The sequence below is a fragment of the Rhizobium sp. 62_C5_N11_2 genome, from assembly GCF_051811185.1.
GTDB classification, from domain to species: Bacteria; Pseudomonadota; Alphaproteobacteria; order Rhizobiales; family Rhizobiaceae; genus Rhizobium; species Rhizobium leguminosarum.
In genome coordinates, this window is the sequence record NZ_JBPWPW010000001.1 from 840267 (window position 1) to 951510 (window position 111244).

117 protein-coding genes and 6 pseudogenes (2 of these 123 only partly in view) are annotated in these 111244 nt (G+C 59.9%); 66 read left to right on the forward strand and 57 right to left on the reverse strand.

From position 1 onward, the window contains the following. The 5 genes and pseudogenes from AB8B31_RS04220 to AB8B31_RS04240 form a co-directional block, all read left to right on the forward strand. Positions 1 to 1983, forward strand: partial view of an arylsulfatase gene (locus AB8B31_RS04220; protein WP_018517453.1) — the 3' portion only. The gene continues 450 nt to the left of window position 1, outside the view; the window shows 1983 of its 2433 coding nt (coding positions 451–2433); its start codon lies off the left edge, out of view; the stop codon is at positions 1981 to 1983. A 16-nt stretch (positions 1984 to 1999) separates the two neighbouring features. Further along, a pseudogene (locus AB8B31_RS04225) lies at positions 2000 to 2247 on the forward strand (TetR/AcrR family transcriptional regulator); the annotation flags it as partial. 104 nt (positions 2248 to 2351) lie between these two features. Next, positions 2352 to 3140 (forward strand): transglutaminase-like domain-containing protein, encoded by a 789-nt coding sequence (locus AB8B31_RS04230; RefSeq protein WP_018241046.1) that lies wholly within the window; start codon positions 2352 to 2354, stop codon positions 3138 to 3140. A 286-nt stretch (positions 3141 to 3426) separates the two neighbouring features. Further along, positions 3427 to 3714 (forward strand): hypothetical protein, encoded by a 288-nt coding sequence (locus AB8B31_RS04235; protein ID WP_026188303.1) that lies wholly within the window; start codon positions 3427 to 3429, stop codon positions 3712 to 3714. A gap of 379 nt (positions 3715 to 4093) precedes the next feature. Continuing rightward, on the forward strand, positions 4094 to 5704 hold the full coding sequence (locus tag AB8B31_RS04240; protein ID WP_018241047.1) for a DUF1254 domain-containing protein: 1611 nt from the start codon (positions 4094 to 4096) through the stop codon (positions 5702 to 5704). A gap of 302 nt (positions 5705 to 6006) precedes the next feature. Here the strand turns inward: AB8B31_RS04240 and aac(6') are convergent, their stop codons facing one another. Next, positions 6007 to 6459 (reverse strand): aminoglycoside 6'-N-acetyltransferase, encoded by a 453-nt coding sequence (aac(6'), locus tag AB8B31_RS04245; protein ID WP_018241048.1) that lies wholly within the window; start codon positions 6457 to 6459, stop codon positions 6007 to 6009. A gap of 512 nt (positions 6460 to 6971) precedes the next feature. Between aac(6') and AB8B31_RS04250 the strand changes: the two genes are divergently transcribed. Together AB8B31_RS04250 and AB8B31_RS04255 are read left to right on the forward strand one after the other, a co-directional pair. Continuing rightward, complete coding sequence (locus tag AB8B31_RS04250) at positions 6972 to 7190, forward strand: hypothetical protein (protein WP_018241049.1); 219 nt, start codon at positions 6972 to 6974, stop codon at positions 7188 to 7190. A 165-nt stretch (positions 7191 to 7355) separates the two neighbouring features. Continuing rightward, the gene (locus tag AB8B31_RS04255; protein ID WP_018241050.1) at positions 7356 to 7613 is read left to right on the forward strand and encodes a GlsB/YeaQ/YmgE family stress response membrane protein; all 258 of its coding nucleotides are present in this window, start codon (positions 7356 to 7358) and stop codon (positions 7611 to 7613) included. A gap of 73 nt (positions 7614 to 7686) precedes the next feature. On the opposite strand, the gene AB8B31_RS04260 is transcribed toward AB8B31_RS04255, so the two are convergent. Both AB8B31_RS04260 and AB8B31_RS04265 read right to left on the reverse strand, forming a co-directional pair. Beyond that, a complete protein-coding gene (locus AB8B31_RS04260; RefSeq protein WP_018241051.1) occupies positions 7687 to 8256 on the reverse strand; it encodes a pyridoxamine 5'-phosphate oxidase family protein in 570 nt (189 codons plus the stop codon). Positions 8257 to 8347: 91 nt separating this feature from the next. Beyond that, on the reverse strand, positions 8348 to 9052 hold the full coding sequence (locus AB8B31_RS04265) for an SDR family oxidoreductase (RefSeq protein WP_018241052.1): 705 nt from the start codon (positions 9050 to 9052) through the stop codon (positions 8348 to 8350). A gap of 123 nt (positions 9053 to 9175) precedes the next feature. On the opposite strand from AB8B31_RS04265, the gene AB8B31_RS04270 reads away from it, so the two are divergent. Then, positions 9176 to 10057 (forward strand): LysR substrate-binding domain-containing protein, encoded by an 882-nt coding sequence (locus AB8B31_RS04270; RefSeq protein ID WP_018241053.1) that lies wholly within the window; start codon positions 9176 to 9178, stop codon positions 10055 to 10057. A gap of 419 nt (positions 10058 to 10476) precedes the next feature. Here the strand turns inward: AB8B31_RS04270 and AB8B31_RS04275 are convergent, their stop codons facing one another. Together AB8B31_RS04275 and AB8B31_RS04280 are read right to left on the reverse strand one after the other, a co-directional pair. Then, a complete protein-coding gene (locus AB8B31_RS04275; RefSeq protein WP_018241054.1) occupies positions 10477 to 10803 on the reverse strand; it encodes a hypothetical protein in 327 nt (108 codons plus the stop codon). A gap of 499 nt (positions 10804 to 11302) precedes the next feature. Further along, positions 11303 to 12285, reverse strand: a pseudogene (locus AB8B31_RS04280) (phosphotransferase enzyme family protein). Between the two features lie 135 nt (positions 12286 to 12420). Between AB8B31_RS04280 and AB8B31_RS04285 the strand changes: the two are divergent. Further along, a complete protein-coding gene (locus tag AB8B31_RS04285) occupies positions 12421 to 12735 on the forward strand; it encodes a hypothetical protein (RefSeq protein ID WP_018241055.1) in 315 nt (104 codons plus the stop codon). A gap of 191 nt (positions 12736 to 12926) precedes the next feature. Here the strand turns inward: AB8B31_RS04285 and AB8B31_RS04290 are convergent. Next, positions 12927 to 14116, reverse strand: a protein-coding gene (locus AB8B31_RS04290) for an IS3 family transposase (protein WP_085990120.1) whose coding sequence is annotated in 2 segments (ribosomal slippage) — positions 12927 to 13864 and positions 13864 to 14116 — 1191 coding nt in all. Because the reading frame shifts where the segments join, the coding sequence is not laid out codon by codon here. Between the two features lie 80 nt (positions 14117 to 14196). Beyond that, on the reverse strand, positions 14197 to 14541 hold the full coding sequence (locus AB8B31_RS04295; RefSeq protein WP_018241057.1) for an ArsR/SmtB family transcription factor: 345 nt from the start codon (positions 14539 to 14541) through the stop codon (positions 14197 to 14199). 107 nt (positions 14542 to 14648) lie between these two features. Between AB8B31_RS04295 and AB8B31_RS04300 the strand changes: the two genes are divergently transcribed. Beyond that, complete coding sequence (locus AB8B31_RS04300; protein ID WP_018241058.1) at positions 14649 to 15395, forward strand: glucose 1-dehydrogenase; 747 nt, start codon at positions 14649 to 14651, stop codon at positions 15393 to 15395. A 163-nt stretch (positions 15396 to 15558) separates the two neighbouring features. On the opposite strand, the gene AB8B31_RS04305 is transcribed toward AB8B31_RS04300, so the two are convergent. Next, positions 15559 to 16101 carry a BA14K family protein gene (locus tag AB8B31_RS04305; protein ID WP_439007357.1) on the reverse strand — a complete coding sequence of 181 codons (543 nt, stop codon included), beginning with the start codon at positions 16099 to 16101 and terminating at the stop codon, positions 15559 to 15561. Positions 16102 to 16354: 253 nt separating this feature from the next. Continuing rightward, entirely contained in the window at positions 16355 to 17245 is an 891-nt protein-coding gene (locus tag AB8B31_RS04310) for a LysR family transcriptional regulator (protein ID WP_018241060.1), read from the reverse strand. Between the two features lie 104 nt (positions 17246 to 17349). On the opposite strand from AB8B31_RS04310, the gene AB8B31_RS04315 reads away from it, so the two are divergent. Together AB8B31_RS04315 and AB8B31_RS04320 are read left to right on the forward strand one after the other, a co-directional pair. Continuing rightward, positions 17350 to 18219, forward strand: coding sequence for an SDR family oxidoreductase (locus tag AB8B31_RS04315; protein ID WP_018241061.1), 870 nt, complete (start codon positions 17350 to 17352; stop codon positions 18217 to 18219). A gap of 33 nt (positions 18220 to 18252) precedes the next feature. Continuing rightward, positions 18253 to 18726 carry an SRPBCC family protein gene (locus tag AB8B31_RS04320; protein ID WP_018241062.1) on the forward strand — a complete coding sequence of 158 codons (474 nt, stop codon included), beginning with the start codon at positions 18253 to 18255 and terminating at the stop codon, positions 18724 to 18726. A 289-nt stretch (positions 18727 to 19015) separates the two neighbouring features. Here the strand turns inward: AB8B31_RS04320 and AB8B31_RS04325 are convergent, their stop codons facing one another. Continuing rightward, the gene (locus AB8B31_RS04325; RefSeq protein ID WP_018241063.1) at positions 19016 to 19954 is read right to left on the reverse strand and encodes a sialate O-acetylesterase; all 939 of its coding nucleotides are present in this window, start codon (positions 19952 to 19954) and stop codon (positions 19016 to 19018) included. A gap of 417 nt (positions 19955 to 20371) precedes the next feature. Beyond that, positions 20372 to 21064, reverse strand: a complete 693-nt coding sequence (locus tag AB8B31_RS04330; RefSeq protein ID WP_018241064.1) for a type 1 glutamine amidotransferase domain-containing protein — start codon at positions 21062 to 21064, stop codon at positions 20372 to 20374. Between the two features lie 121 nt (positions 21065 to 21185). On the opposite strand from AB8B31_RS04330, the gene AB8B31_RS04335 reads away from it, so the two are divergent. Beyond that, positions 21186 to 22118: a LysR family transcriptional regulator gene (locus tag AB8B31_RS04335; RefSeq protein ID WP_018241065.1), complete on the forward strand. Its 933-nt coding sequence runs from the start codon at positions 21186 to 21188 to the stop codon at positions 22116 to 22118. Between the two features lie 232 nt (positions 22119 to 22350). Here the strand turns inward: AB8B31_RS04335 and AB8B31_RS04340 are convergent, their stop codons facing one another. The 6 genes from AB8B31_RS04340 to AB8B31_RS04365 form a co-directional block, all read right to left on the reverse strand. Next, positions 22351 to 23163, reverse strand: a complete 813-nt coding sequence (locus AB8B31_RS04340) for an alpha/beta hydrolase (protein ID WP_018241066.1) — start codon at positions 23161 to 23163, stop codon at positions 22351 to 22353. Positions 23164 to 23491: 328 nt separating this feature from the next. Next, complete coding sequence (locus AB8B31_RS04345; protein WP_018241067.1) at positions 23492 to 24112, reverse strand: glutathione S-transferase family protein; 621 nt, start codon at positions 24110 to 24112, stop codon at positions 23492 to 23494. Further along, positions 24105 to 24590 carry an SRPBCC family protein gene (locus tag AB8B31_RS04350; RefSeq protein WP_018241068.1) on the reverse strand — a complete coding sequence of 162 codons (486 nt, stop codon included), beginning with the start codon at positions 24588 to 24590 and terminating at the stop codon, positions 24105 to 24107. Before AB8B31_RS04350 ends, AB8B31_RS04345 begins: the two co-directional genes overlap by 8 nt. Continuing rightward, positions 24583 to 24915, reverse strand: a complete 333-nt coding sequence (locus tag AB8B31_RS04355) for an ArsR/SmtB family transcription factor (protein WP_018241069.1) — start codon at positions 24913 to 24915, stop codon at positions 24583 to 24585. The genes AB8B31_RS04350 and AB8B31_RS04355 overlap by 8 nt, the downstream gene beginning before the upstream one ends. A 384-nt stretch (positions 24916 to 25299) precedes the next feature. After that, entirely contained in the window at positions 25300 to 25620 is a 321-nt protein-coding gene (locus AB8B31_RS04360; RefSeq protein ID WP_018241070.1) for a DoxX family protein, read from the reverse strand. A 1-nt stretch (position 25621) separates the two neighbouring features. Next, a complete protein-coding gene (locus AB8B31_RS04365; protein WP_018241071.1) occupies positions 25622 to 26002 on the reverse strand; it encodes a DUF4267 domain-containing protein in 381 nt (126 codons plus the stop codon). A 123-nt stretch (positions 26003 to 26125) separates the two neighbouring features. On the opposite strand from AB8B31_RS04365, the gene AB8B31_RS04370 reads away from it, so the two are divergent. Continuing rightward, positions 26126 to 26719 (forward strand): TetR/AcrR family transcriptional regulator, encoded by a 594-nt coding sequence (locus AB8B31_RS04370; RefSeq protein ID WP_018241072.1) that lies wholly within the window; start codon positions 26126 to 26128, stop codon positions 26717 to 26719. A gap of 315 nt (positions 26720 to 27034) precedes the next feature. Here the strand turns inward: AB8B31_RS04370 and AB8B31_RS04375 are convergent, their stop codons facing one another. The 5 genes and pseudogenes from AB8B31_RS04375 to AB8B31_RS04395 form a co-directional block, all read right to left on the reverse strand. Continuing rightward, the gene (locus AB8B31_RS04375) at positions 27035 to 28138 is read right to left on the reverse strand and encodes an IS4 family transposase (RefSeq protein WP_018241007.1); all 1104 of its coding nucleotides are present in this window, start codon (positions 28136 to 28138) and stop codon (positions 27035 to 27037) included. 383 nt (positions 28139 to 28521) lie between these two features. Then, positions 28522 to 30294 (reverse strand): adenylate/guanylate cyclase domain-containing protein, encoded by a 1773-nt coding sequence (locus AB8B31_RS04380; protein WP_018449544.1) that lies wholly within the window; start codon positions 30292 to 30294, stop codon positions 28522 to 28524. Positions 30295 to 30469: 175 nt separating this feature from the next. Next, positions 30470 to 31045 carry a DUF308 domain-containing protein gene (locus AB8B31_RS04385; protein WP_050566343.1) on the reverse strand — a complete coding sequence of 192 codons (576 nt, stop codon included), beginning with the start codon at positions 31043 to 31045 and terminating at the stop codon, positions 30470 to 30472. 235 nt (positions 31046 to 31280) lie between these two features. Next, positions 31281 to 31925, reverse strand: a pseudogene (locus AB8B31_RS04390) (hypothetical protein). Positions 31926 to 31998: 73 nt separating this feature from the next. After that, positions 31999 to 32589 carry a TetR/AcrR family transcriptional regulator gene (locus AB8B31_RS04395; protein WP_026188305.1) on the reverse strand — a complete coding sequence of 197 codons (591 nt, stop codon included), beginning with the start codon at positions 32587 to 32589 and terminating at the stop codon, positions 31999 to 32001. Between the two features lie 198 nt (positions 32590 to 32787). On the opposite strand from AB8B31_RS04395, the gene AB8B31_RS04400 reads away from it, so the two are divergent. The 3 genes from AB8B31_RS04400 to AB8B31_RS04410 all read left to right on the forward strand — a co-directional run bounded on the left by AB8B31_RS04400 (position 32788) and on the right by AB8B31_RS04410 (position 34136). Continuing rightward, positions 32788 to 33507 carry an SOS response-associated peptidase gene (locus AB8B31_RS04400; protein ID WP_018241078.1) on the forward strand — a complete coding sequence of 240 codons (720 nt, stop codon included), beginning with the start codon at positions 32788 to 32790 and terminating at the stop codon, positions 33505 to 33507. A 75-nt stretch (positions 33508 to 33582) separates the two neighbouring features. Next, positions 33583 to 33900, forward strand: a complete 318-nt coding sequence (locus AB8B31_RS04405) for a hypothetical protein (protein ID WP_018241079.1) — start codon at positions 33583 to 33585, stop codon at positions 33898 to 33900. After that, positions 33897 to 34136, forward strand: a complete 240-nt coding sequence (locus tag AB8B31_RS04410; protein WP_018241080.1) for a hypothetical protein — start codon at positions 33897 to 33899, stop codon at positions 34134 to 34136. Before AB8B31_RS04405 ends, AB8B31_RS04410 begins: the two co-directional genes overlap by 4 nt. Before the next feature lie 52 nt (positions 34137 to 34188). Here AB8B31_RS04410 and AB8B31_RS04415 read toward each other — a convergent pair whose 3' ends face one another. Next, positions 34189 to 35016 (reverse strand): oxidoreductase, encoded by an 828-nt coding sequence (locus AB8B31_RS04415; protein WP_018241081.1) that lies wholly within the window; start codon positions 35014 to 35016, stop codon positions 34189 to 34191. Positions 35017 to 35095: 79 nt separating this feature from the next. On the opposite strand from AB8B31_RS04415, the gene AB8B31_RS04420 reads away from it, so the two are divergent. Continuing rightward, the gene (locus tag AB8B31_RS04420; protein WP_018241082.1) at positions 35096 to 36034 is read left to right on the forward strand and encodes an AraC family transcriptional regulator; all 939 of its coding nucleotides are present in this window, start codon (positions 35096 to 35098) and stop codon (positions 36032 to 36034) included. Positions 36035 to 36088: 54 nt separating this feature from the next. On the opposite strand, the gene AB8B31_RS04425 is transcribed toward AB8B31_RS04420, so the two are convergent. Then, positions 36089 to 36691, reverse strand: a complete 603-nt coding sequence (locus AB8B31_RS04425; RefSeq protein WP_018241083.1) for a TetR/AcrR family transcriptional regulator — start codon at positions 36689 to 36691, stop codon at positions 36089 to 36091. A gap of 50 nt (positions 36692 to 36741) precedes the next feature. Between AB8B31_RS04425 and AB8B31_RS04430 the strand changes: the two genes are divergently transcribed. Both AB8B31_RS04430 and AB8B31_RS04435 read left to right on the forward strand, forming a co-directional pair. Then, the gene (locus AB8B31_RS04430; protein WP_018241084.1) at positions 36742 to 37191 is read left to right on the forward strand and encodes a VOC family protein; all 450 of its coding nucleotides are present in this window, start codon (positions 36742 to 36744) and stop codon (positions 37189 to 37191) included. A 280-nt stretch (positions 37192 to 37471) separates the two neighbouring features. Further along, positions 37472 to 37945: a nucleoside deaminase gene (locus tag AB8B31_RS04435; protein ID WP_018241085.1), complete on the forward strand. Its 474-nt coding sequence runs from the start codon at positions 37472 to 37474 to the stop codon at positions 37943 to 37945. A gap of 50 nt (positions 37946 to 37995) precedes the next feature. Here AB8B31_RS04435 and AB8B31_RS04440 read toward each other — a convergent pair whose 3' ends face one another. Then, complete coding sequence (locus AB8B31_RS04440; protein WP_018241086.1) at positions 37996 to 39333, reverse strand: TadE/TadG family type IV pilus assembly protein; 1338 nt, start codon at positions 39331 to 39333, stop codon at positions 37996 to 37998. A 253-nt stretch (positions 39334 to 39586) separates the two neighbouring features. On the opposite strand from AB8B31_RS04440, the gene AB8B31_RS04445 reads away from it, so the two are divergent. Continuing rightward, positions 39587 to 39937 carry an AraC family ligand binding domain-containing protein gene (locus AB8B31_RS04445; protein WP_018241087.1) on the forward strand — a complete coding sequence of 117 codons (351 nt, stop codon included), beginning with the start codon at positions 39587 to 39589 and terminating at the stop codon, positions 39935 to 39937. A 116-nt stretch (positions 39938 to 40053) separates the two neighbouring features. Here AB8B31_RS04445 and AB8B31_RS04450 read toward each other — a convergent pair whose 3' ends face one another. From AB8B31_RS04450 to AB8B31_RS04470, 5 genes are all read right to left on the reverse strand, one after another. Next, on the reverse strand, positions 40054 to 40845 hold the full coding sequence (locus AB8B31_RS04450; RefSeq protein WP_018241088.1) for an aldolase: 792 nt from the start codon (positions 40843 to 40845) through the stop codon (positions 40054 to 40056). 185 nt (positions 40846 to 41030) lie between these two features. Continuing rightward, positions 41031 to 41483, reverse strand: a complete 453-nt coding sequence (locus AB8B31_RS04455) for a hypothetical protein (protein ID WP_245268217.1) — start codon at positions 41481 to 41483, stop codon at positions 41031 to 41033. Positions 41484 to 41562: 79 nt separating this feature from the next. After that, positions 41563 to 41955, reverse strand: coding sequence for a response regulator (locus tag AB8B31_RS04460; RefSeq protein ID WP_018241090.1), 393 nt, complete (start codon positions 41953 to 41955; stop codon positions 41563 to 41565). A gap of 74 nt (positions 41956 to 42029) precedes the next feature. Next, positions 42030 to 43082, reverse strand: coding sequence for a sensor histidine kinase (locus tag AB8B31_RS04465; protein WP_026188306.1), 1053 nt, complete (start codon positions 43080 to 43082; stop codon positions 42030 to 42032). 171 nt (positions 43083 to 43253) lie between these two features. Then, entirely contained in the window at positions 43254 to 44150 is an 897-nt protein-coding gene (locus AB8B31_RS04470) for a LysR family transcriptional regulator (protein WP_026188307.1), read from the reverse strand. A gap of 118 nt (positions 44151 to 44268) precedes the next feature. On the opposite strand from AB8B31_RS04470, the gene AB8B31_RS04475 reads away from it, so the two are divergent. From AB8B31_RS04475 to AB8B31_RS04500, 6 genes are all read left to right on the forward strand, one after another. Further along, the gene (locus AB8B31_RS04475) at positions 44269 to 45117 is read left to right on the forward strand and encodes a DODA-type extradiol aromatic ring-opening family dioxygenase (protein WP_018241092.1); all 849 of its coding nucleotides are present in this window, start codon (positions 44269 to 44271) and stop codon (positions 45115 to 45117) included. Then, positions 45114 to 45494, forward strand: coding sequence for a glutathione S-transferase N-terminal domain-containing protein (locus AB8B31_RS04480; RefSeq protein WP_018241093.1), 381 nt, complete (start codon positions 45114 to 45116; stop codon positions 45492 to 45494). Before AB8B31_RS04475 ends, AB8B31_RS04480 begins: the two co-directional genes overlap by 4 nt. 29 nt (positions 45495 to 45523) lie before the next feature. After that, positions 45524 to 45922, forward strand: coding sequence for a DoxX family protein (locus tag AB8B31_RS04485; RefSeq protein ID WP_018241094.1), 399 nt, complete (start codon positions 45524 to 45526; stop codon positions 45920 to 45922). An 82-nt stretch (positions 45923 to 46004) separates the two neighbouring features. Further along, positions 46005 to 46907 (forward strand): NADP-dependent oxidoreductase, encoded by a 903-nt coding sequence (locus AB8B31_RS04490; RefSeq protein WP_018241095.1) that lies wholly within the window; start codon positions 46005 to 46007, stop codon positions 46905 to 46907. Between the two features lie 178 nt (positions 46908 to 47085). After that, positions 47086 to 47484, forward strand: coding sequence for a hypothetical protein (locus AB8B31_RS04495; RefSeq protein WP_018241096.1), 399 nt, complete (start codon positions 47086 to 47088; stop codon positions 47482 to 47484). 8 nt (positions 47485 to 47492) lie between these two features. Next, the gene (locus AB8B31_RS04500; protein ID WP_026188308.1) at positions 47493 to 47690 is read left to right on the forward strand and encodes a hypothetical protein; all 198 of its coding nucleotides are present in this window, start codon (positions 47493 to 47495) and stop codon (positions 47688 to 47690) included. A gap of 123 nt (positions 47691 to 47813) precedes the next feature. On the opposite strand, the gene AB8B31_RS04505 is transcribed toward AB8B31_RS04500, so the two are convergent. Continuing rightward, a complete protein-coding gene (locus AB8B31_RS04505) occupies positions 47814 to 48389 on the reverse strand; it encodes a TetR/AcrR family transcriptional regulator (RefSeq protein WP_018241098.1) in 576 nt (191 codons plus the stop codon). A 113-nt stretch (positions 48390 to 48502) separates the two neighbouring features. Here AB8B31_RS04505 and AB8B31_RS04510 point away from each other — a divergent pair, with 113 nt between their 5' ends. Together AB8B31_RS04510 and AB8B31_RS04515 are read left to right on the forward strand one after the other, a co-directional pair. After that, positions 48503 to 49291, forward strand: coding sequence for an SDR family NAD(P)-dependent oxidoreductase (locus AB8B31_RS04510; RefSeq protein ID WP_018241099.1), 789 nt, complete (start codon positions 48503 to 48505; stop codon positions 49289 to 49291). Positions 49292 to 49414: 123 nt separating this feature from the next. Beyond that, on the forward strand, positions 49415 to 50488 hold the full coding sequence (locus AB8B31_RS04515; RefSeq protein WP_018241100.1) for an alkene reductase: 1074 nt from the start codon (positions 49415 to 49417) through the stop codon (positions 50486 to 50488). 360 nt (positions 50489 to 50848) lie between these two features. Here AB8B31_RS04515 and AB8B31_RS04520 read toward each other — a convergent pair whose 3' ends face one another. The 3 genes from AB8B31_RS04520 to AB8B31_RS04530 form a co-directional block, all read right to left on the reverse strand. After that, a complete protein-coding gene (locus AB8B31_RS04520; RefSeq protein ID WP_018241101.1) occupies positions 50849 to 51265 on the reverse strand; it encodes a GFA family protein in 417 nt (138 codons plus the stop codon). A 64-nt stretch (positions 51266 to 51329) separates the two neighbouring features. Beyond that, positions 51330 to 51794 carry an SRPBCC family protein gene (locus AB8B31_RS04525; protein WP_018241102.1) on the reverse strand — a complete coding sequence of 155 codons (465 nt, stop codon included), beginning with the start codon at positions 51792 to 51794 and terminating at the stop codon, positions 51330 to 51332. Beyond that, positions 51791 to 52120, reverse strand: coding sequence for an ArsR/SmtB family transcription factor (locus AB8B31_RS04530; RefSeq protein ID WP_018241103.1), 330 nt, complete (start codon positions 52118 to 52120; stop codon positions 51791 to 51793). The genes AB8B31_RS04525 and AB8B31_RS04530 overlap by 4 nt, the downstream gene beginning before the upstream one ends. Positions 52121 to 52409: 289 nt before the next feature. On the opposite strand from AB8B31_RS04530, the gene AB8B31_RS04535 reads away from it, so the two are divergent. Then, positions 52410 to 52871: a hypothetical protein gene (locus AB8B31_RS04535; protein ID WP_018241104.1), complete on the forward strand. Its 462-nt coding sequence runs from the start codon at positions 52410 to 52412 to the stop codon at positions 52869 to 52871. 341 nt (positions 52872 to 53212) lie between these two features. On the opposite strand, the gene AB8B31_RS04540 is transcribed toward AB8B31_RS04535, so the two are convergent. Next, entirely contained in the window at positions 53213 to 54058 is an 846-nt protein-coding gene (locus AB8B31_RS04540; protein ID WP_018241106.1) for a dienelactone hydrolase family protein, read from the reverse strand. 777 nt (positions 54059 to 54835) lie between these two features. On the opposite strand from AB8B31_RS04540, the pseudogene AB8B31_RS04545 reads away from it, so the two are divergent. The 6 genes and pseudogenes from AB8B31_RS04545 (at position 54836) to AB8B31_RS04570 (ending at position 65780) form a co-directional block, all read left to right on the forward strand. Next, positions 54836 to 55049, forward strand: a pseudogene (locus AB8B31_RS04545) (spike base protein, RCAP_Rcc01079 family). 21 nt (positions 55050 to 55070) lie between these two features. Further along, on the forward strand, positions 55071 to 55544 hold the full coding sequence (locus AB8B31_RS04550; protein ID WP_018241107.1) for a hypothetical protein: 474 nt from the start codon (positions 55071 to 55073) through the stop codon (positions 55542 to 55544). After that, a pseudogene (locus tag AB8B31_RS04555) lies at positions 55510 to 56313 on the forward strand (terminase); the annotation flags it as partial. The gene AB8B31_RS04550 and the pseudogene AB8B31_RS04555, both read left to right, overlap by 35 nt. Positions 56314 to 57129: 816 nt before the next feature. Further along, positions 57130 to 59277, forward strand: coding sequence for a type I secretion system permease/ATPase (locus AB8B31_RS04560; protein ID WP_018241109.1), 2148 nt, complete (start codon positions 57130 to 57132; stop codon positions 59275 to 59277). Beyond that, entirely contained in the window at positions 59274 to 60731 is a 1458-nt protein-coding gene (locus AB8B31_RS04565; protein ID WP_018241110.1) for an HlyD family type I secretion periplasmic adaptor subunit, read from the forward strand. The genes AB8B31_RS04560 and AB8B31_RS04565 overlap by 4 nt, the downstream gene beginning before the upstream one ends. A 120-nt stretch (positions 60732 to 60851) precedes the next feature. Beyond that, complete coding sequence (locus tag AB8B31_RS04570) at positions 60852 to 65780, forward strand: M10 family metallopeptidase C-terminal domain-containing protein (RefSeq protein WP_439007358.1); 4929 nt, start codon at positions 60852 to 60854, stop codon at positions 65778 to 65780. Between the two features lie 95 nt (positions 65781 to 65875). On the opposite strand, the gene AB8B31_RS04575 is transcribed toward AB8B31_RS04570, so the two are convergent. Continuing rightward, a complete protein-coding gene (locus AB8B31_RS04575; protein WP_018241112.1) occupies positions 65876 to 66337 on the reverse strand; it encodes a methyltransferase domain-containing protein in 462 nt (153 codons plus the stop codon). Between the two features lie 287 nt (positions 66338 to 66624). On the opposite strand from AB8B31_RS04575, the gene AB8B31_RS04580 reads away from it, so the two are divergent. From AB8B31_RS04580 to AB8B31_RS04595, 4 genes are all read left to right on the forward strand, one after another. Continuing rightward, positions 66625 to 66972: a hypothetical protein gene (locus AB8B31_RS04580; RefSeq protein WP_018241113.1), complete on the forward strand. Its 348-nt coding sequence runs from the start codon at positions 66625 to 66627 to the stop codon at positions 66970 to 66972. A 40-nt stretch (positions 66973 to 67012) separates the two neighbouring features. Continuing rightward, positions 67013 to 68194 carry a hypothetical protein gene (locus AB8B31_RS04585; RefSeq protein ID WP_245268218.1) on the forward strand — a complete coding sequence of 394 codons (1182 nt, stop codon included), beginning with the start codon at positions 67013 to 67015 and terminating at the stop codon, positions 68192 to 68194. A gap of 16 nt (positions 68195 to 68210) precedes the next feature. Next, entirely contained in the window at positions 68211 to 68639 is a 429-nt protein-coding gene (locus AB8B31_RS04590) for a hypothetical protein (protein WP_018241115.1), read from the forward strand. Between the two features lie 273 nt (positions 68640 to 68912). Then, a complete protein-coding gene (locus tag AB8B31_RS04595) occupies positions 68913 to 69098 on the forward strand; it encodes a hypothetical protein (protein WP_018241117.1) in 186 nt (61 codons plus the stop codon). A gap of 60 nt (positions 69099 to 69158) precedes the next feature. Here AB8B31_RS04595 and AB8B31_RS04600 read toward each other — a convergent pair whose 3' ends face one another. The 9 genes from AB8B31_RS04600 to AB8B31_RS04640 form a co-directional block, all read right to left on the reverse strand. Further along, complete coding sequence (locus tag AB8B31_RS04600; RefSeq protein ID WP_018241118.1) at positions 69159 to 69458, reverse strand: hypothetical protein; 300 nt, start codon at positions 69456 to 69458, stop codon at positions 69159 to 69161. Between the two features lie 244 nt (positions 69459 to 69702). Then, positions 69703 to 69903, reverse strand: a complete 201-nt coding sequence (locus AB8B31_RS04605; protein WP_018241119.1) for a hypothetical protein — start codon at positions 69901 to 69903, stop codon at positions 69703 to 69705. 379 nt (positions 69904 to 70282) lie between these two features. After that, positions 70283 to 70465 carry a DUF3606 domain-containing protein gene (locus AB8B31_RS04610; protein ID WP_018517836.1) on the reverse strand — a complete coding sequence of 61 codons (183 nt, stop codon included), beginning with the start codon at positions 70463 to 70465 and terminating at the stop codon, positions 70283 to 70285. A 115-nt stretch (positions 70466 to 70580) separates the two neighbouring features. Then, positions 70581 to 70817 (reverse strand): hypothetical protein, encoded by a 237-nt coding sequence (locus AB8B31_RS04615; RefSeq protein WP_018241121.1) that lies wholly within the window; start codon positions 70815 to 70817, stop codon positions 70581 to 70583. Between the two features lie 213 nt (positions 70818 to 71030). Then, complete coding sequence (locus AB8B31_RS04620) at positions 71031 to 71474, reverse strand: pyridoxamine 5'-phosphate oxidase family protein (protein ID WP_018241122.1); 444 nt, start codon at positions 71472 to 71474, stop codon at positions 71031 to 71033. A gap of 85 nt (positions 71475 to 71559) precedes the next feature. After that, positions 71560 to 71706, reverse strand: a complete 147-nt coding sequence (locus AB8B31_RS04625; protein WP_017959492.1) for a hypothetical protein — start codon at positions 71704 to 71706, stop codon at positions 71560 to 71562. Between the two features lie 70 nt (positions 71707 to 71776). Further along, positions 71777 to 72139: a hypothetical protein gene (locus AB8B31_RS04630; protein ID WP_018241123.1), complete on the reverse strand. Its 363-nt coding sequence runs from the start codon at positions 72137 to 72139 to the stop codon at positions 71777 to 71779. A gap of 79 nt (positions 72140 to 72218) precedes the next feature. Then, positions 72219 to 72482 (reverse strand): DUF1488 domain-containing protein, encoded by a 264-nt coding sequence (locus AB8B31_RS04635; RefSeq protein WP_018241124.1) that lies wholly within the window; start codon positions 72480 to 72482, stop codon positions 72219 to 72221. 145 nt (positions 72483 to 72627) lie between these two features. Further along, positions 72628 to 72930 (reverse strand): hypothetical protein, encoded by a 303-nt coding sequence (locus tag AB8B31_RS04640; protein WP_018241125.1) that lies wholly within the window; start codon positions 72928 to 72930, stop codon positions 72628 to 72630. A 191-nt stretch (positions 72931 to 73121) separates the two neighbouring features. Between AB8B31_RS04640 and AB8B31_RS04645 the strand changes: the two genes are divergently transcribed. Both AB8B31_RS04645 and AB8B31_RS04650 read left to right on the forward strand, forming a co-directional pair. Next, positions 73122 to 73526 carry a hypothetical protein gene (locus tag AB8B31_RS04645; RefSeq protein ID WP_018241126.1) on the forward strand — a complete coding sequence of 135 codons (405 nt, stop codon included), beginning with the start codon at positions 73122 to 73124 and terminating at the stop codon, positions 73524 to 73526. Between the two features lie 74 nt (positions 73527 to 73600). Further along, the gene (locus AB8B31_RS04650) at positions 73601 to 73975 is read left to right on the forward strand and encodes a hypothetical protein (RefSeq protein WP_032981644.1); all 375 of its coding nucleotides are present in this window, start codon (positions 73601 to 73603) and stop codon (positions 73973 to 73975) included. A 142-nt stretch (positions 73976 to 74117) separates the two neighbouring features. Here the strand turns inward: AB8B31_RS04650 and AB8B31_RS04655 are convergent, their stop codons facing one another. Next, entirely contained in the window at positions 74118 to 75623 is a 1506-nt protein-coding gene (locus tag AB8B31_RS04655) for a DegQ family serine endoprotease (protein WP_018241128.1), read from the reverse strand. 613 nt (positions 75624 to 76236) lie between these two features. Between AB8B31_RS04655 and AB8B31_RS04660 the strand changes: the two genes are divergently transcribed. Next, entirely contained in the window at positions 76237 to 77226 is a 990-nt protein-coding gene (locus tag AB8B31_RS04660) for a LacI family DNA-binding transcriptional regulator (protein ID WP_018241129.1), read from the forward strand. A 68-nt stretch (positions 77227 to 77294) separates the two neighbouring features. Here the strand turns inward: AB8B31_RS04660 and AB8B31_RS04665 are convergent, their stop codons facing one another. Further along, on the reverse strand, positions 77295 to 78224 hold the full coding sequence (locus AB8B31_RS04665; protein WP_018241130.1) for a LysR family transcriptional regulator: 930 nt from the start codon (positions 78222 to 78224) through the stop codon (positions 77295 to 77297). A gap of 111 nt (positions 78225 to 78335) precedes the next feature. Here AB8B31_RS04665 and AB8B31_RS04670 point away from each other — a divergent pair, with 111 nt between their 5' ends. Together AB8B31_RS04670 and AB8B31_RS04675 are read left to right on the forward strand one after the other, a co-directional pair. Beyond that, positions 78336 to 78935 carry an NADPH-dependent F420 reductase gene (locus AB8B31_RS04670; protein WP_018241131.1) on the forward strand — a complete coding sequence of 200 codons (600 nt, stop codon included), beginning with the start codon at positions 78336 to 78338 and terminating at the stop codon, positions 78933 to 78935. A 196-nt stretch (positions 78936 to 79131) separates the two neighbouring features. Continuing rightward, a complete protein-coding gene (locus AB8B31_RS04675; RefSeq protein WP_222283879.1) occupies positions 79132 to 80052 on the forward strand; it encodes a LysR family transcriptional regulator in 921 nt (306 codons plus the stop codon). 60 nt (positions 80053 to 80112) lie between these two features. Here the strand turns inward: AB8B31_RS04675 and AB8B31_RS04680 are convergent, their stop codons facing one another. Next, entirely contained in the window at positions 80113 to 81066 is a 954-nt protein-coding gene (locus AB8B31_RS04680) for an NmrA/HSCARG family protein (protein ID WP_222283880.1), read from the reverse strand. 229 nt (positions 81067 to 81295) lie between these two features. Between AB8B31_RS04680 and AB8B31_RS04685 the strand changes: the two are divergent. The 11 genes and pseudogenes from AB8B31_RS04685 to AB8B31_RS04735 form a co-directional block, all read left to right on the forward strand. Then, positions 81296 to 81424, forward strand: a pseudogene (locus tag AB8B31_RS04685) (IS5/IS1182 family transposase); the annotation flags it as partial. Between the two features lie 285 nt (positions 81425 to 81709). After that, positions 81710 to 82966, forward strand: a complete 1257-nt coding sequence (locus AB8B31_RS04690) for a polysaccharide biosynthesis/export family protein (protein WP_245278920.1) — start codon at positions 81710 to 81712, stop codon at positions 82964 to 82966. A 173-nt stretch (positions 82967 to 83139) separates the two neighbouring features. Beyond that, positions 83140 to 83856, forward strand: coding sequence for a glycosyltransferase family 2 protein (locus tag AB8B31_RS04695; protein ID WP_246724833.1), 717 nt, complete (start codon positions 83140 to 83142; stop codon positions 83854 to 83856). A 26-nt stretch (positions 83857 to 83882) separates the two neighbouring features. Further along, a complete protein-coding gene (locus tag AB8B31_RS04700) occupies positions 83883 to 85043 on the forward strand; it encodes a glycosyltransferase family 4 protein (protein ID WP_222283881.1) in 1161 nt (386 codons plus the stop codon). After that, positions 85030 to 87129, forward strand: coding sequence for a hypothetical protein (locus AB8B31_RS04705; protein ID WP_222283882.1), 2100 nt, complete (start codon positions 85030 to 85032; stop codon positions 87127 to 87129). The genes AB8B31_RS04700 and AB8B31_RS04705 overlap by 14 nt, the downstream gene beginning before the upstream one ends. Next, the gene (locus AB8B31_RS04710; RefSeq protein ID WP_047619511.1) at positions 87126 to 88013 is read left to right on the forward strand and encodes a DUF6492 family protein; all 888 of its coding nucleotides are present in this window, start codon (positions 87126 to 87128) and stop codon (positions 88011 to 88013) included. Before AB8B31_RS04705 ends, AB8B31_RS04710 begins: the two co-directional genes overlap by 4 nt. After that, positions 88010 to 88837 carry a membrane protein gene (locus tag AB8B31_RS04715; protein WP_047619513.1) on the forward strand — a complete coding sequence of 276 codons (828 nt, stop codon included), beginning with the start codon at positions 88010 to 88012 and terminating at the stop codon, positions 88835 to 88837. The genes AB8B31_RS04710 and AB8B31_RS04715 overlap by 4 nt, the downstream gene beginning before the upstream one ends. Further along, the gene (locus AB8B31_RS04720; RefSeq protein ID WP_166480348.1) at positions 88830 to 89831 is read left to right on the forward strand and encodes a glycosyltransferase family 2 protein; all 1002 of its coding nucleotides are present in this window, start codon (positions 88830 to 88832) and stop codon (positions 89829 to 89831) included. The genes AB8B31_RS04715 and AB8B31_RS04720 overlap by 8 nt, the downstream gene beginning before the upstream one ends. Before the next feature lie 2 nt (positions 89832 to 89833). Further along, positions 89834 to 91213 (forward strand): hypothetical protein, encoded by a 1380-nt coding sequence (locus tag AB8B31_RS04725; RefSeq protein ID WP_222283883.1) that lies wholly within the window; start codon positions 89834 to 89836, stop codon positions 91211 to 91213. 15 nt (positions 91214 to 91228) lie between these two features. After that, positions 91229 to 92410 (forward strand): glycoside hydrolase 5 family protein, encoded by a 1182-nt coding sequence (locus AB8B31_RS04730; protein WP_222283884.1) that lies wholly within the window; start codon positions 91229 to 91231, stop codon positions 92408 to 92410. Between the two features lie 490 nt (positions 92411 to 92900). Then, positions 92901 to 93404, forward strand: a complete 504-nt coding sequence (locus AB8B31_RS04735; protein ID WP_020572948.1) for a hypothetical protein — start codon at positions 92901 to 92903, stop codon at positions 93402 to 93404. 14 nt (positions 93405 to 93418) lie between these two features. On the opposite strand, the gene AB8B31_RS04740 is transcribed toward AB8B31_RS04735, so the two are convergent. Next, positions 93419 to 94390 (reverse strand): quinone oxidoreductase family protein, encoded by a 972-nt coding sequence (locus tag AB8B31_RS04740; protein WP_222283885.1) that lies wholly within the window; start codon positions 94388 to 94390, stop codon positions 93419 to 93421. Positions 94391 to 94457: 67 nt separating this feature from the next. Here AB8B31_RS04740 and AB8B31_RS04745 point away from each other — a divergent pair, with 67 nt between their 5' ends. After that, positions 94458 to 95324 carry a LysR family transcriptional regulator gene (locus AB8B31_RS04745; RefSeq protein WP_334545146.1) on the forward strand — a complete coding sequence of 289 codons (867 nt, stop codon included), beginning with the start codon at positions 94458 to 94460 and terminating at the stop codon, positions 95322 to 95324. Between the two features lie 131 nt (positions 95325 to 95455). On the opposite strand, the gene AB8B31_RS04750 is transcribed toward AB8B31_RS04745, so the two are convergent. The 5 genes from AB8B31_RS04750 to AB8B31_RS04770 all read right to left on the reverse strand — a co-directional run bounded on the left by AB8B31_RS04750 (position 95456) and on the right by AB8B31_RS04770 (position 100725). Beyond that, positions 95456 to 95869 (reverse strand): GFA family protein, encoded by a 414-nt coding sequence (locus AB8B31_RS04750; RefSeq protein WP_222283887.1) that lies wholly within the window; start codon positions 95867 to 95869, stop codon positions 95456 to 95458. 422 nt (positions 95870 to 96291) lie between these two features. Beyond that, complete coding sequence (locus AB8B31_RS04755; RefSeq protein WP_222283888.1) at positions 96292 to 96933, reverse strand: peroxiredoxin-like family protein; 642 nt, start codon at positions 96931 to 96933, stop codon at positions 96292 to 96294. 411 nt (positions 96934 to 97344) lie between these two features. Continuing rightward, positions 97345 to 98841 carry a sulfate adenylyltransferase subunit CysN gene (gene cysN / locus AB8B31_RS04760; RefSeq protein WP_028734142.1) on the reverse strand — a complete coding sequence of 499 codons (1497 nt, stop codon included), beginning with the start codon at positions 98839 to 98841 and terminating at the stop codon, positions 97345 to 97347. Position 98842: 1 nt separating this feature from the next. After that, positions 98843 to 99796, reverse strand: coding sequence for a sulfate adenylyltransferase subunit CysD (gene cysD / locus AB8B31_RS04765; protein WP_003546395.1), 954 nt, complete (start codon positions 99794 to 99796; stop codon positions 98843 to 98845). A gap of 152 nt (positions 99797 to 99948) precedes the next feature. Beyond that, positions 99949 to 100725 (reverse strand): phosphoadenylyl-sulfate reductase, encoded by a 777-nt coding sequence (locus AB8B31_RS04770; RefSeq protein ID WP_439002242.1) that lies wholly within the window; start codon positions 100723 to 100725, stop codon positions 99949 to 99951. Between the two features lie 420 nt (positions 100726 to 101145). Between AB8B31_RS04770 and AB8B31_RS04775 the strand changes: the two genes are divergently transcribed. The 5 genes from AB8B31_RS04775 (at position 101146) to AB8B31_RS04795 (ending at position 103378) form a co-directional block, all read left to right on the forward strand. Continuing rightward, positions 101146 to 101592 (forward strand): RrF2 family transcriptional regulator, encoded by a 447-nt coding sequence (locus tag AB8B31_RS04775; RefSeq protein ID WP_018241150.1) that lies wholly within the window; start codon positions 101146 to 101148, stop codon positions 101590 to 101592. A 248-nt stretch (positions 101593 to 101840) separates the two neighbouring features. Then, a complete protein-coding gene (locus tag AB8B31_RS04780; protein ID WP_050565096.1) occupies positions 101841 to 102188 on the forward strand; it encodes a DUF6152 family protein in 348 nt (115 codons plus the stop codon). 19 nt (positions 102189 to 102207) lie between these two features. After that, positions 102208 to 102681 (forward strand): DUF6644 family protein, encoded by a 474-nt coding sequence (locus AB8B31_RS04785; RefSeq protein WP_439007359.1) that lies wholly within the window; start codon positions 102208 to 102210, stop codon positions 102679 to 102681. Between the two features lie 119 nt (positions 102682 to 102800). Beyond that, positions 102801 to 103082, forward strand: coding sequence for a YlcI/YnfO family protein (locus AB8B31_RS04790; protein ID WP_003546405.1), 282 nt, complete (start codon positions 102801 to 102803; stop codon positions 103080 to 103082). Beyond that, positions 103079 to 103378: a type II toxin-antitoxin system RelE/ParE family toxin gene (locus AB8B31_RS04795; RefSeq protein WP_439007360.1), complete on the forward strand. Its 300-nt coding sequence runs from the start codon at positions 103079 to 103081 to the stop codon at positions 103376 to 103378. Before AB8B31_RS04790 ends, AB8B31_RS04795 begins: the two co-directional genes overlap by 4 nt. On the opposite strand, the gene betA is transcribed toward AB8B31_RS04795, so the two are convergent. The 3 genes from betA to betI all read right to left on the reverse strand — a co-directional run bounded on the left by betA (position 103379) and on the right by betI (position 107285). Then, positions 103379 to 105028, reverse strand: coding sequence for a choline dehydrogenase (gene betA, locus AB8B31_RS04800; protein WP_439007361.1), 1650 nt, complete (start codon positions 105026 to 105028; stop codon positions 103379 to 103381). Between the two features lie 170 nt (positions 105029 to 105198). Continuing rightward, the gene (gene betB / locus AB8B31_RS04805) at positions 105199 to 106662 is read right to left on the reverse strand and encodes a betaine-aldehyde dehydrogenase (protein WP_018241156.1); all 1464 of its coding nucleotides are present in this window, start codon (positions 106660 to 106662) and stop codon (positions 105199 to 105201) included. Then, positions 106659 to 107285, reverse strand: a complete 627-nt coding sequence (betI, locus tag AB8B31_RS04810; protein WP_210068065.1) for a transcriptional regulator BetI — start codon at positions 107283 to 107285, stop codon at positions 106659 to 106661. The genes betB and betI overlap by 4 nt, the downstream gene beginning before the upstream one ends. Before the next feature lie 152 nt (positions 107286 to 107437). On the opposite strand from betI, the gene AB8B31_RS04815 reads away from it, so the two are divergent. The 4 genes from AB8B31_RS04815 to AB8B31_RS04830 all read left to right on the forward strand — a co-directional run. Next, complete coding sequence (locus AB8B31_RS04815) at positions 107438 to 107992, forward strand: HdeD family acid-resistance protein (RefSeq protein WP_018449469.1); 555 nt, start codon at positions 107438 to 107440, stop codon at positions 107990 to 107992. Between the two features lie 193 nt (positions 107993 to 108185). After that, positions 108186 to 108425 (forward strand): ribbon-helix-helix domain-containing protein, encoded by a 240-nt coding sequence (locus tag AB8B31_RS04820; protein WP_018241158.1) that lies wholly within the window; start codon positions 108186 to 108188, stop codon positions 108423 to 108425. 159 nt (positions 108426 to 108584) lie between these two features. Then, a complete protein-coding gene (locus AB8B31_RS04825) occupies positions 108585 to 110408 on the forward strand; it encodes a bifunctional diguanylate cyclase/phosphodiesterase (protein ID WP_439007362.1) in 1824 nt (607 codons plus the stop codon). 175 nt (positions 110409 to 110583) lie between these two features. Beyond that, a protein-coding gene (locus tag AB8B31_RS04830) for an NAD(P)H-quinone oxidoreductase (protein WP_439007363.1) crosses the window boundary here: on the forward strand, positions 110584 to 111244 show its 5' portion. 335 nt of this gene lie beyond the right edge of the window; 661 of the gene's 996 nt are visible here — the first part of the coding sequence; the start codon lies at positions 110584 to 110586; its stop codon lies off the right edge, out of view.

Consider the following 111244-nt stretch of genomic DNA (forward strand, 5'->3'; position numbering starts at 1 on the left):
TACCCCGGTTATGACTCCGTCATCGGTCTTGAGAACGCCACGATCGGCGAAATCCTCAAGGAGAACGGTTATGCCACCTCGTGGTTTGGCAAGAACCATAACACGCCTACCTACGTGTACAGCGCGGCCGGCCCTTTTGATCAATGGCCGATTGGCATGGGGTTCCAGTATTTCTACGGGTTCATGGGCGGCGAGACCGACCAATGGACGCCCTACCTTTATCAAAACACGACCCCGATTTTTCCATGGATTGGCAAGCCCGGCTACAACCTCACCACCGACTTGGCGGACGAGGCCATCAAGTACATGAGCAGTCTGAACGCGGCTGCACCCGCCCAGCCGTTCTTGGTCTATTACGTGCCGGGCGGCACCCACTCGCCGCACCAGCCGAAGGCGGAGTGGAGAGACCAATTCAAAGGCAAGTTCGACATGGGCTGGGAAAAGTTGCGCGAGCAAATCTTCGCCAACCAGAAGCGGCTCGGCGTCATCCCGGAAAACACGAAATTGACACCCTGGCCGGATGACCTGCCGAAATGGGAAACACTTTCCCTGGTGCAGAAGAAACTCTATGCACGAGAGGCAGAGAACTTTGCCGGCTATGTGGCCTATACGGACCATGAGATTGGCCGGGTCATCCAGGCGGTCGAGGACATGGGCAAGCTCGACAACACGCTGATCATCTACATCAGCGGCGACAACGGCACCAGCGCAGAAGGCACCCTGGAGGGCACGTTTAACCAGATGACCGCCTACAACGGAATTCTGACCCTCCCCGAAGTCGAGCAGATGTTGCATTATGAAGATTGGGGTTCCGACAAGACCTATCCGCACATGTCGGTGGCATGGTCTTGGGCGTTTGATACACCGTTCAAGTGGACCAAGCAGGTGGCGTCGCATTTCGGCGGGACCCGGCAAGGCGTGGCCATTTCCTGGCCCGGCCATGTCAAGGACGTGGGCGGCATTCGAACCCAGTTCCATCATGTGATCGACATTGTTCCGACAATCCTGGAGGCCACGGGCATCAAGGCACCTGAGGTGGTCAACGGGATCAAGCAGAAGCCGATCGAAGGCATCAGCATGGCTTACACCTTCGACCAAGCGAATGCCAATGCGCCGTCGAAGCGCGACACGCAGTATTTCGAGATGTTCGCCAACCGCGGCATCTACCAGGACGGCTGGTATGCCTGCACGACGCCGGCCGCCGCGCCGTGGCTCATGGGAGCTTCAAAGCTTCCCGACGTCAACGACTACAAGTGGGAGCTCTACAACCTCACCGAGGACTACTCGCAATACGACGACCTCGCGGCCACGAATCCTGACAAGCTAAAGGCACTGCAGGCGGTCTTCATTGCGGAGGCCGCGAAATACCAGGTCTTGCCATTGGACAACACGGTCATCACACGCGCCATTACCCCGCGACCGAGCGCGGTCGCCGGCCGAACGGAGCTGACCTACTCGGGCGCGAATGCCAACATTCCCGTGGGCAATGCTCCGAGCATTATGAACAAGGACTACACCATAACCGCCGAAGTGACGATCCCCGAAGGCGGCGCGGAAGGTATGATCGCGACCATGGGCGGCCGCTTTGGCGGCTACGGTCTCTACCTGCTCAAAGGCAAGCCAGTCTTCGTTTACAACCTCCTCGATCTGGAGCGCTACCGCTGGGAGGGCGGCGTGGGGGCCGAAGACTGGTTGGGCGGCAGCGCGCTCGAGCCGGGCAAGCACACGGTCGTGTTCGACTTCAAGTATGACGGTCCCGGCCCCGGCAAGGGTGGCACCGGCATCATGACGGTGGATGGCAAGGAGTTTGCTAAAAAGACGATGCCTCACACCATTCCGTTTCTCATGGCCATCGACGAGTCCTTCGACATTGGGAGCGATACCCGCTCGGCGGTGGACGACAGCTACCAGCTGCCGTTCCACTTCACCGGGACGATCGACAAGCTGACCTACAAACTCGGGCCGGATCGGCTGGCGAAATAGGGCGCGCAGGTGGATGGCCGGGCAGATCGAGATGGCGCTCAATCCGGAAGTCCAGCGCATCGTTCTGCTCGACGGACCGGCGTATTGGGCGATCCCTCTCAGTGGCCGAGCCAGAACAATTGCCTGCAGGTGACCAAGAGCACGGGGGAGCGGCTGATCGCCCAAGGCATCCTCAAGCCGCTTGAGCCGGAGGCGGCGGCCCGGTTGCTAAGCGGCGCCGCTCTCAATGCCGCCCTCTGGATCGCCGCCAGCGAAGATCCGCAGATCAAAGAGATTTGAGCGAGGTGCCGGCTCGAGCCGCTACCGTCCTTGCTGATTAGACAAAAATCAACTCAGTCTGTGCTCCAATCAGTGTGATGGAGAGACACATGGAAGGCGTCGATCGCTGGATTCCGTATAGTGCAATGACCAATCCAGGTCGTCACGCCAGTGCAATCGCTGTACTTCCGACCGAGGTTGGTGCTCTAATCCAAATCATTCAAGGCGTCTTGGTTCATTCTGATTGGATAACAGAGTACGGCCTTGACGAGACGATTCTGAATTCGACGGCGCGAACGACACTGCCGATCGCGGAGCGCTTGGACGACGTCTTAAGAAGGGATCCACGGCCTCTCAACATCGCGCGGTCGGCCGACAAGCGGTCTGTCGGAACCTGCCGCGACTACGCGCTGGCGCTCTGCTCTTTTCTGCGATGCAGGGAAATTCCCGCCCGTGTGCGCTGTGGTTTTGCAGCTTATTTCTCCCATGGATGGGAAGATCACTGGGTATGCGAATACTGGGACTCCAGCGCTGGAGAATGGTGCCTGTGCGATCCCCAAATCGATCAGATGCTGCGGCAGAGGAACCAAATCTCGTTCGCTCCGGCCAATGTTCCACGCCAGTCCTTCATGTCGGCGGGAGAAGCGTGGCTGGAATGCCGGCGAGCGAAAGCAGACCCAGCTTCCTTCGGGCATGGCAACGTTACCGGTCTGTGGTTCGTGAAAATCAACGTGCTGCGCGACCATTATGTGCTGAACGGTCGCGAGACTTCGAGTTGGGACCGTTGGCGGGACGCGCCTCAGCCCAAACGCGCGGTGATCGGCGGTGAATTGGAGTTACTGGACGCCTTAGCCGCAAGCCCGGATCAACCGCTCGTGGAGATTGCACCAGACTGGTAGATCGGCCAAATCGAGAACCCGTTCGCTCTGCATGACCAAGACTTTTGGGCCTTCTTTGCTGATGACCGCAATTCGCGCGAAGCCGCCGCGCGCGCAGCAGGAAATAGGCCGAGCTGGACCGGGGAGCCGCGGACTTTAGGGGATTGCCTTGGCACAGTCTCGGGCTCGAAATAAATGCCGGACTTGCATATCGGCTCTAGAGGTGAAGGCGAGACGGTTTCACGGATGCAAAGAGTCCGGGCGGGGCGCCCCCGCTGCTAGGCTTCGGACGTTGGGGAGTATTGTAGTGGTTGCTGGCGATCTAATTGTACTGTGGATCATGTTCTGCGTGGTGGGCGCCTTTTGCGCTTACCATTGGTATTGGTTCATCAGGTCGATCATCTTCTACAGTAGAAACGGCTTCGATTTCCGCGAAGATTTCGGACCCGAGGCATACTGGTCCGAGCGGGGAGGTGATGATGATTGCGTGTTGATGAAGCCGAAAGAGAAGTTCCTGATCGCCCAGCCTTCTTTCGTGGTTGTGACCTCTGTTATGTTGACTTTCATAGTTTTAGGTTTGACGGGAATTATTTAGCCTTGCGTCGGTTGCAAACCGCAGCTCTTGGCTGGAGCCCGACAACATATTTCCGCCGGCCCTCGTAGGCTAACGGTGGTTTCTTGGTTAAGAGTTTGTCCATCATCGCGCGCAACCTCCAAGCGTCGCTTTCCTTGAGGCCCGTGCCGACTGATCCCACGTAAATCAGGTGGTTACCCCGGCGAGCGGCCAGCAGCGATCCACTCCGCGGGCGACCGGATGCTACCTGTATGATACGGTGATGGTACTGTAATCTACCCGTTGCGGTTTCCCTCATGCGCTCCAGTTTTGAAATCTTGCTCGACGCGCAGCAAGCCTCTCTGCGAAAGCCCGCCGGCGAAAATGCGTCAATCTCTGAGATCGATGAAAGGGATGTGTCATGAAATGCATGCTCCCCGGAATGATGCTGCTGGCATCGACTATTCTCGGCGGTATTCCTGCCGCTGCAGCCGACGCGACGCCGCCAATCCTCGTTACGCCGGACAAAGTCGATAGCCGTATCGGGATGCTTGAGTTCAAGGACGGCGCTCCAACAGCCGAGACCGTCGACAAGGTTTACGACACGCTGGATTTCACACGGGCTCTGGACGCCTACCTCAACAGCTACGGCGGCGCATCTGCCTACGCAATCCGTAAGGGTTTCATCAGTGCAGGTGCTGAGGACAATTCCGTCATCATCTATTCGGAACTGATGGATTCGAATTCGCTGTTCCTCACCCCGAACGCCGACACCGTCTATTACATGGCAGTCGTCGATCTGACGAAGGGCCCGATGGTGATCGAGCAACCACCGAAGGGGCTCGGCACCATAAACGATATGTGGTTTCAATGGGTCGTCGACATCGGCTTTCCCGGCCCCGACCGCGGCGAAGGCGGAAAATATCTGGTCGTACCGCCAGCCTATGACGGTCCACTTCCCGAAGGTGGTTTTTTTGTAGCGCGATCGAAGACAAACCGCGTTCTGTATGCGGCGCGGGCCTTTCTGACCGACAACGACCCGAAGCCCACTGCCGAGCTGATCAAGAAAGCGCTCAAGATATACCCTTACACCCCAGGAGGCGTTGGCACGAGCATCGCGACCGCGCTCCAGGGCGACGTCAAACTGGAAGTGGGTCCGGCAATTCCCGAGACGAAATTCGTCGAAGCGAGCGGAAAATCGTTCAACACCATCCCGCCGACCGACGACTCGTTCTTCGCGATGATCGACGCCAATATTCAGGACGAACCCGCCACTTCCTACAATCCGGAGCTTGCAGGGCAGTTGGCGGCGATTGGCATTGTGAAGGGTAAGGAATTCAAGCCGGACGACCGCATGAAGAAGATACTGACCGATGCCGCAAAAGTGGGAAACGCGGCAGGGCGTGTGTTGAATTGGCGGCCGAATGAAGCTCACGGCTGGAGCTACTATCCCGGCTCCTCATGGACGAACATGCTCTGGCAGGGTGGCGCCAACTTCGAGACGCCCCCGCCATTATTTACCAAAGACGGCAAGTTCGAACCGCTTCCGTCGACCGGAGCGCGGACCCTCGATTCGAAGACCGCGTTCTACTACGCCTACACCCTCGACTCTCCAGGCATGATCATGCGCATTCCACGCGTCGGCTCGCAGTATCTCATCGGATTCCTCGACGCCGACAAGAAAGACCTTGATGGTGCCAAGACCTACAAAGTGACGCTGCCGCCGAACATTCCCGCGGCTGCTTTCTGGTCGTTCACGCTCTACGACAACCAGACCCGGTCGATGCTCCAAACGCCCCAGCGTTATCCGCGTGCTGGCAGCCAGAGCTATCCGACACCCGCAGCATCCGCCGAGGATGACGGCTCCACAATCGTGTATTACGGCCCAAAGAAGCCGGAGGGCGTCAAAGACGGGAACTGGGTTCAGACCATGCCGGGAAAGGGGTACTTCACGATCCTTCGGCTCTACAGTCCGCTTGAGACCTTCTTCACCAAAGAATGGCGGCTGAGCGAGATCGAAGCCGTGAAATAACGGCCGGGGTCGACATAGAAGCGCCGGACTCGGAAAAGCCGGCCAATGCTCTAAAAAGGTACCGAGCGGCACAGGCTCGATCGGCGGTCGTCGGTTTACCCTTGCCATTGGATGATGATGGGGCGTTGGGTCTGCTTTCGGCCCCAACCGGACATTGGCCGCCGCAAAAATCCGCCGCGAAACTCCAACCTTTGCGACAGAGTTTTGCGGCGAGAATCCTCGAACGCTTTCAGGAAAGACCGGAGTGTCGCAAAAGTCAGGATTTGTGCGGCGAACCATCCTCGTGGAAGGGCAACACCGGCCTAAAGTGGCTTTCGGAAGAACACGACGCGCTGTGTCTCCTCAAATCCTAAAGCAGTATGGAGCGCATGGCTGGCTGAATTCTCAAGCCGCGCGTCAGAGCCAAACTCAACACACCCAAGCGACTTTCCCCAATCGGCAACGGCATTGCAAAGCGATCGGGCGATACCCTTTCGCCTGTCAACGGGCCTGATATAAATCCCTTCGAGGAATAGAACCGGCGAACTGCTGCATCCATTCACATAATCATGTCGCAAACTGGCCTCAGCAAACCCGACAGCTTCATTCGCAGCATTTCGAGCGATGAACGCGATGGCTTCTCCACTTTCTGAAAGAAACGCCCGGCCCAACTCAGCTCGATGATCTTCGAGCGAGTGATGCGGCCACAGCGCAACGCGAAGCTCCGCCCAAGACTCAACATCCTTTATGGTCCCAATCTCGATAATCGATTCCATATTGTGGTTCTCTTTTGTCGCGAAATTTCCCGATGAAAGCGACACTTGTTTTCCTGACTTTTGCAACCTCGCAGAATAGACGGTTTTGCGGTGCCGGCAATGTCAGCAAATGGCGCAAATCCGCAGCGCGCACAGCGGGAAATATGCCGAGCTGGACCGGGAAGCCGCGGACTTCAGGGATTGCCTCGGCATGGTCTCAGGCTCGAAATCAATGCCGGACTTGCATATCGGCTCTAGAGGTGAAGGCGAGACGGTTTCACGGATGCAAAGAGTCCAGGCGGGGCGGAACCGTTGCTGCGGCTATCGGTTAATCCGCTGAGGTCGCGGCGTGCCAATCGGACGTGACGGAGATGGTGAACGCACCGGTTTTTCCGATTTCTCGGTGCGGGCGCAAATGCCAGGAGAGCACCTTACCCGTTCGCCGCGACCTCATCCCGCCGCCTGCCCGTCAAAGCCGGTGGAACACGTGAGCGACCATGCTCCGCGTGGATCGATCAGAGGAGGAGAAGGTCATGAGCAAGAATAATTGGAAGGTCGGGCTTCGCGCCAAGCTGGAGCGTCTCGTCGACGACTGCGTTGTGGCCGGGGCAAGGCAGCAGGACGTCTTCGATGTGATCATCAAGGAGATCGGCAATCTGCGCGCAGCCCTTGAGCGCGATCCCGACCCTGCGGAGGACGACGTTGCCGTCATAGAGGAGCCTGCGAACGATTGGCCGGCGGCCGACAGGTGACCTGAATAAGATCGGGAGGGGCACGCGACCTCTTGCGGGCGGGCTTATGGAACCAACTGGCGCGGCGGAGGGTTATAGTGTTGTCGCTTGGCCATCGGTTTAGCTCGATCGGCGAGACATGATAGCCGGCGCCGGCCGCTCAATCATTCACAATGGGGAATTGCTATGGAAAGTGCAGGTATCGGCTGGATCGCCGCAATCATCATCGGCGGCATTGCCGGCTGGCTCGCCGAAATGCTCATGAAGAGCAACATGGGCGTGCTGATGAACATCATTCTCGGTATTGTCGGCGCCATCGTCGCCAACTTTATCCTCTCGCTCTTCGGCGTCGCCCTTGGCGGCTGGCTGGGTTATCTGATCGCGGGCTTCATTGGAGCCTGCATCCTGATAGCCGTTGCGAGAATGGTCAGACGTACGGCCTGATCAAACAGGAGGCGGCCCGCAAACCGGCCGCCTTCATCACGTTTTCGCGCGCTCACGCGTGGTCGTCCGGCGTTCAGGGATTGACCCAGCGGGAGGAGGTCAGCGCGCCCAGTTTGTCGTAGGCAAAGACTGCGCGTCGGTTGTCGGCGTGGCGCAGCTGGAACCAGTCCAGCGTCTCGGCCCGAAATATCAGCACCCCGAAGAAGGCCCGTCCATCGGCGTCTGCGCCCGCTGCCTCGCTTGCCGGCTGCTCGCCGATTTCGTCGCCCGGCGGCCCACCCATATAGGTACTGCGCGTCGATCGCGGCAGCAAGCTCCAGGCTTCAGTCGCGCTTTCGCTTGCCGGTCCATGGAGTTCGGCCGATCCCTGAAGGCGAAGCTGCACTTTCGGCTGCGGGCCATAGCCGAGGATGGTGACCAAAGGGTTGGCCGATATTTCCTGCCATTTCGGGCTTCTGACATCGGTATGGATTTCCAGGATGCGTCGCGCCGCATCCGCGCGCCGCAGCACCACCATGCGGGCTTGCGGCCGGCCGCCGGCGTCGACCGAACACAGGTTCAGGTAGCGGAAGGCCGACTGCGGATCGGCGGCAGCACCTTCGAGTTCGGCCCAGGCCGATGCATCGACCTCGGCGAGGTTCACTGTGTCGCCTCCGCCTCGGCGTCTCTTATCTCGCCGGCCTTGACGTAGTCGCAGCACATCGCTGTTCTCCCTGGCGTTGAAAGCGGTCCTGTCAGACGGACCGGGTAAGGCCGCCGTCGATCTTGAGGCTCTGGCCGGTGATATAGCCCGCCCCTTCGGAAACGAGGAAGGAAATCGTCGCCGCCACTTCGGCGCTGGTGCCATAACGCTTCATCGGTACGCTGTCGCGGCGCTCCTCCGTCGCCGGCAGGCTGTCGATCCAGCCTGGCAACACGTTGTTGATGCGGATGCCGTCGCCCGCATAGGTATCGGCGTAAATCTTGGTGTAGGCGGCGAGCCCGGCGCGGAAGACGGCCGAGGTCGGGAACATCGCCGACGGTTCAGCCACCCAGGCGGTGGAGATATTGACGATTGCGCCCGACTTCTGCGCCTGCATGATCGGCGTCACCAGCCGAACCGAACGGATGACGTTCATCAGATAGACGTCGAGGCCGGTATGCCACTGTTCGTCGGTGACCTCGGTGATCGGCGCACGGGGACCGTGACCTGCGCTGTTGACGAGAGCGTCGATGCGACCCCACTTTTCCATGCATGCGTCGACCAGGCGCTCGAGGTCGTCGTTGGACTGGTTCGAGCCGGTGACGCCGATGCCGCCCAGTTCGGTGGCAAGCGCCTCGCCCTTGCCTGACGAGGACAGGATGGCGATCTTGAAGCCATCGGCCGCAAGCCGCCTCGCGGCTTCCGCACCCATGCCACTGCCGCCAGCCGTAATGATCGCTACCTTTTCTACTGTCATCGTCGCTCTCCCTACCAGATTTTGCACCCATTGCCGGGCTCTGATCCTTCGAATACCATGGGCTTCAAGCGAGAGCGAACCAGTTTTCGTGACATGTCCCAGTAGAAAAACTATCGAGAGTCCATGTCCATAGGCAATCTTCCCTCCCTCAACGGCCTCAAGGCCTTCGACGTGGCGGCGCGTCATCTGAACTTCCGGCTGGCGGCCGAAGAGCTCGGCGTCACCCAGGGAGCTGTTGCCCAGCACGTGCGCGGGCTCGAGGCGGAACTCGGGGTGGCATTGTTCGAGCGCCTGCCGAAGTCATTGGCGCTGACCGGCGAGGGGCGAAGCTACGTCGCCGACGTCAGGCGCGCCTTCGAACTGCTCGCAAACGCGACGGCGAACCTGAAGCCTCAGCCGGTCAAACTGGTGGTCAGCACGACACCGACCTTCGCCTCGAGATGGCTGATCCCGCGTCTTCCGGATTTCACCTCGCGGCATCCCGATCTCGATCTCCACATCCTGGCGACGGACCGCATTTCCAGCTTCCAGGTCGACGGCGTCGATCTCGCCGTCCGATATGGCAGCCCTCCCTTCGGTCCAGGCCTCGCCGCCGAGCTGCTGTTCGAGCAGGAGATCATCTCCATCTGCAATCCAAGCCTCGTCGCCGACGGAGCCGAGCCCAACAACGCGGAAGAACTCTCGCACTACACGCTGCTTCACGATGCCCATAATTCCTGGCCCGAATATATCGATCGTTTCCTCGGCGGCGGTGATCCCACGCTGTTTCGCGGCATCAGCTTCTCACAGACATCGCACGCGATCGAAGCTGCCATCGCCGGACAGGGCATCGCCGTGGCAACCCGCGCTTTCGTCTCGACCGACATCGAGGCGGGCAGGCTGAGGCAAGTCTTCGACGGCGCCCTCAGGGCGCGTTCGCACTTCTATCTGGTGAAGCCGCGATATCGGAAGTCCGAAGCGGTGGACAAGCTTCAGGACTGGCTGCGCTCGCAGGCGCAGAGCTGACGGCAATTCCAATTTTCTCCTGGCCCAATTTTCTCCTAGAAGGTTACTATCCGGAATGGGCATTTGTGTACTTGTTGGTGTGGTCTTTCGTTGTTTGGATTTTCGGAGCTCTTCTTCGCAACCCTCGGCCGTCGCGGAAGAGTGGGCGCAAGCTTTGACGAGACGATACCGCATCATCAAATGATGGGCACCGATCGGCGCTTTCCGAAATCAGTAGTCGTCCACTTTCGGCTCAAAGGAGACGTTTGTTTGGCACAGACCATACGTCGTCCGTGGTATTGAAGTCATAGGAAGATCTGGGACATTGGCGTTGCTCATCTTACGCCACTGCCGCTATCCCTATGCAATCAGGAGCGCACTAAATTCGTTGATCGGATATTTGTGGCATTTGCTCCATAAGTCCGAGAATTTCTGGTGTCCTATTCAACCGTGAGTGTGCCGCCCTTCTTGGAGTAGCTTTTTCCTCCAAGCGAATTGATCGTCGCGCATGCTTCCTTGGCGAACTTCTCGCACATCTGGTTCCCCTTGATGCGCCAGGTCCCTGTGTAGCTGTTCTTGTCCCCGTCGACCGTAGCTTCGATCGTTCCATCTTCTTTGTAGATTGTGATGCCCGATCCGCTCTTAGACTTCCAATGGATCGTGTGGCCCACCAACTCGCCTTTCAATTGCTCACCCGTCAGGGTCGCTGCATACGCAAATGATACGAAGGCTAGCATCATGCAGCCCGAAACTGTGATCGTCTTCATCATTCTCTCCCTAGTTTGACGCCCGCATTCCTAGAAGATTTATACTTCGTCGCGGTCGTTATCGCCAGTTTGGAGATCGATCCGGGCAGTGCGATGACCAGCTCGCGCGGTCACTGGGTCCCTCCGGGAGGTAGAATCTTCGGCGATGGCCAAAGTCGCGCCAGGCATCCGGTCGATCCGGGGGGCGTACTTCGACATCTCCGAAAGCTCGTTCGCCAGCCTGTGATCTAGCGTTCCCGAACCGGTGGGCTCAAGATGTTGGCAATGGCGCTATCCGGTCGAGAGCGTGATCCTCTCTGTGCGGCGTCTCGACGCGCAGGTCGCCCATCACCAAGTACATCTCATGGGACGCAATTCAGACACCGGGTGGCACGACTTCCGCGTGGGCGAAGGTCGAAGCGATCACCGACTACGCCAACGCACCGCCCGCTGTGTGGCACCGTCTTCGTCTACACTGGGGCTGCCACTCCGATCCTCAGGCCGCTGAGCAGAACTGCATTCAGAACAGCCGCTCGACACATCGCTCGGTCTCCCACTGCCTCAGGAAATTTGCTTCCCGCGCAATCCAGCCGACGGTCTCGCTTCCCCATTCCTGTGCCCGGCTTGCATACTCGCCCATCAGCCAGATGTGGCGGACGATCACGAACCGATGGGCGGCTTCGAAGTCATCAGGCGTGATCGGCCGGACGGCCCGATAGCCATCGACGAAGGCGTCCCACATGGCGGTCGACCTCCGACCGAAGGACGTTTGCGCCCACAAAAACACCGACAGGTCGTAGGCGAGGTATCCCGAACCGCCGTCGTCAAAGTCGAAAAATACGGCTTCGCCTGCGTCGTTGATCCGCGCATTGAAGCCGTGACAGTCACCATGGCAATGCGTCCAGCTCAGATTGGCGAAGGCTTCAATCGCCTTTGCGGTCCGCGCAGCGATGTCTTGGAGATCGCTGCGGACCTCGGCGTCTTCCACGACGCCGCTATCGCATATTCGGGCGAGGGGCCGATGCAGCAAGTGTTCGAGATCAAGCCGATAGAGCGCTCCGTCGGCTGAAATGTCTCGGCTGCGTTGTGCATCAAGGCAAGCGTCTTGCCGTTGGCCCGTGCATCACCGGCATCCGTCGTATCCGGCTTGCGGCCCTCGATCGCCCGGAAGAGCACGGCCTGGCGCGCACCCTCCGGCGCCTGTCCTTGAACGAACAAGCTGCCCTCGCGTGTCGGGACGGCTGCTGCGACCGGAACGCCCGATTGCGCGAGATGCGTGAGGAAAGCCGTTTCGGTCTTGACGTCGGCCGGGCCACGGGCGCGGCGATGGGAAAGCCGGAACACATACCGCTCGCCGTTGCTCCCGAGGGCCAGATACACATCGTTCAAGCCGCTCTGCAGCATCCGGCATGAAACCGGCCCTGCAAGCGGATAATGCTGATCGATGAACTGTTCGATAGCTGCAACCTGCGGAGTTGAATAGAGCGGATCGAAGTCGAGCATACGGCATCCCATCATCGCTCACTCCTCCGCAAATCGATGCGACGATCGAATCGCGGACGCAAAATGCGAGCAATCGCAATATAGTGATCGAAAATACGGTGGGTAGGCAACCGAGGCAAACTTCGAGATCAAGCCATGAAAGTCGATATTCTGCACGAAGAAAAAATCATTGGGCATGCCGACCTTGGTCCCATCGATCCGTCGATGGGCGTTGCAGGGGGACGTTTCGTTCCCACTCCAGATTATGATCCACGCCTCCACGCGTTCGTCATTGATGGCGAATATAATGATCCAGAAGGCAAGGCCCAGCTCTCTGCATATTCAGCAGAGTTCGGGGTGCTTCGATGCGAGGGCGTCGCGATTGAGGATTTCAATGAAACCGTTCAGGAAATAAATATTGTCATATTGGGCATGGCCTATCCTGAATATGAAACCGCCTTTGCATCTTAGTTGCTTAGGGATGAAATTTTTGCTTCCGGCAGTCTACGCCCTGATGTCCGTTTTTGCGGAGGTCGCAAACTACGCCCGCAATCACTAGTAGGGTGAGACACACGCCCGCCGCGGACCGAGGCACCAGCGGCAGATGGAAAGGGCAGGATCCATGCGACCATTCGTGCCGCAAGTGACCTGCCACTGAACTTTCATCCAGCGGCGGTTAGAGCCTCGGCGGCTTTGAATACGCCAAATGGCGCGGTGTGAGCAACCGGCGGAAACGCGAAGCTTTCATCTTGCGCAGCGTTGGAGCCGGTTGCGGCGATGGTCCCGGCATAGTCTGCCGGGGTCTGATATCCGAGCGATGAGTGCGGCCGGAAATGGTTATAATCCTCAGCCCATTCAGCGATGGCGCTGCGGGCATGATCGAGGCCGAAGAAGAGGCTCTCGTTGAGCAACTCGTCGCGCATGCGACCGTTGAAACTCTCGACATAGCCGTTCTGCATTGGCTTTCCCGGCGCGATGTAGTGCCACTCGACCTTGTGATCCTTCGACCAGGCAAGAATGGCATTCGAGGTGAATTCGGTGCCGTTGTCGGAGACAATCATGTCAGGCTTGCCGCGTCGTTCGATCAGCGTCGTCAGTTCCCGAGCAACACGGCGACCGGAGATCGACGTGTCGGGGATTGCCGCCAGGCATTCGCGCGTCACATCATCGACAACGTTTAGCACCCGGAAGCGTCTACCGCAGGCAAACTGGTCGTGGACGAAATCCAGCGACCAGCGGGCATTGGCCTTCGCTTCGACCAGGATCGGCGCACGCGTGCCGACAGCACGCCGACGGGCCTTTCGCTTGCGAACGGAAAGCCCTTCCTCGCGATAAAGACGGTATATGCGATTGACCCCGGACGGCTCTCCGTCTCGCCGAAGCAGGATGAATAGCCGCCGGTAGCCGAAACGCCGTCGCTCATTAGCGAGGTCACGCAGCTTCGCTCGCAGATCGACCTCCGGCGGTCGATTGGACCGATAACGGATCGTCTTGCGGTCGGCGGATACGATCTGGCAGGCCCGCCGTTCCGAAAGACCCATGACGGCCTTCAGATGCGTGACGGCTTCACGCTTGGCGGCAGGCCCTACCATTTTTTTGCAAGAAGCTCGCAGAGCGCGGCTGCATCAAGCATCTGTTCGGCCAACAGCTTCTTCAGCCTGGTATTCTCGTCCTCAAGCGCCTTCAGCCGCTTCGCCTCGGAGACTTCCATGCCGCCATATTTGGCTTTCCAGTTATAAAACGTCGCTTCTGAAATCCCGTGCTTGCGGCAGAGGTCGGCCGCCTTCGCGCCAGCCTCCTGCTCCTTCAGCACACCGATAATCTGCTCTTCCGTAAATCTCTGCTTCTTCATTCGTCCGTCCCTTAATAGGCCGGACTCTAATCCATTCTGGAGGAAATTCTCAGTGGCAGGTCACAAGCACTTAGGGGCGATCAGTCCGTCTTCGGCTGCCCGGGAGGCTGGCCGTAAGCCGTCAGAATGGCCTTGATCAGGCCCGGGAAGCGTTCGTCCAGCTCGGTGCAGCGCGTTTGATTGCGCATCTCCACACCCTGGCGCTCGCTGATGATCAGCCCGGACTCGCGCAGCACCTTGAAATGGTTGGACAGCGACGACTTTGGAATGACGCGGTCGCCGAGATCGGCAAGGGCAGAGCACGTCCCGCCACTGCTGGCGCCGGCAAGCTTTGCATAAATGGCAACGCGCTCCGGATCGGACAGCGCATAAAGGATCGCCTCGGGCTTGATGTCCTCCAGGGCGGGGTGAAAGAGCGGTCTCATGAATTTTATATAGCGTCCCTTGACATCGAGATCAACAGTTCCGAATTTCCGAACTATGGAACAAGCTTGCCAATCCCGGCGGCTATCCAGATCGGAAGGAACGACAAATGGCTAAGCTCACAGGAAAGGTCGCTGTGGTGACGGGCGCCTCCAAAGGCATTGGCGCTGCGATTGCCAAGGCACTCGCAGCAGAGGGTGCGCAAGTGGTGGTCAACTACGCTTCGAGCAAGGCGGGCGCCGACGCCGTCGTCGAGGCGATCGGTGCGGCCGGTGGCAAAGCCATCGCGGTGCAGGGCGATGTTTCGAAAGCCGGCGAGGCACAGGGACTGGTCGATGCTGCGGTCAGGGAGTTCGGCAAGCTCGACGTGCTGGTCAACAATTCCGGCGTCTATGAATTCGCACCGATCGGTGAGGTGACCGAGGAACAATATCGTCGCATGTTCGACGTGAATGTTCTGGGCGTTCTGCTGACCACCCAGGCCGCGGCCAAGCATCTCGGCGAGGGCGGCAGCATCATCAACATCTCGTCGGTGGTCACCAGCCTGGCGCCGCCAGACTCTTCAGTCTACACGGGCACGAAGGGCGCCGTGGAGGGCATCAACAGCGTGCTCGCCAAGGAGCTGGGGCCGCGCAAGATCCGCGTCAACGCCATCCTGCCGGGGATCGTAGAGACCGAGGGCACGCACTCCGCAGGCGTCATCGGCTCGGATTTCGAGCAGGCTTTGGTGGCCCAGACACCGCTCGGCCGCACCGGCCAGCCGGACGATATCGCCGGTGTCGCGGTCTTCCTCGCTTCCGACGATGCCCGCTGGCTGACCGGCGAACGATTGGCCGCCAGCGGCGGTTTCCGCTAGAACTGGATGATGTGAGGCCGGGTCGGCCTCACATCTGAATCCTGTTCTGAATTAAACGGCTAAAGCGCGTCGCGATCTTTCAGATTCGCTTGTCGCGCTTTAGGTCTTTGTTTTTACGCATGTCGTTGTCGCAAAACCGCTGCACACTTTTGCGCGACATGCTTTAGTAGGGCGAGACGCACGCCCGTCGCGGACCGTTGTAGGGCTGGAACGTGTCGTCGTAGGCCCGGTAAGACCGGTAGCGCGCATAGCACCAGCTCGTATGTCCGTTGCCGCCATAATAGGCCTGGCGGTAATAGCGCGGACGGTACAGGGTCGACCCGTAGTAGCGCGGAGCACCGTAATAGGCGGATCCGTAATAGCCCTGGCCGTAGTAACCCCGATTGTAGTAGCCCTGACCGTAGTAGCCTTGACCGTAGTAGCCTTGGCCGTCATACGGCTGCGCCAGCATTCCGCCGATGATTGCGCCGGCCGCGAGCCCGCCGAGTCCCCAGGCCCAGCCGTTGTTACTACCGTGGTGTCCATGCCCGTAGTAGCCGCCATGCCGGTAGTAGCCGCCATGGCCGCCGCCGTGATGTCTGTACTGGACCGGCTGCGCCTGTGCGCCTTCGATGTTCGGCACGGCAATGGTGGGAAACGCCATGGCCGGCGGGACGCTCGTCAGCGCCGTCACCAGCGACAGGGTAACGATTGCTAACCTTTTCATTGGCTCATCTTTCCTTCTACAGCACCGCGCGCCGAAGTCGGCGCGCAAGGACGTTTCAGCCCTCTAGGTAAACTGATCGATTTTACTCTAAAATCGACTTTGATTCGAGGAATTATGCATGAGCAGGGCAGCTTTCTTCGAAGGAGGCTCCCGGCGATGGCATGCTCCGCCCTCGTCATCTCATAGGAGCCGGTGCATGCTCGCTGAAACATGCGACGCGGAGCTCGTCGGAGACGCCGACAAAGCGCCGTCATCACCTACCGATATAGGCGGCTAATTCGTCAGCCGTTCCATTGGGGAAGGCCTGTTTGAGAAAGTCCAGGAATGCCGATACGCGCGCGCTCAGCAGCCGCCGAGAGGGGTAGAGCGTCCAGAGAGCGATCTCGGGGCCGTCGATATCCCCCCAATTGACCAGAGTGCCGTCAGCCAGGTCGTGGCTCACCAGCGAAATGGGAAGACGTCCTGCACCGACGCCGGCGCGCACCGCATCCCGGATCGTGATGAGCGTTGACAAAGTGAGGACCGGCTCGACTCTGATCGTTGAGCGGCCGCCGGGTGTCTTCACGTGCCATGTTCGCGCTTCGCCTACCCCGCGGGCAACGGCGGGAGCGGCAGCTCCACCGGTCGGGCGGGGAAGATCGGGGCTTGCCACCACCACCAGCCGGTCGCGCAGAAACGCCCGCCCGACCAGGCTTTCGTCGGGATCCGGATTGACCCGGATGACCAGATCGTAGCCTTCCTCGATCATATCCACGGGCCGGTCCTCACTCGTCACCTCAAGCCTCACCTCCGGATTTTTGAGGGAAAAGCCGGCGGCGATCCTCCCCATTGCGGTCTGGGAAAAATGTAGAGGTGCGCTGATCCGCAATCTCCCCTTGGGCCTCTGACCGCCGGAGGCAATCATTGACGCCGTCTCGTCCAGTTCGGCGAGCAACGCCCCCGTCCGCTCGAAAAGCGCCCGTCCTTCCTCGGTAAGCTTCAGGTTACGCGTACCCCGTTCAAACAGCCGTAGAGCGAGGCTGCTTTCCAGCTCGGCGACACGCCGCGACAGGGTTGCCTTCGGCCGGCCCGTCGCCCTTGCCGCTTTGCCGAAGCCACCATGACGGGCAACGAGATTGAAATCGGCAAGCGCAAGAAGATCCATGGGTGTTCCACCAGCGAGACGGCGTGTCCAAAATCGCCATCTATCGGACTACCAGTGAACCACACATATTCGAGGTGTCAAGCAACCCAACACGGAGAAATACCATGACCATTCTCGTCACCGGCGCCACGGGCAATGTTGGCCGCCAAGTCGTCGAACACCTCGTCAAGCGCGGCGCCGATGTCCGTGCTCTTGTCCGCGACCCATCGAAAGCCGAATTCCCGGCTGATGTCAGCGTCGTGCAGGGCGACCTCCTCGACGTTGACTCGCTCCGCAACGCCATGTCAGGCGTGTCGACGCTGTTCCTGCTCAACGCCGTGGTGCCGGACGAATTCACCCAGGCACTGGTCGCGCTGAACCTCGCCCGATCGGCCGGCATCGAGCGGATCGTCTATCTCTCGGTGATCCACGCCGACGTCTACGTGAACGTGCCGCATTTCGCCGGCAAGTTCGGGGTCGAGCGGATGATCGAGCAGATGGGCTTCAAGGCGACCATCCTGCGCCCGGCCTACTTCATCCAGAACGATCTGACGGTCAAAGACGTCATCACCGGCTACGGCGCCTACCCGATGCCGATCGGACCCAAGGGTCTCGCCATGATCGACGTCCGTGATATCGCCGAGATCGCTGCCCTTGAGCTGCTGCGCCGCGAACAGGCTGCAGAGCCGCTGGCGCTCGAGAGGATCAACCTCGTCGGTCCGCAGACACTGACCGGAAGCGATATCGCCGCCATCTGGTCAGACGTGCTCGCGCGCCCGATCAACTACGGCGGCGACAATACCGAGGGCTTCGAGCAGAATCTCAAGCAGTTCATGCCTGCCTGGATGGCCTACGACATGCGCCTGATGGGCGAGCGCTTCATCGCCGACGGGATGCTGCCTGAGGCCGGCGACGTCGAGCGTCTGACAAAGCTGCTCGGACGCCCGCTGCGCTCCTATCGCGCCTTCGCCTCGGAAACCGTTGCCTCCGCCTGAGGCAGCAACAGCGATCTCAAAAGGACGATCACCATGATTTATTCCACAGCCACAGTTCCGGTGAACCCGGAAGGCGAAACCCCGTTGACGCGCGCCGAGGCGTGGCAAGGTCTCGAGCTCAAGGCACGCGACGCCCGGCTCTTTCTTCCCGCCGGTCTCTGCACCCGTTGCGATGTCGTGGAGGAAAGCCCGACCCACTTCGTGCGCGAGGCGACGATTGCCGGGCAGGATCTGCGCGAGATCATCACCCTGGAACGACAAAGCAAGGTCACCTTCTTTCAGGCGACGGGGCCACGCGAGGGAGCAATCATCAATGAGCTCTTCGAGGATGAAGAAGGTGCTTTGCAACTGCGCTTCTACTGCTATCTCGGCCTGCGCGGCAAACAGCCGAACGGCCCGGAAGAGCGGGCCGAGCAGGCACAATTCGATAGCGAAAACGGCTACAAGGCCGCCCTGCTGTCGACGCTGAAGCGGACCCGCGAACTGCTGGCAGAGGGAAAGCTCTAAACTTCACCAGAACACAAGCAACAGGGCGGCCTCTTGACGAGACGCCCTGCCTTGCGGGGGTACAAAACGGTACGGCCGATTGCGAAAGGTGCGTCAGGCAGTTTGCGCAACGTCAGGTGACAACAGAAACCGTGTTGATTTTGAGACGGGAGGCCTTGGCGCCAAAGGAGGAGAGCACCGGCTGAACCTTACCCTTTTCGTTGAAATCGCTGACAAGTGACAAGGTGTCGAATACCGGACAGAGCCCGAGGCCGAGCTCGCGAAGGCGCGAAAACCGGTTCTAGGAAGACTATCCCGAGGTTTCCAGGCGGCGATCGCCGCGCAGAAGGTTCAACCAGGCCTCCGACATTTTCTCCGCGCCTGTGCCCCCGATATGGCAATCGTCGTAGCGGTCGTCTCCATCGAGCAACGCGTCAGAATTTACGCCCGCTCGGATACCGTGGCCGCTTTTTGACAGGGCCAGTTGCGCCCGTACTATCGCATTGTCCGGAATATGCTCCTTGAAGCCGCCGTTGCTCGGTTCGAGGCATTTCGATGCGATCGAAATGTAAACGGGTGCTTCGACGCCGTGCTGACGCAACGTGTCAACCATCGACATGAAATATTCCTGATAGGTCTCCGCAGTGGTGCCGATAACGAGGTCCTTCTCTCCTTGCACCCAGAGGACGCTCGTTATCCGATAACCGGAATCCTGAAGCTGTTTCACGGTATCGACCAGCACAGGATTGAGGTCACCGCCTTTCGCCCATCGTGCGACCTCAGATCCGGAATATGCGAGAGGTGCGAGGATAACGCTGTCATTTTGTCCCGATGCGATCAAATTGTTCCCAAGAAGCGTCCAGTACTCTCCCTTGGTATCGGTCGATCCAAGAAGTGGCGAGGCGGCGATGAAGCACCGTTTGTCAAAGGCGTTTACAACGCGAGCGCCATAATTCGACCTGTGCCGTTGTCCACCGTCGTTGGCCGCGTTCGATTGACCAAGAACGAGTAAGACAGCAGTTCGGTCAGTTTGAGTCGGGCAGGTCACAAGCGTTTTTGATTCATCCCCGATGAGTCGTTCCTTGTCGTCGAAAGCATAACGGCTTGGAGCCGCCGCCTTCTCTCCGCCAACCATTGTCCTCAGCGCGGAAAGTTGTGGCCAAGGAAAGATCTCGTGTCTCGCGCTCATGCCGCCGAGAAAGTACATGGCGATCAAGGCGGCAAGGCCGACTGCCATTGTTTTGCGCATGCCGTTGACTTTCAAGCGTCATCCGACGACACACCGCCACATCTGCTTGCCTCGGGCATGATCTTTAAAAAAGAGAATTCGTCGCGAAGATCGAGCCCATTCCACGACTAGTTCGCGTGGCGTCGCCGAAGTCTGCTCAAATATAGACCGGACCGGTGATTTCAATAATCCGGTTGGGTGAGAGATCGTGCCTGCTGTGCAGCCTGCAGTTCCATGGAGAAACTCCCGTTGCGCGTCCATCCCAATAGGGCGGGTCCAGATAAAGCAGCGGGCCGCCGATCGTACGCGCGATAAATCGCCGCCGGGCAGGTCTCCAGCGGACCCGCGAACTGCTGGCAAGGGAAAGCTCTGAGTATGGCCGCAACACAAGTAACAAAGCGGCTGGTCATGGGTTGATCCCCGACCAGCCGCGCTGTGTCACGCGGCCTTTGCCGCCGTCACGGCGGCGAGCAGAATGCCGGCAGTCTCCACCGATGAACCGGGGTTCTGCCCGGTAATCAGCAGGCCGTCCTGGACGGCATAGGACGACCAGTCATCGCCGCTGGAATAGATGCCGCCATTCTCCTTCAACATGTCCTCGACCAGGAACGGCACCACCTGGGTCAGGCCGACGCCGTCTTCCTCGGAGTTCTTGAAGCCGGTGACTTGTCTGCCCTGAACCAGCGGCGTGCCGTCGGCAGCCTTGACGTGGCGCAGCACACCCGGTGCGTGGCAGACAAAGGCGACGGGCTTGCCGGCCTGATAGAGCGATTCGATGAGGGCGATCGAATTCTTGTCTTCCGCCAGATCCCAAAGCGGTCCATGGCCGCCCGGATAAAACACGGCGTCGTAATCTTCATGGGAGACCGAAGCGAGCTTTACGGTCGAGGCGAGCACGGCCTGGGCATCCGGGTCGGCATGGAAGCGGCGGGTCTGGTCGGTCTGGAAGCTCGGTTCGTCGCTCTTCGGGTCGAGCGGCGGCTGTCCGCCCTTGGGCGATGCGACGGTGACGTCGGCGCCGGCTTCGAGGAAGGCATAATAGGGGGCGGCGAACTCTTCGAGCCAGAAGCCGGTCTTCCGGCCGGTATTGCCCAGTTCGTCGTGCGAGGTGAGAACCATGAGGATTTTCATCTGGAGATCCTTTCGAGACAGATGTGATCGGTTGCTGTCGATGAGCGGATCATGCCTCGGCCATTCTCATTTCGGAAATTTATTTCTTTGATTTCAGATATGCGTTTGGCAATATATCTGGATGAAGTATGACCTCAACCTCCTGCCTGTCTTCGTGGCGCTCATGGAAGAGCGCAATGTCACGCGCGCAGCCGAACAACTGGGCATGACGCAGCCGGCCGTCTCCAACGCCTTGAACCGCCTTCGCGAGACGCTGCGCGATCCGCTGTTCATCCGCGAGCGCTATGGCATGAAGCCGACTGAAATGGCGCAGGCGCTTGCTCCAGTGATCCGCGGGGCCCTGGCGAGCCTCGATGACGTCATTCTCGGTCAGCAGGCGTTCGATCCGGCGCGGGCGACACGGCAGTTCACCATCGCCCCGAACAGCTACGTCGAGTTTGTCCTGATGCCGGTGATCGTGGCGCGGCTGCGCGAATGCGCGCCCGGGATCAGGCTTCGCCTGACGCCCTTCGGCAATGATCTGGCTGAGACCGGCGCGATTTCAGGGGCGACGGAAATGGTGCTCGGCAGGATCGTCGAGCCGCCTGATAACATGGTCGTGCAGCATCTCATGGATGATGGACTGGCCTGCGTCGTGCGCAGCGATCATCCCGAGATCGCCGAAAGCATCTCCGAGGAACAGTATCAGCGGATGCGGCATGTCAACGTGCTTCCGCCCGGCCGGATGCGTGTCGGCCTGTTCCAGATGCTGCAGCAGGCCGGTCTCCGGCGCGACGTCTCGGTCTCCGTCACCCATTTCCTGGCGGTCCCGGAAATGGTGGCCGTCACCGACTATTGCGCGACACTGCCCCGGCTGATCTGCCAGCGCCTTGCCCGCGACCCGCGTCTCAAAGTCCTGCCCGCACCGGTCGATCTCGGCAGCTTTCCGGTAGAGCTGGCATGGCATGTCCGCTATCGAAACGATCCGGCTCATCGGTGGCTGAGGTCATTGATATCAGAGGTGGCAAAGGATGTTTCCGGCGCCCCGGTGGCAGAAGCGATGACTGGACACTGAAAACGCGTGCTCGAGACCTCGGCGAGCCCTTCATGGGCGAAATTGCCGGGCAAAAATCGGTGTTGATGGCACCCGATTATGTTGGGATACGTCGCTGTTCCTGCTGCAGACGCAACCCGCGCTCCGTCCTCCTCGGGGCTTGATCCGAGGATCCACTCTGGTCGCCTCGCGAGCCGCTCCCGGGCATTGCCTCCCACTACGACCGGGAAACCGCTCCCGTCCGTGACGGGATTTAAGGCCGGTTTCCTTGCAGCGCTTCCACAAAACGGATGACGTCACCGACCATTCTGTCGTTCAAGATATCGTTGTGACCCGCACCGTCATAGATCAACATCTGCTTGGGCTCGGGTGCGATGCGGTACAACGCCTGCCCTGAAGAAAGCGGGATGCTATCGTCAAGCCGGCCGTGGAGGAACAACTTCGGTTGTCTTACTTTGCCTATGTTGAGGTCCGAGCGAAAGGGATCCTTGAGAAGAACCTCGACCGGGAGGAACGGATAATGCGTCTGCGCAACCGACAGTACCGACAGGTACGGAGACACGAGAATGACGCCCGCGGCCGGCCTCTTCGCGGCGGTATTCACGGCGACGCCAGTGCCAAGTGACCGGCCGAGCACAATGATCTCGCTTTCGCCGTGTGCCGAAAGCCAGTCGAACGCGGCGATCCCGTCTGTCAGCAGGCCCTGCTCGCTGGGTGAGCCGGTCGATCCGGGATAGCCGCGATAGGAAATCGCCAGCAATCCAATCCTCCGCGTGGTCAGCGCCTGGGCGAGAAACGCGTAATTGTCGAGGCGGTCACCGTTTCCGAAAAAGAGGAGCACGCAGGGCTTGTCGCTGTCGCCCTGGCTGTGCAGTCCCTGAAGCATCTCTCCGTCGGGCGTCTTGATGTGGACCGTCTCACCCCAACTCGCGTGCTCCGGAACAGGTGTGGCGCCGGCTCCGGGGTAAAGCAGGGCTCGCTGAGACAGATAGATCAGACCCACGAGCGCCACGTAGGCGACGACCGCCATCAGCGGCAAGATCAGCAAGTACCTTGTAGCGCTCACGACAAACTGTATCCGCCGGTTTGGCAATGACCAGAACGCTATGCGGCAACCGCGCCCGTTGCGGCGTGGTGAGCTCAGCGCAGCGGCAATATAGGCACAAAGCGATCCTATGGAGAAGAGGCTCGACTGTTCGCCGCATCTGAACCGGACCGCATGCGGAGGGCGGCCTCACCGGCTATGTTACCTATCCGCATTGGCGCCCTGCGAATGCATGAGCTGCCATCTTCAGCATCGAAGAGAGGTCGATCGCTGAACTTGCCTGGCCGGATCGATGTAGACTCGGCGACAAAGGAGGAGTGCCGCCAACGCCTTTCACCCCCGTGCCCTCTTAGGCCGGGAAAGGGTTTCGCCACGCATCCAGTCCTTCAAGCCGTCCGTACCACGTCTGGATATGCCGAAACTCGGCGACGGGAATCCCGGCGGCGGTTGCAAAAGGAAGTGCAGCGGCCAATGCGAAGTCTGCCACAGTCAGTGTCTTCCCGACGGCGACGCTGTTCTTGGCCAAATGATCGTCGAGCACGCGACCATGGAGTCGAAAACTCGTCTTCGCATCTTCGATCACGGCGACGTCAGGCTCCCCGCCGAACAACGGCTTGATCAAGGTTTCAAACCACAGCGTTGCACCGTGCCGGGTGAAATGACTGGCATCCCAACTCAACCAGCGCAGCACGTCGATCTGCCGGTGGTCATGCGGCCAGAAATCCGATGCGACGCTGTCGGACAGCCTGCACATGATGGCGTTCGCTTCCCATAAAGTTCCGGCATCATCCTGCAGCACCGGGACTTTCCCGTTCGGGTTAAGCGCCAGGAATTTTGCGGTGCGCTGTTCTCCGCTTGCCAGGTCAACCCTGACGAACTCGACGTCGGCTTTAAGAAAACGGGCAGCGGCGCAGGCCTTCCGCGGATTGAGCGTCTCGCAATAATAGAGCTTCATCGCCGCCTTAGACATGATCCGGCCCCTCGGATTCAGTCCCGAGAAAGACGCTCAATCGCTCGAGACTTTGGGACCAGCCGGCTTCATGACCCTTAAGTGACGATGCGCTATCAAATCCACTCTGCCGAAAAGTCATTTCCGTACCTCCGTCGCTTTCCCTGAACGTGATGGTGACGACTGTTTCCGGGCTATTTTCGCCGGTTGCGAGTTCCCAGGCATGTGTGAAGACAAGCCTGTGCGGCGGCTCGACCTCCAGATATTTTCCGCCGACCCAATGCTCTTCTCCATCTGGCGCGATCAGACAGGCGCGGTGTCTACCGCCGGGCCAGGCTTCGAGCCGGTCGCCCACCGCCTTGAAACCGTGAGGACCGCACCACTGTGCTAACGCTTTCGGGTCGGTCCATGCCCTGAAAACCAGATCGCATGGGGCATCAAACCTTCGTACAAGAACCAGGTCGCGGGCGTTGTCGGTGTCGGTCTCTGGATTAGTCATTTTCGTATCCTTGTACCTTGGACAGATAGTCATCGAGACGATCAAAGCTTTGATCCCAGAAGCGTCTGTAATCGGCGATCCAATCAGCAATTGTCTTCAACGCAGCCGGCTCGAGGACGCGGGGACGCGAATTCGCTTCACGGCCGGAGCGGATCAATCCGGCCTGTTCCAGGACCTTGAGATGCTTTGATATGGCAGGCTGAGACAACTCGAAGGGATCAGCGAGCTCGGCCACCGTCGCCTTGCCGTTCGCAAGCCGCCCAAGAATTGCTCGCCTCGTGGGATCGGCGAGTGCGGAGAAAATCGCATCGAGCTTGTCGTCCATATATCACCATGTAGCTATATAACCGAATGGATATATTCTGTTCAGCGTAATGTCAACGGTTTTGCATGGGCGAAATCACGGGGGCAAAAATCGGCGTTGATGACTCCCGATCATCTCGGGATACGTCGCTGTTCCTGCTGCAGGCGCCACCCCGCGCTCCGTCCTCCTCGGGCTTGACCCGAGGATCCACTCTGGCCTCCTCAATCAGCAGCGGGCATGGATCCCAGGCTCAGGGCCTGGGATGACCGAGGGTGGGGGCGGGCTTTCGATAACCAAAGCGGTAGAGGGTGAGGCTTGAGGCTGATTACCGCTACAATCAGGTGGCGCCAGGAACCACATGATAGTGCATCGCCCACGCCTGTCGGTGAAAGCGGCCGATCGTGCTCAAGTTGAGATCGCGGCAAGAGCAATCAGGGTGACAAAGACACTGAGCGGCGCCAGGTGTGCATGGTCGCGATGGCGTAGAACCGTGAAAACCGCAGCCCCGATGATGACCGCCCCAAGCCCCAGGCCGACAATGCGGCTGGCAGGAAGCGCAATCAGGACGGCGCTCGATATCTCCAGCCCACCCGTCACGATACCCCACCAGCGCGGGTAGCCCCACCGAGCGAATTCGCTTCGCGTCCCCGCCGTGCCGATGGCGTTGACGAGACCTGCGCCAGCGAAGGCGACAACCAGGAACCAGATGGAAAGAACGTGAACCATCTTAGTGCGCCCCGATCATCATGGGGATGGCGACCAGCACCATGATCACCGCCGTCAGGCCGTGAATGCCGAAGGCGCTCTTGGTGGAGCCTTTCGCTGCGAGAACGAGCAGCATGTCGCCCGCAGGGATCATCGCTTCGATCAAAAGCACGATGCCGACCTCCCGTTGGGCGCCCCACACCATGAACGCCAGCACGAGTAATCCCGCGACGATATCGCGAACACCCTTGAGGCGGAGCCACCAAGCGACGTTTGGGCCATCTTCGGGAAGCGGCAGGCCGAAACTGCGCATCGTGGTCATCGGGCTCGCAATATAGCTGGTGCCGATCACGATAATAGCGAGGGCAAGCAGCAACCCGGCCCCGTTGGCAAACCAAAGCATGAGACAATCCTTCTATCGTTGGTACAAAATCTAGCACTGCTAGATAAAATGCCTTAGCATTGCTAGTTAGTCAAGCATTGGTATAATCTTTGATGGGTGCTGGCCCTGCATGGAGATTGAGCAATGGGGATCGCAGAGCGAAAAAGTCGGGAAAGGGCAGGGCGCGAAGAGCGCATTGTCGCGGCAGCACGCGCCGTCGCGGAGAGTGAAGGGTGGGATGCCGTGACGATCCGCCGCCTGGCGAAGGAAATCGAATACAGCCAGCCAATCCTCTATTCGCATTTCGCCAACAGGGACGCCATCGTTGCCGCGGTTGCAGTCGAGGGCTTCAAGGAGCTCGCAACCGTTCTTCGGGAAGCGGCAGGCGGGGCGAACGGGCGACGAGATGCCCTCATGGACGTTGCCATGGCCTATTTTGCCTTCGCGCTCAGTCGCCCAGCACTCTACCAGGCCATGTTTATCCTGCCGACCCAACTGCAGTTCGCCGAGGCCGAAACGAGATCGGAACTTCGGGCCGGTTTCGACGCCATTGCCGCAGCCGTGTCTCCGTTTTGTGCGGATGTGGAGATCGTGACCGAGACCTTCTGGGCAGCCCTTCATGGGCTTGCCGAGCTCGAACGTTCAGGCCGCATCAGGCCCGGCATGCGTGACAAACGCATCGCGCTTGTTGTTCAGGCGATCGTGGATGCGGGAAGCAACGCGCCCAGTCGCGGCTGATGACATCAGTCGCTTGGCGCATCGGCTACCGGATGTGGACTGCGCATCTTCAACGGAGAGCTGTCGCCGGTCACCGCCGGATCCGTTGCTGTCCTTGCTCCACACGCCACCCCACGCTCCGTCTTCCTCGGGCTTGACCCCATAGGCGCTAACTTAGTTGTCGATGTGCGATGGCTCGTCGCCTTCGCGGTGGCTCGCGCAGTCGATGGAGCAGCCGGGCGATGGCAATCGGCCTGATGGGGCCGTGCAAGACGGCGATAGAGATGTTGGTGATGGCGATGGCGACGAGACGCCAGATTGGCAAGGTCGATCGGTTCAGGCCGCCAGGGGGAGAGAGTCCGGCGCCTCGGGATCGAGGGCCGGCAGGTCATCTTCGGCCAGTAGCGCGGCAAGCAGGGCGGTGTTGATCCACAGGCGAGCCAGGTCGGCGTCCTTTGCGCGCAGGTCTTCCAAACCGATCAGCGACTTCATACGTTTGAAGGCCAGCTCGATCTGCCATCGCAGGCGATAGGTCGAGGCGAGCCGTTCCGGCGGCCAGTCGTCGGCTGTGAGCGATGTTAGCAGCACCAGATAGCCAGCCATCTCGATGCCGGCCTGGCTGGGTCTGTATCGCGCCTTGGCGGCCAACCGGCGGGCCCTTCGCCTGGCTTTCTCAGCCGCCTCGGGTGGTAAGGGTAAAATCACCACCCGTGCCGCCGCCTCGACCTTGGACTTGCCGTCCTGGATCATCACGCACCGATCAAGCATGCCCTTCTCGCCCGCTTCACGGCAGAGTGCCAAGCGATCCAGCAATTGGCCGTCGCTATCCAGCAAGCGCGGGTAGTTGGAAGGGGCGCGGACCAGAAAATCGGCCCCGGCCTCGACCACCTCAGCCAGATCGGCCGCCTTGGCGTGGGCGCGGTCGGCAATCCGAAGCTCGCCGGCCTTAACGCCGCGCGACAGTCGTTCGGCTTCATGGCGATCGGTGACTTCCACCGAACAGAGCGTCAGCCGCGAAAGGTCGAACACCGTATGCACCATCCAGTAGGCCCGCTTAGGCCCAGGCGGTGCAACCACCGTGGCGTCAACCGCCATCAGCCGCAGGTCACTATGTACGCCGGCGAAGGCCTCGGGACAGCGTTCGGCAAGCAACTCCGAAACCAGGCAGCCCACCCAATCGGCACTGGCCTTCAGACGCTTAAGCATCGCTACGTCGGACATCGACGCGAGCGCCCGCTGATCGGCCCAGGCCGCCAAGGTCCGAAGCGAAAACCGACCCAACACATAGGCAAAACACAACCGCAACAGGTCGACCGCGCCGCCCACCTGCCGTTTGCGAAGCAGCGCGCCGGCCTTGCGTGCGCTCGCCTCTAATTCTTCCGCCGAGCCCAATCGTCCGACCAGCTCGTCCCAATCCAACGCTTGCAACAAATCGCTCATAACCACGGTGAATCATCGACGATCATCACCGTCAAGACTAAGTTAGCGCCTATGGGGCTTGACCCGAGGATCCACTCCCGTCTCGATCAGCAGCGGGCAGGGACCCCAGGCTCAAGGCCTGGGATGACGGAGGGTGCGAGGTGCCCAAGGATGATTCTGGCTACGGATTTGCAAGGCGCACAACGGGCAACTTCCGGCCCGATGCGGACATCTGTTCGTTGTCGAGGGATGCGGCTGCTTTGCGCCCTCATGTCGGCCATAGAGGGCGGCTTCGCAGCTTCCTGAAAGCAGATCTTGCTGGAGGTCGTCGTTGCGCCGGCACTGGCTATTTCATCCTCTGTGCAAATGGCGGCAACAGGTTCAAGATCGGAGATTAATCACCGTCATTGTACGACACCGGCCTTGCGTAGCCCCTCCACGACGAGCTCGAAATCGGCGGGGTTCTTGAAGGGCAAGACTTTGCGACGGTATTCCAGGGAGTAGTCGGGATTGACGCGCATCACCTCTTGCCACGTCGCGCGAGCCTCTTCGAAACGGCCGAGGTGCCCGTAACAGGCGGCCAGAAGCGCGCGTGAGACATCGGTGACGGGGTTGCGGCTCACGCGCTGCAGCAACAGTTCGACGGCCTCTTCGTACCTTCCCAGTGGAAACAAGGCCAAGGCCTGAAAGTGAAGAACGACATCCGGAAAATACGGGTTCAGGACCCTCGCCCGATCGAAATAGGCGAGTGCCTCCTCGGATCTGCCTGAATAGATGAGTGCCTCGCCGAGGCCGACATGCCCTTCGGCGAAGTTCGGATTGAGGACGATCGCACGCTCGGCCTCGCTGATGGCTCTATCGTGCTGTCGCGAGTAAAGCTTGACCACACTCAGTGCCCAGTGCGCCACGGGATCGCTATCATCCCGCGCTACCGCCAGGGTCGCCGCCTCTTCGGCTTGCTCGATCGAGCGCTGCGGCAACGCGCTCCACCGGTTCAGGTAGTCGAGTCCGTGGGTAAGGGCGAGGAAGGCGTGCGCCGAGGCGAAGTTCGGGTCCAGTTCGACGGCACGTTGCAAAAGGTCGCGGGCGTCGCTGTTCGTTTGCTTCGTCAGCCGGTGCCACAGCTCCCGGCCACGCAAGAAGCAGTCATACGCCTCGGGGTGCCGCGTCTGCCCCGGCGCAAGTCTTTGCCGATCGCCCTCTGTCAGGTTGACCGCCAGCGCGCCGACGATCTGCTGAGTGACATCGTCCTGAACCGCGAATATGTCGGTGAGGTCGCGATCGAACCGCTCCGCCCATAAATGCCCGCCGGTGGTCGCGTCGATGAGCTGCGCGGTGATGCGTACCCTGTTCCCCGATTTGCGTACGCTGCCCTCAAGCACATACCGCACGCCGAGTTTCGTGCCCACCTCCTGCACATGGACGTTCTTGCCCTTGAAAGTGAACGACGAATTGCGAGCGATGACGAAGAGCTGCGACAGCTTCGATAGCGCCGTGATGATGTCTTCCGAGATGCCGTCGGCGAAGTAGTCCTGTTCGGCGTCACCGCTCATGTTGGCGAAGGGCAGGACGGCGATCGACAGCTTCGGCAACGCTGCCGTCGCCGGTCGGCTCGTCGCGGTTTCCGAGGTCGCGGCTGCCTTGGTCGCTGCGCTGCCGACTTGCAGCGAATAGACCCGGATCGGCTCGGCGATGTTCTTGAGCTGCGTGCTGCCGAGATCGCTGACCGAAAGGTCGAGCCTCGCCTTGACTTGGCGATAGGCATCCTCGGACAGGCAGATCGCGCCCGCCGCGGCGACGCCCTCCAATCGCGAGGCGATGTTGACCCCGTCGCCCATCAGATCGCCGTCGCTTTCCTCGACGACGTCGCCCAAATGGATACCGATCCGGAACTCGATGCGACGGTCCTGCGGGACGCCGTCATTGCGCTCCACCATACCGTTCTGCACCTCAATGGCGCAGCGCACGGCGTCCACCACGCTGCGGAACTCGACCAGCGCACCATCGCCGGTGCGCTTCACCACCCGGCCGTGGTGCACGGCGATCGTCGGATCGATGAGATCGCTGCGCAGTGTGCGCAACCTCGCCAGGGTGAGGTCCTCGTCAGCGCCGGCAAGCCGACTGTACCCGACCACGTCCGCGGCCAGGATTGCAGCCAGCTTTCGGTTCTCGCTCATGGCGCTGTCTCCTAACTTCCACGATAACAGGGAGACAGAGGGCAAGAAAGAAGTTTTAGCCGCTGCTCAGAGCGATCTTGGTTGGCCATGGCTCATCTGGACGCTGCCGAGTTATAGCCCCACGCAATGACTGCTCTGTCATGGGGCCGAACGGAAGATCCCGCCCCCGATCGGCTCAGGCCCGCTTCCGTCGCATCTCTGTGACGCTCCGCCAGGCGGCCGAGACCAGGAAATAGAAGGCGCCGAGGCCGGCATAGCCGGCGATGTTGGCAATGGACGGCGGTTCCGGCATTTGCGCCTGGGCGATGAAGAACGCGCCTGCCACCGCGGATTGGCCGCCGCTGAGGATCATCGCCCACTGGCCGCCATTGGTCTTCCAGCGCCGGACAGCGGTTCTAAGCTGCAGCAGGCCGGAAAAGATCGCCCAGAGGCCAAAGACGCCGAGAACCCAGTTCATGCTCATCGTCAGGGCGACGATCACGGCAGCTGTTGTCACCGCGCTGACGGCGACGTTGATCGCCTGGCTGCGGTTGTTTGCCAGGCCGCCATTGCGCGCTGCGTCGATGAGGTTCGCGGCTGCATCCCAAGCCGGGTAGAGGATCAGCAATGCCGCCGCGACGGCGAGCGACTGCTGGCCGGCCGTCAAGGCGGCTGCGACCCAGATTGCGGAAAAGGCTGCGCGGGTGAAGTAATAGCGCGTCAGCCACTCTTCCCTGTCGCCAGACGCGACGGTGGTTTGATCGTTGCTCATTAGGATCTCTTTCCTGAATGTGATGGTGTTGGTCTGATGGGGGCGGCTCACCGCCGTGAGCGGCGGCGTCCGTCATCGAGATTGGGTTTCATGAGGTTCCCGGAACTGCCCCAGCACCGACGGGCGGCTGTCGAGACGGTGTTCTCCATCGCTCGAATCCATCGGCTGCAGGCGGCATTCCCTGGTAAATCGCCGGTCGAACCGGGGGCGGCCCGGCCGACCGGCGACGACGTGGTCACATGGGCGGGACCACGCCATTTTTGCCGACAAGCACCTGATGGGCGAGGGGACCCGAGGCAGCTTTCTCGGCGGGGATGAAGACGACGGCGCTGGGAACGAGATCGTCCTTGCTGGCCGGAGCGATGGTGACGACGGGCGTGCCGTCCGGAATGGCGATCTTCTTTTCCTTGCCGTGATAGGAGACGGTGACGGTGCGGCCATCGACGCCCTTGACGGCATCGGCCACGGTCGCATTGGTCATGCTGCTGTTGGGCTTGAGGTCCCAGCCGTAGCTGCCTTCACCGGCCCCTTTCATCGCCGGCGGGAAGATCAGCACCTCAAGCGCGCCGTCGCCACGGCCTGCGCTGGGCAGCGATGCGATGCCGACGAAGTCGCCCGGCTTGATGTCGGTGACCGCAGCGTTTGCAACGCTCGCCAGCTTCCAGCCGTCGGCGAGGGTGGCATCGACAGTCTCTCCCTCGCGGGTCTTCACCGTGAGAGCGGAGCCGCTGTAGCTGACGATGCTGCCCCTGACATGGATCTGCTCGGGCTTCTGGTCTTCGGCCTTCTAGTCTTCGGAATGGACAGGCGCCGCAGGAAGGGCCGTCGACGCGAGAGTGGTGAGCCCCAGCACGAAGGCGGGGAGAATGTCTTTGATCATGTCGTTCTTCCTACTAGTTGGTAGTTTCACTGAACGTCGTTTGTCGCTCCGGGCTTTTATGCCGCCCGGAGCTCTATTGAGCGGCGGTCGGAGACAGCCGCTGCAAGGTGGGGGTCAGAATGGTGGCGAAGATCTCCGGCGCACCGTAAGCGCGGGCTGAAAGCATGGCGCCATGGACGGTGGCCATGAAGGCTTCAGCCTCGACGCGCGGTTCGCTCGACAGTTTCAAGCTCCCGTCCTGAGCGCCCCGTTCCATCACCGAGGTCAGCCATGTCGACACAAAGCGGAAGAAAGCCTTGACTTCGCCTGCGACCTCCGGCGGCAGCGCCGGCAGTTCGCTTGCCAGCAGGGCGCAGACGCAAAACGGCCGGCTGGCGTCCTCGATGCACTGGGCCCAGTGGCCCGCATAGGTTTGGAGGAGCGCCAGCGGATTTCGCACCTGTTGCTCCAGGCCGGCGATCCCCGCCTCGGCATCCTCGCGATATCGCACGACAAGCGTGCGCACCAGGTCGGTCTTGCTGGGAAAATGGTGATGGATGCTGGCCTTGCGGATGCCGACGACGGCAGCAATATCGGCATAGCTGAAGCCGTTATAGCCTCCGGTCATGATCAGCGCTCGGGCGGAGGCCAGGATTTCGTCGGAGGTCGTCAAAACATTGCTCATGGATTTCATCTACCTTCCAGTAGGAAGGCTGTCAAGCGGAAAGCAGATTTTCTGCCGTCAGCGGTCATCGAGACGGTGACAGGCTTCACCTTGACTCTGGTGAAAGCGATGGCGGCATCGGTTGTAGCGACCGGCCTTGACTCGCCTCGAATACCCAGAACATAATCAGAACATCTAATATGCGGGATGGAGTTCCGGATGTGCGGTCGCGTCTATATCAAGACATCGCTTGAGGAGTTGGTGCGCAATTTCGCCTTCGCAGAGCGGGGCGCGATCGATGCGCTCGGGAACCGATTTCCGCGCTACAACGGCGCGCCGACGCTGGATTATCCGATCATCATTCGCGATATGGTCCGCGAGCCTGATGTCATGGGGCCGGTGTTCGCCTCGGCGCGCTGGGGTCTGATGCCGGCATGGATGAAGCCGGGTGGGCGGCCGCCGCCGATCAATGCGCGCTGCGAGGGCATCAGTACCAACGGCCTGTTCCGCTCGGCCTACAGGTCGCGCCGCTGCCTGGTGCCGATCAACGGCTTCTTCGAGTGGAAGGATATCTTCGGCACGGGCAAGAACAAGCAGCCCTATGCGATCGCCATGGCTGACGGCTCGCCCTTTGCGCTCGCCGGCATCTGGGAGATTTGGCGCAGCCCGGAAGGCGTCGACATCAGAAACTTCGCAATCGTCACCTGCGAGCCGAATGCGATGATGGCGCAGATCCATGACCGCATGCCGGTCGTCCTGCACCGCGAAGACTACGAGCGCTGGCTATCTCAGGAGCCTGATCCGGCAGACCTGATGAAGCCGTTCCCGGCGGAGCTGATGACCATGTGGCCGATCGGCCGCAATGTGGGTTCGCCCAAGAATGACACGGCTGACATCATCGATCCGATCGACCCCGATCCGGAACCGACGCTGATCTGAATTCACCGGCTCGGGCGGGAGCCATCCATCAACCATGCGGTCAAAGGGATACCTCGCGAGAGGACAGGACCACGCATGCCAGAACAAATCACATGGAAATCGTGGGAACATGTCAGTGGCCGGGAAATCAAATACAAATGGCGGCACGCCTGGAAAGAGAAACCCGGCGACGATTACGTCGCTTTTGACGGCGATACCCAGATCGGCAGGATATTCCGCTCACAGGCGGGCGGAGGGATCGATAATCGATGGTTCTGGATCGTGGCGGCTGACGGCAGCCATCGATTGGATTGGCCATCGGCCGGATACGAGGACAGTGCCTATGTCGCCTCAAGGCGGCTGGAAATGATCTATGAGAGCATCAAGAGCGGGAAACGGAGGACGCACCCATGAGCATCGAAGGCCATTCGACTGCGCCGGGCGCCAATGTGATCGTTGAGCACTATTGCGAGCACCGGCTTGCTGACGGCACACGCTGCAAGGAGTGGGGAGGCTGGGGAAACAGCCCATCCCCGGCCGTGCCAACGCGCTGGTGGTGTTGGGAACACTTCCCGCACAAGACATTCGAACAGGAACAGGCGCTCCGGCGGAAGCAGGAGGCGGCCGGGGGCGGGAAAATCATCCAATAAGAGCTGGCAGATTATCTCGATATCGTTGAAGCGGAAAACAGAGCTTCTGCCGTCAGCCGTCAGTCGAGACGGTCACAGACTTCCACGCCTCGATCTCCTGCTGGAGGCGAACGATCCTGTCCGATACGTGTTTGAGGGCGTCGCTGCCGAGCAGAAGCTGCGGCGGCGGATTGTCGGATTCGATGAGTTCCAAAACCGCGGCGGCCAGTTTGGCGGGATCGCCGAGCTGCTTGCCGCTGACGGCCTGTCGCGCCTTGCGGATCGGATCGAAAAGGCCATCATAATCGGTGATCGACCGCTCGGTGCGGACCATCGATCGTCCGGCCCAGTCTGTCCGGAAGGAGCCGGGGCAAAGGGTCGTCACATGGACCCCGAACGGGGCCATTTCCGCGCGCATCACCTCCGATATGCCCTGGAGCGCAAATTTGCTGCCGCAATAATAGCCGATGCCCGGCATGGTGATCACGCCGCCCATCGAGGTGACGTTGACGATGAAGCCGCGGCGTCGTGCGCGAAACCCAGGCAGAAATGCCTTGGCAACGGCGACGGCGCCGAAGACGTTGACGTCGAACTGCCGCCGCATCTCTTCGATCGGCGACTCCTCGAGCACGCCCTCATGGCCGTAGCCGGCATTGTTGATCAGCACGTCGACAGGCCCATGCTCGTCCTCCGCCTGGCGGACGACATCATCAATCCGGTCGAACTCCGTGACGTCGCAGACGACCGGCCGCAGGCCAGGCAGGGTTTTGGCGAGCGCTGTGCGCGACGCTTGCGAGCGCACGGTGCCGATCACCCTGTGGCCCGCCTGAAGGGCGGCGGAAGCAATGGCGAGCCCGAAGCCGGAATTCGATCCGGTGATGAAGAAGGTCTTTCGTGACATCAGCGATATTCCTTGATTGAGGATGGGACTTGACAAATAGTATGGAGAAACCGGCGCATCGATTGCGGATTCTCTCAGAATGTTGCCAAATCCTATGAAGGCTGATCGCGGCCTATCCAGGCGAGAGGAGATGGTCGCGTTGGCCGGGCGTCTCGCCCCGCGTCACGGATACAATCCGACCGCGCTTGCTTCCGTCCGCATATTGCGCACGGAAGCCGTGCTCCACGACATCCCGGTGCTCTACAAACCGGGCGCGGTTTTCGTCTTGCAGGGCAGCAAGCAGGGCATCCTCGAAGGCGAAGTCTTCCTCTATGATGAGGAGCATTATCTGGCGGTGTCGCTGCCCGTTCCGTTTCGGATGACGTCGACGGCCAGTCCCGAGCGGCCCTTGCTTGCGGTCTATGTCGAGTTCGATATGCAGATGGCGGCCGAGATCGCATTGCAGGTGGAAAAACATGCCGAACTGCCAGGCGACCAGCCGAGAAGTCTCGTGTCGAGCAGGATGGCTGACGATATCGAGGATGTCCTGCTGCGCCTGCTGACGGCGCTTGGCAGCAGCGTCGAGACGGATGTGCTTGGCGCCGGCATTCTGCGCGAACTGCACTACCGTGTCCTGGTCGGTCCGCAAGGCGGCGCGATGATCGCCGCCCTCCAGCAGAAAGGCAAATCCGGAAAGATCATCCAGAGCCTGGCCTGGTTGCGGGAAAACTATGGCCTGGAGATCGCCGTCGCCGATCTGGCAAGAGAGGTGGGCATGAGCGTTCCCTCCTACCATGTTCATTTCAAGGGGCTGACCGGCAACAGTCCGATGCAATACGTCAAAGCCATGCGGCTTCACGAAGCAAGATTGATGATCGCGCGCCAGACCAGAACGATTGCCGAGGTCGCGGTTTCCGTGGGCTATGCAAGCCCGGCGCAGTTCAGCCGCGATTTCAAACGGCATTTCGGGCGCACGGCATCGGAAGAGATCAAGTGGGTCCAGCGCCACCTTGGCGAACTGGGCGACGATCACGGTTAGGCCGCTTGGCGGCTGCCTGCGCAGCCGTCGGCTTCGCGCATCGCGACGTGAGGGTCACGCGCCCGACGGTGCAACGGACCGCAACGCGGTCCTGACGATCGCATCGCCGAATTCCGGCGAGACCGGGCGATGGCCGACCAGCAGCCGGAAGAAGACCGGTCCGTAGATCATGTCGAGCAGCGCCTCCATATCAAGCGGCGGAACGATCTCTCCCCGAGCCAGAGCCTCCTCCAGGATGACACGACCCGCGTTGCGGCTCGACAGGATCACCCGATTGCGGAAGGCCTTGGTGAATTCGCTTTCCGGGTCGGCGGCCGCAAGTGCCATAGTGATCTGCCGTCCGCGCGTGCTCGCAAAGGCAGTCACCAGTCCGCTCATCTGCGCGCCGAGAGCCGCCTGCGCCGTGCCCCCTCCAACCTCCGCTTCCGGTAGCCGGTTGACCAGAAGAGCGGCCATCGCCAGTTCCTGCGCATTGGCCCAGGAGCGGTAGATCGTCGGCTTGCCGACACCGGACCGCGCCGCCACGGCTTCGATCGTCATGCGGCCAAAACCTTCGGCCATCAGGATTTCATGGGCGGCCTCCAAGGCACGCTTCTGCGCGGCAGCGCTTGGCGGCCGCCCTCGTTTCTTCGGTATTGCATTACTCTCTTGACTCATATCTTTACGATACGTAACGTTAATATATAAACCAGTCAAGGAGATCATCCATGCCGAGTTTTGCCCGAAAAGTGAGCGCCTACTTCATCGTCAAGGATGCGGCACGGGCCATCGACTTCTACAAGGAGGCTTTCGGCGCCACGGAAGTCTTCCGCATGACCGATCCTTCGGATGGGCGGATCGGCCATGCCGAGCTGCGTTTCGGAGAGACGCTGATGATGTTGGCAGACGAATATCCGGATTTCGGCGCCCTGTCTCCCGATACCGTCGGAGGCTCGCCGGTGACCTTCCACATGGACACGGTGTCGACCGACGAAGCACTGGCGCAGGCGCTGTCGGCTGGGGCGACGATGTTGCGCCCGGCGACTGACCAGAGTTTTGGCGAGCGGGTGGCGCAGGTGCTTGATCCCTTCGGTCATCGCTGGATGTTGTCGCAAACCATCGAACAGGTCACGCCTGAGGAGATGCAACGCCGCTGGAACGAGGACATGTCGGCGTAAGTGCCGCAGCCCTTGAAGCGCTCGAGGAGGCTGAGCGCGCCTTCAACGCGGCGATGGTTTCCAACGATCCCACCCAGATCGGCGCCTGCATCACGCAGGATTGGGTGCCGGTGACGCCTGAGCGTGGCCCAATCCCTGCACAGGCTATTCTTTCGGCGATCGGATCCGGTGTCTTGAGCCATGACACGATGACCAAGACGACGCGATCGCCTGATGTGCAGCCCCTTGGAAATCCCTCCGATTCAAGACAAGATCATGCCGCTCTAGCTGGGGGACTCTGATGGAAAACCACGAGCCGTTTTTACGCGAGGCGATTGCGCTCTCGAAATCCGCGGTGGACCATGGCGACGAACCGTTTGGCTCGGTGCTGGTGAAGGACGGGGAAGTCATCTTGCGCGCCGAAAACAGCGTCTTCACCGGCCGCGATATGACGAACCATGCCGAGATGAACCTGGTTAAACTGGCGGCGCAGCACTACGACACTGCTTTTCTCGCGGAGTGCACGCTCTACACCAGCACGGAACCGTGCGCGATGTGCTCCGGGGCGATTTACTGGTCGGGCATCGGCCGCATGGTGTTTGCGTGCTCCGAAACACGGCTTGGCGAGATCGCCGGGATCGGGTTGAACGTGCCGAGCCGGGCGGTGTTGCAAACCGGCGCGCGCAACGTCACCGTGGTTGGCCCGACGAACCTCGAAGACGAAGCCGCCGAAATCCATCAGCAATTCTGGCCGAAGCATCTGGGCAAGGCTTAGAGCGCCATGCGCCCTTTCGGACGCACAAAGGACGCTCTAACACTTTCAGCCTAGCTTGTTATCCGAGGTGCGCTGACGATCTTGCGGAACAAGGCCTCCATGGCCTCTTCAATACCTTCGGTGGGACTGACCGCGAAATAGAAGCCGGGGGTTGCGCATTCTTCCATTTTCGCGGCGATTTTGGTCTCGAAAGGCTTTACCCAGTCCTTGTAAAAGCCGTTGTCGGGCAAGGGCAGATAGGTCGTATAAAGGACGGCGACTTTGATGCCGCGATCCTTGAGCTTCTTGCAATAGCTCGTGTCGATCGGTTCGATGCATCGCCCGCCATTTGCTCCTTTCGGGCTGGTGCAGCCGGCCGGCTTATAGCTATCCCCAACGCCGTCAGCGACAAAAAATACGATCTTCTGGCGATCGGCATTGCTGGTGCCCATGCCGATGTTCCCCTTGATTTCGCTTTCGATGCCTTTCAACGCTTCGTCAAAGCTCGTCTGCTGGTCGCTGTAGTAGTTCTGATAGGGAATGCTCATAAGATTGATCATGTCCGTCGCGACTGCCACGGCGCCAAGATCATAGTCCAGGTCGGAGACCTTGAAGAGCTTCGCGGCTTTGGCGTCCTGGGCAGTCTTGCCGAACGTATAGGCAGCGACCCGGAATTGGCTTGCCATGGACTGCGTGTCCTTTGCCTTGGCCATCAAGGCTTTGACGGCAGCGGCGACCACGTCGATACGGATGGTCACGTCATTCTTGCGTGCGACATTGTAGTAGCTATTCTTATCCTCGACGCCCTTTTCAGAAACGATGTGGCATGCGAAGGCGCAGTTTTTATCCTTGCCGCCATCGTGGCCGTTTTCTGTCGCTTTTTTCATGGCGGTGATGTCGTCAGCGGTCGCCCCAACGCCCATCGATGGGGTGTTATCCAACAGCATGAAGAAATCCATGTAGGACGGGGTCTCATACTGGGCGGTTGCCGTCCCGGAAACGGTGATCTGATGAAGTCCCATCACCTGCATGAAGGTCGTCGGCATCGTCGCGTTAAAGGATACGGTCGAGCTGAGAATACCGGCCTTTTTTTGAACACTGATGTCGACGGTGACGGGCACGTCGCCCTGCTTTTTGGACGTCTGCGAAAAGAAGATCTTCTGGGCTTCGGATTTTCCAAGCGTCAGCGACCCATCGCCGGACATCGTGTTTGCCTGCGTTGCCGCATCTGACTTGGGTGTAATGGATCCCACCGCTGCCGCGTCCGCAGCAGCATAGAGTTCGGTGCGAAGCGACAGGGCGCTGCCAAAATCAATGGCTGTACCCGCCGCCCCCAGCAGGGGGACGACGAGCAGCGCCGTCATGATTCCGAAGTTGCCGGATCGGTCAAGAATGAAACGACGCAACATACGAAGGCTGCCCTTCCCGGTATCCGTGTTGGTGATTGTGTCACAATAAAATTGCTACGATGGCGATCACTAACAGCGGAACTTAAACCAAAAGCAAAAACGTATGGTTGTGTTCTAACTAAATCGCTGAAGAACTCGCCGTCGCTATCATCAGCGCCATCGCCGCCCACAACACAGTGACCGGCATGCTCGCGAGCGCTCTTGGCGCGCGGGATTTCCGCGCTACCTCTGCACGCGGCAATGGAGGAAGACGATGAAAGTCCGTAAGTTCACGGTTGCCGACGTGGCGTTGGAGCGTTCCCCCGGGCAGGAGGCAGATATCTTCGTCGGCAATCTGGTCGACGAGCGGCAGGGAGGGCCGATCACCATCGGCTATGGACGCTACGCGCCCGGCCAAAGCCTCACCGAGACGATTGAAGTTGACGACGTCATGATCGTTCTGGAAGGGCGGCTATCGGTCTCGACAGACGCGGGGACGGTCACCGCCGGGCCAGGCGCGATCGTCTACATGCCCAAGGGAGAAGCGGTGACCATCCGCTCGCACGAGGAGGGCGCGCTCACCGCCTATGTCACCTATCCGCATTGGCGCCCGGCGCACGCGTAGAGCGCCGTGCGTCCTTTCGGACGCACTAAGGACGCTCTAACACTTTGAATCTACGCATCGTGCTTTCCGAAAATCGATTCCGATTTTCGGGCCGATGCTAAGCCGCGGTCTGCGGATCAGCGCTTGTATTCCGGCTCGCTGCGATCAAGCGTGCGCTTGACGGACTCCAGATGGAGCCGGGCCGACTCGGGGTCTCCTTCGCGCATTTGCCGATACGCCGCTTCGGCGATCTCAGGCGCGACGGCAAGGACTTCGCGTCCGGTCGACAGGGCAAGCGTCTGCACCTCGCAGGCGCGCTCGAGGTAATAGAGGTCGTCCCAGGCCTCGGCGATATTGGGTGCGCAGACCATCACGCCGTGATGCTTCATGAAGACGATGTCGGCATCGCCGATGGCGGCCGCGATGCGATCGCCCTCGCGCGCGTCGAGCGCCAGGCCGTTATAGTTGCGGTCGACGGCCGTGCGTCCATAGAATTTCAAGGCGGTCTGCCCGGCAAAGATCAGGGGATCGCCCTCCGTCATCGAAAGAGCGGTGGCATAAGGCATATGGGTGTGGAACGCCGCCTTGGCGCGCGGGACGTTCTTGTGAATCCTGGCGTGGATGTAAAAAGCGGTGGCCTCGGGCTGGCCGCTGCCCGACACCACGTTGCCGTGAAAGTCGCAGATCAACAACATCGAGGCCGTCAGTTCGGCAAAAGCGTAGCCGTAGGGGTTGACGATGAACAGGTCGTCATAGCCGGGAACGACGGCCGAGAAATGGTTACAGATCCCTTCCTCCATGCCGAGCCTTGCCGCCATCCGGAAGCAGGCAGCAAGATCGACGCGGGCCTGCCAGATGTCGTCCGTATCAAGTTTCGGCTGGTTGGGGCCGCCGGCGGGCGATGGGGCTGTGTTGAGGGAGTGCGCCATGGGGTCGTTTCAAATTGGTGTCGAAGGAGAGGGTGGCTATCTCTGAACTACGCCCGGATTGGCTTGGCATCAAGCCGGCTGGCGGCAAACATGGTTCGGTCATTTGCATATTTTGGGTGGTACGCGGCTCGGCGGCTGCGCCTTTCCCTATCCGCGAGCCTGGAACGGTGGTCACGGCGAGTGAGCTATCGGCGCGGACCATCGGGGCGGGCATGGATCCCAGGCTCAGGGCTTGGGACACCGTTCTCTGGCGATTGCACTGCAAGGTAGTTCAGAGGAACGAGGCGGCTATGCAGATCGGGGCCGTCGGGTTGCCCCGGATCATAGAAGATGCCGTTATCGGCGTCATAGAGGATGAAGTGGTCTCCTTCGACATGGACGATCGCTACCCCGCAAACATCGCCCCAGCTCTCTGCCTTGCCTAATCCGCCGGTCTGCCAGCCCAACTCGGTCAGGACGCCGCGCAGTTCTGTCCACGTTGTGTAATGATTGGTCTGAGCGCCCCAATCGATCATGCCGGCAATCTGGTCGTAGGGTTTGCCCGTCAGCATCTGCAAGACGAAGACGCCGCAGCCATCATCCCTTGGACATTGCGTGACAAATTCAAAGCGAACCCTGTCGGCTGCGGGTTGTGTCAATGTTCAGTTCCTCAGCGCTTCACCAAGACGATGGCGGTCGACGACGTCCTGATCATCCTGGAAGCTTGTCGAAAAACCCTTAACTTGCCAACTCAGTCGTGTTCCCGATCGACAGCAGATGAGCCATCGCATCGGTAATTGCGTGGTTGTCATAGGGTTTCGAGAAGGCCCTGCTTCCCGTGGGGAGATCGCTCTCTTTGAGGATGGCCGCGCCGGAGGCAACGATCAACCTGACAGGTGGCCACCGATCCCGGATGTAATGAGATAGCTTGATGCCGTCCATCGTGCCGGGCATCTGAACATCGGTGAAAACCAGATCGATGTCGTTTCGCGACTCAAGGATGCGAATTGCTTCATCGGCATCGCACGCCTCAAGCGCTTCATAGCCCGCAGAGAGTACCAGATCGACGGCACTCATCCGAATAATCGTGCTGTCTTCGACGACCAGGACGACCGCTTTGCCATATTTCATCGCTCACTCGGTCAATTTGGAGGTGTGAGCCTCGCAGGCTCCGATGGGATAGCGTTTCGCAAGCCATTCGGTTCCTAAGCGGCCGTAGAAATGTCGGTTCGCAAACCGGCGCTTTCCCGGTGGTTGATTGTGACGGCGGCGCCGGGACCCGCATCGCTCAACTGAATGTCGCCATTCAGGCTCTTTGCGAGCGCCTCCACAATGCCAGTCCCCAGGCCCGCCTTTAGTGCTTCGCGACCAGCAGGCATGCCGATGCCGTTGTCGGTAACGGAGAGAGTCCAGTCCTTGCCGGATGAGTGATAGTCGATGACGATTGCGCCCGGTCGTTCATCGGGAAAGGCGTGCTTGAGGGCGTTGATGACAAGCTCGGTCACGACAAGCCCCAAGCGAACGGAAACATCCGCTTCCACGGCGCTGTCGTCGACCATCACCTGAATCGAAAGCCTGTCGGGGTCGGCAATCATCGACGCGCCGAGGCTTTGGCAAAGCTGAGTGAAATAGTGACGGAGTTCAACCTTGCCGCCGTTGGACATGGAGAGTTGGCGTTGCAGGGCCGCGATCGACATGACCCGGTGATGGGCGTTGTGGAGATGCCCGCGCGCTTCCTCCGACTGGACCCGCCGGGCGCTCTGCATGAGAACGCTGGCAATGATCTGCAGGCTGTTGGCGACCCTGTGCTGGACCTCCTGCAGCAGGATGGCATTATCGCGAACGAGATCATCTTTCAGCCGAGCCTCGGCGCGCGCATCGGTCACGTCGGTGATGGCGAGCAGCAGGCGAATATGATCGATGTCACCGTCATCGAGCGTCCGTGCATTGACGACCAGGTGCCGTGTCTTCTGGTTCGACCGTTGAAAGTCGATTTCGTATGCCTCGATGGTGGCGCTGCCCGAGGCGGTGGCCGTCAGCAGTGACGCAAGCTGGGGCATCGCCCATTCGCCGTTTCCAATTTCGCTGAGGCTTTGGCCGCAAACCGTCTTGGGGTCGATGTCGAAGGCCCGGCAGAAGGATGCGCTCGCCGCGATGACCTTCTGGTCGTCGGATAGGTACAGCAACGGCTCATTGGACGATACCACCACAGCAAGCGTGCTCGCCGCTTCGAAACGCACTGTGGGTGTCTTTTGCATGGAGAGGCCCTCAAGGGCCGGAGACTCACGAAGCAAGTCATCACTCGGCAACAATACCAACCGGCCGGAAGGCTCAGCTGGACAAAAAGACTTTAACACGCGTGACGCGCAATCGCTTCATGCTAAATATCGCGGGCTGCATACTGTGCGATGCGCAGATTTCTGAGAGCGTCAGAATATCTGTGGCGAGCGCAGCACCAGAAAATCGATGAAGGTGCGGACTTTGGCGGAAAGGTATTTCCGGCTCGGGTAGACGGCATGCAGCGTATTGCTGATGCCGAGCGCCCCGGCAAGCACCACCTCCAGCCGGCCTGCTTTCAGATCCTCCTCCACCAGCCATTCCGGCAGGAAGACCAGCCCCATTCCTCGCAAAGCCGCCAGGTGCAGAAGCGTCTCGTTGGCACTCAGCAGCACATTGCGGAAGGTGACCTTGCGCCGGTCGTTTTGGCGGCCCAACAGCAGGCTTTCGCTGACATTGATCCCATTATAGCGAAGCAGCGCATGGCCGTTCAGCTCGGCGATGCTCTGGGGTCGCCCGGCGCGCTTGAGATAGTCCGGCGATGCCATCAGGCGGAATTCTATCTTCGCCAATGGGCGCGCAACCAGACCCGGATCGAGCCGCTCGGACGACATTGCCCGCAGCGCAAGGTCAAAGCCTTCCTCGACCAGATTGGCGATCCGGCCGCTGAGATCCATATCCAGGCTGACATCGGGATAACGCTGGTTGTATTCGGCCAGAATATTGACAAAGCCTGAACTGGCCGCCCACACGGGAGCACTGAATTTGAGCGTTCCGCGCGGCGCGACCGTGACATTGCCGATCGACGCTTCCACTTCGTCGAGCCCTTCGAGCATCTGCCTGGTCTGGTTGAAATAAAGCGCGCCGGCTTCGGTAAGGGTGACACTCCGGCTGGTCCGGTTCAAGAGCCGGCTTCCCAGGCGCGTCTCCAGATGCATCACGTGTTTGCTCACCATCGCCGGCGACAGATTCAAACGGCCTGCTGCCGCGGTGAAGCTCTTCAGCTCCGCGACCAAGCAAAATACCCGCAGGCTCATCATCGTGTCCATGATCATCAACTTAGAGGAAATGATGCATGTTGGCAAAGCCGATTGATCAATCCAGGGAAAACCAAGACAGTCGCTGACAAGGCCAGCCGCAGCGGCGGTGCCGAAAAGGAATGGCGAGGTGAAGACATCAAGACTGCCCACCTATTTCCTCAGCCATGGCGGCGGCCCCTGGCCCTATATGACCGGTGGCTTTCGCAGCAATTTCGACAAGCTCGAGCAATCCCTGATCGAGATGCGGGCCGAGCTTCAAGATCTGCCCAAGGCGGTGCTGGTCGTTTCGGGCCACTGGGAGGAGAGGGGCTTTGCCGTCTCTTCGGGCAGCAACCCGGGCATGGTCTACGACTACAACGGCTTCCCCGACTATCTCTATCAGATCAAGTATGGCGCGCCGGGCTCCCCCGAGCTGGCGCGTCACGTGCAGGATCTGCTGCATTCCGCCGGCATCGACGCCAGGCCGGACCCCACCCGCGGCTTCGATCACGGCACGTTCAGCCTCATGAAGCCGCTCTATCCCAACGAAGACATCCCTGTGGTCCAGCTCTCGCTGGATGCCGGTTACGATCCGGCGCTGCATCTCAAGGTCGGCCGGGCGCTCGCGCCGCTGCGCGAAGAGGGCGTGCTGATCATCGGCAGCGGCCTCAGCTACCACAACCTGTCGGCCATACAGGGCACGGCCGGACATGGCCCCTCCCGTCAGTTTGACGCCTGGCTGCAGGAGACGCTGATCCGGTCGCCATCCGAAACGCGCACCGAGCGGCTTGTCGAATGGGAGAAGGCGCCCGCCGCCCGCGCGGCGCATCCGCGTGAAGACCACCTGATCCCCCTGATGGTGGCGGTGGGTGCGGCCGAGGACGAACCGGGCGCCGTCACCTATCACCAGAAAGACTTCGCCGGTGGCCTGACCGCATCGAGCTTCCGCTTCGGCGATGTCCCCTCTGCCCCTCAATCAAAAGGAGATGCGCAATGACCAGCGCAACGTTCAAACCGATCGTCTATCTCAAGGAAAACTGCCCCTTCTGCCTCAAGGTTCGTCTGTTCCTTCTGGAATCGGGACTGGCCTCGGACGTTGAAACCCGCGACTTCGTTCCCGACAGCGAGCAGGAGGCGAAGATCCGCGCCGAGCTTCAGCCGCATCTCGACAAGGTGAGCTTTCCCTCCGCGCAGCTTGAGCCCGGCCGATACGTCACGGAATCCGATGACATCGTTGCGTTCTTTGCAGCCAAGGCAGGCCGCGATCCGGCCGGCATGACGGTCTACCGCAACTATGTCGACGGCGTCTTCGCCATGTCGATGAAGCTCTGGAAAGAAAACCAAGAACTGAAGAAAGCGGCATCCGCCGCCTGATCTCCCATAACCAACATTGGAAACTCTCGATGACCGATATCAGCAAATGGACGCCATACGTCCTCGCAATCCTGCGCATCATCACCGCGCTTCTCTTCCTCGAACACGCGACCATGAAATTCCTGCAATTTCCGGGTCCGATTCAGGGCGTGCCCTATCCGCTTCCGACGATCATGATCATCGCCGGCGCCATCGAGGTGATCACCTCGGCTCTGATGCTCGTCGGCTTTCAAACGCGCATCGCCGCTTTCATCGCCTCGGGCGAAATGGCGGCCGCCTATTTCATGGGCCACATGCCCTATGGCTTCTGGCCGGCGCTGAACATGGGCGAAGTCGCCATCCTGTTCTGCTTCATCTTCCTCTACCTCGCCTTTGCCGGTGGTGGCGCATGGACGCTGGACACCGCGCGTCGTCCGGCCACGGCTTAACGGCGGGAACCGGCCGAGACCAGGCTGCCAGCCGGCAGCCTGGTCTCACGCCCAAACGCGACGACAAAATCTGGAGACCACAATGAAAGCGGCCCTTCTCAAATCCTACGGCGATGTCGATCAATTCGAAATCGGCGATATCCCGACGCCGACGCCCGGACCGGGCGAAATCCTGATCAAGATCGAGGCATCCGCCGTCAATCCTTTCGATCTCATTCTCCGCCAGGGCTTCATGGCCAAGTTCATCCCGCTTCCGCTGCCGGCCGTGCTCGGGGGCGACGCAGCCGGCACCATCTCGGCACTCGGCGACGGCGTCACCGGTTTTGCGGTCGGTGATCGGGTCGTCGCCGATTTCGCGGCAAACGGCAAAGGCGCCCATGCCGAATATGGTGTGCTTCCCGCCACATCCGTCGCCAAGCTGCCGGCTGGCCTGAGCTTCGAAGCGGGTGCGTCGCTGGTCAAGGCCGGGCTGACCGGGCGCCAGGCCGTCGAGGCGCTTGATGTCAAGGCTGGCGACCGGGTTCTGGTCTCCGGCGGCCTCGGCACCGTCGGCCGTTCCGCCATCCAATATCTCAAGCAGATCGGCGCCCAGCCGGTGGCCGGCGTCCGTCCCGAGCGGCTCAGCGAAGGTCAGGCCCTGGCCGGCGAAGCGCTTGACATCACGCTCCCCGTCGCAAGCCCGAGCTTTGCCTATGGGATCAGTGCCGCCGGGCCGGTGGCCGGCAATCTCATCGGCCATATCAGTGATGGCGGCACGGTCGCCAGCATCGTTCCGGTGCCGGAAGGCGCCAATGCCGGAGACCGCGTCACCATCCATGAACTCTTCCACCGCACCGACGCGGCGACGCTCGACGCCGTGCTGGATGCTGCCGTGCGCGGCCTCCTGGTCATCCCGATTTCCCATACCTTCACTCTGGAGGAAATCGGTGCGGCGCAGAATGCGGTTGCGGCGGGCGCCCCGGGCAAGGTCGTGCTCAAGCATTGAGGGTTCAAGACACGGCCGGAGCGTGGTGCAGATCTCTTGATCATGCCCCATTCTCTGGCGGTTGCCCGAAAGGTCGCTCACAGCAAAACATCCGTCTTGACACTCTTCGTTATCAGAACATAATAAGAACATCGGCGCGGCGGCCGCCATCTGAAAACCGAAGATATGGAGAGCGGATATGCGTGAGCAGCCGATCGGCGAAGCCGTGGAAGATGATGCGTGGCCTGCAAGTGATGTAATGTGGCCGCCGGAGAAGGAGATTGAGGTCTCCGAGGCGCATGCAAGCCTGGTCAAGGCTGTGGCGGGGAGCCGCGGCGTGAGATTTTTCACCGCCTTCATCATCGACATCCCCAGCGATACCTATCTTGGCGATGTCCAGATGGCGATCGACGAGGCTGCCGGCGAGGCCTGCGGCATCCTGCTGACGAAACATGTCACCGGCCGCGACGCCACAACCGACGAGCCGGTTCTGACCGAGGAAGCCACGCGACCGTTCAAGTTTCCCTGCAGCGAGGGCGTCGCGAAAGCGATAGCGAGCTTCTGCGGCAAACTCAAAATGGCGGGCATCTTCTCTTGAGCGCCGCCGTGGAAGCCGAAACATCGTCGCGGCCGGTCGAAAATGAGCTTGCCGAGGTGGTCGCCTATCACAATGGCGATATGCGGGCCGCAATAGGCACGCTGCTGGAGGACGTCCGACATTTGCGCCGGCAGTTGATATTGGCAGAAGGCGCCATGGGCGGCGGCATGACCCGCGGCTGGCGGCCGAGCTACGATCGGGACTAAAATGCCCGAAATGGGGCTGGACGCTCAGCCGACGGCTGCCCACCTATGGCAGGTCGGCATCGAGGATCTTGGATCCGGCGATGGGAACTGCGGCGGGACGCGGCCGCTGACCGCGGCATTTCCTCATTCGGCTTTTGCCGGTGCCGGAGCAGGTCGGTCGGCTCCGTCATCGATCCAGGCCAGCGTCTCCGTCAATATTTCCTTCGACAGGGCGGGATCGACTATGACGCGAGCGAGGATCGTTGCCCCGACCATCGCCGACCAGTGGGCGATTGCCCGGCATCGGCGGTCGGCGTCCGGCCCTTCGTCCTTCTCGCTCATCCAGTCGATCTGCGCCCGCACACCCTCCGTCACCGCCGCACGGGCCTCAGGCGTCTGGCGCAGCGTGTCCGCGGCAAGTCCGGAAATCGGGCAGCCACCGGCCCTGTTGTCGCGATGGCGCGGCGACAGGTACTCTTCCATATAGGCGCCAAGCGGGAGTGACGGGCCATTGCGCTGGCCAAGCGCATGCGCGAGCGCCTGGACGATCAGGTCGTCCTTCGAGCTGAAATGACCGTAGAAGCTGCCATGCGTCAGGCCCGCGGCCTTCATCACCTCGGCAACGCCGACGGCCTCGAATCCTTTCTCCCGAAACAGCCGGCTTGCGACTTCCAGGATCCTTTGGCGGTTTTCGGCCATCTGCTCACGGCTGATTTTCATGTTGAGATTTCTCCCTCTCTGCCATTGACTTTTTTATGATAGCCATCACTTTAAACCCGTAATTAGGATCGCCATCATAATTATATAACGCTCATTCGAAAGAGAACAAGACAATGACTGACACTCCCACCGTCCTCATCACCGGCGCCTCCTCGGGTATCGGAGCGACCTATGCAGACCGTTTCGCCCGTCGTGGGCACAATCTCGTACTGGTCGCGCGCAATAAGGCAAGGCTGGAGGCTCTCTCGGCGCGACTTCGCGAGGAAACCGGCGTAACGATCGACATCCTGCAGGCCGATGTCACCAAATCCGATGAGCTTGCGGCGGTGGAAACCCGTCTGCGCGACGATCATCGGATCGGGATTCTCGTCAACAATGCCGGCACGAGCCTCGAAGGCACGTTCGTCAATCAGCCCGTCAATGATATCGCCCAGCTGATCGCGCTCAACGCGACGGCGGTTGCCCGCCTTTCCAGCGCCGTTGCGCCACGCTTCGTCGAAGCGGGCTCGGGCGCCATCGTCAACGTCTCCTCGGTCGTCGGGCTCGTCCCGGAATTCGGAATGACGGTCTACGGCGCCACCAAAGCCTTCGTGACCTTCCTTTCCCAGGGGCTCAGCCTCGAACTCGGTCCCAAAGGCGTCTACGTCCAGGCGGTTCTGCCGGCTGCGACACGGACGGAGATCTGGGAACTTTCCGGCATCGACGTCAACACGCTCTCCGGCGTGATGGAAGTGGGCGAACTAGTGGACGCCGCCCTGGCAGGCTTCGACAAGCGCGAGCCCGTCACCATCCCGCCTCTGCACGATGCCGCCCAATGGGACGCTTATCAGTCCGCGCGCCAGACGATGATCCCGGGCTTTTCGCAGTCTGAGCCGGCAGAGCGCTATCGCGCCGCCTCGTAGCGCTTCCCGCGGAAACGCGCCGTCACCAACACAGGCTGTGTCGCAAGGCCGGCCTGTGCCGTGTTCCGGCGCGAAACTCCGAGATGTGACAGAGACCCCCGAAATCCTGACGAAAGAAACGAAATGACTGACAACGCACTTTTTGAACCCTACACACTCGGCGCCCTGACGCTGGCGAATCGGATCGTGATGGCGCCCTTGACCCGCAACAGAGCCGGCGCCGGCTTCGTGCCGGGCGATATCGCCGCGACATATTATGCCCAGCGGGCGACAGCCGGCCTGATCATCTCGGAAGGCGCGCAGATTTCGCAGGAAGGGCAGGGCTACCAGGATACACCGGGAATTTATACGCAAGCCCAGATCGACGGCTGGCGGAAAGTCACCGACGCGGTGCATGCCAAAGGCGGTCACATCTTTCTGCAGCTCTGGCATGTCGGTCGTATTTCGCATGTCGATCTGCAGCCGAATGCGCAGGCGCCGGTCGCGCCATCGGCCATCAAGGCTGAGACCAAGGTCTTCGTGAACAATGCCTTCGTCGACGTGTCTGAACCTCGCGCGCTCAAACTGGATGAGATCCAGGCCATCATCGCCGATTTCCGCCGCGCCGCCGCCAACGCGATTGCCGCGGGCTTCGATGGTGTCGAAGTCCATGGCGCCAACGGTTACCTGCTGGAACAGTTTGCCAAAGACGGCGCCAACACCCGCACCGACGCCTATGGCGGCTCGGTCGAACATCGCGCCCGGATGATATTGGAAGTCGCTGCCGCCGTGGCTGCCGAGGTCGGCGCCGAGCGGACGGGAGTGCGGATTTCGCCGGTCAACAGCGTCACCTCGAGCGATCCGCAGGCGCAATTCAACTATATCGCCGAGAAGCTTGGCCAGATGGGGATTGCCTATCTCCATGTCGTCGAAGCTGGGCGCGGCGGGCCCAATGAGGCTGCTGCCTTTGACTACGCGGAGCTCAGGGCCAAGTTCGCAAACACCTACATTGCCAATAATGGCTACGACCTCGACCGCGCAACGCTGCGATTGACGGAGGGCGCGGCGGATCTCTTCTCGTTCGGCCGGCCATTCATCGCCAATCCTGATCTCGTCGAGAGACTGAAGACCGCTGCTCCGCTGGCGGAGGTGAACCCGGCGACCATCTATGGCGGCGGCGCCCAAGGCTATACCGACTATCCCTCCATCGCCGCATGACGCGCGCGTGATGCACCGGCGCCGTGCTGCTGCGCGGCGCCTTTTCACCATGCCGAATGGGGGAGGCGGCGGGGCTAAGAACGCCCTTGCCTCAGGTTTCAGCAGGACGCGCAGGCCGAGGCGAATTTCTGCATTACCAGCTGACACCATCCGTCAGCTTTAGATGTTTAGACGCCGGATCATGTTGATTGGTGGGGCAATCGCCCGCATTGGCTCGACCTGGCCGAGCCGATCGAGCGTCTTGCCGGAAATTGAACTCTCCTGGCATCGTCTAGGTCAGCTCAGGTGAGCATCGGATTCACTGACACACGGCGACCCAGCCGTCGATCGCACCAGTTTGCCAGGGCCGCTGCCCCAGCTTTACATCGGCGGCATCGTCTCGAATTTCGGCACCGCCGGATCGACCCGGTCCCAGGCGAGGCCGCGCAGCGTGTAGGTCGCCATCTGCGGCTGGTATCGGGTGGGATCGTCGAGGCTGGCGGCGTGAATGGTGAAGAGATCGGGCATGGCAGAGAAGGTCAGATAGACCGGCGCGCCGCAGCTGGGGCAGAAGCCGCGCGTCTTGACGTTGCCGCTGTCGGCGACCATGTCCCAATGCGTCGCCTGGCCGTCGAGCTTCACCGCCTGCCGGCTCGGGAAGGTCAGGTAGGATCCGTGCCCGGTGCCGCTGGTCGCCTGGCAATCGCGGCACTGGCAGTCGTTCATCGCAATCGGCTCGGCCGAGATTTCATAGTGGATCGCACCGCAGGCGCATCCGCCGGTGTAAGGCTTGCTCATATCTCTCTCCTGATGAAGCGCTGCCGAATAAAACGCTGCGTCGGCAAGCGCGATGTCGGTCGCCTCAGTCCGTCTCGTCGACGATGGCGCCGATGTTCTTCACGACCTTCTTCCAGCCTTCGCCCATCTTCTGGAAAGCAGTTTCATTCCTCGGCAGGACGAAGCCGGAATGGATGAGGCGAAGCCGCGTGCCGGCTTCGACCTCGGACAGGATGAAGGTGACCACGGTGTTGAGCGGGGAGCCGTAGCCGGCATTTCCCTCATGCCCGCCTCTCCAGGCATAGGAGAGACGCTCGTTCGGCTTCACTTCCAGCACCTGGCAGTAAATGGTGCCGTCCCAGGCGCCGGCCGGTGTCGTCTGGTAGGTGAAGCGTTTGCCTTCCACGGGCTCGAAGCCCGCCGGCATCATCAGCCAGCGGCCCATCAGATTGGCCGTGGTCAGCGTTTTCCAGATCGTCTCCGGCCGATGCGGGAAGACCTCGTCGACCACGATCTCTTGCGTGTCGGGCTTCAATGCGGCGTCGCTCATGGATCGATTTCCTTCAGCAATGTTCTGAGATTGGCAAAGCGGTCGCGCCAGAAGACGCCGTAATGGCTCATCCAGTCGACAAGCGGCTCCAGGCCTTCCGGCTCGGCGCGGTAATAGACCTTCCGCCCTTCGGGGCGCTCGGCGACGAGGCCCGCCTGTTTCAGCGCCTTGAGGTGCTGCGAAATCGCGCCCTGCGTCACGCTGCTTGCCCGCGTCAGTTCGACGACGGTGATCTCATCGGCGTTGACGATCTGCTCAAACACGGCCCGCCGTGTGGGATCGGCAAGGGCGCGCATGACGGCGGTGATGGAGGCGGCTTCGATCATGAGGAAATCAATAGCCTATGCTAATTGATGAGTCAAGGCTAATTTGTTTTGGTGGGGAGTTCGCCTCTTGCTCTGTCTTCCTCGGGCTTGACCCGAGGATCTACGTCGGCCTCCATCAGCCACGGCATGGATCCCAGGCTCGAGGCCTGGGATGACGGAGGGTGGGGGCGCGTTTCCGCCAAACTTGCCGCCGGCGCAGCGGATGGCGCGTCGAGTGGCCGGGGATAGCGGAGTTGAGTTGCGGACAACCATTTGCTGATGCAGAGTGCTGTCGAAATGGAAAGCCAAAGTGACCAAGAAAAACCGTAGCAACCCGCGCTCGGGGAAACACACCGCCGACGCTCCAGCGGCCAAACCGTTCACGCGCAGCGCACTCTCATCGGATCTGACGTGGTTGCCGGATATAATTGCTGTTGGAGAGCCACCGGTTACCGCTGAAGCCTATGTAGAGGCTTATCTCGCAGATCCCGGCGAATGGTATTGGTCGACGATTTTACTGCATGATTCGAGAGAGAGCGTCTTGAAGCGCGTTCTCGCCATTGTCGAGCAAGCCAGATTACCCGATCACAAAAAAGCGCTCGGTCAAATGGGCGCCGGCCCGCTCGAAGACATGATGTCGGATGAATTGCTGGATCATTTGCAGCATTGGCTGCCGTTCACGCCTGCCATGCGGTATGCGCTCGGTCAGGTTCGAATGTCTAGCGAACCTCCTGTCTTGCAACAGCGACTGAAGGCGATGCTCTCGCGGTAGTGCCTCTGCGGCCGGTCGGCATGGATTCCAGGCTCAAGGCCTGGAATGACGGAGAATGCGGGATCTCCCGCAGATCTAAGCCAAGTCACTACCCGATCCCGCAATACTCGAATCGTTCGGCTCTACGGAGTTTCCACTCGGTTCGGGGAGCCACGATTTTCGGTCGGATAATGATGGTGACATGCCGACCCAAATCGCGAGGCCGATCAGTAGCGCGCCGCTCAAGACGCCGATGACAGAGTAGATCCAGATCATCCGCTCGCTCCTCTTGCGAGCATCCACCATAACACCGGGCATCGTGTTTCAACAGTATCGGCGCTCATGCGGACAATGCTCGGGCTTTAGTTCGAGAGGTACGTTTGAAGGAATGTTCGAACGCTGCGGATGGATTTTCCTGCGGCGTCCGGATTGTATTTTTCGATGTGACCAAACACCCGCCGTCCCACCTTAAACTCCGGAGCATCAAAATCGTGGTAAGTGCCCTTGTAGACATTGAGCTCGATGGGCGGGCCATTGTCACTCAGACGGGCAAGCCTCTTCTGGCATCGGTCAGCCGGGCTCCAATTGTCTCGTTCGCCGCTCAAAATCAGGGTCGGCACCGTCGCGTCACCCTGACTTGCCGCGCAGAGCGGATAGTAGGCAACCGCTGCCTTGAATTTGTGGTCCATGAGCTGTTCGTTGCCTTCGATTTTTGTTCCTTCCAGCGTCGCCGTGCCGCCGGTTGAAAAGCCCATCAAGGCAACGCGCCGCGCATCGACAAAGCTTTGTTTCGATAAAAAATTCAAAGCCCCATAGGCGTCGAAGAGGCGATCGGGGAGAGAACCCTGGCACGTGTCCTTGATGTTGCGGGTAGTGAAGCTATCGACGACCAACACGACGTAACCCCACGAAACCAGCCGTTTCGGCCAAAGGTCTTTGACGCTCAACCGCATGCCCTCGCATCCATGCAGGAGGACGACCGCCGGGAAGGGGCCATCACCCTCCGGGCGGGACAAATATCCCAGCAGGGGTGTGCCTTGCGGTTGAGAAATAATTTCTCCCTGTTCTCTAGCCTTGCTTATTCGAAACGGGCTGAGCTTGACTGGCGCGCTTTCGAAGTGAACCAGCTCGTCGGCATCAGCCGGGTTTCCAGCGAGCGTGACGCTGAGAAAAGCGACGAGGCACAGAAAAAGTCTCGTGGTTTTCACTGAACTTCTCCGCTATTGGATCAACAGCCTGCTCATTGTACGCTGGACCTGAAGGCTCGCAAAGCGGGTGAGGGTTTTGCCGCCGATTGGGTCGGGCAGATTATCTGCGCGCTGCGGTCAGAAGCGCTTGATCACCCCCTGGCAGGTCGTTTATGACTACCGTAAATCCAGGCTGCGAGATTTGAATCTAGAGGGGATGTCGGCCACGTCGGCACCGCCCGCCGACCAACGGTGACATGCCGAACCAGATCGCGAGACCGGCCAAGACCACGCTGATCGAGCCATAATATTCGTCAGCATCACTGATGCCATCACCTCGGATTTGCCACAGAGCCTACCCCTTGCTCCGTCATCCTCGGCCTTGAGCCGAGGACCCATGTTGGCCTCTACCAGCAGCGGGCATAGATCCTCGGCTCGAGGCCGAGGATGACGGAGGTCGGGGAGCGCGTTTTGCCAAATCCGTCGTCGGTGCGGGGTAGAGTAATCTGGCGCCTACTTGATCGAGCAGGCTTGGTTTCGAACTGGTGCGAGCCACAATCAGCCCTTGATCACCTCCCGGCAAATCAGTTAAGACTACCGCAAATCCAAGCTGCGAAATTTGAATCCCGATGGGATGTCGACGACCAAGTCGGCGCCGCCCTCCGACCGGTGTGTCTGTCACCGGCCAGCTTCCTCAGAATTGATCCCCCATCCTTTTCTGCCTGACCTCTCATCTTCGATCACATCGGGATCGAGCCGTGTCGGCATGGACACCCGCCTCTTCCAAGGAGAACTGCAATGGACCCTTCGATTGCTCCGGCCTCCCGGGCAGCGGCGGTAACGCCGAACGATACCGCCATCGTCGGAGCCCGCGCGCTTTACATCGGCACGGCCGGTGATGTTGCCATTGCGCCGCGTCGCGAGCGTGCCGGCTGGAACGATCCTGCCTGTTCATGCCGCCATCGTGGCGCTGACCGGGACCACCGCATCCAACATCATTGCGCTGTTCTGAGCCTTCCAGAAGCCGCGCCCCATGGGAAGACCAACCAAGTTCAGCCAGGCGCTGGCCGAGAAGATCTGCGAGCGCATTGCTGACAGGGAAAGCCTGCGGTCGATCTGCCGGGATGAGGATATGCCGGCGAAGTCGACCGTGCTGTCCTGGCTCGCCGACGACGATAAGGCGGCCTTTCGGGCGCGGTACGCGCTGGCCCGCGAGATCCTGGCCGACGGCTTTGTCGACGAGATGGTCGAGATTGCCGACGATCGCAGCAATGACTGGATTGAAAAGAAGAATGCGAGCGGTGAGACCACCGGCTGGCAGGAGAATGGCGAGGCCATCCGGCGTTCGCAGCTCCGCATCGCCACCCGCCAAAGGGTCGCCGAGAAGCTGAAGCCGAAGAAATACGGTTCCAAGGTCGAGTTCGACCAGGGCGTCGTAACCGGCGAGGTTTCGCAGTTGCTGGAAGACATCAATGGCAAGACGCGCGGACTTCCAAACGGCAGTTGACCAGTTTTCCGACTGGCGCTGGCGTCTGAACAACCTCTATTGGATCACCGACAAATCAGGCAAACGCGTCAGGTTCGAATTGAACTGGACGCAGATGACGTTTTTCGAGCAGATGCATTACCTCAATGTGCTGCTGAAAGCCCGCCAGCTGGGTCTGACGACCTTCATTCAGATCTTCATGCTCGATGCCTGCGTCTTCAACCGGGATATCCGCGCCGGCACCATCGCCCATACGCTCGGCGACGTGCAGACGATCTTCCGGGACAAGATCAAATATCCCTATGACAATCTGCCGGATGATATCCGCACCGCCGTGCCTGTCGTCAGAGCCAACCAGACCGAACTGCTGCTTGCCCACAATTCGAGCATCCGGGTCGGAACCTCGTTGCTGCGGTCGGGAACGCTGCAATATCTGCATATCTCCGAATATGGAAAGCTTTGCGCGAAATATCCCGACAAGGCGCGGGAAGTCCGTACCGGTGCTTTGAATACGGTGCAGGCCGGCCAGCTGGTCTTCGTTGAAAGCACGGCGGAAGGCCAGGAGGGGCATTTTTATACGCTCTGCGACGATGCCCAGGTCAAGCAGCGCCAGGCGGCGAAACTGACGGAACTCGATTTCAAGTTCCATTTCTTTCCCTGGTGGAAGGAGCCGCAATATGGGATCGCGCCCGAAGGCGTCATCATCACCGATGCTTTCGCAAAGTATTTCTGCAACCTGTCCGATCAGGGCATCACGCTGACGGACGGGCAGAAAGCCTGGTACGTCAAGTAGGCCGAAACCCAGCTCGGCGACATGAAGCGCGAATACATTCGTGGCTGGCGCGACTGGCAATGCAAGAGGCTTTGGGGATGATGGTCTAGACGCGGGATAAAGAAACCGTGATTTCGTTGAAGTCTTCAGGTGCCGGAAACCGGGCATAGCGTTGACGCCTCTCCAACGAAGCGAGTGTAGATTTTCAGAAGTTCTGCCATCCTTGATCTGAAATTCCAACTGTCTCGACAGTTAAAACTTCAGCTTCGCCACGCCTCCTCGATGAGGTTGAGGCATGGGATATCGCAAAAGCCAAGATGTGCGGCTCGGTAGAATACAGCGGCGTTTTCGTGAAAGGCATTCCGGTGCCTGCCGCCTTGCACTGAACCCTACGGATGATGGTTCGGACGGGGTGGCCGGGTACAAGCGGACATTGTCCATTGCGACCTGTGGTCAGTTTGAGCTCCAGCACGTAGATCGAGGAAGCGCGTTGCTAGGACCGTTCACAATACATGATGCGCTGACACGTCGGTCGGAAACGCGGAGATGAAGATCATGTTGTTCCATTGGCCGTGAGGAGTTTTGCACAACGACCGCTCACCAGATAGGGGCGCCATATTCGTTCTTTGTTTGCAAGGTGCCGGCGAAGTGCAGATATGCTACCGACGGTGCGCTGTTGCTTCTTCGCCACAACCGGCTCGAAATCTGGCGAGCTCGAATATCCCCCCGTGGCGCAGTATTTCCGAGTGAGTTACATCATCAGCAAGCAGCCGCAGCAGGCGGTTGGGCCGGTGGAGCGCGGTAATCTGTAGCTTAAGGGGAATAGTTCCGCGCATGGATGGCAGCCTTTCGCAGCATCTGGACTCCGGTCTTCGTGCGCTCTGCGGCATCGCTGCATTCTATCGCATTGCTGCCGACCCGGTTCAGCTGCAGCACGACCTGGCGTTGAAGGGGCGCACGTCCCGGGCCATCGACATTCAACGAGCAGCCAAGATCATCGGGCTTAGGGCGCGTGTCGTGGAGAAGGTCACGGAGCAACGTCTTCGAGCCATGCCCGTCCCCGCTATTGTTCAAGCGCGCAGCGGCTCCTTTCAGGTGCTCGGCGGGTTGAACCCATCTGGGAAGTACAGACTCGTCGATCCGATAACGCGCGTTGATCGTGAAATCGCTCCTGCGGATATACTAGCCGAAATCGACGCACGCGTTATTCTTGTGGGGCGGCGCATAAGAGGCGAAGGGTCCGACCCGCGAGAATTCGGCTTCAAGTGGTTTCTGCCATCGATCTGGCGTTATCGAAAGCCGCTTGCCCATGTATTGCTTGCCTCGTTGTTTGTGCAGATCTTCGCGCTCATTACACCTTTGTTCTTCCAGGTCGTGGTCGACAAGGTCCTGACGCACAAAGCCTATTCGACCCTGTTCGTGCTTGTTGCCGGCATCGCGATCATTGGTCTCTTCGATGTCATGCTTCAATATCTGAGGGCCTATGCGTTGGCTCACACGACGAACCGGATCGATGTCGAGCTCGGCCAACGATTGTTCCATCATCTCCTGCGGCTGCCGCTGGAGTATTTCGAGACGCGATCCGCCGGCCAGACGGTCGCCCGCGTTCGAGAACTTGAAACGATCCGCGCATTTCTGACTGGGCAGGGGCTGTTTTCGGCGCTCGACGTCATTTTCACTTTTGTCTTCATCGCGGTTCTTTTCGCCTATTCCTGGAGCTTGACCCTGATTGTCGTTGCGGCGATCCCGGTCTACCTCCTGATCGGAATCGTGGTTCGACCGCCGTTGCGCGAATTCGTCAAAGAGAAGTTCAATCGGGGAGCGGCAAACCAGCAGTTCCTGGTCGAAGCGATCGTCGGTGTCCACACGGTTAAATCCGCCGCGGTGGAGCCGGTGATGCAGGCGCAGTGGGAGGAAAAGCTCGCAGCTTACGTGCGAACAGCCTTCGATACGACACTGCTTAGCGCTGGCGGACAAAATGCCATTCAATATGTGAGCAAGCTTTCGACGGCGGCCCTTCTTCTTTTCGGTGCGAGGGCCGTGATGAACGGGGAGCTTTCCGTTGGTTCGCTTGTTGCCTTCAACATGATCGCAGGGCAGGTCACCCAGCCGGTTTTGAGGTTGTCCCAACTCTGGCAGGATTTCCAACAGGTGCAGATCTCGGTCGATCGGCTCGGCGACATTCTGAACACGCCGATGGAGCGTCAGCCAATCGCCCGTTTGTCGTTGCCTGCCCCAAGGGGGAACATTGAACTTCGAAATGTCACCTTCCGCTATCGGCCCGGCTCTCCGGAAGTCTTGAAAAACGTATCGCTGGAAATCAAACCCGGAGAGATCATCGGTGTCGTCGGCGCATCGGGCTCCGGAAAGTCCACGCTTGCCAAGCTGGTGCAGCGTCTCTACGTCCCCGAAGAGGGTCAGGTCCTGCTGGATGGCATGGATCTATCACAACTCGACCCCGCCTGGCTTCGAAGCCACATCGGAGTCGTTCTCCAAGAGAACCTGCTCTTCAATCGCACGATCCACGACAATATCGCTTTCTCAAACCCGGCGATGCACCGCGCTCAGGTTATTGCGGTTGCCAAGCTCGCCGGGGCGGATGAATTCATTTTGCGGTTGCCGCAAGGCTACGACACGATGATCGAAGAACGTGGCGCGAACCTGTCCGGCGGCCAGCGTCAGAGGATCGCCATTGCCCGTGCGCTTGCTACCGCCCCGCCGATCTTGATTTTCGATGAGGCGACCAGCGCCCTCGACTATGAGAGCGAACGCGTCGTACAGACCAATATGCGCCAGATCGCCGCCGGCCGAACGGTTATCATCATTGCGCACCGGCTCGCAGCTGTGCGGCCATGCAATCGGATCATCGGTATGGCAGACGGACGCATAGCGGAAATTGGCAGCCATGACGATCTGCTTAAGCGCCCGGACGGGCTCTATGCGCGGCTTTGGGCCTTGCAGAATGACAGAGGCGCCGCATGAAAGGTGGACCTGTCCAAGCTGTTCGATATGCCGGTCTTCCGCCGCGCCCGGCCAAGCGATCCGATCATGAGTTTCTGGCACCGGCGATCGAAATCCTGGAGACCCCACCCTCGCCGGTGCGCCTGGCACTGATCTTGATCATTTGCGCCTTCGTCACAACGGCATTGATCTGGTCCTATATCGGTCACATCGACATCATCGCAGCCGCACAGGGCAAGATTCAGCCGGCAGGCCGCGTTAAGGTTGTTCAGCCGCTGTTGACGGGTAAGGTGAAGGCGCTGCCGCCATCAAATGGCACACAGGTCAAGACCGGTGATATCCTGCTCGAACTTGATCCGACGGATGCTATTGCCGATGAGACGGATGCGGCAAAAGGCCTGGCGTCTGTGAACGCCGAGGTCCGGCGCCGAAAATCTGCGGTAAACTATGTTCGTTCTCAGGAGAGCGACCAGCTGCCGCCAACGATCTCATGGGATGCCGACACGGCCGATGAATTGCGTCGTCGTGAAGAAGGCATCCTGCGGGGCGACCTCGAACAATACCAGGCCGCAGTTGCGTCGCTTGATGCTCAGAAGCACCAGAAGGAAGTGGAGCGCGATCGTCTGACGGTGACGGTTGCGGCTCAGAACTCGCTGGTTGAAACGCTGAAAGAGCGTGTGGCGATGCGCAATATGCTGGCTTCGAAGGAAGCCGGCACCATGGCAAGCGTCATCGATGCGACGCAAACATTGAAGGAGCAGGCGACGCAACTGGCTATGCAGGAAGGTCAGCTCGCTGATGCCGCCGCCGGAATTGAGGTCCTTGCGAGGGAGAAGGACAAGCTAAAACGAGCATTCCTGGGCGATCAGCTCGAGCGGCTGGGTAATGCGGAACGTCGGGTCGAAGAGCTGGAGCAGCGGCTGGCGAAAACCAGAAATGTTCGCGAGCAGATGACCTTGCGCAGTCCAATAGACGGCACGGTGCAAGCATCCTCGATTACCAGTGTGGGTCAAGTGGTGACCGTCGGCGAGGACGTGATGCGTGTCGTACCTGAGGGAAGCACACTGGAGCTCGAAGCTTACGTTTTGAACAAGGACATCGGCTTCATCAAGGTCGGCCAGGATGCTGTCGTCAAGCTCGAAGCCTTTCCCTTTACACGCTACGGAACCATCCCGGCCCGCGTTATCAAAATTGCGGCCGATGCGATTCCGGAACCCGATGCCGCGCGTCGTGAAGGCGACCCTGCGGCACGACAGTCGGAGACAACGTTCGGCGGCGCCGAAAGGATGCAGAACCTCGTTTTTCCGGTGACATTGAGTTTGGAGGCAGATCAAATTCTAGCAGATGGCCGTAACGTCCAGTTAAGTGCGGGCCTGGCAGCAGTTGCGGAGGTTCGAACGGGCGAGCGCAGGATCCTGGAATATGTCTTCTCGCCTTTGATCGAGGTCGCGGAGGAAGCCCTTCATGAGCGTTAGTTACCTAGGTCAAAACCCTACTGAAGCGAGATAAGACTTGTAGTTGAAGTTTCACCCTCATGCGGAGCAGAGGGAACCGGCATTTGGCACGGCAGAGTGGATTAGGCAAACGGGGATTTTATGACGAAGCTTATTACTTCGACGAAGAACGTCAGCTTGACTGGGGATCAGAAAGTTGACGGGCTGTTCAGTGGCACAGCCTGGGACGGAACGATAACCTATGCGTTTCCCACCTTCTCGACATCGTATTCCTATGCCGGCGAGAAAGATTGGGGTTTCTCTGCGATTTCCTCGCAGCAGCAGTCTTTTGCCTTGTTCTTCATGGAGCAATCCTACGGAAATACGGCAAATGACGGTTTCTCCGTTGAGGGATTTACGAACGCCAACTTTCAGGCCGCTAGTGCGGAGACCGCATCGGTGCGGTTCGCTCAGTCATGGATGCCCCCGACGGCATGGGCCTATTATCCAGACACTCCCGAGGCAGGCGGCGATGTCTGGTTCGGGACGTCATATGCCGGCACTGAAGATGATCTTCGCTTTCCGGAGTTCGGCAACTATGCCGGCCATACCTTGGCGCATGAACTGGGCCATGCTCTCGGGCTGAAACATGCTCATGAAGGGGATGCTTCCAATACGACAGTTGTTCCGAGCGCATATGACTCGCTCGAATACACGATCATGACCTACCACACATATGTCGGAGACGATTTGAGTGGGATCAAGTATGAGCATGACGGTGCGCCACAAACTTTCATGATGCTCGACATCGCCGCCCTGCAGGAAATGTATGGTGCGGACTACACGACCAACAGTGGCAATACCGTTTACAAGTGGAATCCGAACCAAGGCATCACCTATGTCAACGGGGTTGCGGCCATCACGCCCGATGCCAACCGCATCTTCGCGACAATCTGGGACGGCGGCGGTATCGATACCTATGATTTGAGCGCTTATAGCACCGCCCTCACGATCGATTTGCGAGCAGGGGGGTACTCGGTCTTTTCCCAGGGCCAGTTGGCCGATCTGGCGGGGGGGCCGAATAATGGTTACGCCCGCGGCAACATTTTCAACGCGCTTCTTTATAACGACAACGTTGCCTCCTTGATCGAGAATGTTCAGGCCGGCTCCGGCGACGATACGATTGTCGGCAACGAAGCGAACAATATGCTTTGGGGAAATGCCGGAAATGATTCGCTGTCCGGTGGTACTGGCGTCGACACATTGATCGGCGGCACTGGCAACGACACCTATTTCGTCGACAATGCCGCCGACGTCGTCACCGAAAACGCCAGGGAGGGGACCGACACGGTTCGCGCCACGGCAAGCTACACGCTTGGTGCCAATGTCGAAAACCTAACCTTTATCGGCACCGGGGCCTTCAGCGGTGTCGGAAACGGGCTCGACAACACGATCACGGGGGGCGCCGCCACCGATACGCTCTTAGGCGGCGCCGGCAACGATACGCTGGACGGTGGCGCCGGCGCCGACACGCTGCTCGGCGGTGCGGGGGACGATACCTACATCGTCGACAATGCCGGCGACAGCGTCACCGAGAACGCCAGCGAGGGGACCGACACGGTTCGCACGAACTTGGCGAGCTATACGCTTGGCGCCAATGTCGAGAACCTAACCTATAACGGAACTGCGGCCTTTGCCGGAACGGGCAACTCGCTGGACAACCTTATCATCGGTGGCGCTGCCAGCGATATGCTTTCTGGCGGCGCCGGCAATGACACGTTGAATGGTAGCGCCGGCGCCGATACGCTGATCGGCGGGGCGGGGGACGACATCTATGCCGTCGACAATGCCGGCGACAGCGTCACCGAGAGCGCCAGCGAGGGGACCGACACGGTTCGCACGAACCTGGCGAGCTATACGCTTGGCGCCAATGTCGAGAACCTCACGTATAATGGAACGGCGGCCTTTGCCGGCACCGGCAATGCATCCGCCAACACGATCAGGGGTGGGGCAGGTGCCGACACCCTGGACGGAAAGGCCGGAGCCGACACACTGATCGGTGGAGCAGGCAACGACACCTATATTGTCGATGACGTTGCCGACGTGGTCACCGAAGGGCTGAATGAAGGAACCGATCTGATCAGGACGGTGCTTTCTTCCTATGTCTTGACCAATATTGCCAATGTCGAAAACCTGACCTTCATCGGCACCGGCGATTTTATCGGGACAGGAAACAGCCTCGCCAACACGATCACCGGCGGCGCCGGCAACGACACGCTGGACGGCGGCACCGGCGCCGACTTACTGATCGGCGGTGCCGGCAACGACATCTATGTGGTCGACAATGCGAGCGATGTGATCAACGAGGCGGCCGGTGCAGGCAGCGATGAAATCCGCACGGCGCTTTCAAGCTATACGCTCGGCAACAATGTCGAGACCCTGACCTACACGGGATCCGCCAGCTTCACCGGCATCGGCAATGCGCTTGATAACACGATCACCGGCGGCGCCGGCAATGACACGCTGAATGGTAGCGCCGGCGCCGATACTTTGATCGGCGGGGCGGGGGACGACATCTATGCCGTCGACAATGCCGGCGACAGCGTCACCGAGAGCGCCAGCGAGGGGACCGACACGGTCCGCACGAACCTGGCGAGCTATACGCTTGGCGCCAATGTCGAGAACCTCACGTATAATGGAACGGCGGCCTTTGCCGGCACCGGCAATGCATCCGCCAACACGATCAGGGGTGGGGCAGGTGCCGACACCCTGGACGGAAAGGCCGGAGCCGACACACTGATCGGTGGAGCAGGCAACGACACCTATATTGTCGATGACGTTGCCGACGTGGTCACCGAAGGGCTGAATGAAGGAACCGATCTGATCAGGACGGTGCTTTCTTCCTATGTCTTGACCAATATTGCCAATGTCGAAAACCTGACCTTCATCGGCACCGGCGATTTTATCGGGACAGGAAACAGCCTCGCCAACACGATCACCGGCGGCGCCGGCAACGACACGCTGGACGGCGGCACCGGCGCCGACTTACTGATCGGCGGTGCCGGCAACGACATCTATGTGGTCGACAATGCGAGCGATGTGATCAACGAGGCGGCCGGTGCAGGCAGCGATGAAATCCGCACGGCGCTTTCAAGCTATACGCTCGGCAACAATGTCGAGACCCTGACCTACACGGGATCCGCCAGCTTCACCGGCATCGGCAATGCGCTTGATAACACGATCACCGGCGGCACCGGCAATGACACGCTGAATGGTAGCGCCGGCGCCGATACTTTGATCGGCGGGGCGGGGGACGACATCTATGCCGTCGACAATGCCGGCGACAGCGTCACCGAGAGCGCCAGCGAGGGGACCGACACGGTCCGCACGAACTTGGCGAGCTATACGCTTGGCGCCAATGTCGAGAACCTAACCTATAACGGAACGGCGGCCTTTGCCGGAACGGGCAACTCGCTGGACAACCTTATCATCGGTGGCGCTGCCAGCGATATGCTTTCTGGCGGCGCCGGCAATGACACGTTGAATGGTAGCGCCGGCGCCGATACGCTGATCGGCGGGGCGGGGGACGACATCTATGCCGTCGACAATGCCGGCGACAGCGTCACCGAGAGCGCCAGCGAGGGGACCGACACGGTTCGCACGAACCTGGCGAGCTATACGCTTGGCGCCAATGTCGAGAACCTCACGTATAATGGAACGGCGGCCTTTGCCGGCACCGGCAATGCATCCGCCAACACGATCAGGGGTGGGGCAGGTGCCGACACCCTGGACGGAAAGGCCGGAGCCGACACACTGATCGGTGGAGCAGGCAACGACACCTATATTGTCGATGACGTTGCCGACGTGGTCACCGAAGGGCTGAATGAAGGAACCGATCTGATCAGGACGGTGCTTTCTTCCTATGTCTTGACCAATATTGCCAATGTCGAAAACCTGACCTTCATCGGCACCGGCGATTTTATCGGGACAGGAAACAGCCTCGCCAACACGATCACCGGCGGCGCCGGCAACGACACGCTGGACGGCGGCACCGGCGCCGACTTACTGATCGGCGGTGCCGGCAACGACATCTATGTGGTCGACAATGCGAGCGATGTGATCAACGAGGCGGCCGGTGCAGGCAGCGATGAAATCCGCACGGCGCTTTCAAGCTATACGCTCGGCAACAATGTCGAGACCCTGACCTACACGGGATCCGCCAGCTTCACCGGCATCGGCAATGCGCTTGATAACACGATCACCGGCGGCACCGGCAATGACACGCTGAATGGTAGCGCCGGCGCCGATACTTTGATCGGCGGGGCGGGGGACGACATCTATGCCGTCGACAATGCCGGCGACAGCGTCACCGAGAGCGCCAGCGAGGGGACCGACACGGTCCGCACGAACTTGGCGAGCTATACGCTTGGCGCCAATGTCGAGAACCTAACCTATAACGGAACTGCGGCCTTTGCCGGAACGGGCAACTCGCTGGACAACCTTATCATCGGTGGCGCTGCCAGCGATATGCTTTCTGGCGGCGCCGGCAATGACACGTTGAATGGTAGCGCCGGCGCCGATACGCTGATCGGCGGGGCGGGGGACGACATCTATGCCGTCGACAATGCCGGCGACAGCGTCACCGAGAACGCCAGCGAGGGGACCGACACGGTCCGCACGAACCTGGCGAGCTATACGCTTGGCGCCAATGTCGAGAACCTCACGTATAACGGAACGGCGGCCTTTACCGGAACGGGAAACTCGCTTGACAACCTTATCACCGGCGGTAACGGGGGCAACACGCTTACCGGTGGTGCCGGCGACGATATTCTCATCGGGGGGGCGGCGGCAGACTTTTTCATCTATTCGCCGAACTGGGGCCACGATACGATCACGAATTTCGTGGCGACCGGCACAGCGCATGACACGATCAGGATCGATCACAGCGTTTTTGCCGATTGGGCGTCGCTTCTTGCCGCATCGAGCCAGTCTGGCAATGATACGATCATAACGGCCGATGCTGACAACACCATAACACTTCAGAGTATCCTCGTATCGAGCCTTCAGTCAGAGGACTTCCAGTTTGTGTGATCTTGCTCGAACTTCCCCGGCAGAAAAACCTGCCGGGGGGTGGGCACCTACCTCGGTCCGCATTCCCCGACTGGGCCGGGCCGAGAAAGGAGAGCTTAAGCTTCCAGCCCCTGCTGTACATCCACCTCGCAAAGCCAGATTAACGTCTGGCCATTAGTAGTGGTCCGATCCTCGACGATGGGGAAGCCTGCTTTTGTCAACTCGGAAGAAAATGCGCCCTTGGACAACACGGTTGTCCAGTTCAACTTGGCCATCTCGTCTGCGCTCATCCCAACTCGATTTGAGACATGGCTGACGACCAAGAAACTGCAGTGGTCCCGAAGATGGCGCAACACAGATTGTAGGTCGGCGATGTACTCGAGTACTCCTAGAAGAGCGATAACGTCATATCGATCCTCCAGTTTGTCCTTCCTCAGGTCAAAAGGCGTTATTCCCTTCCTCTGTGGGTGTAGGTCAAACCCGCGATAAGTGAACCCAGCCCTTTTGGAGGCGACCAACGGGCCCAATTTGCCGTCGCCGCATCCAATGTCTGCTAAAATCGCCCCGGGGGCGCCCACTCAGCGACGCCGCTTTCGCTATCAAATCGGCGGAAATGTTCGCCCTGTCCATCCAGGAGTTGGCAGTTTGTCCGCCGCAGTTGAACGCGTCGGTGCCCTGCGGCAGGCTAGCCGGTCTGCGAAAAGATCGAATTAGTCTTTTGAACAAGTTCCAACTTTCTTGTGGATCAACTACGGGCGATAAGGCGGCCTGCTTGCTATATCGTGACCCGCCATCTTCGCCGCTATCACGCAGGAGCGAGCAAATCAATCTTAGTTCCACCGTGGCCCCAAACTCAAGGAAACATATGAGTAAGCTCGGCATTGCGTTAACCGCTCTCAACGGCCTGTTTTTCGCAGGATCCCTTGGTCTCTCGCCTATCGCTCCTCCTGCATTTGCTCAATTCCTGGCGACATCATTCAACATCAGCCAGAGGAACGATGTCTCCTTCGCTTCGATCGCCGTCGCTCGCCCGAACGAACCGGGAAAGAATATGGCGTTCGACATCGTGCCAGGGGAGGGCGCTATATCAAACTCTGATAGCGGCTATGCCTGGCAGGACATATCCAATATTGACCCTATCAGGCACCCCGGCTCGCCCAACTTTTGCGCCCGATCTGGCATGAAGGACGGCTGGGCCGAATTCGGATCGTAGAACTACGATGGGGGCCGGCGTCCGTAATGTTCGGATCATCATGGGAAATACAGTCGGCGCCGAATTGTCGATCGATCCAAGCAACAATGATCCAGTTCTCACGATTAAGGGTCGGATCAAGGCGCGCGGCTACGATATCGTACCCACCGATCTGACGTCAATTCGGGCGCTGGCCCTGGCGAACGGGGCGAGCACGCCAGCCCGCGATACGTTCTATAATACGGTCGGCAATGAGAGCAACTCGCAGCCTCTTGCCTATGGCCCTGCAATGGTTCTGGCCAAGGGGTGGGACGGCCGGCCCGTTCCGATGGTCCTGTCCGATAGCCTCATCGAGCGCCAGGAGATTGCCGCCACGGCCGATGCCAGACGCAACATGGGCATGTGGCTTCGCTGGCTTGATGTGCGAGATCCGGTATGGGGCAGTATCATACCCCTCGTCATGGGCGTCCCGGGATCGAAGTCGGTGCAGGAACTGGCGACGTCGGCAACCAAGCGCTGGGCCATGATCGATGCGATCCGTGACACATACAACGGCGGCAAGAATATCTGGACGTTCGTTCTCGACCAGTCCGGCCGCAACGATAACAGTGCCACGTCAAGCACATGGTCGAACGCCAAGCTCGGCTTGGTCGACCGCGTCAAGACGCGCTATGGGGCGGGCATCCATGTCGTCGGCGTCACCATAATTCCGACCATGACCGCTTCGTCGGACAGCGGCCGGACGGTCGCGGGCTATACCGTTCCTGCCTTATGGACAACCACCTTGGCGACGGTGAACAACACCATCAAGGCAAGTTCTCGTTACGCCAAGGTCATCGATCAGCTGCTTGCCTTCACGGCGGACACTGATCCGACGAAGTCGTCGGCCGCTGAAATGTTTCCGCTCGGAAACGTCGTCGGGCATCCTGGAAATCAGGACGGCGTGACGACGTGGGACACGATCAAGCTGCCGGCTTCAGTGCCGGACGGCACCCGCATCATGTTCGAATATCAGCCTGGTCAATGGACGTCGAGAAACACCTATGGCCGCATCGACAACGGCGACGGGACGGCCGACTATAAGGTGCAGGAGATATTCGCCACCAACGTCCAGGACAATGCCGCGCTGCTGGCTCAAGGCATGAACCTCGATACCACGTCTTATGTCCATCCGACGCTGCATGGGATCTTGCGATTTGTCGGCCGCTTGCCGCAATCCGAAAAGCTGAAATTTTACCCCTAGTCGAGCGCTGAGAGAGATGACATCCAATGACGATATTTTCCGCGCTCTCGGGCGTGCCGAGGGAAGGCTGACAGGCATCGAGGACAACGTCGCGCTTCTGCGCAAGGAGGTCAGCGACGAAAAGGCCAATGCCCACAATAGCCGCGCCGTGATCCACCAGCGGCTCGACGAACAGGCCAGGCAGATCGCCCATCTCGATACCAGGGTGGCGATCAGCGGCGGTGCGGATGCGCAGATCCGCGAGGAAATCAAAAGCCTCAAGGAGACCGTCGAGAAGAACAAGGAGGCGGTCGGGCCGGCACTTGAAGAGTGGAAACTGATGAAATCGATCGGCTATGGGATATCGGGGCTTATCGCGTTTGCCGGCCTGACGATTGGCGGGATGATTGCCTATGCCAGCGACGGCGCGGTGGCGGCGCTTCGGCATTGGTTGAAGATCAATTGATGGGTGGTGCCGCTCATTCCTCGGCCGGTCTTGAGTGTGGCGTGCGCAGATGCATTTCGTGCTCTACAGATAGCCTACTATTCCGGTGGCGATGGCGCTGTTTCGTTTTATGAAAATGAACCCGTTGATGATCCCTTTACGCGCCGCCTTGGCGCCTGGCAGACCGATACTCATGCTCGCCCCAAAACCGAAGCAAACCAGACTCCTAAATTTTAGGCATCGCTAACGAACAAAACGACCGCCTGCTGGTTTTCCTCTCAGGAGGAAACGGTCATGAAAACCATGAGCAATCGCCAAGTTCGCATTCCCGGCCCGCGAGAGCACGATGTTGCGGAACATTGCCGCAAGTTTGGGATCGGCCCGGCCGAGGAGAAGAAGCTGAAGAAACTTCTCGGCTCTCGGGCGCCACTCCATGAAATCCAGGCCAATGCTCCGCCGCGGCAGCCGAGGTGGCGTTAGATGGCGAGGGTCGCGGAAGACGTCGCAGGTGATCAATACACGCCACATTACGGCAATGATTCAAAGATTGAGCGGAACAGAGCAGCGCCGTGAACGCTCGCGAAAGAGGTGCTTTTGCCGGGTTTTGACATGATCGATCTTGTTTAAGACGTGGGCCGAATCTCCGGCTTGCTCCACTTGGACCTGCTGAAAGCCCTGCTCCGGCGGGGTTTTTCGTTGGCGTTCACTGAGCCTGTCGGTTTTCGCCCGGCGGGAGCTTATCGGTGTGACGGTCGCAACGCGCCCGGGCAGGTTGTCGATGATCCCCGGCGGAATTTCCGGGATCGTGGCGTCGTATCTCTGCCAGGGAACTTCCGACAATATCAGGGGTTTTGCCGGCGGATCGCGCGGCAGGTCTCGTCTCCTGTACCTACTGCTACCCCTGCAGTTGCTGCGCGGTCCACTCATGAAGTATGATGATAAGGCGCCGGGCTGTCGTCAGCGGGCAAAGTCATTTGTCGTTTGTCGACGTTGGAAGTTCACACGCTCGAAGACGCATCGATCCGCGTCGGCGCCAGCATCTGCGATGGATCAAGAAGGCACAGCTGCGCGCCAGGAAAGCCTGTCAACGCTGCAGTTGCCGCGAGAGCATGAGAATGTAATCGTCGGCGATATCGGCAACCACCATGGCGGCTTCCGCGGCCGTGTATCCCTTGCCGATGGCGTCGCTGACGATTTTCATCACTGCCGGTTCAAGCGCTTCCCGGCAGTCGGACAGACTTTCGTCATGCGGGCATTTTGGACGAAATTCCAAGACGTTGTTCATGGCATACCCTCCATTCGATCTAGCTCGGGGCCTCTGAAGGCAAGCCAGCCTCTCCAAGGAAAGGCGGGGCCACGGTTCCGGCGAGCTGCTTCAGGAACCAGAAGTGTTGTCGTTGAAGCTACGATGGCATAGGGGCGGATGTATTCAAGCGCATGCTGATATTAAGGTAAGCCAGTAGGGTTAATTCGTCCACTGATGTTGCATCGTGGCATCGCAAGCCAGCCGCGGCCAATGCATGTCGCCCAAAAGTGTGCGCGGTTTTGGGATAACGACATGCATCAAATACTGCATGTCGCCCAAAAGTGTGCGCGGTTTTGGGAAAATGACATGCATCCAATAAAGCCCTTAGAGTTTAGCGCCTGCGAGGCTATTTTTTTCGCTAGACGCTGATACGGCGGCCGGCTTTATCAGCCTCTTTGCGATTGGCGCCGTGCTTCTCGATGATGTCCCTGGCATCCTCGTTGGAAATGCGATGTTTCTTGGCGAAATAGATGACTTCGTAGGGCGCCTCAGTGACGGCCTCTTTGGCGGGTTGGATCTTTTTCGTTTTGTCATTGGACATGATTTTTCCTTCCATGGAAATGTTGAGCTGGACGTGCCAACCCCGTCTCCGAACCGAGGATCGGAGAACCGCGCTCTCAAGTCGGCATCAATCGAAGAATTGGCTTCGTGCCGTCTTATCGATGCGCTCGAGCCGTCATATGTTTTTCCCAGATCTGCGTCGCCTGCGCTGCCGTGCCGGTCTTGTGGAAGCGCAGCAGGTGCAGTCCTTCCGCCCGTCGTTTTTCGTTAAAGGCGCTGTTTTCGTAGTCGGTGCCTTCGACAATGCTCTCGCTTTGAAGGACGGCCTTCAATTCCTGCACATAGTGCCCGGTGATGTTGAAAAGCGCTTCATTCTCAGGTGCGTCTGTCATCGTTTTCCCTATGGGTGGTCGCGTGGCATTCAACGCGGTGCCGGTTCGGCAGGCCACGTTGGTAAGATGCATCAAGCAATCCGCGCCCCTATGGGAAAGGCTGGTATCGGACAGCGTTTAGCTGGGGGTGTCTGTCTGGAGTTCCATATATCATGCAGCAGCGCCGCCTTGCGAATCAAGGATCAAGGCACGGCCAGTCTGAACGCCCGCATGTTAAACCACTTGCCTCCCCGATACCATCTCAATCGAAATGCCGAAGAATATGGAGGGAGCAAGGCTGTCTTCGCTTTCCGAGTTTAAGGCAAACGATCCGGGTTCCCACCAGAACGGTTGCTTCTGCAGGAGGGACCAGGCGTGGATGCGTTCGTCATGCCGGGCCGGCGTATCGGTCAGCTCATCATAGGTGCCCTGAACAAGCACGCTCTTCCACGTTCGGTTTTCGCCGAATTCTTCAACCTGAACGCAGGCTGGCGAATGGGCCCGCAACAGATCTATCTTCAGGCCCGGCATGGAAAATATGAAAAGTCGGCCTTTTTCATAGGCATACTGAATGGGAACGATATAGGGATATTTTTCGCCCAGGCATGCCAGATGGCCACGGGTGTGGCCTGCCAGAAATGCGAGGCAGTCTTGTTCACCCATTTCTCGCAGTTGCATTGCGTTATCCAATTCCGTCAGCGTTTCAGTCCTTCGTTTGATAGGCAGCAAAGCGTCCTGGCTCGCCGCAACAGTCTTGCCGCGCCTACCAGAACACATCGTTGAGAATGATATAGACGATAAAGGCCAGACAGATGGCCGGTGTCGATTTCACCAGAAAGTCGATGTACCGGAACCTGCCGATATGCTGAGCCAGGCGTTTCCACGAGTGGATGTTTACCGTGGAAGACATCATGCCCTCCTTTGGTTGGGGCCGGATAACTCTGATCACCCGGGAAGCAGCGCCCGTTCACAAACTGCCACTACACCAAATATGGGCGCCAATCCTCTGCGCTACAAGGCGTGGCGGATTGCCGGTCCGGCAGAGAGATCCCGCTGCTGTGCACGATCGCCAATGGCGGCGCGGAGGGGGCAGGATTGCGGGGCACGTCCATACAGGATTGCGCTTCGACCTCAACCATTGCTTCGATCAGTTTCAGCCGATCGAGTTTCCGCCGTTGATCGTCGTAGAGCCTGCTGAGCAGCGCATAGGCCGATCCGGAGGGTCTACCTTTGCGCAATAGTTTCCTGATCAGCATTTCCTGATCGGCAACGCGATGCGCCGCCTTCACGATATGGCGACGCGCCAGCTTCAGGTCTTTCAGGCGGTATCGTGTGGCAACCATATGCTTTGCTCCCCCTGTCTCATCCGGCAGTAGCAGGATGGTGGCCGTTTCATTTCACCGGCCATACGCCTTCTCGCAATCAGCGAAAATCTGCAGCCGTGAGCGTGAAGTTGTTTCCGCGTCGATGCTGATAGACTCTCGATGCAGCCTCCTGAATGGAAGAACGCGCCGCATCGAAGGCATTGAGATAGGCGGCTTCGGAAGAATTCTGGGTGATCGCGCTGCCGAGCGCTGCTTCTTCGACCAGAAACCTGACCTCGAACATGCCGTCATAGCCGGTGAAGCGGACACCTTTTCTTGCTTCGTCGAAGCTGCGGCTTCTGTTGGGAAAGATAAGTGCCATTGCGGTTGTCCTTGGAAGTGGGCGGGAGCCGCTGTGCGACCCTCGGACCCGGCGATGATTGTCGATGCACGGCTGACCGGAACGGGCAGCTTGATGCCAGATGGTTGGCAACCAGCCTGCTGCCATGCCCGATCGTCGGCAGGTCTCAATGGATCGTCTGCACGATGACCCGGTCATCAAGCAAAGCCTGAGATGTCTTGATCAAGCGCACCGTACCAGTGATGATCTCGTCGGAATAGACCGGGTCCGCACGCGAAATTTCGTCCGTCATATCGCGGAGGACTTTGTTTATCTCAAGCAGAGGCGGCACAAGGTCCAGCAATCCATCGGCGGCCAGCCCGTGAGCCAGGCCTGCGATCACCTCTCTGAGGTGATCTATGAGCGCACGCCGTTCTGAAACCGCCAGTGCCGACGGCTTTGTGAAGGTCGCTTCACCGTTGAACTGCATGATGCGTATCCTCCTCTCTCTAAAATGGGTTCCGCCACGCCATTATCAATGGCTACCGCCGAATGAGGTTGCGGTCGGATGGCAAAGAGCGCAAGCTGAACTATCGGCGGGCACGATACGGGCACCGCTGCTTGGGGCGCGCCAGTAAGCCCTGGCGCCAGCGAACCCTAGCCCCAACGAAGGAGGACACAATGTCTTCCACATCAGATCAATTATTCGATATCCACAATTTGAGAATGCTGGACCGTATCCTCCGAAAGGCCGGCTTTCGCGGCGGCGAAACCTACGCGACCGATGATGGCGAGATCAGCGCCACAAGTTTCCTCATTCATTGTTTCCAGATGGGGATCGTCGATGAGGCCGCGTTGAAATCGGCTCTGAAAATGTATCTCGCGACACAGTTGAGTTCAGGCCCGCTTCCGCAGGCCATGGAAGACGGCTCCTTTGCCAGATGGCAGGATGACGGCGGCGCCCCGGTGAAAGCCTATCGGATCGCGCGGTATACGGCGTCTGGTCGCGCGGACGCACCGCTGCGGCCGCCAGCTTACCGCTTTCCCAAAACCAGGCTGCCTGAACGATTGTCCGAGATCCCGTGAACGCGCGCCTGCTGCGACGTCACCGGCAACGCCCGATCGATCGTCGCGATGACATGACGAACAAGGAAGAAGACATGTCTGGGATTCACGCCGATCAAAAGGATCGGGCCAGGAAACGCGAGACCATCGCCCCCGTGCCGAAAAACGCGACGTCAAGCTCGACCGCCGACGATCTGATAACGCAGGCTCGTCAGGCGCGCTCACCGTCGGCGGAGCAGGGGATCGATAGCGCTGATAAGCAAGCCTATGGTCTGGCTCGTCCACACAAAGGTCCGTTCGACAACGCAACGGCATTCAGCGCTGCCACCTACGACCATGATCTCCCGACGCGGCAGCAATTGGAGGCGGCGCAACGCAGCCAATCCGATGCGATAAAGCGGCAAGAGGCAAACCGCCAAAAGGGCAAATCCCGCCCGCGCGCAAAGACAACGACGCTGAAATCTCCCTGAGCAGGAATAGAGGGGCAGACGGCGCCCTATAGATTTCTTGCTGACTGAGCGGTGCTTGGCTCCAAGGCCTTTCCGCTCAGGTCTGTCGAAAAGCCCGCCTCAGGCGGGCTTTTCCTGTTTGCGGCAAAAGCTCGGGAGACTGTCAGGCCGCCCCAAACGGCACGGCGACGAAGGTTTTGTTGCCATCGCGTTCGACGAGCAGCAGCACCGACTTGCGGCCGGCCTTGCCGGCATCGGCGATCGCGGTCTTGACGTCGCGGGTGTTATGGACCGGTCTGTCGTTCACCGAGACGATGACATCGCCGGACTGAATTCCGGCGGCGGCGGCCGACTTGTCCGGGTTGACACTGGCGACCACCGCACCGTTGACGGAGCGCGGCAGGTTGAGCTGCTGGCGCACGTCGGGCGTCAGGTCGGCAAGGCCGATGCCGAGGCTCGGCTGGCCGCTGCTCTCGCCCTTGCTGGCTGGACTTTCGGCCGCGGCCTGTTTCTGGCCTTCCTCATTGGTGCCGACGGTGACATTGAGATCGATCGTGTTGCCGTCGCGCCAGACGCTGAGCGCTTCCTTGGCGCCCGGCGAAAGGTCGGCGACCAGGCGCGACAGATCTTTCGGCGTCTTGACGGTCTCGCCGCCGACTGAAGTGACGATGTCGCCAGGCTTCAGGCCGGCATGGGCGGCCGGCGTATCGGCCGTGACGGCGGCAACCAGCGCACCGCCTGTTTTATCAAGGCCGACGGCATCGGCGACATCCTTGGTGACCGGCTGGATCTGCACGCCGAGATAGCCGTGATCGATCGAGCCGTCCTTCTGCAGCTTGGCGACGATCGCCTTGGCCTCGTCGGAGGGAATGGCGAAACCGACGCCGACACTGCCGCCGTTCGGCGAATAGATGGCGGTGTTAATGCCGACGACATTGCCGCTGCGGTCGACGAGCGGGCCGCCGGAATTGCCATGGTTGATCGGCGCGTCGATCTGGATGAAATCGTCATAGGGGCCGCTGTGCAGGTCGCGGCCGCGCGCCGAAACGATGCCAGCCGTCACCGTGGTGCCGATGCCGAAGGGGTTGCCGATCGCCAGGATCTGGTCGCCGAGCTTCAGCCTGTCGGAATCGCCCCAAGCAATGGTCTGCAGCGGCTTGCCCGCCTGGATCTTCAACACGGCGACATCGGATTTCGGGTCGGTGCCGATCAGCTTGGCCGGCAGTTCCGCGCCGTCATCCAGCGTCACCTTGATGTCGACGGCATTGTCGATGACATGGTTGTTGGTGACGATCACGCCGTCGGGGCTGATGATGAAGCCGGAGCCGAGCGCCATCGCCTGCTGCGAAGGCCGGTTTTTCGGCGCCTGGTGCGGCAGCGGGATGCCCTGGTCCTCGAAGAACTGGCGGAACTGCTCGTCCATCGGCGACTCCTGCTGGTCGGCACTGACATCGGTCGCCTTGACAGTCGTGGTGATGGTGACGACGGCAGGCTTGTCGGCATCGACGATGGACGCGAAGGAGCCGCTCGGCGCGAGAACGCCGCCGGCATCGGACGGCGCGGCAAAGCCGCTGGACGAATTGATCGTAAAGGGCAGGCATGCCGCGCCGGCGATGATGGCGGCTCCGACAAGCGCTGCGGTGCGATGTTTGCGTAAGATGTGTGACATGGTGGTGATCCCTTGGGCGGTGGTCCCTTGCGAGAGCGTTGGCTTTGGATGGCGTCGTGGTTCCATGTCCTGGGACCTGGCGTCGGATGGCGTTTGGCGGCAATTCCTCTTGGGAACGTGCAGTCGACGAGGGGCGGCGACCGGGGGGAAGAGAAGAATTGGCGCTCGGGATTCATATGATCCCACCAAGCGGATTTACAAATTAAAGTTTGATCATGTTTATATTGCTGATTTGTAAGATATGACGGGAATTTAATCTTCGCTGCCCGTGCGTTCCGGCCGGCTGCCCCGCTGCAGAACTTCCGGCCCGGTTTTGTCTCGCTTCGCGTCCTTCGCGATGTTTTCATTCGAAAATAAATGGACTTATTCCCGATGGCGGTGATCCGATCGCCGCAGGCGCCCGTAATTTGCCGACAGACGATCCCGTTGCTGTTTCTGGAAATTCTATTCCCGGATTCTATTGCGAATATAAAATGTTAGTAGACTCTAAATTATTTCTTCTTCAGAAAGTAAAGGTCGCGATTCGAGGGCAAGCGAGTCTCGCGGGCGAGATATAACGGGGGCGGTGAGGACGGCAGTGGAGCGGGGGCGGAAGGCCAGGCGCGGTGCGCATGTGAAGTTGAGCGATGTGGCGAAGAAGGTGGGTGTCAGCCCCATCACCATTTCGCGCGCGCTTCGCAATCCCGAAATCGTCTCCGAGGATCTGCGCCAGACTATCCTGCGCACGGTAGACGAGATGGGGTATATCCCCAATCTTGCCGCCCGGGCACTCGCCGGCCGCCATAACGGCATCATCGGCGTCATCACGCCCGCTTTGCACCATCACGGCTTCGCCGGCCTGATGATCGGCATCGAGGATTGCTTGCGCACCACCGAATTCCGCGTGCAATATTCCAACACGCTCCACCATGTCGACGGCGAGGCCGGCGAGCTCAGATCCTTCCTGACGCAGAAGCCGGCCGGCGTCATTATCGCGGGCGCCGAATCCTATCATGATCTTCTGTCGCTGATCGAAAACGCCGCCTGTCCGATCGCCCATATCACCGATCTCAGCCAGGAGCCGGAAAGGCTGGTCGTCGGCCTCGATCATTATGCGGCCGGCGCCGAACCCACCCGCTTCCTGCTATCGAGGGGTTATGAGAGGATCGGCTTCATCGGCCGCGGCACGGATATTCGCTCGCGTCGCCGGAAGGAAGGCTATGAGGCCGCGATGGGCGAAGCCGGCCGTTTCGATGCTGATCTCGCCATTGGCGGAAATGAGGGAAGCAGCACCGGCCTCGGCAGGGAATTGTTTGCCCGCCTGTTGCAGCGCGTGCCGGATATCGATGCCGTCTTTGCTCAAAGCGACGATCTGGCGCTCGGTGTCCTCATCGAATGCGCCGCGCGCGGCATCCGCGTGCCGGAGGATGTCGGCATCTGCGGCTTCAACGATCTGGAGTTTTCAGCCTTCACCCAACCGACCCTGACGACGGTTCAGATTCCACGCTACGATATCGGCTACCGCGTCGCCGACATGCTGCGGCGCGCCATCCGCGACGAGCCGCCCGGCGAAAACAAGGTCGATTGCGGCTTCTCCATCATCCCGCGCGGCTCGACGCGCTAGTTCGGCACGATTCGCCAGCCTTTCGTCTGTCGATGCGGGCAGTCAAAAATGCCTTCAAAATATCGATATCAGCCCAGTGTTCCTGCAAATCGTTCCGGCCATCGCTCACGTTGAAAAACCTCCGTCAGGAAGTCGATGAACACTCTTGTCTTGGAGGGCAACAGGGTGCGGTTTGCATAATAGATCGAAATCGGGCCTGCGTCGGCATACCATGCCGGGATCAATCGGATCAGCTCGCCGCTCTCCAGATTGGCCAGAGCATCCGCCTTGGCGATCATCGCGACACCAAGGCCGAGAAGGGCGGCGGATCGCATGGCCGCGGGATCGTTGACGACGATCGTCTCTTTCAAGACCGCAGGCTGCTCATCTCCAGCAAGATTGCGCATCTGCCGCTGGTGAATTCGACCCGTCCGCATCGAACGCATGACGATACCGTCGAGTTCGTGCAAGCAGGACGGATCATGAGGCGGAACCCGATCGCCCAGATATCCCGGTGATGCCACGGGGATAATATGAGCAGGGGCCAATGGCCTGGCGATGACACCAGGCGTCAACTCGAAACCCCCGCCGATCGCAGCATCATAGCCCTCGGCGATCAGATCGACCTGTCTGTTTTCGAACATCCATTCCGGCCGGATCATCGGATATCGCTGCATGAACTCCGGCAATAGCGGAAGGATGTAGCCTATGCCGAGTGTCGGGCTCATGCTGAGTTTCAGCACGCCGGATGGTTCGGACTGTTCGCTCGATGCCTCCGAGATCGCTCCCTGCAGGCTTTCCAGGTGATCTCGGATTGAGTGCAGAAAGCGCTCGCCTGCTTCCGTGAGCGTCAGACTTCGGGTGCTTCGTTGAAACAGCCTGAGTTTCAGGTTGCCTTCAAGTGCTGCGACATTGCGGCTGACCGCCGCCGGCGTCAGGCCGAGCCGTCGTGCCGCCGAGGAGAAGCTTCCAAGCTCGGCGCTGCGCACGAAGGATTCCAGGTTTGCAAGTGTCTCCATACCATCACTTTCAATGAATGCTTGAAATTGATAACAGGCAATTCCGTCTAATCACAAGGGAATAACAAGGCGATATTCGCTCCATCGAAACCAAACAATGGAGTTATCGCAATGAACATCGGCATCATAGGCGCCGGCAATATCGGCTCCGCCTTCGCCCGAGCCCTTGCCCGCAACGGCATCGCCGCCACGATCTCGAACAGTCGCGGCCCCGACACATTGCAGGATCTGACCGAGGAACTGTCGCCGCACATTACGGCGGGGACAATCGAAGAGGCGGCGAAAGCCGGCCTCGTCCTTGTCGCCGTCCCCTGGTCGAAGCTACCCAAGGCATTGGCGGGTCTTCCTAACTGGGCGGGTCGCATCGTGATCGACGCCAACAATCCGATCGAAGGGCCGCTGTTCAAACCAGCCGAGCTGAATGGTCGTTTGTCGACTGAGGTCTTCGCCGGCCTGGTGCCCGGTGCTCGCGTTGTGAAGGCATTCAACCATCTCCAGGCGCATCTGGTTTCAGCCGATCCCCGCGCCGAGGGCGGCAGCCGCGTGCTCTTTTACTCCGGTGACGATGCGTCATCGAAGGCCGAAGTGGGGGCGCTGATCTCCAAACTTGGCTTTGCCGACATCGATCTCGGGCCGATTTCGATCGGCGGCAAGCTCGCGCAATTCCCCGGCGGGCCGCTGCCTGTCCTCAACCTCGTCAAATTCGGATGAACAGCGATCGGCCGGATCAATCCGGCCGATCTGCTCGAACGACAGCGCCGCGCGTCTTTTCAGACGCGCGGCGCTGTAACACTTTGAATTGTTGCATAATTTTATCCTTAAATCGGTTCCGATTTAAGGAATTATGCAGTAGGCACAGCCGAGATTATTCCCTATATGGAATGAATGAGGATCACTGTGCTTAAAAATGGATAGTGCGGGACTGTCGCTGGACAGAATGCGCACCTTTGTCCGCGTCGCCGAACGCGGCAACCTGTCGATGGTCGCAAGAGAGCTGGGTGTCGGTCAATCCACCGTGACTCGGCACCTCAATGAACTCGAGGAGGCTGTCGGCGTACCGCTTCTCAGCCGAACCACCCGACGCGTCACCCTTACCGACGAAGGCAGCCGCTACTATACGAACTGCCTTCAGATATTACGCCTGGTCGAACAGGCTGCGGAAGAAGCGAGAGATGCCCGCCGGGCTCCAGCTGGGGCTGTTCGGCTTTCCTGTACGGCAGCACTCGGCGTGATGCACATCACCCGCCTCATCTTTGATTTCCAGGACAAGCATCCGGACATTCGGGTCGACCTCAACCTGACGGACGAGCGGATCGACCTGGTTCGCGAAGGCGTTGACGTCGCACTCCGTCTTGGGCCTCTCGCGGACAGCGTGATGAAACTTCATGCGCTCGGAGAAAGCCATCGGCTGCTGGTGGGCGCTCCGACCTATTTGTCCTCCCATGGACGGCCGGAACGCCCAGCCGATCTGTCACGCTACGAAACCGTCGTGATGTCCAATGTGGCGGGGAGCGATCAACTCGTTCTTTCCTCTCCCGATGGCGCAAGCCTGATGATCCCGGTCAGTGGGAAGCTGCGCGTCGATCACGGGCTCGCGGCGCGCGAAGCCTTTGCCGCCGGACGCGGCATTGGTCCCGCACACCTCTGGTTGGTCCACGATCTTCTGGATGACGGTCAGCTCGAGATCGTGCTTGGCGACTATCGTCCTTTACCGGTTCCGGTGAGCTTGCTGATTGTTCCAGAGCGAGCCGCCATTGCCCGCGTTCGGCTTCTCGTCGACTTTCTTGTCGTCGAGGTTTCCAAATTGCCGGGAATCCGGCCATCGTAAGCCCTTGTTTTCAAGCATGTCGTTGTCGCAAAACCGCTGCACACATTTGCGCGACATGCTTCAAAGTCCGAAAGACCGCTTGTCGCCACGCCACCCCGTCGTCCTGAGATACTGCTCCCAGTTGAGAGTGTCGGGGTTCAGGCGGCGGCTCCATTCGAGGTCGTGCTCCTTGCCGAAATAGCCATGGTGGACAGCATATTCGACCATCCCCAGAAGCTCTCGAACGAGAAGTTCGTTGGCGGCAAACTCCGGAAAATAGTGCAGCAAGCCATCCCGGGTGAAAGCGTTTCGATACGCGGCCTTGAGCCCGGTCACACGCTGAAAGGTTTCGACCATCTCGCGCGGAGAAATGATATCGCCAACGATCGGCAGCGTTTTCCCGTTGTAACGCTCGGGATTGGAGAAAATTTCAAGCACGACCGGCCCGGTCGCCGTCAGCGGATCGACAAAAGGCGCTCGGAAATCTTCAGGAAGATAAACCGGCAAGAGGAGCGTATCGCCCTCCATGCGCGGCACATAATATTCGAGAAGATTCGTGTAAAAGAATGCCAGCATGACGAAGGAATGAGAGACCGGCAGGCCGCGAATATAGTCTGCAATGCGCGCTTTGTCGGCAAAATGCGGCGCATATTTCGTGCCCCTGGTGATCTTGTCGACATTCTCCAGCGTGCTGAAAACAATATGCCCGACGCCAGCCTCAACGGCGGCATCCGCCAGTTGTCGGCCGAGAGGGGCCTCGATTGTCTCCGGCGGAGCGATCGGCGGCGTCATCAGAAATGCGCCATCCGCGCCTTTGAAGGCGGCGATGAGGTCCTTTTGACGGCCAAGTTCGAGAGGGACGGTTACGATTTCAGCGCCGCGTTCCTCCAGGCGCAAAGCTTCAGGCGAATCCTTTTTCCGGGTTAAAGCTCGCACCCGGAAACGTTGGCTCTGAAGGAGGGCCGCGGCGATGCTGCGCCCCTGTTTACTCGTTGCACCGGCAATCGCGATCAGTGGCTTTTCATGTGCAAACATAGAGCTTTAAACCTTTCCCTGTCATTGACGCCGGCTACGGTGGCAGGCGTCGTTTTGCGGGAGAGCGGTCGGCCTGTGCCGAGAGCCCACTCGATGGCGGGCACCCTATCGCAACAGGTTCTAGGGCTGTAGATATCTGAAATGCATAACGTAATGCCATTTTCTGGATAAATGGCGTCCCGGCCAGGCCCGGATACAAATTGGTTCGCGATCCATCGCGACCGCGCAGGTGTCGTTCTTGAAACCACTTCTCAAATGCCGGCGTTGGCTCAGACATCTCTTCGCCGATGGCGGCTCTGATGGACTAATGCTGAGAGCTGCATGGCAAAGACGCAAGTTCACCCTGCAGATCGTCAAATAAACCGATAGGGCCAAAGGTTTCGAAGTGCTGCCCAGTCGCCGCAAGATATTACTTTTATTGAATTCTTTTCAACGCAGACTCTTGGCCTGTCTGGCAGATGTATTAATCATTGTTAAGTACTATTGAATATGGTTAATATTATGTTAACCTTAAAGAGATCGGACAGTGTTCAGCGCTTTCAAAGCGGAAATTCGAAACATGAAGCTTTCGAAGATAATATCGCCAGAGATGCCTCAATATAGGTCGAGAATCGGTTCTCGCCTCCATCAAACAATACTGTGCATGGTGTTTGCAGCAATTGTTCCATTGACGTCAGCAGCGGAAGATTTACCTGCGTCCACAGGTTCGGCCCCGGTTGTGACCTCTGGCGAGACTTCGGCCCGGCAGCCTCAATCGCTGCGTGATGGTCTTCGCTCAGGCGATAAATTGAATCTCGCATTTTACGAAAGCTTGGCCTCTGTAGAAGATCGCTGGACGGGCTCACGGGGCACGGTTCCCTGGAACTTTTACCAGCGCCCCGAGCTCACTGGCGAATACGTCGTTGAAGCGGACGGAACCATTTCGCTTCCGCTTTTGGGACGCTTCCCGGTTCGAGGGCTTCCTCCGGCCGATGTGGAGGCGATAATTCTTCCTTCGTACGAAAGTCTGGTCGGCAGAAAGGGTTTCGTCAACATCGTCAGGATTGAGCACCAGCCGATTTACATTACCGGCCCGGTTCGTAATCCAGGCTCGTTTCAATATGTTGATGGCATGACTGTGCTGCATGCCGTTGCGCAAGCGGGTGGCATGACGGCGAAGACTATCGAGCCATGGCAGAGTGTGGAGATTACACGCCAGATCGAGCGGTTGAAGGCTGGGCTGGCCGATCTGAAGCGGCTTGCGTCGCGAACCGAGGTGCTGAGGGCGAAGCGCGATTCCGTGCAAATTGCCAGCATTGGCACACCTGTTCTTGGTCCCGATCCCGATGCTCAACAGTTGTTGGATGATGAGACATGGCAGCGCCAATTGGTAACGACGAGCAAGGATGCGCAGAGCAGTGCTTACGCAAAATCTGTTACCGATGCTCAGGCCGATCTCGATCTGCGCCAGGCACGCGTCGGCAATTATGATGCCACAATTCGGGTCCGTCAGGATCGGCTGGCAAGTATCGAGAATTTGGCCAAAAACAAGCTTGTCACCAGCATCGAGTTGACCCGGGCGCAAAGCGAACTGACTGAGTCTGAAGATCGAAAACAGCAGGCCGTCATCGATGTCGAGAGCGCAAAGCAACGGTTGGCGGCAGCGAAACAGGACGTCGAGCGCGATCGTATCGAACGCAAGATCGAGATCGAAAAGTCAGCAGCGGATGCCGAAAGAGGCCTATCAACGGCGTTGAAGACGACCGAGAGCGATCTTGAAATTTTCCGGTCCATGGTATCGTCGGAGGATACCGCCGATGTTGAATTCGAAATCGTTCGGCCTGGACCGAACGGTGTCATCGTCGAACCTGCGACCGAAGAAACGGTCTTACAGCCTGGCGATCTGATCAAAGTCCATTGAGACTTAGCCGCATACTCCTCCCGACTGGGAGAGTTTAGTCCTCCTCTCGGCCCAAGAGCTCAGGGGCATCGTTGATTTGCGATTTGTCACGCGGTCCAAAACGCCATGGAGAGCTTATGTCTACAATCGAAGCTTTAGAATCCTCGCATTCCTCAATGCCGGTCCAGGGTCCGATGTTCAATTTGCCAAGGACCTCGCTCGTCATTCCAACCTTGAACGAAGCGGAAAACATTAAGCTGCTTTTGCCCCGCATACCGACCTGGGTGCATGAAATCATCATCGTCGATGGGCGATCGACAGACGGAACGCCAGACATAGCGCGAAGCATGCGCGACGATGTCAAGATCGTACTCCAGCCCAAGAAGGGCAAAGGCATCGCATTGCGGACCGGCTTCGAAGCCGCATCGGGTGATATGATCGTGATGCTTGATGCTGACGGGTCGATGGATCCTTACGAAATCATCTTGTTCGTCGCGGCTCTTGTTGCAGGTGCGGATTTCGTCAAGGGTTCTCGTTTTATGCAGGGTGGCGGCACCAGCGACATGACGGTCATCCGCCGTTTCGGCAATCTCGGCCTGACCCTCCTGGTCCGGATGCTCTATGGCAGCTCTTTCAGCGATTTGTGCTACGGCTACATGGGCTTTTGGAAACGGCATGTTCCCTTGCTGCGTGCCGACTGCGACGGCTTCGAAATTGAGACGCTGATCAATTTGCGGGCCCTGAAGAACAAGCTCAAAATCATGGAAGTCGCGAGCTTTGAATCGGAGCGTATCTACGGCGTCAGCAATCTGCGTGCCCTTCCGGACGGCTGGCGCGTGCTGAAGACGATCTTCCGAGAACGCGTCAGCACGCCGGCGGGCGTCCAAGTCCTCGAGCAGGGCATGTCCTGAGGTCTGGATTTAATGGGCGAGGCCGCATGATGCGCATATTGATGCTCAGCGCGAGATACCTGCCTTTTGCCGGAGGAACGGAAACCCATGTAAGCGAGGTCGCAACCCGGCTCGTGCACAAGGGGCATGCGGTGACGGTCTTGACGGGCAATTCCGACGGCCTTCTTCCGGCAGCGGAAAGCCGAGACGGCGTGCAGATTGTCAGGCTGAAGACCTTTCCCCGTGGGCGGGATTGGTGCTTCGCCCCCGGCGTCTTCAGGGCGGTCGCCGAAGGTGATTGGGACCTGATGCATGTTCAGGGCTACCACACCTTCCTGGCACCGCTGGCAATGGCCGCCGCATCGCGGAACGGGCTTCCTTTCGTGGTTACCTTTCATAGCGGTGGCCATTCGTCACGATTTCGGTCCTCGATCCGGCGCTTCCAACATAGAATGCTTGCGCCTCTGGCCGCCAGAGCAGCGCAACTCATTGGCGTGTCGCGGTTCGAAGCGGATCTGTTCAGCCATAATATGGCAATCGCGAGAGACAGGTTCATCGTTATCCCCAATGGCGCGCGCCTGCCGGAAAAGTCCGGGCGGCGACCGGCTTCACCTCACGACAGGCCGCTGATTGTCTCGCTCGGCAGGCTGGAGCGCTACAAAGGTCATCATCGGGCGCTTGCTGCATTTAATGTGCTGGCAACGAAATTCCCCGATATGCGCCTTCGGATCCTAGGAGAAGGCCCCTATGAGGCGAAGCTGCGTCAGCAGGTGGCCGAACTCGGGCTCGGCAACCGTGTCGAGATCGGGGCAATTCCGCCGACCGACCGGTCCGCAATGGCCGATCTTTTGTCTTCGGCCGCTCTTGTCGTGCTCCTCAGCGATTATGAAGCTCATCCCGTGGCGGTTATGGAGGCGCTTTCGGTCAAGGCTCCCGTACTGACCACCGACACATCCGGCTTTCGGGAGCTGGCTGAGGAGGGCCTCGTGCGATCCATTCCGCTCAACGCTTCGCCAGACTTCACCGCGCGTGAAATGCTCGCCGCCATGGAGGCGGGGCCGATCTCGGTTGAGACGAGCTTGCCGGACTGGGACGATTGCACGGACCGGCTGCTGATGGTGTACAGACGCGTACTTTCGCATCCGCAGCCTGAACTGCGAACCGGTCCGGCACTGCTTGGAGATTTGAAGCACGATGACCGTTGTTGAGGGGCGGACGTCTCCAGACCAGCAGAAGGCCTACCAGGACGGAGCTTATCGTCATGGCTATATGGTAAGGGTTTCCATTCCACGCATCGATCTGTGGATCGCCGCATTTCTGGGCCTGCGCAGGCAGGACAGCGCGGTCGGGGGTGTTGCCGATCCTTCGTCGCTGGGGATGTCGCCGGCCTTTGCCTTCCTGTGCAGTTGCGCCCTTATTGTGGTCGCTCTTGCTGCAAATGCCAGTCGGCTGGGAGAGGGCTGGGCGGTTCCCACGTTCTATACCGCCATCGCCGCGATCTTTCTCCCCGCTGCGGCGCGAATCATCCATCCGGGGGCCAGCCGCCTGGAGCGGTTGGCGCTCATCGTGATCGTGACCTCAGCCCTCTTCGTGGTACGCCTGATCCGCGCGCCCGTCGCCTTCATAGACCATGACGAATTCCTGCACTGGGCGACGGTGAACGACATTCTGGAGGCGGGGCGACTGTTCCTGCCCAATCCCCTTTTGCCGGTCAGCCCCCTCTATCCCGGGCTAGAGCTCGTAACGTCCGCCTTGGTCAAACTGTCCGGACTGTCCGTCTTCGCGGCAGGCCTCATCGTGTTGGCGGCAGCACGGATGATGCTGATGCTCACGCTATTCCTGCTCTTTGAGAAGATCACGAATTCTGCACGGATCGCCTCCATCGCCTGCCTGATCTACATGGGTTCGTCCACGTTTTTGCTGTTCGACGTCCACTACTCGTATGAAAGCCTGGCGATCCCCATGCTTGCGGCGGTGCTGTTGGCTTCCGAAAGCCGACGCCTGGAGCGAGGCGACACGGCAGGCTGGCCGACGGTCGTCGCCACCATGGTCCTGATCGTGGCGCTCGCAGCTACTCATCATCTCACCTCCTATTTTTGCACGGCCCTTTTGTGCGGCACGGCGGTGATGGAATGCCTGAGGCAGGGCGCTTCCGCTATGCAGAGGCGGCAGGCAATCCTGCTGGCCTCGATCGCCGTGATTGCTCCGGTCGCCTGGTCGAAGATCGTCGGGAACCCCACCGGCAGCTACATCCTTCCCGTACTGGCAGGCGGCATACACGAGGTAGCGCAACTCGTATCAAGTTCGACCTCGACGCGTAAGCTTTTCGTGTCGGACACGGGAGCCCTGGCGCCTGCTTGGCAACGTTACCTGACGATGGCGGGCGTCGCGCTGATCTGCCTGGGACTTCTCACCGGCTTTCTCCGCTCGCTCGTTTTCAATGGGCAGCACCCGAATGCGAGCATCCTCTGGCCGCCGACCAGATGGCGCCTATGGCGGTCAAGCCTTCTCGAGATCCTCGTTTTGGTGACGCTGGCCTATCCCGTCAGTATCATCTTCCGGCTGACGCGCAGTGGGTGGGAGATCGGCAACCGCATCGGCTCGCTATCTTTCCTCGGCGTCGCAATCGTCGTCGCGGTGGCCGTCGCGGCATTCTGGCACGGCACCTCGCGTGGCTGGCTGCGCGCAACGTCGCTTGCCGCCGCCGCAACGACGGTGCTGATCGCTGGCGTCATCAGCTCCGAGGGGCCACGTATCCTGGTTCCGGCCGGCTATGAAGTTTCGGCCGACTCCTCGTCGATAGAACCGATGGGGATCAGCGCCGCAAAGTGGACCAGGGAATGGCTAGGCGGCGAGCAGCATTTCGCAACCGACCGGATCAATCGCCTGCTCCTGTCCACCTACGGCCGGCAAAAGGTCTCGACCACGCTTGAGAGCGGGCAGGATACAGGCATGGCCATCACCGCTGCCGATCTCGGCCCGATGGAACGCAAGCTGCTGATCGACTCGGGCGTCGGTTTCGTCATGGTCGATCTGCGCATGACCACCGGCCTGCCGGGCGTCGGCGTCTATTTCGACGGCGGCGCGCAGGACCGAAACCACACGGTCCCCCTCCAGGCGTCGTCGCTGCTCAAGTTCAATTCCGAGCCCGATGTCGACCGCACCTTCGACAACGGCTTCATGGTCATTTTCGATGTCGGGCGGCTCGGGAAAACACGGCAGCCCGCCGCCCCTCCTAGGCGGACCGGAGTGCGGGGGCAATCCCTGGGACGACCAGACGGAGATTTACAATGATCGATAGCCGTATCGACGCTTTCATGTGCGTCCATTCGCGGGACATCGAATATTTGCTCGAAGCGTCCCTTCGCTCCTACCAGCAGCATTTCCCCGACAAGGGAAACCTAACCATGGTCACGGACAACCCGGCCGCTTTAAGAGCCTTCCTCGACGCGAAGGGTCTCGTGCCTGGCGCCGCCGTCACCGGCGACAACGACTGGCTTTCAGCCAGCGAACTGGAACTTCCCGGCTGGTTTCGGCAGCAGATCATCAAGCTGCGCGCCTTCGAATTCTGCCGCACCGAGCATTTCTGCAATCTCGGTGCGGATACACTGCTGCTGCGGCCCATCGCGACGACCGATCTGATCGACCGGCGCGAACCGGTTCTCTATTATTCCAGCCACAGGCTTCCCGATCTTCACTACCGTTTCGAGAAGAAGCGGTTGCGCAATGTCGCAAGGATCCTCGGCGTCGAGCCGGCCCGGTCTTTTCGCTATGTCGATTTCATCAACGATTTCTTCTGCTTCAAGCGTGAATGGCTCATCGCGCTGAATGACTACATCGCGTCGAAATACGGCTCAACACCCTACGTCGAGCTGCTCAAGGGTCTGAGTGCGTCAAAAGACCAGACGCGGTTCGGAGAATGGACACTCTATTCCGTCTTTCTGCTCGATGTGATGCACCTGTCGCCGACGATGCGCGATGCGCGCGGGGCCTATCTGACGCAGATCCATAGCCGCCTCGGCCTCACGCTGAGCCGGCTGGACAGCAAGATCGTTCATCTCGTCCAGAAATCCTTCGACCCGAACGTGATCCGTCAGAAGCTCGTGAAGGTGAACCCGGGCGCCGCTCAGATCATCGGCGCGACGGCATGGGCGAATGCAGGAGCTCGTCCCCGATGATGGCCCGCCGTGTCTTTCTGGGAATCATTCCGCTGGGGGTTCTTGCCGCTGCGTTGGCCGTAACGTGGCTGCCCGAAACCTTTTCGACCTGGGAGAAGCTGGTCCGTCTGGCGCTCTGCGCGCCGCTGATACTGTATTTCCCGGGCCGCATGCTGGTGGACACCCTGCGCATCGAGGGCGATGGGGTCACCAGGGGGACGTTCGCGGTGTTCCTGAGCTTCGCGACCTGCATTTTTCTGGGGCTTCTGCTGCATGTCGTCGGGCATCTCGATGCGCGAGGCTGGGTCTACGCGCTGGGCCTGACGACTATCGCCGTTCGGTGGCTGAATGTCGTTTTGCAGCTCTCAAGGCCGGTTCCAGCCATTCCCTGGGCTTGGCCCGGCCGCCGTTTTGCGATCTTCGCAGCTTCCATGATCTTGGCGGCGAGTTCCGTCCTCGTGGCGCGCCCGGTCGCGCTTGAACGCAAGCCGTTTCATTTCACCGAGCTTTGGATGGTGCCCAAATGGAACTGGACGAACAATGTAGTAACGGTCGGCGTGCGCAATTCGGAAGACGCCAAAACGCTTTACAGTTTTGACCTTGTTCTGGGCGGCACGTTGATTGGAAAGATGCCAACCTTCGAATTGGCGCCTTCCTCCAGCCAAACCTTCGAATTCTCCGTACCCACAAAAACGCGCCCACCCGCACGGCTGGAAGCCTGGCTCTACAAGGGCGGCGACAGGGGAACGATCTACCGCAAGGTCTGGATGACCATCGACACGCTCCAGTCCCCGGCACCGACCGGAATAACCCTTCAGTTCGCTCCGGAGACGAAAAATGGATAATTTCCAGCACCCCGTGCCCGGCAAGCTCACGACGGCAATCGTCATCTGCTGTTATTCCGACAAGCGTTGGGACATTCTCAACAAAGCAATCGCGGCGGCAGCGCGCCAGGTCCCGGCCGCGGACGAGATCGTCGTCATCGTCGATCACAATCCGGCACTGGCGCTGCGTCTACGGGTCAAGCGCTTCGAAACCCCGGTCAGGATCGTCGAGAATATTCATCCGCCCGGCCTCTCCGGTGCCCGCAACACCGGGATTTCAGTCAGCCGCGGTGAGGTCATCCTGTTTCTCGACGACGACGCCGTGTCGGATCAAGATTTGCTGGCGACCTTGGTTTGGCAACTCGAGGATCCCTCGGTGCTGGGCGCCGTGTCGGCTATCCGCCCGTTGTGGGAAACGGACCGTCCGTCCTGGTTTCCCGACGAATTCCTGTGGACTCTTGGCTGCACCTACCGCGGTCTTCATCCAGGGCCGGTGCGCAACCTCATCGGCGCGTCGATGTGCATCCGCCGCTCCGTCTTCGATCATACGGGCGGCTTCGATTCCGGCCTGGGCCGAACGGCCAAGGCTTTGCCGCTCGGATGCGAGGAAACCGAACTCTGCATCCGTGCAACCAAAGCCCTGCCACATGGCCGTTTCGTCTTCGAGCCATCGAGCGGCAGCGATCACGCCATACCCGCCGATCGCGCGACGTGGAAATATTTCCTCCACCGCTGCTGGGCCGAAGGGCTTTCAAAGGCCTGCCTATCGTTGATGGCGGGCTCCGGCGAGGCGCTGGCGTCGGAAAAGACCTATATGACGAGGACGTTGCCGCAAGGGGTTATGCGGGGATTCGCTGATGTGCTGCTTGGCCAGCCGAGCGGCCTTCTTCGCGCCGTCGCGCTGGGCGCCGGCCTGGCAGCCACTGCGGCCGGCTTCGCTCTCGGCCGGACCCGCGCTGCCCTTACGCGACCGTTCACCTCCGTTCCTGCTCGCGCTCTCGAACCGGTGGAATAGGCATGATGACCCTCAACGCCGCTATTGCCATGGTCCGCAGCCTCCTGATGAATCAGGCGGTCCTGCTCCTCAATGCAGGCATGTTGGGGCTTGGAACGTTGATGACGGCCATTCTCGGCTTCGTCTACTGGTGGTTCGCGGCGCGTTCCTTCTCGGCCGAGGCTGTTGGGCTCGCCGCCGCCGCCATATCGTTGATGAACCTCCTCGCGAATCTCGGGGAAGTCGGTCTCGGACCCTTCCTGATGGGCGAGATAGGCCGCCAGAAAAGAGCAGGCCCTTTTTTGACGGGCGCGCTCCTTGCCTCGTTCAGCGCCTCTATCGTGGTGGGGCTGATCTATCTTGCTATCGCAGCCTGGACATCGACGCAGCTTGGCTCGATCGTCGGCTCCTCCGCGACCGATCTCTTCTTCGTTGCTGCTTGCGCTCTGACGGCCGTGACCCTCGTGCTCGACCAGGCCCTGGTCGGCCTTCTGCGCAGCGGCCTTCAACTGGCCCGAAACGTCGTCTTCGCCGCCAGCAAGCTTCTTCTACTGATCGCTCTCGGCCTGACACTTGGCCGCGCAAGCAGCGAATTGGCGATCTTCACCACCTGGTTTACCGGGCAGCTTGTCTCACTGGTCGTCGTGGCCGGGCTACTTGTTTATACCGGTGGGCGCGTTTTCCACCGGCCGGACATCCACGCCTTCCGCCCGGCGCTCGGACAGGTTTTAGGTCATCATGCGCTCAGCATGGCTGTTCAGGCGCCGGCGCTGCTGCTGCCCTTCGTCGTCACGGTGATGCTGTCCGCTGAGATCAACGCCGCCTTCTATGCCGCATGGACGGTGCTGAACGTCGCGCTTCTAGTCCCTGCGTCACTCGCTTCGGTGTTGTTTGCCATCGCTGTGCGGGAGCCGGAGCTGTTTCCCGCGCGCCTGCGCCTGTCGCTCGGCTTGTCGATGCTGGTTTGCGCGGCGACCGCCTTGGCGTTCCTGTTCCTGTCGCGCTTCATGCTCTGGATATTCAATCCGGCCTATGCTGTGATTGCAGGAAATAGTCTCCAGTTTCTTGGCTTTGCCGCTTTCGGAATGGCGTCCAAGTATCATTATCTCGCGGTTCAACGTGTCCGGCGGCGCCTGGGTTTTGCCACGCTCGTTCTGATCGGCGGTGCGGTGCTGGAGATCGTGGCCGCTGCCGCCGGTGCGCAATTCGGGATTGCAGGCACAGCCAACTTCTGGGTCATTGCTGTTTCGCTGGAAGGCCTCCTTCTGTGCCCGGCATTGTATTGGGCTGCGCGGCGCATTGCGACGCCATCCACCACCGCGCCATCAGCGGCTGCCGGTGTCTCGAAATATGGCAATTCCCTCGACCAGACCGACCAAATCGGAATTGCGTCACGGGCTTGAAAGGGAGTTCTTCGCATGAGGCCTATTCAACGCTTCCGGAATTTCGCTGTCGGCGCTGCGGCGCTGGTGCTTTTTTGGTCTGCTCAGGTCGGTTCTACTGCCGCGCAGTCATCTGGGCAGCAATCTTTCGTCACGACGAAAGGGGAGGGCTTCCTGCTGGACGGCAAACCATTTCGCGTGGCCGGCGTAAACAACCATTATCTGACATTTGGCTCGCCAGGCGAAGTCACCCGCGTGTTGGACGATGCCACGGCAATGGGTGCCAATGTGGTGCGCACCTTCCTCCAACCGGTAATAGGGTCGCTGGACGGCCGGGTGCCGACGATCTGGAACTCAAAAAGCACGTCCGATTCCAGCAATCTGGGTACCAAGGGCATCTATATGATGAGTTGGGATCCGACAACCAAACGGATGGTTCCCAACGATGGACCTGACGGCCTGCAAAAGGTCGATTACCTCATCGCGGAAGCGGCGAAGCGCAGACTTAAGCTGATTCTCGCATTCGTCGATTTCTGGGCCTATACGGGCGGTGCCCAACAGATGAACGCCTGGTACGGGAGTTCGGACAAATACACCTTTTTTGCCGCTGATCCGCGAACCCGACGCGATTACAAGGAATGGATTCGGCATGTTTTGTCGCGCGTCAACACGATTACTGGTGTCCGCTATTCCGATGACCCCACCATATTTGCCTGGGACCTGGCCAACGAACCTGACATTCATCCCAAACCGCTCCTTCACGACTGGGTGTCGGAAATGTCAGCCTATGTCAAAACCCTGGCACCGAAACAGCTCGTAACGACGGGCCATGGGAACATGGATCAGAAGCTGTCGGATATGAACATTCCGAGCGTCGATTTCGGCACATGGCATGGCTACCCATCCTACGTCAAAATCAGCCATTCCGATTTCGATGCTCGCATTCGCGAATACTGCGAGATCGGACGAAATATCGGGAAACCGGTGATCCTGGAGGAATTTGGAGTTCCGCGATCCGATCCCGATCAGGCAAATGCCTATCAAACTTGGCTGAACACGATCGCCACGTCGGATTGCGGAGGCTGGGTGGTTTGGCGGCTTGTCAGCACACAGGACTCAGGCCTCTATCCCCAGGACGACTACGACAAATTCGACATTCATAACGATGGAGGCCCTGCTTGGCAGGCTCTGCGCGCCGCCGCCCTCAAGTTTCAATAATCAGGGCTCGCTCGAAGGCGGAAACCGATTTCAAGAAGACAATATGCGTGACACGAAGATCGGAAGCGCTCCTGCGGACCGGAACGGTTGCGCGTTCTTTCCCCTGGAGCAGGATGATTTAGGCCGGTCGGCCTGAAATCTGAATCCGGTTTTTATGGAGCATGATGTCTTCCGAATACTGCGGGCACTTTTCGGCATCATGCTCCGGGGGCTTTCCACCCTCCACAATCGTCGCATACCGATAGACGAGTGATAGCGATCTCGACACGCCAGAGTATTGACCTAAATGCTTTCATATTTTGTTGCGATCTAAACTGGCTTTCCAGCTTCGCCAAATATTCGCGGTCTATCCAGGATATCGGGGACAAGCCGGAGATTTTCGAAGGTCAGCATTCGTTAATATGAATAATGCGGACGGCTCGCACGCAGAAGCGGTATCGTATAATGAAACCTCATCGGGCTACCCCGATTCGAAATAGGGATTGCGGCAGTGAACTCTTCACGCTTTCTTCAATCAATCGTCGAAGCCGAATCCCATGATACACGCTTGAATTTCGCCCGCGCCGCGATTTTCCAGCTTTATAGTGCTTGCCTGCCAACCGGTTCGGCGCCGGCTCAGTTTTCAGTCAAACTCTCTTTATCTGAAGAAGACGCGGTCACGCTTGTCGTGCGGCCGTTCGTCAATAAGGTCGAAGCCCTTGGCGGGCTTGTGAAATCCCTGTTTTCGACAAACGCGGAGACCGTACTGAGAGCCCTGCCGTGCAGGGTGGAGGATAAGGTCGGATCCGGCATTGGATTGATACTTTTCGTCGACGATGAGCCGATGATTACCATCGGATCTCTTGCAGATGATAGCGGACTGTTTCTTCGCCAAATCGAGCCTGCATCCAGGAATACGTCCGGGGTTGCCACAATCGGTACCGTGGTAGGCCAACGACTTGCCAGTGTGGTTCCTATTCCGACAGGATCTCTCCATCTGCGCAAACCGAAATAACGGACGCTGACCGATCAAGGGATCAGCAGGATACTGCCGGCCGAGCGTCCGGATTCCATCTCTTCGTGCGCCTTGGCAACATCGGCCAAACGATATTCGGCACCGATCTGCGAAACGATCCCCGCTTCCATCGCCCCGACTGCAGCGAGAGCAGCCTCGCGATATTGTCCGACGTCAGCGCACCAGGCCATGATGCTCGGATGGCAGAGCGCCTTGCCCGGTCGAAGTTCCTCGACAGGCACCGGTGGAATAGCACCGGCGGCCTGACCGATGGTGACAGCCATGCCGAATGGGCGGACAGAACGAATGCTTTTGAGAAGCGTGTCGCCGCCTATCCCGTCATAGGCGACGTCGACGCCAAGCCCGTTCGTGAGCCGCTTCACGTCCGTGACGATATCGGCGCCTCGTCCAACAATGAGGTGATCGGCGCCATAAGATGCGGCGAGTGCGGCCTTTTCGGAAGAGCCGACCGTCCCGATCACGGTGGCATCGAGCGACCTGGCCCAACGCACGAGGATGCTGCCAAGCCCACCGGCGGCCGCATGGATCAGAACCTGAGTGCCTGCACGCACATTATAGGTCTTTTTCAACAGCATGTAGGCGGTCATGCCTTTGAGCAGCGAACTCGCTGCCGTCTTTGCTGAAACGGCATCCGGAAGCTTGATCGCCCTTTCAGCGGCAATATTCCTCGTGGAGCGATAGGCTCCAACCGGAGGCCCGGCATAGGCAACGCGGTCACCTTTTTGGAACAGGGAGACGCCAGGACCGACATCCTCGACGACGCCCGCCGCCTCGGCACCGATCACCGCGGGGTAGGAGGGCATGGGGTAGATGCCCTTTCGATGATAGACATCGAGAAAGTTGGTTCCGATCGCCTGATGACGGATTTTTATCTCGCCATCACCGGGAGGCTCACAATGGTGATGCTCGACATGGAACTGGGTGATGTCACCAGGGGCGTTCAGCCATATGATTTGGTCGGTCATCTCGTGCTCCTTCATGGGCACAAATTAAGCGATGGTGTGATGTGTGAAAATTCCCTATTACTACACAATGATTGGGAGAGAATTCACAAAGATCGACTGGGACGACCTTCGGCATTTCCTGGCGCTCGCGCAGTCCGGAACATTGCTTGGTGCCGCAAAGCAGCTCGGCGTCGAACACGCGACGATCAGTCGGCGGGTCTCGTCGCTTGAAGCCAGCCTGGGACGCAAGCTGGTCGACCGCCGCGGACGGCGCATCATGTTAACCGCGGACGGAGAGCAGGTTGCCAGGCATGCAGCTCTCGTCGCCGCGCAGACTGCGGCAATCGAGCAGCTTGGTCGCAGCAGCGCCACGGAATTGCGTGGCCATGTGAGGATCAGCGCGCCTCCCGCTCTCTCAAGCGTGCTCCTGGCAAAGCCGATCGCGGCCGTCAGGCGAGACCATCCCGGTGTTCAGATCACGCTTGTCGGAGAAAAGCGCCTCGCGTCCCTGAACAGACGAGAGGCGGATATCGCCGTGCGAATGTCGCGTCCCGAGGACGGCGATTACGCCATCGTCAAGCTCGGCGAGACAAGCTTCCATCTCTACGCATCAAAGACCTATCTCGAAACGGTTCCACCGCCGGACTGGACCTTCATCGGTTACGACGAAACCATGAACGCCTCGCCGCAACAATTGCGGCTGATCGAACTGGCGGCCGGCCGGCCGATCGCCGTGAGGTCGTCCGTTCTGGAGTTTCAGGCCGCAACCGCAAGCCTTGGCGCAGGTGTCGTCATGCTCCCCGATTTCGCTGTCCTGGAGTCCAGCGGTCTCCAGCGCATTGAGAACGAATATGCTTTGACAAGAGAGATCTGGCTGGTTGTCCATTCTGATATCAAAGACGTCCCCTCCGTCCGCGTCGTCGTCGATGCGCTGAAAAACGCTCTCGGGAAGTAGTGTGTTCAGTCCGGAAGCAACGGTGTTGTCAGCGATCAATGGTCTGCGCGAAAGGGTTGTCTAGCAGGCAGCGAAAGAGCTTCCGCTGCCGATGATCCAAAGTCCGCTTCAGGCCGAAAGCCCGCGTCGATTCATTCCAATTGGCGGATTGGATGGCTCTGAAAGTGCTCTACCGTTTCGTCAAGCTGCACCCAATGATGTTTCGATTGTTCGTAGACTGATATGGCGGGTGGCGCGAAGGTCGGGTCGGAAAGGGAACCGACTGCCACCCCGATCCAGGACGGCGCAGCATCGGCCTTCCAATAGACGGTCGAGCCGCACGTTGGGCAAAAATGCATTCGGACCTTGCGACCGCTCTCGGCGGTACGAATGAATTCTGTAGACGTTCCGGATATTTCGACACAACCCATCGAGTAGAAAGCATTTGCGCTGAATGGCGCACCGGTTCTGCGCTGGCAGGCCAAACAGTGGCAGAGAACTGTCAATTGTGGCGGCTCGCTGAGTATCAGTCTCAGAGCGCCGCAGGCGCATTGGGCATTGGCCATGGAAACTCCTCCCGCTTGCACGGTGAAATTACGTTGAATGGAGGGGTGAAATGCGGGCCCGAACCGCAAATGGTTAGGGTGGGCGACGCGAACGGGCTGAGACCTGATATAATTTCAGGCTAACAGAAGCTCAAATCTAGATCGCGGAAATGCCGAAGTCTAGAGGAAAGCCATCTGACCGCTTCGGGCCGGAGCGGATGTGGAGCCCTGATCGCAAAGTCTCAGGTTCTGACCAGTCCTGTAGCCAGCGGGTTTGGTGATCCCGCATTTCGGTGAGGGGCCAGTCTTGCTGGCCCCCTTATCCTTTATCCCTTGTCAGATATCGCTTGCAGCGCTCGATCAGAGGTCGGCCGCTTCGGCGGCCGTCGTGCGCCGCACCGGCAAGGCCGACTTGTGGCGGGTCGTCCAGCGAGTTTTCGTTGTTAATGTACGACTTGGGAAGCTACCGACATCAATTCCTCGGAGTTCGGTGCCTTGAATGTCTGCAGCCCAGCCTCCAGAACTTCAGTGAAGCTCCAGCGTACGATGCCCTCCCGGTCGATGAGGAACTGACCGACAAGCTGCCCGTGGTCGGCAGCCATCATCTGCTGATCGGCTTCCGTAATCTGATATCCTTCCTTCTCGTTGATAAATTCGTCCATTGCCATCACGCCCATAGGCTCGGGCAACTCGCCCGGAAGATCGATCCGTATCGCCATGACAGTGTCGATCCCGACCTCGCGTAAGCCGAAGGCTTGGTGCGAAGCCCGTACCGGGTCGGAAGCAGCAAGAAGATCGGGTATCGGATGGTAACGGAAATAGAGCCGCGCGCGTTCGACCGGGGTGTTGACCACCGCCAGGGATTGGACGCCTTTCTCACGCAGCATCGGGTTGAGATATGCCATTGCCGCGACATGGCGCCGGCAGAACGGACAATGCAGGCCTCGAAACAAACCTATCAACAACGGGCTGCGGCCGCGAAAATCATCAAGGGCGATCTTCCCCTCGCGAGAGATCGCATCAAACACAACGTTCGGGACCCGGTCGCCCGGTTGTAGCGGATGGTCGACAAAGTGCGTGGACATGGACAACCTCCTCGCTCGGGGATCAGTCGAGAAAAGGCGCCACGTGCTTCGAGGTCGAGATTGAGCGTTGCAAGGCCTGACCTCTCGTCTTACCGCACCGCCAGGATCCGATCTAAGAATGGCCCCACATTGGCCTGCGGGCAAGCGTTAAACAGCGAATCGTGAATTGAAAAAGTCCGGTTTCTGCAAACTCTGGTTTTTTTGGCGGCCGTAGAGGCGGACACAGAAAATTGAGCGGGGGGACCTGCCAATTTCGCGTTCAAGCAGCGTGGGGCCGCGTAGCGGAAAGCCCCTATCGCAAAGTCTCAGGTTCTGATCGGTTCTTTGCCGCTCGACAGGGAATCCGCCGGCCCTGCAGGCAGCGGATTCGGCCTCGGTGAGGGGCCAGACTTGCTGGCCCCTTATCCCTGATCAGATATCGCTTGCAGCGCTCGACCAGAGGTCGGCCGCTTCGGCTGCCGTCATGCGCCGCACCTCGGCCTCATGGCTGCGGCTAGCGAAGAGTTCGCTTGCCATGATCTGCTCGGCAAGATCGGCCGGAAGCGAGAGGATGACGCGGGCTTCGCCATTGTGGAGGCCGCCGAGTTCGGTGCGCTTGCCGGTGACCATGCCGCCGGCAACCGTGTTGTTGGTCTCCGGATCGATCAGGATGAAGGAGCCGGAAAGCCGGTTCTGCTCATAGGGGTCGAAGATCGCCGCTTCGTCGAAGACGAGCCGGACTTTGCCGATGGCATTCATGTAGAGCCGCTGGGCGGCGTTCCAGGTGCCGGTCTTCAGTTCCAGCTGGCTGAGCGGCTGCACCTGCACGCGCTGGCGGCGGCTGCCGCTCTTCAGCCAGTAGCGCTTACCGGGCTCGATACCCTCAGGCTGCAGCGCGACGATCTGCGCGTCGAAGGCAAGGCCGACCTGCGGCTGGGCGTCGATCGAGACGATCATGTCGCCGCGCGCAACGTCCACCTGGCGGTCGAGCACCAGCGTGATCGCGTCGCCGGCAACGGCCGCATTGCGGACGAGATCGAAGGTGACGATCTTGGAGACATTGGCGACCATGCCCGACGGCAGGATCATGACGCTGTCGCCCGGCTTGACCGAGCCGCCGGCAACCGTGCCCTGATAACCGCGGAAGCTTTCGCCGGGACGCGAGACGCGCTGGACCGAAAGGCGGAAACCGACCGTCTGCGACGAGCGCACGGTGGCAAGCTCCAGTGTCTCCACGAGCGTTGGGCCGCTGTACCAGGGCATGGCGGCCTGGCCGGAATAGACGACGTTTTCGCCCTTCAGCGCCGACATCGGAATGGCGGTGATCTGCTTGACTCCGAGCGACAGGGCAAATTCCCGGAAGTCATGGCTGATCTTGTCGAAGCCGGCGCGGTCGTAGCCCGTGAGGTCGATCTTGTTGACCGCAAGCACGAACTGCTTGATCCCGAGCAGCGAGGCGATCGTCGCGTGACGGCGCGTCTGCTCGAGAATGCCGAAGCGCGCATCGACCAGCAGGATGGCGAGATCGGCGGTCGAGGCACCGGTCGCCATGTTGCGGGTATATTGCTCGTGGCCAGGCGTGTCGGCGACGATGAAGGAGCGCTTGTCGGTCGAGAAATAGCGATAGGCGACATCGATGGTGATGCCCTGTTCGCGCTCGGCCTGCAGGCCGTCGAGCAGCAATGCGAAGTCGGGCAGGCCGAGATCGTTCTGCTTGCCGGTGGAATCGCGCTGCAGGGTGGCGGCCTGGTCTTCCTTGACGGCCTTGGTGTCCCAGAGCAGGCGGCCGATCAAGGTCGACTTGCCGTCATCGACGCTGCCGCAGGTAATCAGGCGCAGCGGGCGCGAGTCGCGCAGAGCTTTCTGCTGCTCGGCGGCAGGCAGGCTGACGACGGTGGCGGCCGAGACGGCGGTTTGGGCTGCGGTCATCTCAGAAATATCCTTCACGCTTCTTCTTTTCCATGGAGCCGGACTGGTCGCGATCGATGGCGCGGCCCTGGCGTTCGGACACCGTTGCAATTTCGAGTTCGGCAATCACCTCTTCGAGGGTGGTGGCCTGTGAGCGGATGGCGCCGGTCAGCGGGAAGTCGCCGAGGGTGCGGAAACGGATCATGCCTTCCTGGCGGACCTCACCGGGCAGCAGTTCCAGACGTGGGTCCTCGGCGAGGATCATCATGCCGTCGCGCTCCACGAAGGGCCGCTTCTTGGCGTAGTAAAGCGGCACCAGCGGAATGTCTTCGGCCTGGATGTAGCGCCAGATGTCGACCTCAGTCCAGTTCGACAGCGGGAAGGCGCGCACGCTCTCGCCCTTGCGGATCATGCCGTTGTAGATGTTCCAGAGTTCGGGCCGCTGGTTGCGCGGATCCCAGCGATGATCCGGCGTGCGGAAGGAATAGATGCGCTCCTTGGCGCGGCTGGCTTCCTCGTCGCGCCGCGCGCCGCCGAAAGCGGCATCGAACTGGCCGGCATCGAGCGCTTGACGCAGGCCTTCGGTCTTCATGATGTCGGTGAAAGCAGCCGATCCATGCGTAAACGGCGTGATGTTTTCGGCCTTGCCGCGCGGATTGATGTGCTCGATCAGATCGAGATCATACTTCTTCGCGGTCTCGTCGCGGAAGGCGATCATCTCGGAAAACTTCCAGCCGGTATTCACATGCAGCAGCGGGAAGGGCACGCGGCCGGGATAGAAGGCCTTGCGCGCCAGATGCAGCAACACCGAGGAGTCCTTGCCGATCGAATAGAGCATGACGGGACGCTCGAATTCGGCCGCAACCTCGCGGAAGATGTGAATGGATTCGTTTTCCAGCGCTTTCAGATGCGGGTCGAGCGGCGCCTTGGCGCTCTGCGGATTGCTGAGTTCCGTATCCGGACGGCTATCGGGCATGTTTTACTCCAGGCTATCGGTCGTTTACGGCTCGCCGCAAAACAATTCCTTGATGTTGGCTTTCCCCGGGAACGGTGGCTTTCCCCGGGAATGTTGGCTTTCCCAAGGCTGCGGTGGTCGCCGCGCCCCGATTGGGAAAGCCGTGAGGTGATTTACTGTGCGGCGATCGCTGCGGCCTCTTCGGCGACGTGCAGGCCGCATTCGCGCGTTTCGTCCTGCTCCCACCACCAGCGGCCGGCGCGTTCCGGCTCACCGGGCTTGATCGCCCGGGTGCAGGGCTCGCAGCCGATCGAAGGATAACCGCGCTGGTGCAGCGGATTGACCGGCACGCCATTTGCGGAAACGAAGGCCTTGATCGCCTCCAGGTCCCAGTCGGCGAGCGGATTGACCTTCAGCAGGTGGCGCTCGGCGTCGTATTCGGCAAAGGGCGTTTCGGCGCGATTGGCCGATTGGCCGCGGCGCAGGCCGGTGATCCAGATCGCAGCACCTTCGAGCGCCCGTGCAAGCGGCTTCAGCTTGCGCACGCCGCAACAGGCATGCCGGGCTTCGACACTCTCGTAGAAACCGTTGAGGCCGTATTGCGCCGCATAGGCGTCGATATCGGCCTTCTCGGGCTCGTAACGATGAATGCGAATGTCGTACTGGCTTTCGGTCTCTTCGATCAGTGCCAGCGTTTCGGCAAACAGCCGGCCGGTCTGCAGCGTGGCGACATCGATCGGCAGGCGGTGCGTGCCGATCTCGGCGGTGATCACCTGGTCCTCGATGCCGAGTGACGTTGTGAACACCACGCGGCCGCCGAGGCCTGAGACCAACGACAGACGTCCGGCAAGGTCGATGCCTGCCAGTCTGTCATTCAGCGCCTTGGCTTCCGCAATCGGTCCTTCTTCCGCAATCGGCCCGTCTTCCGCAATCGGATTGATAGCAGTCATGAGAATCCTGTCCTTTGTTGACCGGAGTATCGCAGTTCACACAGGGATCGGACAGAAAAAGGGATTTCGAAAGCTGCGGCCGGAAGAGCAAATATCTCTCCGAAGCTGCCGCGATGCAGAAAAGCAGCCGCCTGCGGATGAAAATCCACATCGGCAGCTCGAATGTCTATAGAAATAGTAGAGTTACACGCAGCCTGTCAATCCGAAATCTGAAGTGATGCCGAAAATGGTGCAGAAGGCGCAGTTTTGGCATAGATTAAGAGAGCTTGGCCGAGAGCAAAAAACAAGGCCAAAACGCTTGTCTCTCAAGGCTTTCTCCGGCGCGTTCAAATTCCGTTCATGCTGGTTGTGCCATAGAGGTGAAAGTACTTCCGTAGCAGTGCGGAAATTCGCACTGCCTGTGTGTGTCGATGGTCAAAAATGATTACGCAAAAGGCGAAATATGCGCTGCGGGCGCTCACGGTCTTGGCTGATGCCGATGCCGACGAACCGGTGATGATTTCCGATATCGCGGCGCAGCAGAAGATCCCGAAGAAGTTCCTCGAACAGATCCTGCTCGACCTGAAACATCACGGCGTCGTCGCCAGCCGCCGCGGCAAGCAGGGCGGTTATCTCCTCCTCAAGCCCGCCCACACCATCACCTTCGGCGAGATCCTGCGCATCATCGACGGCCCGATCGCCCCGCTTCCATGCCTCTCGATCACCGCCTACCGCCGGTGCGACGATTGCGACGGCGAACAGAACTGCCAGATCCGCCACGTCTTCGCCAAGGTGGCGGACGCCACCCGCAAGGTGCTGTTCTCGACGACCATCGCCGATGCCGTCGCCCCAGCGCACAGCGCCGAAGTCACCCGTCTGCTGGCCTGAGCATCAGGGTGAACTGACGCCCGCATCTTTCTTCAAGATTTGGTGAAATCCCTTTTCTTCCGGCTCTTATGCTCCACCTGCCCGTCAATACGGGTAGGGAGGACATCATGTCTATAATTTCAGCACAGCGGCTAGAGCAATTCCAGCAAAAGTGCTCAGCGGTTTTGCGTCCGGAATTGCGTGAAAACAAAGAGATAGAGCATTGCCGTGGTGCGAAGAAAAACGGAAATACTCTAGTGGCTGCGGCCATGCTTTCTGTGGCTTTCGCCACCGGCGCAATGGCCCATCACGGCTGGTCCTGGGCAGAGGCGGATCAGATCGAGCTTCGCGGCACCATCGAGAAAATCTCCATGGGCGGGCCGCATCCGACCCTTAACGTCGCGACCGCCAATGACGGCGTCTGGCTCGTCGAGCTCGGCAATCCGCGCCAGACGGAACGCTCCGGCTTCGTCGAAGGTGTCGCCAAGCCCGGCGACCAGGTGGTGGCCCTTGGAAACCGTTCGCAGGATCCAAAGGAGAAGCGGATGAAGGCGGTGCGCCTCACCATCGGCGAGAAGCGCTACGATATCTATCCCGATCGCATCAAGACGAACTGACCTCTGGGCGAACCGGGCTGTGATCGACATTCTCGAATGGCTGTCAGCCACGGCACCTGCGGCCGCGCTCCGGCGCTCCGCAACACTCTACATGTTCGTCAACGCAGCCCATATCCTGGCGATCGGTCTTCTCATCGGCGCCATCCTGCCGCTTGATCTCAAGCTCGCCGGCTTCTTCCGCAAGCTGCCTGTTGAAGTCGTTGCCCCGTTTCTCTCCCGCTCCGCCGGCGTCGGCCTTGCCGCGGCTATTCTAACCGGCTTCTGTCTCTTCAGCGTCCGGGCGGTCGAATATGCCGCCAATCCCGCCTTCCTCGCCAAGCTCGGGCTGATTGCCTTCGGAATACTCAACGTGCTGGTGGTGCACGCTGGACAGGGTTGGCGAACGGCAACCACGGTCGGCATTCTTCGCCCTGCCATAAGAGTTTCGGCGGCTCTGTCGGCGGCGACATGGATCGCCGCACTTGTGGCGGGACGCTGGATCGGATTTCTCTGATGGGGTCGCTCCCGATTTTCTCAACCGTGGCGCATATGAATTGCGTCAGGTGGAGGGGAGTTGAATATAACACGATGATCCATCACATTGCGTTGCAATTGCAACGCATGAGGAACGTCATGAAAACGGCATCTCTCCCGTCCCTTCGCGTGGATCCTGAATTGCGCGCTGCCGCCGAAAGCGTTCTCAAAGAAGGCGAGAGCTTGTCGTCGCTGATAGAGGACTCTCTTCGCCGCCAGATCGATTATAGAAAGACCCAAGCGGAGTTCATCGCGCGGGGTCTGGCCGGCTTGGCGGACGCAGAGCGGACCGGTGTGTTTTATACAACGGACGACATTCAGGAGTTGATGCGCAAAAAGCTTGAAAAGGCGAAAGCCCGTAAAGCCGCGCAGCAGAAGTGACCTTCGAGCTAAAGTATACCCAGACCTTCTATGAAGATCTGGATCGGCTCGCCGATTTCCTGATCGAACGTGATCCGGATTTGGCGGAACGTGCCATCAACGCCATCCCAAAAGCTCTGATGATACTTCAGGATTTCCCGCTAATGGCCAGACGCGCCTCTGCGGATGATCCCTTGCTGCGCGAGCTCGTCGTACCATTCGGTTCCGCCGGATATGTCATTCTTTTCAAAGTGATGAGCGAAACGAGCGTCATTGTCCTCGCCGTCCGTCACCACCGCGAAGAAGACTACCACTGACTATCTGTCGCTCACCGCCGCGCGCGGGTTGACCCAGGGTTCCTGGTTCGAGCGCGCCAGCGGCTGTTTGCCGAGGATATGGTCGGCCGCCTTCTCTCCGGTCATGATCGACGGTCCGTTCAGGTTGCCGTAGGTGACGTGCGGGAAGATCGAGCTGTCGGCGACACGCAGGCCATCGACGCCGATCACCCGCGTTTGCGGGTCGACCACCGCCATCGGATCGTCCTTGGCGCCCATCCGGCAGGTGCCGCAAGGGTGATAGGCGCTTTCCAGATGTTCGCGCAGGAAGGCGTCGATCTCCTCGTCGCTTTGCACGCCTTCGCCCGGCTGGATCTCCGGTCCGCGATAGTCGTTGAAGGCGCTCTGGCCGAAGATCTCGCGGGTGAGGCGCACGCAGTGGCGGAACTTCTCCCAATCCTCGGCATGGCTCATATAGTTGAAGCGCAGGACCGGATCGGCCTTGGGATCGGCCGAACGCAGCGTCACGCTGCCGCGCGATTTCGACAGGTTGTAGCCGACATGAACCTGGAAGCCGTGGCTCTTCGCCGCCGCCTTGCCGTCATAGCTGATCGCCACCGGCAGGAAATGGTATTGGATGTCGGGCTGCTTCAGCCCCGGCGCCGAGCGCAGGAAGGCGCAGGCCTCGAACTGGTTGGAGGCGCCGAGCCCGCCGCGCGAGAGCAGCCATTGTGCGCCGGCCACGCCCTGCCAGAACCACGGCAGCCAGGAATAGAGCGACACCGGCTTGGTGCTCACCTGCTGGAAGTAGAATTCCATATGGTCCTGCAGATTGGCGCCGACGCCCGGCCGGTCGGCCTTCACCGTAATGCCCATGTCGTTCAGATGTTGGCCGGGGCCGATGCCGGAGAGCATCAAGAGCTTCGGCGAGTTGAAGGAGGAGGCCGAGACGATCACTTCGCGGTTCGCCTTCACCACCTCCACTTTGCCGTTGCGTTCGATCTCGACGCCTGTGGCACGTCCGTCCTCGATCACGATCTTGCGGGCGAAGCCATAGACGATCCCGACATTTTGCCGCTTCAGCGCCGGCTTCAGATAGGCATTGGCGGCAGACCAGCGGCGGCCGCCGAAGATGGTCTGTTCCATCAGCCCGAAGCCTTCCTGCTTGCTGCCGTTATAATCCTCCGTCGTCTCGAAGCCCGCCTGTTTGCCGGCCTCGACGAAGGCGCGGAAGAGCGGATTGGTGAAGCCGCCACGCTGGACATGCAGCGGCCCATTGGTGCCGCGCCAGCCTTCTTCGCCGCCATGCGAATGCTCCATCCGCTTGTAATAGGGAAGCACGTCGGCATAGGCCCAGCCGCTGGCGCCGAGCTCCTCCCAGCGGTTGAAGTCCTCGGCATGACCGCGCACATAGACCATTCCGTTGATCGACGAGGAGCCGCCGATCACCTTGCCGCGCGGCGCGGTGATGCGCCGGTTATTGAGGTTCGCCTCCGGCTCGGACAGATAACCCCAGTTATATCGCTTCATGCTCATCGGCCAGGCAAGCGCTGCCGGCATCTGGATGAACGGCCCAAAATCGCTGCCGCCCGCCTCGATGACGATGACACTGTTCTTGCCGTCTTCCGACAGACGGTAGGCGAGGGCGGAGCCGGCGGAGCCCGAGCCGATGATGACGAAATCTGCTTGCATAGTCTTGTCTTTCCTAGAGCCTGCCCCTCATCCGGCTGCCGCCACCTTCTCCCCGCTCGCGGGGAGAAGGGATATGCCGCACCGTTTCGGCATTCTTAAGCGCCCCGTATGCCACGTCCCCTCTCCCCGCGAGCGGGGAGAGGGTTAGGGTGAGGGGCACCAGATGTTCTTCAATAAGGCGCCACCACCGGCCCCATGCCCACGTAAACCGTCTTCAGCTCGGAATAATGCTCCAGCGCGGCCAGCGAATTCTCGCGGCCGAAGCCGGATTGTTTCGAGCCGCCGAAGGGGATTTCCACCGGGCAGAGATTATAGGTGTTGATCCAGAGCGTGCCCGCCTCCAGCCGGTCGACGACGCGGTGGGCGCGGGTGAGGTCGGCGGTGAAGACGCCGCCGGAAAGGCCGAATTCGCTGGCATTGGCCCGCGCGATCACCTCGTCCTCATCGTCGAAATCGAGCACCGACATGACCGGCCCGAAGATCTCCTCGCGGGCGATGCTCATGTCGTCGGTGACGTCGGCAAACACCGTCGGCTGCACATAATAACCTTCGCCGGAGACGTTGTTCGGAATGCCGCCGCCGGCAATCAGCGTCGCGCCCTCGGCCTTGCCCTTCTCGATGTAGGAGATCACCTTCTCGCGCTGCGCCCAGGAGACCATCGGGCCCACCTGCGTCGCCTCGTCCATCGGATCGCCGATCAGCATCGCCTCGGTGCGGACCTTCAGCCGCTTCAGGAATTCGGCCTTAACAGCCTTCTGCACGAAGACGCGTGTGCCGTTCGAGCAGACTTGGCCGGTCGAATAGAAATTGCCGAGCATCGCGCCCCCGACCGCCGAATCGAGATCGGCGTCGTCGAAGACAACAAGCGGCGACTTGCCGCCGAGTTCCATCGTCACATGCTTGAGGTTGCCGGCGGCCGCCGCCGCCACCCTGCGGCCGGTCGGCACCGAGCCGGTCAGCGACACCTTGGCGACATCGGGATGGTTGACGAGCAGCGGCCCGGTGTCGCGGTCGCCCTGGATCACATTGAAGAGCCCCTTCGGCAGTCCCGCCTCGTGCAGGATCTCGGCGATCTTCAGCGCCCCGAGCGGCGTGTTCTCGGACGGTTTGAACACCATGGCATTGCCGCAGACAAGTGCCGGCGCAGCTTTCCAGCAGGCGATCTGCTGCGGATAGTTCCAGGCGCCGATGCCGACGCAGACGCCGAGCGGCACCCGCTTGGTATAGGCAAAGTCCTGGCCGAGCGGGATCTGCGAACCGTTGAGACCGGCCGGCGCAATGCCGCCGAAGAATTCGAAGGCATCGGCACCCGAGGTCGGGTCAGCGACAACAGTCTCCTGGATCGGCTTGCCGGTGTCGAGCGTCTCGAGTTCGGAAAGCGCCCGGTTTCTCTCGCGCATGATGTCGGCTGCCCGCTTCAGGATGCGCCCGCGCGCCATCGGGCTCATCGCCGCCCATTCCGGCTGGGCGCGCTTGGCCGCCGCGATCGCCCGTTCAACGATCGCGGGCGTTGCGGCATGCAGCCGGGCGATCACCTCGCCGGTCGCGGGATAGAGGCTCTCGATGACGGTGCCGTCGGTATCCTCGACATATTCGCCGTCGATGAAGTGCGAGGCTTTCGGCTGGGCTTTCATGTCATTTGTCCTTGGGTGGTTCGATGTGGTCGTCCCTTCTCGCTCCGGGGAGAGGGGGAGGCGGTGGCCAAAAGCGCATTCAGATAATCTTCCGTCAGCGCGATCGAGGCTTCAATGCCGATCGGCGCGGATTTCAGACTTTGCCTGATATAAAGCCCGTCGATCATCGCCGCAGCGCCTTCGGCGATGCGTTCTGCGGCGTCAGTTGGCAACAGCGCCTTGAGGTCGGCCAGCAGATTGGAGCGCAGCCGCCGCGCATAGATCACAAGAAAGCGTCGCGTCTCTTCCGAGCGCTGCGCTTCGGCGTAAAAGGCAAGCCAGGCGGCAATTGTCTCCGGCGCGAACTGGTCGGCGTGGAAGCTGACGCGGATGATGGCGGAAAGCCGCGCCCGCGGCGTCCTGGCGGCCTTAAGTGCCGCCACCGTATCGCTGCGCAGTTGTCGGAGAAGCGAGCGGATCGTCTCGATCAGCAATTGTTCCTTGCTGCCGAAATAATGATGCGCCAGGGCTGGCGACACGCCGGCCTGCCGGGCGATATCGGACATGGTGACGGCAAGCGAGCCGTGATCGCCGATCACCCGCAGCGCTGCATCAACAAGCGCCTTGCGGCGCACCGGCTCCATTCCGACTTTCGGCAACAAACCACTCCTTGAAATCAGCGGCAGGTTATTTTTGATTGACTGATCAATCAATAAAAATCTTTCGCGATTTGACTGGGCGCGGATCTTTCCCTGTCAAATTGCTGCAACATATTCAGAATCTCAGGAGGTGCATCATGACCGATGTCTTCGAGGGAACGCCGACATCTTCGCTACAGTCGAAATGGATCTGGTTTGCCGGCCTCGGCGTGTTGTTGCTCGTCTGCGGTCTGATCGCGCTCGGCAATCTGATGCTCGCCACCGTCGTTTCGGTCTATTATGTCGGCATGCTGATGCTGTTCGGCGGGGTGATCTATCTCGTCCATGCCTTCCAGGTGCGCGGCTGGGATCATGTGCTGTTCTGGATACTGAGCGGCCTGCTCTATGTGCTTGCCGGCATCTGCGCTTTCGTCAATCCGATCCTGACCTCGGCGGCGTTGACGCTGTTTCTCTCGCTCGCACTGGTCATCGCCGGCGTCTTCCGCACCTGGGTCGGCATGCGCATGAAGCCCACCAAGGGCTGGCGTTGGATCGTCGCAAGTGGCGTCATCACCGCTCTTGCCGGTTTCGTCATCGCGCTCGGCTGGCCGGTGAACAGCCTGTGGATCCTCGGCCTGTTCCTCGCCGCCGATCTCATCGTCCAGGGCTCGACAATGATTGCCTTCAGCCTCGGCATCCGCAGTCGAAACTGATGCCGCTGACCGTTCTTTTTTGACAAGACTATGACAGGGGATTAGACTTAACGGGTTACAGACCGGTCCTAAGTCAAGTGAACGGTCTGAGTGCGAATGCACCAAGGCACCGGCGAGATCGCCGAGAATGCTGAAAATGGTCATGCGTCCCCCAGAGGCAGGGTTCTGCCTGATCAGAAAAGGGAGGAAGTTCATGCCGATGGTCACCGTTTCCATCTCTCCGCAACAGGCAGCGGGCATCCGCGCCGCCGTCGACAATGGCGGCTATGCCTCGAGCAGTGAGGTCGTCCGCGAGGCGCTCCGCCTCTGGGATACCGCCCGCAAGCTCAATGAGTTCCGGGACGATATTCTTGACGACGGCGCTCCATCCGGCGGCAGATGCGTCGCCGACATGTTCGCCGATCACGAGGCGGAGCGCCGTCGCTCCGCCTGAACAAGCATTTGATTGCATTGGAAAAATTGAATGAACGCGGAACGCGCAGGATGCTCTTGCGCGTTTCATAAAACTTTCACACTGGCGAAAGAGTTCATTGATCCTTCTGCGGCATGTTCCGGACGAAAAAGAACAAGTCACAGTGGAGATCGGCCCACAATGAAGACCAGCATGTCCTTGGCTGCCACCGTCGCGCCGGATGTTCTGCGCCGCTACGCCAGCGATCAGATCGTCACCCTTGCCAAGCTCGTGGTCGAGAATGCCTTCCAGCCGATCGTCGAGGCCGGCACCGGCACGGTTTTCGGCTACGAATCCCTGATGCGCGGCCAGGAACGCATCGGTTATGATACGCCCCTCGAAATCCTCGACGAGGCTCACCAGGCCGGCCAGCTGCTGCAGCTCGAACAGATGGTCGCCAGCCGCGCGCTCGCCAAATTCGCGACGCTATCGAATTTCTCCACCTCGACGCTGTTCCTCAATCTCGATGTCCGGCTGATCCCGCATGGAGAACACTTGGTCGTCAGCCTGCTGCAGCATCTGCGCAAGGCGAATATTCCGCCGTCTTCCGTTTGCTTCGAATTCTCCGAGCGTTTCGACAATACCAGCGTGCCGGAATTTTCCGGCCTCGTTTCCAGGCTGCGCAAGGCCGGTTTCAAACTGGCGATCGACGATTTCGGCGTCGGCCACGGCGAGATAAAGCTGCTCTGCGATTATGCCGTCGATTATCTCAAGATCGACCGCCATTTCGTCGCCGAGATCGACCGCAGCCCCCGCAAGCGCCATCTCTTGAGGAGCATCGTCAACATTGCCCATGTGCTCGGCACGCGCGTCATCGCCGAAGGCATCGAGACCGAGGCCGAATTCATCGCCTGCCGCGAATATGGCGTCGACCTCGTCCAGGGCTGGTTTATCTCCCGCCCGACGACGCATATATCAGAGCTGGCGCCGTCCTACCCGCACCTGCAGGAGCTCGGCAAGAGCAAGCGGGGCAGCCAGTCGCTCGACGAAATCCTCATCCGCAAGCAGATCGAGCTGCTGCCGACGGTCTATGAGAATGACAGCATCGACAGCGTCTTCGAACTCTTCCGGCGTAATCCGCGCCAGGCCTTCTTTCCTGTCCTGAACGCCAATGACGAGCCGCGCGGCATCATCCACGAGCATCACCTCAAGGAATATATCTACCAGCCCTTCGGCCGCGATCTCCTGAAGAACAAGATGTACGAGCGCAGCATCTCGCATTTCGTCGGGATGGCGCCGATCGTCGGCCTCGACAGCGACGCCGAGCAACTGATGGCCATCTTCGCCAATATGGAAGGCAGCAACTGCCTGATCCTGACCGACAATATGCGCTATGCCGGTGTCGTCTCCGCCGCCTCGCTGATCAAGGTCATCAACGAGAAACAGCTGAAGACCGCGCAGGACCAGAACCCGCTGACCGGCCTGCCGGGCAATCGTGCCATCCGCGATTTCATGCGTCAGTCCGGCCGCGACGGCGATGCGCTTCGCCACTTCTGCTATTGCGACTTCGACAATTTCAAGCCGTTCAACGATGCCTATGGCTTCCATCTCGGCGACCACGCGATCTCGCTGTTTGCCGCGCTGATGCGCCGCTATTTCTTCGCCGAACGTCATTTCCTCGGCCATGTCGGCGGCGACGATTTCTTCATCGGCGTCGTCGGCTGGACCAAGGAAGAGCTGACGGAAATCCTCGAGCGGCTGATCAGCGATTTCCATGACGACGTGCGGGACCTCTATTCCGACGAGGATCGCGCCGCCGGCCGCATCCTCGGTCACGACCGCACCGGCGCCGAAGCTTTGTTCCCGCTGATGCGCTGCTCGATCGGTGTCATCGAACTGCCGGAAGGACTCGTCATCGACGATATCAACCGCGTCAGCGCCGAAATCGCCATCATCAAGTCGGCCGCCAAGGACAGCGAGGGAGGCCTGGTCTTCCATCTCCTACAGCGCCGCGCGTCATTTTAGATGCGCAAAGGACGCTGTAGCACTTATGCAGTGGGCGAGGCGAATTGACGCCTCTGCCACATCAAGTCTTCCCAAGCCTGCGGGGCTGATTTACTTCCTGTGTTTTAGACAAAAAGCCAGAGCGGTTCCGCGCACTTCCACCAAAAGCTGAACTGCTCCAGGGAGGAGCCGGGTCATGCCATTGCCTCAGGAAATGCGTTTCGTCGATCTGCCGTCCTTCGGCGGGCCCGAGGTGATGACGATCGGCAAGCGACCGCTTCCCGTACCGCAAGACGGGCAGGTTCTGGTGCGCGCCGAGGCGATCGGCGTCAACCGCCCCGATATTGCCCAGCGCCAGGGCAGCTATCCCCCGCCCAAGGATGCGAGCCCGATCCTCGGTCTGGAGCTATCAGGCGAAATCGTTGCCGTCGGCCCCGGCGTCAGCGGCTATGGCGTCGGCGACAAGGTCTGCGGGCTCGCCAATGGTGGCGCCTATGCCGAATATTGCCTGCTGCCGGCAGGCCAGATCCTGCCCTTTCCCAAGGGCTATGACGCGGTAAAGGCGGCCGCTTTGCCTGAGACCTTCTTCACCGTCTGGGCCAACCTCTTCCAGATGGCCGGGCTGACGGAAGGCGAAACGGTGCTGATCCATGGCGGCTCCAGCGGCATCGGCACGACGGCGATCCAGCTCGCCCTCGCCTTCGGCGCTGAAGTCTACGCGACGGCGGGTTCGAAGGAGAAATGCGAGGCCTGCGAGAGGCTCGGCGCCAAACGCGCGATCAACTACAGGACCGAGGATTTCGCCGAGGTGATCAAGGCCGAGACCGGCCACGGCGTCGATATCATCCTCGACATGA

Bases quoted from the DNA above. Each gene is read 5' to 3' on its own strand.
- AB8B31_RS04440 (WP_018241086.1), bottom strand. From the start codon at position 39,333: ATGTTGCGTCGTTTCATTCTTGACCGATCCGGCAACTTCGGAATCATG.
- AB8B31_RS04530 (WP_018241103.1), bottom strand. From the start codon at position 52,120: ATGATCGAAGCCGCCTCCATCACCGCCGTCATGCGCGCCCTTGCCGAT.
- AB8B31_RS04630 (WP_018241123.1), bottom strand. From the start codon at position 72,139: ATGGTTGCCACACGATACCGCCTGAAAGACCTGAAGCTGGCGCGTCGC.
- AB8B31_RS04645 (WP_018241126.1), top strand. From the start codon at position 73,122: ATGTCTTCCACATCAGATCAATTATTCGATATCCACAATTTGAGAATG.
- AB8B31_RS04720 (WP_166480348.1), top strand. From the start codon at position 88,830: ATGGATAATTTCCAGCACCCCGTGCCCGGCAAGCTCACGACGGCAATC.
- AB8B31_RS04710 (WP_047619511.1), top strand. From the start codon at position 87,126: ATGATCGATAGCCGTATCGACGCTTTCATGTGCGTCCATTCGCGGGAC.
- AB8B31_RS04495 (WP_018241096.1), top strand. From the start codon at position 47,086: ATGCGTGAGCAGCCGATCGGCGAAGCCGTGGAAGATGATGCGTGGCCT.
- AB8B31_RS04585 (WP_245268218.1), top strand. From the start codon at position 67,013: ATGGGAAATACAGTCGGCGCCGAATTGTCGATCGATCCAAGCAACAAT.
- AB8B31_RS04230 (WP_018241046.1), top strand. From the start codon at position 2,352: ATGGAAGGCGTCGATCGCTGGATTCCGTATAGTGCAATGACCAATCCA.
- AB8B31_RS04295 (WP_018241057.1), bottom strand. From the start codon at position 14,541: ATGAGACCGCTCTTTCACCCCGCCCTGGAGGACATCAAGCCCGAGGCG.
- AB8B31_RS04370 (WP_018241072.1), top strand. From the start codon at position 26,126: ATGGGGATCGCAGAGCGAAAAAGTCGGGAAAGGGCAGGGCGCGAAGAG.
- AB8B31_RS04650 (WP_032981644.1), top strand. From the start codon at position 73,601: ATGTCTGGGATTCACGCCGATCAAAAGGATCGGGCCAGGAAACGCGAG.
- AB8B31_RS04745 (WP_334545146.1), top strand. From the start codon at position 94,458: ATGATTGGGAGAGAATTCACAAAGATCGACTGGGACGACCTTCGGCAT.
- AB8B31_RS04520 (WP_018241101.1), bottom strand. From the start codon at position 51,265: ATGAGCAAGCCTTACACCGGCGGATGCGCCTGCGGTGCGATCCACTAT.
- AB8B31_RS04590 (WP_018241115.1), top strand. From the start codon at position 68,211: ATGACATCCAATGACGATATTTTCCGCGCTCTCGGGCGTGCCGAGGGA.
- AB8B31_RS04255 (WP_018241050.1), top strand. From the start codon at position 7,356: ATGGAAAGTGCAGGTATCGGCTGGATCGCCGCAATCATCATCGGCGGC.
- AB8B31_RS04675 (WP_222283879.1), top strand. From the start codon at position 79,132: ATGGATAGTGCGGGACTGTCGCTGGACAGAATGCGCACCTTTGTCCGC.
- AB8B31_RS04300 (WP_018241058.1), top strand. From the start codon at position 14,649: ATGGCTAAGCTCACAGGAAAGGTCGCTGTGGTGACGGGCGCCTCCAAA.
- AB8B31_RS04405 (WP_018241079.1), top strand. From the start codon at position 33,583: ATGCCAGAACAAATCACATGGAAATCGTGGGAACATGTCAGTGGCCGG.
- AB8B31_RS04270 (WP_018241053.1), top strand. From the start codon at position 9,176: ATGTCCATAGGCAATCTTCCCTCCCTCAACGGCCTCAAGGCCTTCGAC.
- betA (WP_439007361.1), bottom strand. From the start codon at position 105,028: ATGCAAGCAGATTTCGTCATCATCGGCTCGGGCTCCGCCGGCTCCGCC.
- AB8B31_RS04730 (WP_222283884.1), top strand. From the start codon at position 91,229: ATGAGGCCTATTCAACGCTTCCGGAATTTCGCTGTCGGCGCTGCGGCG.
- cysD (WP_003546395.1), bottom strand. From the start codon at position 99,796: ATGCCCGATAGCCGTCCGGATACGGAACTCAGCAATCCGCAGAGCGCC.
- betI (WP_210068065.1), bottom strand. From the start codon at position 107,285: ATGGAGCCGGTGCGCCGCAAGGCGCTTGTTGATGCAGCGCTGCGGGTG.
- AB8B31_RS04770 (WP_439002242.1), bottom strand. From the start codon at position 100,725: ATGACTGCTATCAATCCGATTGCGGAAGACGGGCCGATTGCGGAAGAA.
- AB8B31_RS04480 (WP_018241093.1), top strand. From the start codon at position 45,114: ATGACCAGCGCAACGTTCAAACCGATCGTCTATCTCAAGGAAAACTGC.
- AB8B31_RS04425 (WP_018241083.1), bottom strand. From the start codon at position 36,691: ATGAGTCAAGAGAGTAATGCAATACCGAAGAAACGAGGGCGGCCGCCA.
- AB8B31_RS04525 (WP_018241102.1), bottom strand. From the start codon at position 51,794: ATGAGCGACGCCGCATTGAAGCCCGACACGCAAGAGATCGTGGTCGAC.
- AB8B31_RS04605 (WP_018241119.1), bottom strand. From the start codon at position 69,903: ATGAACAACGTCTTGGAATTTCGTCCAAAATGCCCGCATGACGAAAGT.
- AB8B31_RS04825 (WP_439007362.1), top strand. From the start codon at position 108,585: ATGAAGACCAGCATGTCCTTGGCTGCCACCGTCGCGCCGGATGTTCTG.
- AB8B31_RS04400 (WP_018241078.1), top strand. From the start codon at position 32,788: ATGTGCGGTCGCGTCTATATCAAGACATCGCTTGAGGAGTTGGTGCGC.
- AB8B31_RS04725 (WP_222283883.1), top strand. From the start codon at position 89,834: ATGATGACCCTCAACGCCGCTATTGCCATGGTCCGCAGCCTCCTGATG.
- AB8B31_RS04345 (WP_018241067.1), bottom strand. From the start codon at position 24,112: ATGTCTAAGGCGGCGATGAAGCTCTATTATTGCGAGACGCTCAATCCG.
- AB8B31_RS04510 (WP_018241099.1), top strand. From the start codon at position 48,503: ATGACTGACACTCCCACCGTCCTCATCACCGGCGCCTCCTCGGGTATC.
- AB8B31_RS04570 (WP_439007358.1), top strand. From the start codon at position 60,852: ATGACGAAGCTTATTACTTCGACGAAGAACGTCAGCTTGACTGGGGAT.
- AB8B31_RS04615 (WP_018241121.1), bottom strand. From the start codon at position 70,817: ATGACAGACGCACCTGAGAATGAAGCGCTTTTCAACATCACCGGGCAC.
- AB8B31_RS04465 (WP_026188306.1), bottom strand. From the start codon at position 43,082: ATGCAAAAGACACCCACAGTGCGTTTCGAAGCGGCGAGCACGCTTGCT.
- AB8B31_RS04780 (WP_050565096.1), top strand. From the start codon at position 101,841: ATGCTTTCTGTGGCTTTCGCCACCGGCGCAATGGCCCATCACGGCTGG.
- AB8B31_RS04715 (WP_047619513.1), top strand. From the start codon at position 88,010: ATGATGGCCCGCCGTGTCTTTCTGGGAATCATTCCGCTGGGGGTTCTT.
- AB8B31_RS04580 (WP_018241113.1), top strand. From the start codon at position 66,625: ATGAGTAAGCTCGGCATTGCGTTAACCGCTCTCAACGGCCTGTTTTTC.
- AB8B31_RS04380 (WP_018449544.1), bottom strand. From the start codon at position 30,294: ATGAGCGAGAACCGAAAGCTGGCTGCAATCCTGGCCGCGGACGTGGTC.
- AB8B31_RS04395 (WP_026188305.1), bottom strand. From the start codon at position 32,589: ATGAGCAATGTTTTGACGACCTCCGACGAAATCCTGGCCTCCGCCCGA.
- AB8B31_RS04315 (WP_018241061.1), top strand. From the start codon at position 17,350: ATGACCATTCTCGTCACCGGCGCCACGGGCAATGTTGGCCGCCAAGTC.
- AB8B31_RS04755 (WP_222283888.1), bottom strand. From the start codon at position 96,933: ATGTCCACGCACTTTGTCGACCATCCGCTACAACCGGGCGACCGGGTC.
- AB8B31_RS04505 (WP_018241098.1), bottom strand. From the start codon at position 48,389: ATGAAAATCAGCCGTGAGCAGATGGCCGAAAACCGCCAAAGGATCCTG.
- AB8B31_RS04330 (WP_018241064.1), bottom strand. From the start codon at position 21,064: ATGAAAATCCTCATGGTTCTCACCTCGCACGACGAACTGGGCAATACC.
- AB8B31_RS04460 (WP_018241090.1), bottom strand. From the start codon at position 41,955: ATGAAATATGGCAAAGCGGTCGTCCTGGTCGTCGAAGACAGCACGATT.
- AB8B31_RS04620 (WP_018241122.1), bottom strand. From the start codon at position 71,474: ATGCAACTGCGAGAAATGGGTGAACAAGACTGCCTCGCATTTCTGGCA.
- AB8B31_RS04635 (WP_018241124.1), bottom strand. From the start codon at position 72,482: ATGGCACTTATCTTTCCCAACAGAAGCCGCAGCTTCGACGAAGCAAGA.
- AB8B31_RS04550 (WP_018241107.1), top strand. From the start codon at position 55,071: ATGGGAAGACCAACCAAGTTCAGCCAGGCGCTGGCCGAGAAGATCTGC.
- AB8B31_RS04365 (WP_018241071.1), bottom strand. From the start codon at position 26,002: ATGCTTTGGTTTGCCAACGGGGCCGGGTTGCTGCTTGCCCTCGCTATT.
- betB (WP_018241156.1), bottom strand. From the start codon at position 106,662: ATGAAAGCCCAGCCGAAAGCCTCGCACTTCATCGACGGCGAATATGTC.
- cysN (WP_028734142.1), bottom strand. From the start codon at position 98,841: ATGACCGCAGCCCAAACCGCCGTCTCGGCCGCCACCGTCGTCAGCCTG.
- AB8B31_RS04240 (WP_018241047.1), top strand. From the start codon at position 4,094: ATGAAATGCATGCTCCCCGGAATGATGCTGCTGGCATCGACTATTCTC.
- AB8B31_RS04700 (WP_222283881.1), top strand. From the start codon at position 83,883: ATGATGCGCATATTGATGCTCAGCGCGAGATACCTGCCTTTTGCCGGA.
- AB8B31_RS04350 (WP_018241068.1), bottom strand. From the start codon at position 24,590: ATGACTAATCCAGAGACCGACACCGACAACGCCCGCGACCTGGTTCTT.
- AB8B31_RS04385 (WP_050566343.1), bottom strand. From the start codon at position 31,045: ATGAGCAACGATCAAACCACCGTCGCGTCTGGCGACAGGGAAGAGTGG.
- AB8B31_RS04310 (WP_018241060.1), bottom strand. From the start codon at position 17,245: ATGGATCTTCTTGCGCTTGCCGATTTCAATCTCGTTGCCCGTCATGGT.
- AB8B31_RS04250 (WP_018241049.1), top strand. From the start codon at position 6,972: ATGAGCAAGAATAATTGGAAGGTCGGGCTTCGCGCCAAGCTGGAGCGT.
- AB8B31_RS04275 (WP_018241054.1), bottom strand. From the start codon at position 10,803: ATGAAGACGATCACAGTTTCGGGCTGCATGATGCTAGCCTTCGTATCA.
- AB8B31_RS04360 (WP_018241070.1), bottom strand. From the start codon at position 25,620: ATGGTTCACGTTCTTTCCATCTGGTTCCTGGTTGTCGCCTTCGCTGGC.
- AB8B31_RS04320 (WP_018241062.1), top strand. From the start codon at position 18,253: ATGATTTATTCCACAGCCACAGTTCCGGTGAACCCGGAAGGCGAAACC.
- AB8B31_RS04670 (WP_018241131.1), top strand. From the start codon at position 78,336: ATGAACATCGGCATCATAGGCGCCGGCAATATCGGCTCCGCCTTCGCC.
- AB8B31_RS04285 (WP_018241055.1), top strand. From the start codon at position 12,421: ATGAAAGTCGATATTCTGCACGAAGAAAAAATCATTGGGCATGCCGAC.
- AB8B31_RS04655 (WP_018241128.1), bottom strand. From the start codon at position 75,623: ATGTCACACATCTTACGCAAACATCGCACCGCAGCGCTTGTCGGAGCC.
- AB8B31_RS04470 (WP_026188307.1), bottom strand. From the start codon at position 44,150: ATGGACACGATGATGAGCCTGCGGGTATTTTGCTTGGTCGCGGAGCTG.
- AB8B31_RS04775 (WP_018241150.1), top strand. From the start codon at position 101,146: ATGATTACGCAAAAGGCGAAATATGCGCTGCGGGCGCTCACGGTCTTG.
- AB8B31_RS04690 (WP_245278920.1), top strand. From the start codon at position 81,710: ATGGTGTTTGCAGCAATTGTTCCATTGACGTCAGCAGCGGAAGATTTA.
- AB8B31_RS04355 (WP_018241069.1), bottom strand. From the start codon at position 24,915: ATGGACGACAAGCTCGATGCGATTTTCTCCGCACTCGCCGATCCCACG.
- AB8B31_RS04265 (WP_018241052.1), bottom strand. From the start codon at position 9,052: ATGACAGTAGAAAAGGTAGCGATCATTACGGCTGGCGGCAGTGGCATG.
- AB8B31_RS04665 (WP_018241130.1), bottom strand. From the start codon at position 78,224: ATGGAGACACTTGCAAACCTGGAATCCTTCGTGCGCAGCGCCGAGCTT.
- AB8B31_RS04410 (WP_018241080.1), top strand. From the start codon at position 33,897: ATGAGCATCGAAGGCCATTCGACTGCGCCGGGCGCCAATGTGATCGTT.
- AB8B31_RS04815 (WP_018449469.1), top strand. From the start codon at position 107,438: ATGACCGATGTCTTCGAGGGAACGCCGACATCTTCGCTACAGTCGAAA.
- AB8B31_RS04445 (WP_018241087.1), top strand. From the start codon at position 39,587: ATGAAAGTCCGTAAGTTCACGGTTGCCGACGTGGCGTTGGAGCGTTCC.
- AB8B31_RS04750 (WP_222283887.1), bottom strand. From the start codon at position 95,869: ATGGCCAATGCCCAATGCGCCTGCGGCGCTCTGAGACTGATACTCAGC.
- AB8B31_RS04705 (WP_222283882.1), top strand. From the start codon at position 85,030: ATGACCGTTGTTGAGGGGCGGACGTCTCCAGACCAGCAGAAGGCCTAC.
- AB8B31_RS04820 (WP_018241158.1), top strand. From the start codon at position 108,186: ATGCCGATGGTCACCGTTTCCATCTCTCCGCAACAGGCAGCGGGCATC.
- AB8B31_RS04515 (WP_018241100.1), top strand. From the start codon at position 49,415: ATGACTGACAACGCACTTTTTGAACCCTACACACTCGGCGCCCTGACG.
- AB8B31_RS04625 (WP_017959492.1), bottom strand. From the start codon at position 71,706: ATGTCTTCCACGGTAAACATCCACTCGTGGAAACGCCTGGCTCAGCAT.
- AB8B31_RS04450 (WP_018241088.1), bottom strand. From the start codon at position 40,845: ATGGCGCACTCCCTCAACACAGCCCCATCGCCCGCCGGCGGCCCCAAC.
- AB8B31_RS04560 (WP_018241109.1), top strand. From the start codon at position 57,130: ATGGATGGCAGCCTTTCGCAGCATCTGGACTCCGGTCTTCGTGCGCTC.
- AB8B31_RS04305 (WP_439007357.1), bottom strand. From the start codon at position 16,101: ATGAAAAGGTTAGCAATCGTTACCCTGTCGCTGGTGACGGCGCTGACG.
- AB8B31_RS04430 (WP_018241084.1), top strand. From the start codon at position 36,742: ATGCCGAGTTTTGCCCGAAAAGTGAGCGCCTACTTCATCGTCAAGGAT.
- AB8B31_RS04595 (WP_018241117.1), top strand. From the start codon at position 68,913: ATGAAAACCATGAGCAATCGCCAAGTTCGCATTCCCGGCCCGCGAGAG.
- AB8B31_RS04680 (WP_222283880.1), bottom strand. From the start codon at position 81,066: ATGTTTGCACATGAAAAGCCACTGATCGCGATTGCCGGTGCAACGAGT.
- AB8B31_RS04375 (WP_018241007.1), bottom strand. From the start codon at position 28,138: ATGAGCGATTTGTTGCAAGCGTTGGATTGGGACGAGCTGGTCGGACGA.
- AB8B31_RS04335 (WP_018241065.1), top strand. From the start codon at position 21,186: ATGAAGTATGACCTCAACCTCCTGCCTGTCTTCGTGGCGCTCATGGAA.
- AB8B31_RS04740 (WP_222283885.1), bottom strand. From the start codon at position 94,390: ATGACCGACCAAATCATATGGCTGAACGCCCCTGGTGACATCACCCAG.
- AB8B31_RS04565 (WP_018241110.1), top strand. From the start codon at position 59,274: ATGAAAGGTGGACCTGTCCAAGCTGTTCGATATGCCGGTCTTCCGCCG.
- AB8B31_RS04435 (WP_018241085.1), top strand. From the start codon at position 37,472: ATGGAAAACCACGAGCCGTTTTTACGCGAGGCGATTGCGCTCTCGAAA.
- AB8B31_RS04420 (WP_018241082.1), top strand. From the start codon at position 35,096: ATGTTGCCAAATCCTATGAAGGCTGATCGCGGCCTATCCAGGCGAGAG.
- AB8B31_RS04640 (WP_018241125.1), bottom strand. From the start codon at position 72,930: ATGCAGTTCAACGGTGAAGCGACCTTCACAAAGCCGTCGGCACTGGCG.
- AB8B31_RS04695 (WP_246724833.1), top strand. From the start codon at position 83,140: ATGTTCAATTTGCCAAGGACCTCGCTCGTCATTCCAACCTTGAACGAA.
- AB8B31_RS04485 (WP_018241094.1), top strand. From the start codon at position 45,524: ATGACCGATATCAGCAAATGGACGCCATACGTCCTCGCAATCCTGCGC.
- AB8B31_RS04415 (WP_018241081.1), bottom strand. From the start codon at position 35,016: ATGTCACGAAAGACCTTCTTCATCACCGGATCGAATTCCGGCTTCGGG.
- AB8B31_RS04610 (WP_018517836.1), bottom strand. From the start codon at position 70,465: ATGTCCAATGACAAAACGAAAAAGATCCAACCCGCCAAAGAGGCCGTC.
- AB8B31_RS04490 (WP_018241095.1), top strand. From the start codon at position 46,005: ATGAAAGCGGCCCTTCTCAAATCCTACGGCGATGTCGATCAATTCGAA.
- AB8B31_RS04325 (WP_018241063.1), bottom strand. From the start codon at position 19,954: ATGCGCAAAACAATGGCAGTCGGCCTTGCCGCCTTGATCGCCATGTAC.
- AB8B31_RS04790 (WP_003546405.1), top strand. From the start codon at position 102,801: ATGAAAACGGCATCTCTCCCGTCCCTTCGCGTGGATCCTGAATTGCGC.